Source organism: Pseudomonas sp. dw_358 (assembly GCF_018449655.1).
In the GTDB taxonomy this organism is placed as follows: domain Bacteria; phylum Pseudomonadota; class Gammaproteobacteria; order Pseudomonadales; family Pseudomonadaceae; genus Aquipseudomonas.
Map to the genome: position 1 here is coordinate 1 of NZ_JAAVUX010000016.1, position 115343 is coordinate 115343.

The following is a 115343-nucleotide window of genomic DNA, read 5'->3' on the forward strand; positions in this document are numbered from 1 at the left end:
TGCGGATCACGGCCGGGATCACGGCGGCGCTGTTGCTCTGGCTGTGGCTCTGCTTGACGCCGCCTCCCCCCAGCTCAACCCGCCAAGGTAAAAGCAAGCTGCCGATCGGGCAGTTTTCAGGCGCTGAAAAATGTTTATCGGCTAAGGAAAAAAACGATTCGACGGCCTCGCCAACCCGAGGTTTTCGCGCAATGTCGTGCCTTCATACTCTTGGCGAAACAGCCCGCGACCCTGCAGCTCGGGCACCACCTGATCGACAAAGTCATCCAGCCCGCCCGGCAGCCACGGGAACATCACGTTGAAGCCGTCGCTGCCTTCCTGCTCCAACCAGGCCTGCATTTCGTCGGCAATGGTCTTGGCGGTGCCGACGAAGGCCAGCCCGGAATAGCCCCCCAGGCGCTGGGCCAACTGGCGCACGGTCAAGCCTTCTCGGTCGGCCAGGGCCAGGGTCTGCTCGCGACTGGTCTTGCTGTCGTTGGTTTGCGGTATGGGCGGCAGGTAGCCGTCCGGCTCGAACTTCGAAGCGTCAACGCCCAGGGCAATGGACAGCGAACCAATGGCGCTGGCGTAGTGCACCAGACTGTCGAGCCGCGCGCGGGTAGCCTTGGCCTGCTCCACCGTATCGCCGACCACCACGAAGGCGGCCGGGAGGATTTTCAGGTGGTCACGCTCGCGGCCCAGCGGTGCCAGGCGCGCCTTGACGTCGGCGTAGAAAGCCCGGCCATCGGCCAGGGTGCGCGGCGCGGCGAAGATGACCTCGGCGGTTTGCGCCGCCAATTGCCGACCCGGCTCGGAGGCGCCAGCCTGCACGATGACCGGCCAGCCCTGTATCGGACGAGCGATGTGCAACGGCCCTCGGACCCTGAAATGCTCGCCCCGGTGATCGAGGGTATGCAGGCGGTCAGGGTCAAAGAAGGTGCCACTCTCGGCGTCGCGCACAAAGGCGTCATCCGCCCAGCTGTCCCAGAGCCCGGTGACCACGTCGTAGAACTCGCGGGCACGCGCGTAACGCTGGTCGTGGTCAAGATGTTGCTCCAGGCCGAAATTCAATGCCGCGTCCGGGTTCGCGGTGGTCACGATGTTCCAGCCCGCGCGGCCATTGCTGATGTGGTCCAGGGAAGCAAAGCGCCGGGCCACGTGGAACGGTTCGTCGAAGCTGGTCGACGCCGTGGCCACCAGCCCCAGGTGCTCGGTGCACTGACTCAGCGCCGACAGCAGCGTAAACGGCTCGAACGAGGTGGCGGTGTGGCTGCGCTTGAGGGCCTCGCGGGGCATGTTCAGCAAGGCCAGGTGATCGGCCATGAAAAACGCGTCGAACTTGCCCCGCTCCAATGTCTGGGCCAGGCGTTTGAGTTGCTGGAAGTTGAAGTTGGCGTCTTTCCACGCCCCGGGGTAGCGCCAGGCGCCGGTGTGAATGCTGACAGGGCGCATGAACGCCCCGAGTTTGAGTTGGCGAACGGTCATTGCAGCTTCCTTTTGCCGGTGCAAAAGCCCTGAGCATCCCAGCCCAGACCTTCAGCTGTCTAATACCCTTTGTCTGGCGGTTATACCGCAACGACATAAAGGCGACCGCGTGCGCTGCAGCGCTGATTGGATCGGTTCTTAGGCTATGCTTTAAAGGTATTTAAGATCAGATCTATATACCTATATCGTCGGTAGCACTTCACCCCCCACTGCAAGGCGCACTCCCATGGGCATTCTTTCCAAACCTTTCCCACGCCTGACGAAACAGGCGTTTTCGCTCGGCCTGGGGCTGTCCCTGCTAACCAGCAACCTGGTGATGCCCAGCACCGCCCAGGCGGAAGGCCAACTGCGCATTGCCGAACAGTTCGGGATCGTCTACTTGCTGCTCAACGTGGTGCGTGATCAGCACCTGGTGGAGAAGTATGGGCAACAGGAAGGTCTGGACATCAAGGTCGACTGGACCCAATTGTCCGGTGGCTCGGCGGTCAACGACGCGCTGCTGTCCGGAGCGATCGATATTGCGGGTGCTGGCGTCGGTCCGTTACTGACGGTCTGGGACCGTACCCATGGCCGGCAGAACGTCAAGGCGGTGGCCTCCCTGGGCAACTTCCCGTACCTGCTGGTGAGCAACAACCCGAACGTGAAGAGCATTGCCGACTTCACCGCCAAGGACCGGATTGCCGTGCCGGCGGTCGGGGTATCGGTGCAATCACGCTACCTGCAACTGGCCTCGGCCAAGCTGTGGGGGGACAAGGATTACGCACGGCTCGACGCGTATTCGATCAACCTGCCGCACCCGGACGCGGCCGCGAGTATCGTCGCCGGTGGCACCGAGGTCAGCGCCCACTTCTCCAACCCGCCGTTTCAGGAACAGGAACTGACCAATCCCAATGTGCACGTGGTGCTCGACACCTATGACCTGCTGGGCCCCAACTCGCCCACCGTGCTGTTCGCTACCGAGAAATTCCGAACCGAGAACCCTAAGACCTACCATGCCTTCATCGAAGCGCTGAGCGAAGCGGCCGCTTATGTGCAAAACGATAAACCGGGCGCGGCCGACACCTACCTGCGCGTGACACACGCCAAGATCAACCGTGATGCCCTGATCAAGATCATCGAGAACCCTCGCTTCGAGTTCACCATCAACCCGAAGAACACTTACCCGCTGGCCGAATTCATGTACCGGGTCGGGGCGATCAAGAACAAGCCGGCGTCGTGGCAGGATTATTTCTTCGAGGATGCCACGCCGTTGCAGGGGAGTTGAGTCGCAGCTCCCGGATCGCACGGGCCTACAAAATCCGTGCATCGAGTAAATGCATGCCCACGCCGATGAAGATCAGCCCGCACGAGCGCTTGAGCATTGCCACCCAATGGGCCGCCTTGAAGCGGCGGCTGAAGTGATACGCCATCAGGCAATAGGCCGCGTGCACCATGACCACCGTCATGGCCATGGTCGCGACCATCAATGCAAAGGGTTTGAGCAAGGGCTGGCCCTGAACAATGAACTGCGGCAGGAACACACAGAGGAACAACAAGGTATTGGGATTGCTGGCCGACACCAGAAATGCCTGCGCCGCCAGTTGCCAGCGCGAGGCCGCCAGGCAGACCATGGCCTCACCCATGACCACGGGCACGGCGGGCCGAGTCAACAGCTGGCGGATGCCCAGATAGATCAACGCACCTGCCCCCACTACCTTGACCGCCATGAACGCTGCCGGCACTTCCTTCAAGATGGCCCCGACCCCCAGCGTCACCGCCGTGGCCAGCAGCAATTGAGCGGTCAGGTTGCCGGCCAGGGTCGCGACCATGGCGCCGGGGCCAAAGCGTAAGGTATTGCGCACGCTGAGCAGGATATTGGGGCCCGGCGACAGGGTGGTTGCCAAGTAGGTGAGAAAGAACATGACCCAGTGGTGCAGCGCCATGTGACCTCCCGACAAGGTGCAAAGGGGCTGTCGGTACAACCGCCTCGTCAGGGTTTCACAGGTCCAGCGCCACCTCCGCGACCGCCACCCCGCACATGTCTGCCAGCACCCGCACCACGAGGCTGTGGTCCTCCCGGCTGGGCAACCCGGACAGCGTCGCCACGCCGACGCAACCGGTGCCTTTGACCCGCAGCGGGAACGCGCCGCCATGGCTGGCGTAATCCCCGAGCGGCAGGCCCATGGCGACTTCCATGGACACACCCTCTTCCTCACCCAGTAGGCCCACAGCGTAGGAACTGCGGTCCATCATCTCCACCACATTGCGCTTGCGCCGTGCCCAGTCGGCGTTGTTCGGCGCCGTCCCGGGCATGGCATACAGAAACACTGTGGCGCGCCCCAGCCGAACTTCGATGGTGGTGGCCACGCCCGCTGCCTGGCAGGCGTCCTTGAGGCGCACGCCCAATTCCCAGGCAGTGCGCTTGTCGAAAGCAGGAAATTGCAACAGCGCTTCCTGATGGGCAATGCGTTGCAGGTCCTGCTGGCGTGTGTGATTCATGATGGGTCCTTGTTATTTGTCGTTGTTACACGGTTCGCGCCCAGCTTAGTCCATCCTGGCACGGCCGAACGGCGCATTGACCCGAGCGGACGCATGGCGGGGAAAAAACCTGACTGCTGGCCCTTGAATGATAGCGCTACCCGTTTATGATCAAGCCATGTCGTACGATGACGTACAAATCAAACAGCGAGATCCAGGGGGGATGATCCGCGATACCGACACACCGATTGGCTCACAACAATAAGCATCCTTCTAGAGACGGAGACCCTATGGACACAAGAATAATAATCATCCTTTGCCTGACCGCAGCCTATTTCGTGGTGATGTCGTGCATCGGCTACGGTGTGCGCAAGCACGCCAAGAGCAGCGAAGGCTTCACCAGCGGCGGGCGCAGCTTCCCGCCCTTTCTCATTGCCGCCTTGATGTTGTCGGAATTCATCGGCAGCTCGGTGAGCATCGGCACCGCGCAGAAAGGCTTCGAATCGGGCATTTCTGCTGCCTGGAACCTGGTGGCGCTGGCCTTGGGTTTTCTGTTGCTGGCGTTGATTCTGGCACGAAAATACCGGCAGACCGGCTTGAACACCATCTCCGGGATCCTCGCCCAGAACTACGGCCAAGGGGTGCGTTTTGCCGCCTCCATCCTGACCATCTGCGCCCTGGGGATCGTTTCCATCGCGCTGTACGCCAGCGGCGGCGCAGTGCTGGCGGCGGTGCTGGGCATCGACAAGACCTATGCCATCCTGCTGGTGGGGGTGGTCACGGTGTTCTACGTCAGCCTCGGCGGCATGCGCTCGGTGGTCTACACCAACTTTATTCATGCCTTGATCAAATACGTCGGCGTGGTGTTGGCCCTGGCCTTTGCCCTGGAGGCATCGGGCGGTATCGGTAACCTGCAGGCGCGTCTGCCGGCGCACATGTTTGACTTCACAGGCGTGGGCTGGGGCCAGATCATGGCATGGATGATCGGCGGGGTCGGCTCGATCTTCGCCACCCAGTACGTCATTCAGGCGTTGGTGAGTACTCCAGATGAAAAGACCTCCAAACGCGCCTGCTATTACGTTTCGTCACTGATGATTCCGTTCGGCCTGATGGCGGCCACGATCGGCATGTGCAGCGCGTATCTGTACCCAGGCAGCAAGTCCATCGAGGCGTTCCCGGCGCTGATCGCTCACATGCCGACCTACTCCGCCAGCGTGGTAGTGATCGGCCTGGCCGGCGCACTGTTCGGCGGGATTTCCGCCAACGTCATGGCTTCCTCGACGCTGCTGCTCAAGGACTTCTACGACCCTTTCTTCAACAAGGCCAAAGATGATCGCAAGTCGGTGATCTTCGTCAAACTGGCGATTGTGGTGCTGGGGTTCCTGCCGCTGGTGCTGGCGCTGTATGCCGACAAGATCCTGATGATCGCCTTTCTGGGCAAGGCCCTGCGGGCAACCCTGGCGGTTATCGTACTGATGAGCTTCTACGCGCCCCGTTTTGGCAGCCCACGAGGCGCCTTGGCCGGGATCATCCTCTCGGTGGTCACCACCATCGCCTGGTTCGTGGCCGGCAACCCTCACGGCATCGACAGTTCGTATTTCGCCCTGTTCGTGCCTTTGTTGACCATGGGCCTCGCACAGCTGCTCAAGCCGCGCAAGCCGGAGCCGCGCCGGGTGTTGAGTCGGTCGACGGATTGAGGGAATCAGCAGGGTGAGCGATGGATTGCTTGCCGGCCCCTCCACGAGCAAGCCTGGCTTGTTCGCGAGGGGGCTGGCGCTCAGCAGGGCTAGATCGAGCGCCGGCGGTAGGCTCGATAACGAGGCATCCAGAAATTGCGCTCGATCGCCGCGTGCAGCTGCTCTTGTGTGGTCTCCAGCGCCACGGACTGTTTCTGCGCCTGACGCGCCACCGCAAAAGCAATCTTGCGGCTGACCTGCTGGATGTCCTTGAGTGGCGGCAGCACGGCATCGCCCTCCCCAGTCACCACCGGCGAGCACTCGGCCAGGGCATTGGACGCCGCCATCAACATTTCCTCGGTGATCCGCGTGGCCTTGGCCGCCACCACGCCCAGGCCGATGCCAGGGAAGATGTAGGCGTTGTTGCACTGGGCAATGTGGATCTCGCGATCACCCAGCTTGACCGGCTTGAACGGGCTGCCGGTGGCCACCAGCGCCTGGCCATCGGTCCACTGCAGAATCTCCGCCGGCGTGGCTTCGACCCGCGAGGTCGGATTGGACAGCGGCATGATCAGCGGTTGGGCACAGTGACTGTGCATCTCGCGCACCACCTCCTCGGTGAACAGCCCGCGCTGGCCCGACACCCCGACGAGAATGGTCGGCTGGGCGCGGCGAACCACCTCCAGCAACTCGTAGCCTTTTTCACCCGCCTGCCAGCCCGCCAAGTCAGCTTCCTTGTGCGCCAGGCGCTCCTGGAAGTCATGCAGCCCACCCATGCCTTCGATCAGCAGGCCGAACCGGTCGACCATGAAGATCCGGCTGCGGGCGTCCTGCTCGCTGAGGCCCTCAATCTGCATGGCCGCGACGATGTGCTCGGCAATGCCGCACCCGGCGGAACCGGCGCCCACAAAGGTGACCACCTGATCACCCAGCTTCTGCCCCTTGACCTTGCAGGCGGCCAGCAGGGTGCCCACTGCCACCGAAGCGGTGCCCTGGATGTCGTCGTTGAAGCAACACAGTTGATCACGGTAACGCTCCAGCAACGGCATGGCGTTGGTCTGGGCGAAGTCTTCGAATTGCAACAGCACGTCCGGCCAGCGCCGCTTGACGCCCTGGATGAACAGCTCGATGAATTCGTCGTAGTCCTTGCCGGTCACCCGCGGGTGGCGCCAGCCCATGTACATCGGGTCGTCGAGCAGTTCCTGATTGTTGGTACCAACGTCGAGCACGATGGGCAGCGTGTAGGCCGGGCTGATCCCGCCGCAGGAGGTGTAGAGCGACAGCTTGCCGATGGGAATGCCCATGCCGCCGATGCCCTGGTCCCCCAGGCCGAGGATCCGCTCGCTGTCGGTCACGACGACGATCTTGACCTTGTCCTTGGTGGCGCTGAAGAGGATGTCATCGATGTGGTGGCGATCCGGCCACGCCACGAACAAGCCGCGGTGGGTGCGGTAGATCTTGGAGAACTCCTGACAGGCCTGGCCGACGGTGGGCGTGTAGATGATCGGCAGCATGGTGTCCAGGTGCGCTTCCAGCAGGCGGAAAAACAACGTTTCATTGTTGTCCTGAATGGAGCGCAGCAAGATGTGCTTGTCCAGGTCGGTGGGGCACTGGGTGTACTGGTTGTAGACGCGGGCCACTTGCTCGTCGATGGTCTCGACGTTCTGCGGCAGCAGGCCCACCAGATTGAAATCCACCCGTTCCTGAGGGCTGAAGGCGCTGCCTTTGTTCAGCAACGGCGTCTCGAGCAAGGCAGGTCCGGCATAGGCAATGTACAGCGGGTGGGAACTCATGGAATCACCTTGGGCTGTTAGCGTTTTTTAAGGCTGCGCTCGATGGCCGCGTCTTCGCGCTCCAGCGTTTCGGCATCCTGCTCCTTGCGGCGGGTCGACGTCGGCGTAATGACTTCGTCGACCGCTTCATCCGGGGCGTGTCGTTCTTCGATGTCGCGCTCCACCACATCCACGGGCTTGCCGGATGTGTCGGTGGTCGGCGCGTTGGGCTGACTTTGCTTGTACTCGGTCATCGATCTGTCCTCAGCTTAGCGTAGGTCCCGTTTAGAGGGCGCGCGAGCCCGGGGAGTTCAGCCTGACCGCAGCGCAGCCGCTAACGCCATGCGCTTTACTCGCTGGCCTTGAACACCAACTCGCCCTTGCGAAACTTGGCAGCCTTGCTGGTGGCGGACTTGAGAATCTTCGCCAGGCCGACCTGCAACTGCTCGTTGGCGGCGAATACCAGCACCACGGTCTGGCCTTCCTTGAAGACGATGCCATTGCCTTCAGGACTGGCCACGAAGGCATATTCGCCCAGGCCGTAGACCGCCAGTTTGATGTCACGAAACTTGATTTCGAACTTGCCTCCTTCGCGACTGGCCAGTACGGCGGCGCGAAAGTGGTCGCCCACTTTCAACTCCAGACCCGGTTTGTCGTCGACCACCAACGCCGTTTCAGTATCGATTTCGGCCATAAACAGACCCTCGGCGGTCTGCTCGGTGACATAGACGAAACGGGATTGAAACAACTTGACCAACTTCGCCCGCAAGTCGCCCAGGACGAACAAGGCGTGCATATCCAGATTGCTTACAGCCAATGAAAAATCCTCAACACAGGAAAGATCGGTAATAAAGCCCGCCCGGAACGGTCACAGGCAAGCCGCTTGAACACTTTGGCAGATACCGATTGCCCACGCTGTGGGCCAAAGCACGGCGCTGCGCAGGAAAAGGCGTCAATGGCGAGAGGTTTTCGGCCATTCAAACAAGCGGGCTCGTGACCCGCTCGGATGCCTCGACAACGGGCACAGACACTCGACCTTCACGGGGGAAGTGAATGGTCGCTAAAAATGACTGGCAGAGAAACTCGACGGGCTCAAGCCGGAAATAGAGCCCGGCACGCCATTCTAACGCTCACCACGCGGTTCAATCCAGATGCCGCTGGTCTTTTCCACGGTTTGCAGGGTCAAGAGGCCGGGCGGCACGTCGATAACTTCATTGCCGATACTTCACTTTGCCTCGTTGGAGGCCAACATGCTTGAAATCAATGACTCCAGCAGCACCCTGTTTCTCTATAACGGCATGAGCGACGCCGACGGCGCGGCCGCCGACCTGATTCTTGCCGCCCGCGCCCGTGTGGAGGCCAGCCAGGCACGCAAGGCCGACAGCGACGCTGCTGCCCGCCGCCAGGAGCGCGAACACAACCGCAAAGTGCAGCAGATGAACGGGCAGATCCGCCATGAGCAACTGCGCCTGATCGCCGCCCAGGCGGCCGAATATCACAACGACCTGGAGCGTGACCGTGCCATCCGGGAAGCCCATGCCGGCATGCTGGCCGCGCACATGGCGCTGAAACTGGTCACTGATCCGCCTGCCGCGAGTCAAAGCGTGGAGATGTTTGTCACCACGGTCTGATTCCGGGTCCGGATCGAACTCCTGGCGCGGTTGCCTTTCAGATGTGGAGTGATTACCCACAGTACAGTTTGGCCAAAAGCCGAACAGAGGAGCCACCATGGAAAGCTCGACCGATACCCCGGACTTGAAACTGCTCTTTGATCAATTAGGGCTTGAGTCAGGCGGGCATGCGATTGATGACTTCATTGATGCGCATCAATTGCCGGATGACATCAAGATTTCGGAGGCGAAGTTCTGGAGTGAGACCCAGAAAAAGCTGCTCAACGACAGCATTCGCGACGACGGCCCCTGGGCGTTGATCGTCGACGAATTGAACGCCCGGCTGCATGAAGCGCCGCAAGTGGGCAATCAGGCCTGATCGCCGTGCCCCTGACGCTCTGCAGGACCGAGCCGGCTCGGCCCTGCAGAGGCTGTCAGCGGCCGCTACATCACGCCTGGCGCTGATGCTTGTCGATCTGCTCGTGCCGTTCCTGCGCTTCGATGCAGTACTTGGTGGTCGGGCTGATCAGTAGACGCTTGAGGCCGATCGGCTCACCGCTGTCGTCGCACCAGCCGAAGCTGTCATCCCCGATACGGCCCAAGGCCATTTCCAGTTGTGGCAACAGGCGCTGGTCACGGTCGATCACGTTGACCAGCCAGTGGCGCTCTTCTTCAACGGAAGCGGCGTCGGCAGGATCGGCTGGTGTGTCCAGGCTCTCGATGGCTACACGGCTCTGCTCGATGCGCTCATGGGTCTCGGCTCTGATGGACTTGATCAGGTCTGCAAAGAAGGCCAGTTGCTCGGCGTTCATGTAGTCATCGGCCGGCATGGCCAGCAACTTTTCCTTTGTCATTGATTTCTCTATAAAAATGCGTGCATTTAAGCCAAACGGGTGTGCCACGCGAGGTCTCCGCGCGACACCAAATTCTCAAAGCGCCATTCGGGCACTCATTTAGAGGGGCGGCAGTCTACGACCGGCGTGGCCACTGGGCAACTGAAAAAAGCCCGCCTGGCGCATCTCGGCGCCAGGCGGGCGGGTGTCACTGCGGAAAAAGCTGAACTTCAGCGCTTGATCAGGCGTTTGTTGCGCCACTGGTCGATCACCACCGCGGCCACAATGATCAGCCCTTTTATGATGTCCTGCAAGTAGGCATCGACACCGACGAAGGTAAAGCCGCTGGCCATGACCCCCAAAATCAGCGCGCCGATCACCGTACCACTGATGCGCCCCACGCCGCCCACCAGGCTCGTGCCGCCAATCACCGTGGCGGCGATGGCATCCAGTTCATAGGACACGCCCATGCCCGCCTGCCCCGTGGCCGCCCGTGCCGACGCCACCACACCGGCCAGACCCGCCAGCAGCCCGGCGATGCTGTACACCACCACCAGGTGGCGCTTGACGTTGATCCCGCTGGTGCGCGCCGCCTGCATGTTGCCGCCGATGGCGTAGGTGTACTTGCCGTACTTGGTGTAACGCAGGGCGATGTGGAAGATCACCGCCACCACCAGGAAGATGATCACCGGCATCGCGCCCTGGCCAATGGCCGTGTACTGCGGGGTCAGCATGCTGATGGGTTGACCCGACGTGTAGTAGCGCGCCAGGCCGCGGGCCGAGACCATCATGCCCAGCGTTGCAATGAACGGCGGGATGCCGGTCAGTGCGATGATGCTGCCGTTTATGGCCCCCGCCAGCAAACCCACCCCCAGCCCCGCCACCAGCGGTATCCAGGCCGGCATGTCGGTCAGGTGCGGGAACACCGCACGGGCAAAATCCGAGCTTTGTGCCAGGCTCGCCGCGACCATGGCCGACAGCGCCAGCACCGAACCGGACGACAGGTCGATACCGGTGGTGATGATGACCTGGGTCACGCCAATGGCGATCAGGCCGATGATCGACACCTGCAAGATCATCAAAACCAACCGCTGGCTGTTCATCAGGAAGCTCTGGTCACGCACGATCCAGCCGAACAGCTCGAACACCAGGGCAATCCCCACCAGCACCATGAGGATGCTCAATTCGGTGGGCATGCGGCGCTTCAGGCGCACCGGGGTGACAGCGGGTTTGTTCTCAGTGAGTACGGTCATTTCAGATCTCCTCCTGCAAGGCCATGCCGGACGCCAGTTGCATCACCCGTTCCTGGGTGGCCGCCTCGCGGTCCAGTTCGCCCATCAATTGGCCTTCGTGCATCACCAGCACGCGGTCGCTCATGCCCAGCACCTCGGGCAACTCCGAGGAAATCATGATCACGGCCATACCCTCCCCGGCCAGCTGGCGAATCAGCCGATAGATCTCGGCCTTGGCGCCCACGTCGACACCGCGAGTGGGCTCGTCGAGAATCAGAATTTTCGGGTGGGTCATCAGCCAGCGCGCCAGCAAGGCCTTCTGCTGGTTGCCGCCAGACAGGTTGTCGATGCACTGCTCCAGCGACGGCGTCTTGACCCGCAGCTTGGCGCACATGTCCTCGCACATCAGTCGCAGGCCTTTCTGCTGCACGAAGCCGCTGTTGCAGTGCTCGGCCAGCACCGCCATTTCCATGTTTTCCATCACCGACAGGCACGGAAACAGGCCGCTGAGCTTGCGGTCCTCGGTCAGCAGGGCAAAGCCGTGGGCAATGGCCTGGCGCGGGTCGGCCGGGGTGATGACCACACCGTCAAGCCGCACTTCGCCGCCGCTGGCCGGAGTGATGCCGAACAGGGTTTCGGCGATGTTGGTGCGCCCCGAGCCCATCAACCCGGCGATGCCCAGCACTTCACCCCGATGCAGGTCGAAAGACACGCCCTCGAAGACCCCGTCCAGGCGCAGGTCACGCACACTCAGCAGATGCTCGCCCACCGCCTGGGTACGCGGCGGAAACAGCTGGCTGAGCTCGCGGCCAACCATCATGGAAATCAGTTTTTCGCCGTTGAGCTGAGCGGCCGGCAGCAGGTCGACGAAAGTGCCATCGCGAAACACCGCCACTTCATCGGCGATCTCGAACACTTCGTCCATCTTGTGGGTGATGTAGATGATCGCCTTACCTTGGGCGCGCAGGTCGGCAATGATCGAGAACAGGTGCGCCACTTCGGTTTCGGTAATGGCCGAGGTCGGCTCGTCCATGATCAGAATGTCCGAATCGTAGGACACCGCCTTGGCAATCTCGACCATCTGCCGCTCGGCAATGCTCAGCTCGCCCACCGGCTGGCCCGGATCGAGGCGAATGCGCAGGCGCTTGAGCAAGGCCTCGGTAGCCTTGTACATGGCACTGTGGTCGACCATGTGAAACGCGTTGAGCTGCTCGCGGCCGATCCAGATGTTCTCGGCGATGCTCATGTACGGCATCAGGTTGAGTTCCTGGTGGATCATCGCGATGCCGGCGTGCTGTGCGGCCAGCGGTGTGGTCAGCACCACTGGGCGGCCATGCAGAGAGAGGGTGCCGCTGTCGGGTTGATGGATACCGGCAATGATCTTCATCAAGGTGGACTTGCCTGCACCATTCTCCCCCATCAACGCCAGCACGCTGCCCGGACGAACCCGCAACTGCACGTTGTCGAGGGCCAGGACGCCGGGAAAGCGCTTGGTGATGTTGCTGATTTCCAGCAGGAACGGCGAAGGCACGTGGTCTTTTTCAGGTTGCGCGGGCGCGAGCTTGGCGACGGCAGTCATGGTTGGCACTCCTGTCAGGCCGCGTATCGGGCGGCCTCTACGAGATAAGGCGACTACTTGGGTTGTTTTTATAAGTCCGGGTGTGCACATACCGCAGGTGTGCCCACCCCCTTACTGCTGAGCGAACTGGGCCACGTTCTGCGGCGTGATGAGCCGGTAAGGAATCAGCACCGACTGCTCCACGGGCTGTTTGTTGACCATTTTCACCGCCGCTTCCATGGCGCCCTTGGCCTGGCCCTTGGCATCCTGGAACACGGAGACGGTGAGGTCGCCCTGGGTGATCGCATTCTGGCCATCGGGGGTGCCGTCGACACCGCCGATCAGCACCTTGCCTTTCTCGAAACCTGCGGCCTTGAGCGCCATGGCTGCGCCGATGGCCATCTCGTCGTTGTTGGACACCACCGCGTCGAACGGCTTGCCTTGGGTGATCCAGTTGTTGACCAGGTCCATGCCCTTGTCCCGCAGCCAGATGCCGGTCTGTTCTTCCTGGATCTTGATGCCGGGGTACTTGGCGATGATCTCTTTGACGCCCTTGGTGCGGTTCTGGGTGGAGTTGTTGGCCAGGTCACCCAGCAGGATCACCACATTGCCCTTGCCGCCCATCTTGTCGGCCAGATACTGCATCTGCAGGTGGCCGGCTTCCAGGTCGTCGGACGTCACCGTCACCACGCCGGCCGGCAGCTTGGCCTGGTCGGGACGGCGGTTGACAAAGATCAGCGGGATCTTCGCCTGGGTGGCTTCGTCGATCATCTTGCTGGTGGCGGCAGTGTCCACCGGGACCACGATGATGGCGTCGACCTTCTGGTTGATGAAGTCTTCGACCTGGCTCAGCTGCTTGACCACGTCGGCGCGGGCGTCTTGGAACTGCAGGCTGGCGCCCCCCGGTACGGACTTGGCGTCGGCGGCCATGGACTCGCGCAGGTAGGTCAGCCAGGTGTCATCGAATTGCGACATGGCCACGCCGATTTTCATGTCGGCCATGGCTGCACCACTGGCCATCAGCAAGGACAGCGCGGCCCCGCAGAGCAGGCGGCGAACGAAGGGAAGACGCGAGGAGCAAACGTTTGGACGCAGGGAGAGCGTGGAGATTGCGGTTTTCATCGACGGTACCTTGATTATTGTTGTAGGGACGCGTGTCTCGGGAACCTGAATTGACTCTATTGGAATATAGTTTCTAAATCAATTCGTTTTGGAATTTATTTCTTTCTGAGCTTTTATTCACCTGGCAATGCAATGACCTGGCCTTTTTGCGCACTGACCCGCGCCGCGTCCAGCACCCGCAACGCCCGCACGGCATCGGCGGGGTCCACGGGCACTGCGCCCTTGCCGGCCACTGCCCGCGCCACCTGTTCATAGAAAAACGGCCAGTTGCCATGTTCCGAAGGCACGCGCTCACGCTCGTCGCCCTGCACCCGCCAGCCCCAGTTACGATGCTCCTCGGCGCCCCAGTCTTGCCCGTCGGTGGCCGGCGAGAACCCCGCCAGCACCCTGGCCTCCTGGCCGTCGAAACCGTCGACGGTGTAGCAGGCGCTGTCGCCGGTGACCCGAAAGCGCGGTTGCGGCGCACTCTGGGTGGCGCTGGCCCGCAGATGGGAAACCACTCCGCTCGCATGGGTCAATGACACGAAGAAGCCGCGATCCAATGCGCTGCCGGGCAACAGGTCCAGCTCAGCGTAGACCCGACTGGCAGGGCCGAACAGTTGCAAAGCCTGATCCACCAGATGGGCACCGAGATCGCGCAGCCAGCCACCGCCGGTGGGGTTGCCGAGGTTGTCCGGCAAGTAGCGCTCGATGGACGATTCGAAACGCCGCACAGTCCCCAGGGCATCGCCTTCGAGCAGTTTGCGCAAGGTCAGGAAATCCGAATCCCAGCGGCGGTTCTGGTACACACTGAGCAGCACCCCGGCCTTTTTCGCCGCGTCCACCAGCGCCTGACCCTGGGCGGCATCGGCGGCGAACGGCTTGTCGCTGACCACCCCCAGACCCAGTTCGATGGCTTGCAGAATCAAGGCCTGGCGGCCCTCCAGCGCCGTGGAAATGACCACCACGTCGACCCCGGCCTCGGCCAGTTGGCCCAGGCTGTCGAAAGCCTTGACTCCGGGGTGTTCGATGGCCAGCTCCTGGCGCCGCTGGGGCGACCGGGTGACCACGCCGACAAAGGTGGAACCGGCCAGACTGGCCAGCAACGGCGCGTGAAAATAGCGACCGCCGAAGCCATACCCCAAAAGTCCGATACGCATGTTGACGCTCCTTGCAGTGGATTCAGCGGGTCAGCTCGCGGGTGACCCGCTCGAGCATCATGCGGTTGGATTCGTCCGGACGGTCCTCCCAGGCGAACACCGAAACGGTGGCGATGCCATCGAATTTGAGCTCGCGCACGGTGCTGAAAAACGCTTCCCAGTCCACCTCGCCCTGGCCGATATCCAGGTGTTGATGCACCGTTGCAGTGACCCCGGGCGGATTGACGATGTAGCGCAGGCCCGAGGATGCCTTGTGGTTGTAGGTGTCGGCGATGATCAAATGGCTGAGCTTGTCACCGGCGTAGCGCAGCATGGAGGCGATGTCGCCCTTGCCGTCGTCATAGAAGAAGGTGTGCGGGGCGGCGTACAAGTAGTTGATCCAGTCACGGTCCAGCCCGCGCAGGATGTCTACCGATTCGTTGTTGCGTTCGCAGAAGTCATAGGGGTGAGCCTGGATGTCGAGCTTGATGCCCTCGCGCTCGAATTCCGGGATCAGCTCGTCCATGGAACGCATGAACTGGTTCTCGCACACCAGCGGGTTGTCCGACTGGCCGGTGAACTCGGTGTTGACCCGTTCGCAGTCCATCTCCACAGCGATCTGAATGGCACGCTTCCAGTTGCGCACGGCCGCGACCCGCAGGCCTTCGTCGGCCGACGCCCAATGGTACATGGGCAGCAGCGACGACAGCTTCACACCGGCGTCGCTCAGGGCCTGGCGAAATTCCTTGACCCGCGCCCGGTCCACCCGCGGCGCCTTGTAGAACGGCAGAAAGTCTTCCCGGGGGGACAGTTCGATGTGTTCATAACCCAGCTCGGCGACCTTGTCGCACATCTTGCCCAGGGGCAGATGACGGTACATGTAGGGATCCAGGGCAATGCGCATGGCGCTTCTCCTTTTGTTCTTGTCGGGTTCTTTCAGTACTGCCGGGCGCGACCCAACTGCTCGTCGAGCTTGCGCCGCACTTCGGCGGTCTTCTCGCTGGTGGACACTTCGGCCACCCCGACTCGCCACCAGGACAGGTACTTGTGAATCATGGTCTTGGGCAAGACCTTGATGTCGATCAGGGTCGATACGCTCTGCTGACGCGCGTCCAGCAGGGCCGTCTCCAATTGCTCGAGCGTGGTCACCTTGTAGGTCTTGCAGCCGTAGGCGGCGGCGCTCATGGCGAAGTCTACCGGCACGAAGCCGCCATCGAGCTTGCCGGTTTCCGGGTTGCGAAAGCGGAACTCGGTGCCGAAGCTGTCCATGCCGTGCTCCATCTGCAGGTTGTTGATGCAGCCGAAGGTCATGTTGTCCAGCAGCACCACGTTGATCTTGCGCCGCTCCTGAATCGAGGTGGCCAGTTCCGAGTGCAGCATCATGTAGGAGCCGTCGCCCACCAGGGCATAGACCTCGCGGTGCGGCTCGGCCAGCTTGACTCCAAGGGCCGCATTGACCTCGTAACCCATGCACGAATAGCCATATTCAACGTGATAACTGTTGACGGCGCGGGTGCGCCAGGCCCGTTGCAGGTCGCCGGGCAGGCTGCCGGCGGCGGCAACGATCACCGAATCTTCGGGCAACGCACGGTTGAGCACGCCCAGCACCTGGCTCTGAGTCAGGGCCGAGCCGGTCATTTCGATAAAATCGCGCAACACGGCCGGGTCCATGTGGTCGGCGATTTCCGGGACGAAGTCACTGCTGCTGTAGTGCGCGGCGTAGACCCGATCGACCTCGGCGGCCAACGCCGCCCTCGCCTCGCTGACCTGAGCGCCCCAACCGCTTCGGTAGCCGCTGGCTGCCAGCGGCTCGGCCAGGCCTTCCAGGCTCAGGCGGGCGTCCCCCAATACCTGCACGGCATCCAGCTTGAGCGCATCGGCCGGGTGAATGTTGAGGTTGAGAAAGCTCACCTCGGGGTTCTGGTACAGCCATTTGGAGGCGGTGGTGAAGTCGGTGTAGCGGGTGCCGATGCCGATGATCAGATCGGCCTCCTTGGCCAGCAGGTTGGCGGCCAGGCAACCGGTCTCGCCGACGCCGCCGACGTTCAAGGGATGGGCCGAGATGATCACGCTCTTGCCGGCCTGGGTTTCGGCGAATGGAATGTCGAACCGCTCGGCAAAGGCTTGCAGGACCGCAGCAGCACCTGCGTATTTGACGCCGCCGCCGCAAATGATCAGCGGCTTGTGTTTGCCGGCGAACGCGCGCACGGCGTCTTCCAGTGCGGCGCTGGCCGGAGGGCGGCGGTCGACCCGGTGCACGCGGCGGGCGAGGAAACTGTCCGGGTAGTCCCAGGCTTCGGCCTGCACATCCTGAGGCAACGCCAGCGTCACCGCGCCGGTTTCGGCCGGATCGGTGAGTACGCGCATCGCCGCCAAGGCGGCGCTGATCAGCTGCTCCGGGCGGTTGATGCGGTCCCAGTATTTGCTCACGGCCTTGAACGCGTCGTTGGTGCTGATACTCAGGTCGTGGAACTGTTCGATCTGCTGCAGTACCGGGTCCGGCTGCCGGCTCGCGTACACGTCGCCCGGCAGCAGCAGCACGGGAATGCGGTTGGCGGTGGCGGTGGCTGCGGCGGTGAGCATGTTGGCCGCGCCGGGGCCGACCGACGAGGAGCAGGCGTAGATCTTGCGCCGCAGGTGCTGCTTGGCGAAGCCGATGGCGGCGTGGGCCATGCCCTGCTCGTTGCGGCCCTGATGCACCACCAGCTCACCGCTGTCCTGCTCCAGCGCCTGGCCCAGGCCCAACACGTTGCCGTGGCCGAAGATGGTGAAGATGCCTTCGACGAACTTACTCTGCACGCCGTCGATTTCGATGTATTGGTTATCGAGGAACTTCACCAGTGCCTGGGCCATGGTCAATCTTGTTGTTTTCATGGAAGTGTTCCTTATTCGTGGATCTCTGAATCGGTCCTGAAAAATCAAGCCCTCGACGTTCTCAAGCCAACGCCCGGCGCAAATGCGCCATGCTCTGCCCTACCGCCGTCTGGATATCGGCCAAGTGATGGACGCTGTCGGCGAACGGCTCGAACGACACATAACCGCTGTAGCCCGCCGCCAACAACTGATCAAGCTGCGCGGCGTTGCCGAGGATGTCGCCGTCGCCCACCAGCACCCGATGGCCGTCGCGGATGCTGCCAAGGGGCGCCTCGCGGTCTTCCACGCCGGACACGTGCACCAGCCCGGTCAATTCAGGGAAAAACTCCGCTTCGCTGGCCAGATGGTGGTGAAAAGTGTCGTGCACCAGACGGAACACATCCAGCCCGCCCACGGTCTTGATCGCCTCCACCGCCTGGCGCTTGCGCCGCAGTGAACACTCCTCGAAGCCCAGCGGCTCGACGAAACCCAGCAGGCCGTGCTCGCGCAGGATCGGCGCCAACTGGCTCAAGGCGGTGCGCAGGCCGCTGGCGCGTTCAGCCGGGGTGCGGCGGTCGGCGCGGTCGTTGAGCGGGCACATGACCAGCCCTTCGGCACCGCAATCGCGGGCATAGGCCGCCAGTTTGAGGGTCTGCTCGCGACGCTCGTCATTCCACACGTCGAAGGGGTACAGCGCGTTGATCGACAACACCTTGATACCCCGTTCGCGGCACAGGTCCCTGACCGCCTCTGGCGGCATGCCGTTTTCGATCTCGACACCGGCCAGGTCGTTGCGGATTTCTATGGCGTCGGCGTTGAGCGCCACTGCCAGGTCGATAAACTCGGTCAGCGGCAACCGCGGGGCAACCATACGATTAAGGGCAAAACGCAAAGGCTGGCGCATTCTTCTTGTCTCCAGGCGTAAAGCGATTATTGGGCGGTGGGCATGGCAAATTCCGGACCCTTGGCGATGCTGTCAGGCCAACGCTGCATGACACTCTTGTAGCGGCTGTAGAAGCGCAGGCCTTCTTCACCGTAGGCGTGATGGTCGCCGAACAGCGAACGCTTCCAGCCGCCGAAGGAATGCCAGGCCATGGGCACCGGCAGCGGCACGTTGATGCCGACCATGCCGACCTTGATGGTCCGGGCGAAGGCTCTGGCAATGCCGCCGTCGCGGGTGAAGCAGCACACGCCGTTGCCGAACTCATGGGCGTTGACCAAGGCCACGGCGCTGGCGAAGTCCGGCACCCGTACCAGGCCAAGCACCGGGCCGAAGATCTCTTCGCGGTAAATGCTCATCTCGGCGGTAACGTTATCGAACAGGGTCGCCCCGACGAAGAAGCCCTCTTCGGCTCCCGGTACGCTCAAGCCGCGACCGTCCACCCGCAGGGTCGCGCCCTCGGCCACGCCCTGATCGATGTAACCTTCGACCTTGGCCTTGTGCTGGGCGGTGATGACCGGGCCCATTTCGCTTCCGGCGGCGCGGCCGTCACCCACCTTGAGGCGGTCGATGCGCGGCAGCAGTTGCTCGATCAGACGGTCACCGACATCGCCTACCACCACGGCAATGGAAATCGCCATGCAGCGCTCGCCCGCCGAGCCGAAGGCCGCCCCCATCAACGCATCGGCGGCCTGTTCCAGATCGGCATCGGGCATCACGATCATGTGGTTCTTCGCACCGCCCAGGGCCTGAACGCGTTTGCCGTGCTGGCTGGCCTGCTGGTGGATGTACTCGGCGATGGGCGTGGAGCCGACAAAGGAAATCGCCTGGATCTCCGGGTGCTGCAACAGGCCGTCCACGGCAGCCTTGTCGCCTTGCACCACATTGAACACGCCGTCGGGCAGACCGGCTTCGCTGAGCAGTTGCGCCAGCAGCAGGCTGGCCGACGGGTCACGCTCGGAGGGTTTGAGAATGAAGCAGTTGCCGGTCACCAGCGCCAGCGGGATCATCCACAGCGGCACCATCACCGGAAAGTTGAACGGGGTGATGCCGGCGCACACGCCCAGGGGCTGGCGCAGGTTCCAGTTGTCGATGCCGCCGCCGATGTTGTCGCTATAGGAGGTCTGCAGCAGGCTCGGCGCGCCGCAGGCGAACTCGACGATCTCGATGCCGCGGGTGACTTCGCCGCGAGCGTCGGCCAGTACCTTGCCGTGCTCGCGACTGATGATCTCGGCCAACTCGTCCTGATGGCTGTCCAGCAGTTCCTTGAACTTGAACAAGATGCGCGCCCGGCGCAGGCTCGACTGCTCGGCCCAGGCGGGAAACGCCGCCAGTGCCGAGGCCACGGCGGCCTCCACGGTGGCCGGGCTGGCCAGGCCGACGCGGGCCTGAACCTGGCCGGTGGCGGGATTGAATACCGAACTGTAGCGCTCGGCGCCTGTATCCTGGACCTGGCCGTTGATGTAATGGCCGATGACCGTTGCTTCACTCATGTCGATGCTCTCTTGTTCGATTGGCCGTCAAAGGTCCAGCAACCAGCTGTGCTGCGGGTCGTTGTGGAATTGCCAGATGCGCTTGGGCCCGGCCATGACGTTGAGGTAATAGGATTCATAGCCGTACGGCACGCTGACCGGGTGATAGCCCTCGGGCACCACCACCAGGTTGCCGTTTTCCACGGCCATGGCCTGATCGATGCGGCGATCGTCGGTGTAGACCCGCTGAAACACGAAGCCTTGGGGCGGGTTGACCTGGTGGTAGTAGGTTTCTTCCAGGAAGCTCTCGGCCGGCATGTTGTCGCGGTCGTGCTTGTGGGGTGGGTAGCTGGAGCTGTGCCCGGACGGCGTGCGCACTTCCACCACCAGCAGTGAATGGGCCGGCTCGGTGTCCGGGAGGATGTCGCAGACGTAACGGGTGTTGGCGCCCTTGCCGCGCACGCTGCGTTTCATGGTCTCAGGGGTGATCAGGCGCGCCGGCAAGTCGCTGTTGCGCAGGCCTGGTGCAGCGCAGACGCCCAGTTGCACGGCATCGCGAGCCGTCACGCGCACTTGCGTGCCGGCTGGCAGGTACACGGCGTAGGGCGATTTTTCCTCGAACACCGATTGCCGGTCACCGATGTTTTCCCAGCTGAAGGCGCCCTGCCCCGGCGCTTCGCCGCTGACATCGGCGTGGCCGCTGAGTAGCACCAGGCACAGCTCGCGCTCGCCGGCGTCCAACGCCAGGCTTTCCCCCGAGGCCAACCGGTGAGCGGCAAAACCGACGTATTCCAGCGCCCCGGCGGGCAAGGCGACGATGTCGCGGCCCTGGGCAGCACTCTTGATCAACAGGTTCATGCGGCGTTCCTCCGTTGCTGTGCCTGCGCGAGCAAGGCACTGAGGGTGTCAAAACCTTTCTTGGCGTAGGCAAAACTGGGTGCCACCGCCGGGTCCTGCTCGGCTTCCACCACCAGCCAGCCGTGGTAATCGACCTTGAGCAGCTCGTCGAGCAAGGCGGCGAAATCGATGTCGCCGTCCCCTGGCACGGTGAAGGTGCCGTTGACGATGCAGTCGGGAAAGCTCCACAGGTTATTGCGGGCCAGTTGCACCACCGGCTGGCGCACGTCCTTGAAGTGCACGTGGCAGACCCGCTGGATGTGCTTGCGCAACACCGCCAGCGGCTCGCCCCCACCCATCTGGCAGTGGCCGCTGTCGAACAGCAGCCCGACTTCCGGGCCGGTCAATGCCATCAACCGGTCGATGTCAGCCGGGCTTTCGATGTAGGCGCCCATATGGTGGTGGTAGGCCAGACGCACGCCTTGGGACAGGGTGTAACGGGCCAATTCCGTGAGCTTGCCCGCGTACTCGACCCACTGGGCGTCGGTGTGCAGGCGCGGGCGCTCCACCAGGGGAATGCGCCGGCCTTGAATGGAATCGGCCACTTCACCATAGACCAGCACCGTGGCGCCGTTTTCTTTGAGCAGTTGCACGTGGCTGCTGATCGCCTCGATTTCTTCGCTCAGGGAGCGGCGCGCCAGTTGCGCCGAGTACCAGCCGGAGACCAGTGCCAGGCCGTAGGGGCGCAGCACGTCGCCAACGCCCTTGGCGTCTCTGGGGAATTTGCCGTTGAGTTCGAAGCCTTCGTAACCGATGGCCTGGCCCTCGCTCAAGGCGGTGCTCAGGGGCGTCTCGCCGCCCAGGGCCGGCAAGTCGTCGTTGCTCCATGAAATCGGATTGATGCCGATGCGTATGGCATTTTGCGCGTGGGAAACGGACATGGCTGTACCTTTATTGTTGTGTCAGCGATGTGGCTGTCTGTTGACTCAGAACCTTACTGCGCCGCGTCCTGAGGCCGGGCCGAGAGCCAGGCGTCGATCAGGCCGGTGAAACGTTCACTGATCTGCTGCACGAGTGTGGCGTCATCGATCTCGCCCTTGAGCCATGCGCGGCTGGGCTCCTGGAAAATCGTCCGGCCCACTGCAAAGCCCCGACAGGTCTTGCTATGGCCGGCCTCGCGAAAGCCTTCGGCGAGCTGGTCGGCCGGGGCGTTGAGGCCCAGCAGCACCACGCCCCGGCACCAGGGGTCGCGCTCCTGAATCAAGGCATCGAGGGCCGCCCACTGCGCCGCACTCTGCGCTTCGATCTTCCACCAGGCCGGGAAGATGCCGATGTTGTACAGGCGCTTGATGGCGCGGTAGAGCACATCAGGGTGGGTCGAGGGATGATCCTTGGGCGGGATGATTTCCAGCAGCAGCTCGTGGCCACTGACGATGGAGGCTTCATACAGGCCGCGGATCTGCGCTTCCTGCTCCAGGCGCAGCAATGGCTCGTCATCCGGGTGAAACTGCACCAGGCACTTGATGATCTGTTCCTGTGGCCAGGCAATCAGGTTGCTGGCCACCGAACGTCCGTGCTCGAAGGCCAGCGGTCGCGAACCTTGGGTTTCTACCGGGCGCGCCACCCACCAGCCACGGCCGGTGGCGGCATTGAGGGCGTCCTGGCCGAAACGCTGGTCGGCCAGAATGCCGACATCGCCGCTCACACCCCGCGCCTTCAGCTGCTCCTGGACACTGGCAACGGCCGTGACGAACAGCTGTTTGAGGGCACTGACGCTGCTGGCGTCGCGCCCGGCTTCGCGGCACGGTTCGGCCAGTTGCGCGCGGTGATCGAAAGCAAAGATAAACAGCGGTTTCCAGGCCTTGCGCGGCACCGTGACCCGGTGCAAACGTTGCAGGTACGGGTCCTGATCGGGCCGGGTAATGGGCACCTGGCTGTTCAGCAGGTAGTCCAGTTCGGCCGGGGTCGGCATGGCCGGAGCGCAGGCGTGGCGCGAGACCACCAGCGCCCCGCAGGCGTTGGCCAGCGCGCAGCAGCGTTCGTCGTCGGCGTCACGCAGCCAGCCACTGAGAAAGCCGGACATGAACGCATCGCCGGCACCCAGCACGTTCAACACTTCTACCTGAGTCCCGGCGTAGCGTGGGCTGTCGTCGAGGCTGGCGGGGATGGCGCCGTGGATCACCGTGCAGCCCTGGGCACCGAGCTTGACCACCAAGGTCGCGGCACTCAGTTCGCGCACCCGGTGCAAGGATTGCAGCAAGTCGTCACTGCCGCCGGCGATGTTGAATTCCTCCTCGGTGCCGACAATCAAGTCGAAACGCGGCAGGATCCGCTGCACGTGCTGGCTGACCTTGGTGTCGGCGACGAAACGGGTTTCGCCGTCGGCTTTGCCGGCCAGGCCCCAGAGCACTGGCCGGTAGTCAATGTCGAGGACGCGTTTGACGTCATGTCGCTCGGCATAGTCCAGCGCCTGGCTGCTCGCGCGGAAAACGCCGTCGGTGGAAAAATGCGTCCCGGTGATCAGCAGAGCCTTGCTTGAGGCAATGAAACTTTCGCTGACGTCTTCAGGGCGCAAGGCCATGTCAGCGCAGTTTTCGCGGTAGAACACCAGCGGGAAGGTTTCGCGGTCCTTGAGCCCCAGCAGGACCATGGCGGTCAGACGCTCGGGGTCGACCTTGATGGCGCTGACATCACAGCCCTCGCGTTGCAGCTGTTCGCAGAGGAAGCGGCCCATGTGGTCGTCACCCACCCGGGTCAGCATCGCCGATTTAAGCCCCAGCCTGGCCGTGCCGAAGGCAATGTTGGCCGACGAACCGCCGAGGTACTTGGCGAAGCTGGAAACATCTTCCAGCCGTGCGCCTACCTGCTGGGCATAAAGGTCGACGCCAAGGCGTCCGAGACAAATGAGATCCAGTGGACGTGCGCTGGCAAAACGAGTCTGGCCCATACCGGCTCCTGTTATTGTTATCAGCCTGTTGGTCGCCGCGACGGCACCTCATGGCAGGTGCGTATCGCGTTCACAGGAGCCAGACTAGAACGAGATCTGCCCCGCATCAACTTTTTTTCCAATTATTTTTTAATCGGAATTTTTATTCTAAAGACAGCTGATGGCGTTTGGCTTTAAGCTGCATCAGCCAGAAGAACAAGCACAAGGATACCCGCCGATGTCCCGTACTCCCCCACCTGACGTGTCCGCGACGGCCCTTGCCGAAGCTGCACCGGACACCGACCTGCCCACTGCCCCGGCCAGCGCCGAGCAGCTGCTGGAACTGATCACCCAGGAGTTCGATAAACTGCCGCGCCAGCTCAAGCGCATCGCCAGCTACATGAGTCAGCAGAGCGACCGCATCATGGTCGATCGCATCAGCGACATCGCCGGCGAGTGCGAGGTCCACCCCTCGGCCATCGTGCGTTTTTCCCAGCGCTTCGGTTTCAGTGGCTTCAGCGAAATGCAGGCGCTGTTTCGCGAGGCCTACACCCACAAAGCCACGCCGGTGCAGAACTACCAGCAGCGCATCCGCAGCCTGATCGCCAACAAGTCGCACAAGTCCACGGGCGCGGACCTGGCCAATGAATGCATCGCCGCCACGCTGTCGGGCATCGAACGGCTGGGCAGCGAGCTGGACGCGGCGGCCTTCGACAAGGCCGTGGACCTGGTGGTCAACGCCGACAATATCTATGTGGTGGGGGTGCGCCGCTCGTTCGCGGTGGCCGACTACCTGGTGTACAACCTGCAACACACCAATAAGCGCATCCATCTGATTTCCGGGTTGGGCGGGGGTTACCGCGAGCAGATGCGCAGCGTGCGGGCCAATGACCTGGTGATTGCCATCAGCTTCACGCCCTACGGCAAGGAAACCCAGCACTGCTTGCGCATCGCCCAACACCACCAGGCCAAGACCTTGATCATCACCGACAGCAACCTGTCGCCTCTGGCGCGGCGGGCCAGCAACGTATTGCTGGTCAACGAAGGCACCTCCTTCGCCTTCCGTTCGCTGTCAGCCACGCTGTGCCTGTGCCAGGCGCTGTTTATTGCGGTGGCGTACCGGCTGGAACTGAAGGTCGACGAGATGCAGGAGCAGGTCGGGTTTGAGGATTAGGCCGCGGTGGCGGGTCGGGCCAGACGCGCAGGGACGCCAGTTCGATAAAGCTGAAGTAACCTTCACTCCAGCCCGCCGTATCTATGTGCCAGACGTTGCCCAGGCGTTTCGGTATACGCAACGGCGTATGGCCGACGATCAGCGCCTGCACACCCTCCACACCGCGCCGGTCATTGCGCTTGATGCGTGAGCGCGACCACTGGAAAATCTCGTCGGTGCGTTTATCTCGCGGCAGCTCACCGCTCAGGTAGGCACGCAGCAACGCCCAACTGGGAAAGGGGCAATCGGCGTGCACCAGACCAATCAGGCCCTGGGCGGTTTCGATCTCCATGGCCACGGGCATCTGCCGGAAATGCCGGGCGTACAGTTGCCGCTTGTCGGTCGGCGCGTCGAGCAACCAGGCGCCACCGCTGTTGCGGTAATTCTCCAGGTCCAGTGGCAGGCCTTCCTCCAGCTGCACGGCCAGCACTTCGTGATTGCCCTGGACGGCGAAGAACCACGGCTGCTCCAGCCAGTGCAGGCACTCTTCGCTTTGCGGGCCACGGTCGATCAAATCGCCGACACTGAACAGGCGGTCGCACGCCGGGTCGAAACCCAGCTGGTCCAGCGCCGTTTGCAGGCGGGTGAAATGGCCGTGGATGTCGCCCACCGCGTAATCACGACCTTGAGTGTTGGCAGCAAAGTGCACAAGTTTATTCATGGTGGGTCGACCTCCGCGCCTGTCGGTTCGTTCCTGCTCCGGTCCACGTAGGCGCTCTGCAATGCCGCCGGGAAGACCAGCCGAACCTTTTTCGATGTGCTTTCGTCGATAAGTGTAACGCGACGTTTCCTTGCCGCGCTCGTCTTGGGACCATAAATATGCTGATTCACCCTAAAGCCCGCTTTCGCCCCTATAAAAATGCATCAGGGGGATGGGGTTCGGCGTTTTCCGTCATGACCATCCTCGGCCGCGAGCGGGCCATTGCCCGCAGTACCGGCGCTCTGCTCAAACTCAATAAACACGCCGGTGTCGGCTGCGTCAGCTGCGCCTGGGCCAAACCTGGCAACCCCCATGCCATGGAATTCTGCGAGAACGGCGCCAAAGCCACGGCCTGGGAGCTGACCACCTTGCAGGCCGGCCCCGAGTTCTTCGCCGCGCACACCGTCAGCGAACTGCGCAACTGGCCGGATTTCGACCTCGAACAGAAAGGCCGCTTGACCGAACCGTTGCGCTATGACGCCGTCACGGACAAATACCTGCCGACCACCTGGCCGACGGCCTATGAGCAGATCGGCGGGCAGCTGCGCGGCATGGACCCCGACAGCGTGGTGTTCTACGCCTCGGGGCGCGCCTCGCTGGAAACCTCGTTCACCTGGCAAATGCTCGCCCGCGCCTACGGCACCAACAACCTGCCGGACAGTTCGAACATGTGCCACGAAAGCACCTCGGTGGGCTTGCAGGCAAGCATCGGCGTGCCGGTGGGCACCGTCACACTGGACGATTTCGAACAGACCGATTGCCTGATCTTCTTCGGCCAGAACGTCGGCAGCAACTCGCCGCGCATGCTTCACCCGCTGCAGGAAGCGCGCAAGCGCGGGGTGCCGATCATCACCTTCAACCCCTTGCGCGAGCGGGGCTCCGAGCGCTTTGTCAACCCACAGTCGCCGGTGGAGATGATCACCCCCAAGGCCACGGCCATCAGTACTCAATATCACCAGGTGGCCATCGGCGGTGATTCGGCGGCACTGCTGGGGATCACCAAGGCCCTGCTGGAACTGGACGACACCGAGCTTGCCGAGGGCCGGCCCAGCGTCCTCGACCACGACTTCATTGCCCAGCACACCGAGGGCCTGGACGACTACCTGGCCTGCGTGCGTCGGCATCAATGGCCAACCCTGGAACAGCGCAGCGGCCTGAGCCGTGGCGCTCTGGAAGCGGTGGCCAAGGTCTACGCCCGAAGCGAACGGGTGATTCTGGTCTACGGCATGGGCCTGACACAGCACCGCCACGGCGTGCAGAACGTGCAGATGGTGGTCAACCTGGCGTTGCTGCGCGGCAACATCGGCAAGCCTGGCGCCGGCCTGTGCCCGGTGCGCGGCCATTCCAATGTGCAGGGCCAGCGCACCGTGGGCATCAGCGAGGACCCGAGCAAGGTCCCGGCCGGGCGCTTTGCCGAGCTGTTCGGGGTCAAGGTCCCGGAGAAAAAGGGCCTGGCCACGGTGGACGCCTGCAAGGGCATGCTCGATGGCAGCGTGCGCGGCTTCATCAGTTTGGGCGGCAACTTCATCCGCGCCGTGCCGGACACCTCGCGGATGGAGCCGGCCTGGCAGAACCTGCACCTCAACGTGCAGATCGCCACCAAGCTCAACCGCAGCCACCTGTTGCCCGGCGCCCATAGCTGGCTGCTGCCGTGCCTGGGCCGTATCGAGATCGACCGCCAGAACGGTGTGGCCCAGGCCCACAGCACCGAGGACAGCACCGGCTGCATCCACGGCTGGTGGGGCCACGCAGAGCCCGCCGGCGAGCACCTGCGCTCGGAAACGGCCATCATCACCGGCATCGCCCAGGCCACCTTGGCGCCCAATCCGCAACTGGACTGGCAGGCCTGGAGCCAGGACTACAGTCTGATTCGCTCGGCCATCGCCGCCTCGCTGCCGGACGCCTTCCACGACATGAACCGGCGCATGTGGGACAAAGGCGGCTTTCACCGGCCGATCGCGGCCTGCCAGCGCCAGTGGAACACGCCGAGCAAGAAAGCGCAGTTCTTCACCCCGCTGACCCTGGCCGAAGACGATGACGTGCTGGTCGGTGGGCTGCGCCGGGACGTGCTGCAGCTGATGACGATCCGCAGCAATGACCAGTTCAACACGACGATCTATGGCTACGAGGATCGGTTTCGCGGCGTCAGCGGCACCCGCAGCGTGGTGTTCATGAACCGCAGTGACATTTTCCGGCTGGGCTTCGAGCCCGGCCAGTGGCTGCAACTGACCACGGCCATCGAACCTGAAGTGGTGCGCAGCGTCGGGCCGCTGCAGATTCTGGCCTATGACATTCCGCAAGGCTGCTGCGCGGCATACTACCCGGAGTGCAACGCCCTGGTGCCGCTGTGGCACCACGCCGAGAAGAGCAAAGTGCCGGCATCCAAGTCAGTGCCGGTGACGCTCAAGCGGGTCGAGCGTGGCGAGGGGCAAGTGGCGTGTGAAATGCCAAGTGCGGGGTTAGTGGCGTAGGACGAGCCTGCGCGACCCTTGACGCTGGCTTGCGACTACACCTGCAGGACCGAGTTTGCTCGTAAACGAGCACCGCGCCGTCTGCTGCCGGAGCACGCTCGGTCCTGCAGGGTTTGGTGTTACTGCAAAAAGTGCCACAACAGCAAGGTTCCCACCAACCCTACCAACGACACGATGGTCTGCAGCACCGACCAGACCATGATGGTCTGCTTGAGCTGCAGGCCGAAATACTCGCGCACCATCCAGAACCCGGCATCGTTCACGTGGCAGAAAAACACCGACCCCGCGCCGATGGCCAAAGCCACCAACGAGCTTTGCGTCGCCGCCAGCCCTGCCATCAACGGCGCGAGAATGCCTGCCGTGGTGGTAGTGGCCACGGTGGCAGAGCCGGTGGCCTGGCGCAGGGCCACGGCAATCAGCCAGGCCAGCAGGATGTAGGGCATGTGGGCGCCTTCGGCAACCTTGCTGATGGTCTGGCTGACGCCGGCATCCAGCAAGGCCTGTTTGAGGCCGCCGCCTGCGCCGATGGTCAGCAGCAGCACGGCGATCGGCGCCAGGCTTTTGCGCAGGGTCTGGCCGACATGCTCGCGGGCCATGCCGTTGGCCCAGCCCAGGCAGATCACCGCCGCGATCACGGCAATGCCCAAGGCCACCAGCGGCTCGCCGAGGAACTTCAAGGTCTGCGCCGTGCCGCTGGCGGGCGCCATGGCCACCTTGGCCAGGGTGCTGCCCAGCATCAGCAGCACCGGCAGCAGGATGATCAGCAGGGAAAGACCAAATCCCGGCTGTCGGGTCTGGGTCACCGGTTTGCTGAACAGTTCACCCAACTCTGCCGGCGCTTCGATGTGCAGGCGTCTGGACAGCCAGTTGCCATACAGGGGACCGGCGAGGATCACTGCCGGAATCGCCAGGCACAGCCCCAGCAACATGGTCAGGCCCAGGTCCGCGTGCAGCGCGCTGACGGCGATCAAGGGGCCGGGATGGGGCGGCATCAACGCATGCAATGTGGTCATCCCGGCCAAGGCCGGAACGGCGATCTTCAGCAGCGGCTGGCCGGAGCGACGGGCCATGACGAAGATGATCGGCACCATCATCACCAGCCCCACTTCGAAAAACAGCGGCAAGCCGATAACCATGGCCACCAGCGCCATCACCCAGGGCAGGCTGCGGCCCTTGCCCAGTTTGAGCAAGGTGGTGGCGATGCGGTCGGCCGCCCCGGATTCGGCCATCACCGCACCGAGCATCGCGCCTAGAGCGATGATCATGCCGGCCTCGCCCAGAATGCCACCCGCCCCCTTGCTGAAGGCCTTGGCCACTTCCTCGGCGGGCAATCCGGCGCCGATGCCGGCAATGAAGGTGCCGATAAGAATGGACAGAAACGGTGGCAAACGGGTGGCGCTGATCAGCACGATGATCACGGCAATGGCTGCCAGGCAGCAAATGATCAGGCGGCTATCATGGGCCGTCCAGGCAATGGTCGAGACGTCCAACGGGCACTCCTTATTGTGATTGATGGTGCGCTGAGGGGCTCAAAAGCCGCCGGAGCATACCCCAATTGCATGGCACATTGCCTGCGCCCTGTCGCGCAATTGCTTTGAACTTACCGAAGCAATGCCTGCCCCTTTTAGTAACCAGGCCGTACGGCGGCCGCACGTCATTTCAATCGTCAGGAGGCTTTGACATGCCAGATGCACAAGGCAAGGTTCGTTACGCAGTGGTCGGTGGTGGCTGGATTTCCCAAGGGGCGTTCATGCCCGGCGTCGGCCAGACGAGCAACTCGGTGATGACCGCACTGGTCACCGGCGATCCGCAGAAAGCCGATGGGCTGGCCGCCAAATACGGGCTAAAGAGTTACCGCTACGAGGCGTTCGACCAGTTGCTGGCCAGCGGCGAGATCGACGCGGTGTACATTGCCACGCCGAACTTCCGCCACCGCGAATTCGCCGAACCGGCGCTGCTGGCGGGGATTCACGTACTGCTGGAAAAACCCATGGCCACCAGCGAGGCGGACTGCCTGGCGATCAACGCGGCGGCGCGCAAATCCGGCGCCAAGTTGATGATCGCCTACCGCCTGCATTTCGAGCCGGGCACCGTCGAACTGACCGACCGCGCCCGTCGTGGCGAGATCGGCGACCTGCGCCTGTTCAGCTCGGTATACACCCAGGTCACCCACCCGTCCAACCACCGCATGCAAAGCGGGTACTGGGCCGGCCCCGTAGTGGATCTGGGGCCCTACCCCTTGAACGCCGTGCGCAACCTGTTCGCCAGTGAGCCCGTGGAAGTCCACGCCGTCGCCGTACAAACCCCTGGCCGGCCGATCAACACGCCAGACACGGTCAACGTGACGCTGCGGTTTACCGAGGAGCGGATGGCCACCTTCACCGTCAGCTACAGCCTGCCGGCCAGCGAAGGCTTTCAGTTGTTCGGCACCCAGGGCGAAATCCAGGTTTCGCCATCGTTCGGCCTAGGCGAAGGGGTCGCGATTGCCTACAAGGTCATCATCGACGGGGAAACCGAAACCCGTCAGCACCCCGTGGTGGACCAGTTCGGCGGCGAGACCGAGTACTTCTCCGACTGCATCCTCAAGAACCGCCTGCCTTCGGCGGACGGCGAGGAAGGCTGGCGCGACGTGCGGGTCCTGGCCGCCATCGAGCGAGCCCTCGAGAGCGGTGAAGTGCAGCGTCTTGAACCCTTGCCAGCGCGGCCCAGCGTGAAGCATGATCAGGCCCGCAGCCTGACCTTGGCCAAGGTGCCGGAATTTGTGAACACCGAAGTGCCTAACGGCTAAAGATCGCGACACGGTCATCGCAGGCCACCGTAACGGTTGCCCGCGATGAGGCCACAGGGTCAACAAGCACCCTGCAGCAGGCCTGGGACTTCCAAGGTTGCAACACCCCTCCAACAGTCGTACGATAACTGACAATAAACGGCCGTCACTGCCAGCCGCACAACAACAGCTCTCGATTCGTACCCTTGGTCTAACGTCCAAGGCACGCCCTCACCTCTCAGGATTTTCCACAGGAGAACACCCATGCCCAACGTCCTCGGCCAGAACTTCATCGGCGGCGCGCGCAGCGCCCAAGGCAAGCCTCAGCACAAGAGTCTCGACGCGACCACCGGTGAGGCGCTGCCTTACGAGTTCTACCAGGCCACTGACGGCGAAATCGATGCCGCCGCGAAGGCCGCTCAGAGCGCTTTCGCGACCTATCGCCAATTGAGCCCGAGCCGGCGCGCCGAATTCCTTGACGCCATTGCCGACGAAATTGACGGTCTGGGTGACGACTTCGTGGCCATCGTGTGCCAGGAAACCGCTTTGCCCGCCGGTCGTATCCAGGGTGAACGCGGCCGCACCAGCGGCCAGATGCGTCTGTTCGCCAAGGTCCTGCGCCGGGGCGACTTCCTCGGCGCGCGCATTGACCTGGCGTTGCCCGAGCGCAAGCCGCTGCCGCGGGTCGACCTGCGTCAGTACCGCATCGGTGTAGGCCCGGTGGCTGTGTTCGGCGCCAGCAACTTCCCGCTGGCCTTCTCCACCGCCGGCGGCGACACCGCCTCGGCCTTGGCCGCCGGTTGCCCAGTGGTGTTCAAGGCCCACAGCGGCCACATGGCCACCGCTGACCTGGTTGCCTGCGCGATCATCCGCGCCGCCGAGCGCACCGGCATGCCCAAGGGCGTGTTCAACCAGATCTTCGGCAGCGGCGTCGGCGAGGGCCTGGTCAAGCACCCGGCCATTCAAGGCGTCGGCTTCACCGGCTCGCTGAGCGGCGGTAACGCCCTGTGCAAGCTGGCGGCGGCCCGCCCGCAACCGATTCCGGTGTTCGCCGAGATGTCCAGCATCAACCCGGTCATCGTTCTGCCGGCTGCGCTCAAGGCGCGCGGTGAGACCGTGGCCAAGGAGCTGGCCGGCTCGGTGTGCATGGGGGGTGGCCAGTTCTGCACCAACCCGGGGCTGGTGATCGGCGTTCGCTCGCCGGCCTTCAGTGCCTTCCTGACCCAACTGCAAGAGCAACTGGGTGCCCAGGCGCCGCAGACCCTGCTCAACGCCGGCGGCCTGAAAAGCTACGCCAAGGGTGTCGAACACCTGCTGGCCCACCCCGGTGTGACGCACCTGGCAGGCAAGCCGCAACAAGGCAAGCAAGCCGAGGCGCAACTGTTCAAGGCCGACGTCAGCCTGTTGCTCGAAGGCGACGAACTGCTCCAGGAAGAAGTCTTCGGCCCGACCACCATTGTCGTCGAAGTAGCCGACGACGCCGAACTCGAACGCGCGCTGCTGGGCCTGCGTGGCCAGCTGACCGCCACCTTGATCGGCGAGCCGGGCGACCTTGAGCAATACCAGTGGCTGGTGCCCCTGCTGGAACAGAAAGTCGGCCGGATCCTGGTCAACGGTTATCCAACCGGTGTGGAAGTCAGCGATGCCATGGTCCACGGTGGACCTTACCCGGCGACGTCCGACGCCCGCGGCACGTCGGTGGGCACGTTTGCCATCGACCGCTTCCTGCGCCCGGTCTGCTACCAAAACTACCCGGATGCATTGCTGCCGCCAGCGCTGCGCAACGCCAACCCGTTGGGGCTGCAACGTCTGGTCAATGGTGAGTGGAGCTCGCAAGCCATCGGCTGACCCACTCGGCCGGGTGCACCGCCCGGCTAAAAAATAGAAAAACGGCACAGACGCCTGTCTATGCCGTTTTTTTTTGAGCCATAATGGCATGGACCGTTCGTCGAACCATGACTCACCGGTTCTGCAGTGGCGGTGATTTTTGGGTACAAGCCCGCTATGTGGTGGCACACTGAAATCAATGTAGTGGGTACGAGCGTTCTCGATGATCAAAAAGATAGCCGTCAGCGATCTTCAAATAGGGATGTTCGTCCATGAATTCGGTGGCGCCTGGATCGACCACCCCTTCTGGAAGTCTCGTTTCAAAGTCCAGCATGTCGCCGATCTGAACAAGATCCGCGAATCAGGGATCAGCGAACTGTTCATCGATACCCTGCGCGGTATCGACCTGAAGGCTGCCGTCGCCGCCCCCTTGACGGTCGAGGTGGCAGTCGCCACGGAGAAGCCGCCGCGGGTGGCCCTTGACGTGGAAGTGTCGCGGGCCCTGAAAATCTGCAGCCGGGCCAAGGAAGCCGTGGTCACCATGTTCAACGACGCGCGCATGGGCCATGCCATCAATGCCGAGGAATCCGCGAACCTGATCGGCGAGATCTCCGCCTCGGTGGAACGTCACCCCCAGGCCCTGATCAGCCTGTCGCGGCTCAAGACCTCCGATGAGTACACGTACATGCACTCGGTGGCGGTCTGCGCGCTGATGGTGGCGCTGGCCCGGCAGCTGGACATGCCCGAGGAGTGGGTTCGCGAGGCTGGCGTGGCCGGCCTGTTGCACGACATCGGCAAGATGACCATCGCTCACGAAATCCTCAACAAACCCGGACGCCTGACCGACGATGAGTTCAGCATCGTCAAGGGCCACCCCGAAGGCGGGCTGCGCATCCTGCAGCAAAGCCGCCTGAACAGCGTCACCGCCATCGACGTGTGCCTGCACCACCACGAAAAGTACGATGGCAGCGGCTATCCATTCGGCCTGGTGGGCGAACAGATCAGTGTCTTTTCGCGCATGGCGGCGATCTGCGACGTCTACGACGCCATCACCTCCGAGCGCCCCTACAAGAAAGCCTGGGGGCCGGCTCACTCGATTCGCGAAATGGCCACTTGGGCCGGGCATTTCGATGAGCGCATCTTTCAGGCGTTCGTCCGTGCCGTCGGCATCTATCCCATCGGCGCGCTGGTGCGCCTGCAAAGCGAGCGCATCGGCCTGGTGGTCGAGCAGAACGATAAATCGCTGCTCAAGCCCAAGGTGGTGATCCTCGTTTCGGCCCGCACGCGCATGCCGCTGGAGCGCCGCTTGATCGACCTGGCCAGTTACACCGAGAACGACCGCATCGTGCGCATCGAATCGGCCAAGGAGTGGGAGCTGAGCAATCTGGAAGAAATCTGGACCGGCATCTCGACGCAGAAAGGCTCGATCTTTCGCTGAGCCGGCCCTGTGGGGACATTACAAACTCTTACAAACCTCCCCGGCACTGGTAGTATGCCAGCCATTAGCCAGCTAACGACCTCCTGAACATGCCCCTCTCCGATCTGCGTGGCAACATCCTTGCCGGCCTTACCTCGTCCTTCGCGTTGGTCCCCGAATGCATCGCCTTTGCGCTGGTTGCCCAAGTCAACCCGCTGATGGGCCTGTACGGCGCTTTTATCATCTGCACGATCACCGCGCTGTTCGGTGGCCGCCCGGCGATGATCTCCGGCGCGGCAGGCTCCATGGCCGTGGTGATCGTCGCGCTGGTGGTGCAGCACGGTGTGCAATACCTGCTGGCCACGGTGGTGCTCGGCGGCCTGATCATGCTGCTGTTCGGGCTGTTGCGCCTGGGCAAGCTGGTGCGCATGGTCCCGCATCCGGTGATGCTGGGGTTCGTCAACGGGCTGGCGATCATCATCGCCTGGTCGCAGCTGGAGCATTTCAAGGACGCCCAGGGTGCCTGGCTGGCGGGCCGTTCATTGTGGGTCATGCTGGGGCTGGTGCTGCTGACCATGATCATCGTCTACGTGCTGCCGCGCCTGACCCGTGCGGTGCCGGCGGCGCTGGTGGCCATTGTCGGCGTCAGCCTGCTGGTGGCCTGGCTCGACCTGCCGACGCGCACCCTCGCCGACATGGCAGCCATCGCCGGCAACCTGCCGACGTTCCACTGGCCCAGCGTGCCACTGGACCTGGCCACGCTGAAGATCATCCTGCCCTACGCGGCCTTGATGGCCATGGTCGGACTGCTCGAAACCCTGCTGACCTTCAACCTCACCGATGAAATCACCGAGACCCGTGGCCAGCCTGACCGCGAATGCGTGGCGCTGGGGGTGGCCAATATCGTCTCAGGCCTGTTCGGCGGCATGGGCGGCTGCGCGATGATCGGCCAGACGGTGATCAACCTCAGCTCCGGCGGCCGCAGCCGGGTCTCGGGGGCGGTCAGTGGGGTGATGATCCTGTTGTTCATCCTGTTCCTGTCGCCCTTGATCGAGCGCATTCCGCTGGCGGCGCTGGCCGGGGTCATGTTCGTAGTGGCCCAGCAGACCTTTGCCTGGGGCTCTCTGCGGGTGCTGGGCAAGGTGCCGTTGACCGATGCGCTGGTGATCATTGCCGTGACCGTGGTCACGGTGTGCACGGACCTGGCCACGGCCGTGCTCTGTGGCATCGTCATCGCCGCCCTCGCCTTCGCCTGGCAGCATGCCCTGGAACTGCGCAGTGACGTGCAGGTGGGCAAGGACGGCGAAAAGGTCTATACCCCCCACGGCACGCTGTTCTTTGCCTCGACCACGCGCTTCCAAGCGCTGTTCGATGCCCAGCAGGACCCTGAGCAGGTGCAGGTGGACTGCCGCGCGCTGCACGTGATGGACCATTCGGCGATCGCCGCCCTCGAGACCTTGAGCGAGCGTTACGAGAAGGCTGGAAAGGTCCTCTCGCTGCGCGGTCTGTCGCAGCGCAACCGCGACCTGCTGGAACGGGCCGCGACGCGCATTCCCTTTCAATGACGGCAACCGCTGGTCGCCTGAACGGCACTCCAGCCGGCGGCCAGCCCACCAATATCAGGTAACGACTCTATTCCACGGAGAAGTACCATGATCAAGCATAAAATGACCATCCTCGCCCTGACTGCGGCCCTCGCCGCCCTGCCCATGGCCAGCTTCGCGGGCAGCACCGCGCCTGACAGCAGCCAAAGCACCGACTCCGGCAAGACCGGTGGCGGCAATATGGGCACTGACAATGGCACCACCACCAGTGGCACTGGCACCGCAGGCGCCGGTGGCAGCGGGACCGGTGGAGGCACCGGCGGCAGTGGGGGTGCAGCTGGCGGCGGAGGCTCGGGCGGCGGCGGGAAATAATGCTTGCTACGCCGCCACCCGCAGGACCGAGCACGCTCGGTCCTGCGGGTGACCCACGCATCAGGGAATCAACACCACCTTGTCACACGCCCCGCTGTTCACCTCGGCATAGCGCGCCAACCCATCACTCAGCGGCGCCTCCACCAGCCCTTGCGGCAATGGCAAAGAGCCGTCATCGAAGTAACGACCGAACTGCTCCAGCATCGCCGCACACGCCACGCAGTCGTACAGCAGGGAGTTGACCCCCACCACCGAGCCGCCCTTGCGGTACAACGCCAAAGCCGGCAACTGCACCAGGCCGTCCACCGGCGCAGCAATGATTGCGATCCGGCCGAAAGTCGCCAGGGCCGGCACGGCGGCGGGGAGCCAGAAGCCGGTCGTGTCGAAAATCACCTCTGCGCCGTGCTTGAACACCGCCTTGACCTGATCGCTCAACGCCTCCGGTGCCTGCAACAGCAGCACCTCGTGGCCCATGGCCCGCAGGGCTGCCGCCTGTGCTTCGCGGCGAACTGCCACCAGCACCCGCGCACCCCGCACCCGCGCCAGGTTCAGCGCCGCCAGGCCGACCGCGCCGCCGCCAATCACCAGTACCTCGGTGCCCTCACCGACCAGACTGCGCTGCAACGCATCCCAAGCCGTGGTGTACGGCACGCCCAGGCTGGCGGCCTGGGCGTAGGAAAGGCTCTCGGGTTTGAGCGCGACACCGCTCGCGGGCAGGCACAACAGCTGCGCGTGGGAGCCGTCGCGGTAGAAACCCGGTTCCTTGCCGGTGCCCCACACGTCCTGCCCCACCAGATGGGCCGGGCCTTTGATCACTACCCCCGCGAAGTCACGACCGGGCACCCGCGGCAGGGTGGTGTAGGAAAAGCGCCCCAGCACATTCTTGACGTCCGACGGGTTGAGGCCGGCGGCCTTGACCTCGATCAGCACTTCGTCGTGGGTCGGGACCGGGTCGGCCAGGTCGACCAGTTGCAAGGCGGCCAGATCGCCGGTACGCGAGAACTGCAATGCTTTCATCAGGGCATTCCTTCAATGATGGGACTGGCTTCAGTCTAGCGGCGCACTCACGACAGTACCGGCCAACCGCTTCGGTTTATCGGCCAGCCTCGCCACATAGCGCGACGGTACGCAGCCGTATTCGCGACGGAACATGTCGGTAAAGCTGCTGGCCGAATAGCCCAGGGACTGGGCAATGGTCTGCACCGGGATGCCCTGGATCAACTCGGCCACCGCCGTGGCCAGTTGCACCTGGCGTCGCCAGTGGGCAAAGCCCATCCCGAGACTGGCGGCGAACAACCGCGACAGCGTGCGCACGCTGGCCCCGGCTTCCTGGGCGTGAACCTCGAAACCTATGTCCAGGGTCGGCTGCGCCAGCACGGCCTGACACAGGCGGGTCAGGCGCCGGTCCGAGGCGGACGGCATCGGTACGGTGGCCTGCGTCGGCTGGGCACGCTCGAGTTCCAGCAGGGTCAACGCGGCGAGGGCCTCATAATAGGCGCCGTCACGATGCGCGCCCTGCTCCACCAGGCCCACGATCAGCTCGCGCAACAGGCTGTTGACCTCAATCACCTGAGCCTGTCGATACAAGCCTTGGGCCAGGGCCGGGCGCAAGTAGATATTGCGCATCTCCAGGTCGGTGACCACACGGATGCCATGGGGCACTCCGGGCGGCAGCCAGACCGCACGCTGGGGCGGCACGACCACGGCGTGATCGGGCATCTGCACCCACATCACCCCGCTTACGGCGTATAGCAGTTGCCCCCAGTCATGCTGGTGCGGCTCGACGAACAGGCCGCGCGGGTAAGTGCGCGACAGCGGTGCCAGCGGCGCGCTGGGGTGGGTCAGATCGGGCGGTGCGGCCAGGGCCATGGCAAGCGCTTCATCCAGTGCAAAGGCGCCATCATACCCCGAGGTTTTTGACGCGCAGGTCACAAACTGATACGACTAGGGCAAGCCCAACCGCCGAGGTCTCCTGCGATGAATCTGGTCAACGCCCGTCTGCGTCGTCAACCCGGGCTCTACAGCCTCAGCTGGACCGCCCAGCGCATCACCGCGATCACTCTTCAGGCCGGCACCGTCGAGGCGCAAGCAGGCGAACTCGACGCCTGCGGGCAACTGGTGATTGCGCCCCTGGTCGAACCCCATATCCATCTGGACGCCGCCCTCACCGCCGGCGACCCGGAGTGGAACATGAGCGGCACCCTGTTCGAAGGCATCGAGCGCTGGGGCCAACGCAAAGCCACCATCACCCACGCCGACACCAAGCAGCGCGCTCACACCACCCTGCGCATGCTCGCCGAACACGGCATCCAGCACGTGCGCACCCACGTCGATGTCACCGACCCGACCCTGGCCGCGCTCAAGGCCATGTTGGAGGTGCGCGAGGAGGCGCGCTCGTTGATCGACCTGCAAATCGTCGCGTTCCCCCAGGAAGGCATCGAGTCCTACGAGGGCGGTCGCGCCTTGATGGAGCGGGCCGTGGCGATGGGCGCCGATGTCGTGGGCGGAATACCCCACTTTGAAAACACCCGGGAACAGGGCGTCAGCTCGATCCACTTCCTCATGGACCTGGCCGAACGCACCGGCTGCCTGGTGGACGTGCACTGCGACGAAACCGACGACCCCCATTCGCGCTTTCTCGAAGTGCTGGCCGAACAGGCGCGGGTGCGTGGCATGGGCACCCGGGTCACCGCCAGCCACACCACGGCGATGGGGTCCTACGACAACGCCTACTGCTCCAAGCTGTTCCGGCTGCTCAAGCAGGCCGACCTGAACTTCGTTTCGTGCCCCACCGAAAGCATTCACTTGCAAGGTCGCTTCGACACCTTCCCCAAGCGCCGGGGCGTCACCCGCGTGGCCGAGCTGGACCGGGCCGGGCTCAACGTCTGCTTCGGCCAGGACTCGATCAAGGACCCCTGGTACCCACTGGGCAACGGCAACATCCTGCGGGTGCTGGATGCCGGGCTGCACATCTGCCACATGATGGGCTTCGACGACTTGCAGCGCAGCCTGGACCTGGTCACCGACAACAGCGCCCGCACGATGAACCTGGGCGAAGGCTACGGCATTGTGGTGGGGCGGCCGGCCAACCTGATGGTGCTCAACGCCGAAAACGATTACGAAGCGGTACGCCAGCAAGCCAAGGCACGGATCTCGGTACGCGGCGGTCAGGTGCTGATGTCACGGGAACCGGAGCGCATCGAATTTTCCGGCGAGCACCTGTCCTTGCCCAGCCGTTGCACCACGAACTCGACGAAATGACGCAGCTTGGGTGAGCGGTAGCGGTCCTGCCCGTACAACAGGTGCACGGGCCGTTGCGGTAACCGATGGTCACCGAGCAGGCCCACCAGCCGGCCCTGGTCCAGGTCCGGCTGCACCAACGCGTCCGGCAACATGGCGATGCCCAGCCCGCCCAGCACCGCGCGGCGCAGGCCGGCCGCGCTGTTGGCCTGCAGTCGCCCGCTGATGTCGACGATCACCTCGTCCCCCGCCGGCCCGAGCATCCGCCAGTGCTTGCCGGTCCAGCGCCACTCATCCCCGGCTGGATAAGCAAAGGACAGGCATTCGTGGTCGGCGAGCTGCTCCGGCCGCACGGGGTGGCCATGGCGGGCCAGGTAGTCCGGGGCCGCGCAGATCGTCAAACCGTAGTCCACCAAGGGCCTGGCGATCAGGCTGGAAGGCTCCAGCACGCCGAGGCGCACCACGGCATCGAAGCCCTCTTCCACCAGGTCCACCAGCCGCTCGGTCAGGACCACATCCAGCTTGACCGCCGGGTAGCGGGCCATGAATGCGGGCAGCAGCGGCATCAACGACTCGGCACCAAAGGTCGGCGGCGCGCTGATGCGCAGCGTGCCGTGGGCCTGGGTCTGAACCTGTTGCGCCAGTTGCTCGGAGTCATTGACCAACCCAAGGACTTCCACGCAGCGCTGGTAATAGGCGCTGCCGAACTCGGTCAGGCTCTGGCGCCGGGTGGTGCGCTTGAGCAGGCTGACGCCCAGGCGCTGCTCCAGTGCGCGCAGGTGGTTGCCGACCATGGTGGTCGACAATCCGCTCAGTTCAGCGGCGCGGGTCAGGCTGCCGGACTCGACCACGCGGACAAACACGGTCATGGCCTGGAACAGGTCCATTATCAAGCCTCGCTTACAGGTGATCGCAGTCTGAGGGTGTTTATCCCGACTGCATGGCTAACGATACTGGAAAAAACCGCCCGTGGAGAGCCCGATCATGACCGCTGCCAGCCTGATGCCTACCTACCAGCCCCTGCCCATCAGCTTTGCCCGTGGCGAAGGCTGCCGCCTGTGGGACCTGGACGGCCAGGAATACCTGGATGCCGCCGCCGGCGTGGCGGTCACCGGCCTGGGGCACGCTCACCCACGCATCGTCGAGGCGATCCGCGAGCAGGCCGGGTTGCTGTTGCACACCTCCAACCTCTACGGCATCGAGTGGCAGCAACGGCTGGGGGAGCGGCTGGCAGCATTGAGCGGGTTGGAGAAGGCCTTCTTCAACAATTCCGGCGCCGAGGCCAACGAAACGGCCTTGAAACTGGCCCGTCTGTACGGTCGCCACCGGGGCATCGAGCAGCCGCTGATCGTGGTCATGGAAAACGCTTTTCACGGCCGCACCCTGGGCACCATGGCGGCCAGCGACACGTCCAGCGTGCGCCTGGGCTACCAGCCGCTGCCGGGCGAGTTCATCAAGGTCCCCTTCGGCGACCTCGCGGCGCTGACCACGGTGACCCAGGGCTTCGGCCAACGCATCTGCGCGGTGCTGCTGGAACCGGTGCAAGGCGAAAGCGGCGTGCGTGTAGCACCTACCGGTTACCTGCGGGCCTTGCGGGACTGGTGCACCCGGCACGCCTGGCTGCTGATGCTCGACGAAATCCAGACCGGCATGGGCCGCACCGGCCGCTGGTTCGCCCACCAGCACGAGGGCATCGTGCCGGACGTGATGACCCTGGCCAAGGCCCTCGGCAATGGCCTGCCCATCGGTGCCTGCCTGGCGCGTAAAGCGGTGGCCGATCTGTTCACGCCGGGCAGCCACGGCAGCACCTTCGGCGGCAACCCGCTGGTGTGCCGGGTGGCCTGCACGGTATTGCAGGTGATGGAGGACGAGAGGCTGGTGACCAACGCCGCCGTCCGGGGCGAGCAGTTGCTGGGGCTGTTGCGGGCGAGTCTGGCGGGCCATCCGTGCGTCAAGGAGATTCGCGGCCGCGGCTTGATGATCGGCATCGAGCTGGCGCAGCCGCAGCGTGACTTGATGCTGCGCGCCGCGCGGGAGCAACGGTTGTTGATCAGTGTCACGCGGGGAACGGTGATTCGGTTGTTGCCCCCATTGATGGTGAGTTCAGAGGATGTGGTGGCGATAGGCGAAGGGTTGAGCCGGTTGCTGCTGGCGGCCAGAGTGGTCGGCAAGCGGGTGGCATTCTGTTGAGCCTCGATGGCGCCCCTGAGTACCACGAGGAAGGTGGGACCCGGGCAGCCACGCAGCAGCGCTTTGCGACTCGAAAAAGCGGACAGTCCTTTGAAATACCCTACACATTTACAAGGTTCACACCCGTCAAGGCTTGCTCAAAAACCCATCCACCAACCGGGAAAACGCCTCGGGCCGGTCACTCATGATGAAGTGCAGGCTGTTGGCAATGCGCACCCGCTTGACCCCGGGCAGGCCGCGATAGCCCTGTGACCAGAGTTCGTCCACCTGATCGCCAGGCCGTCCGGCGTCGGTGTACACCGCCGTCACCGGCGTGGTCATGCTGTGCAAGCCTTCGCGCACGTCGGTGAGCATGGTTTCGCGCAGCGCAGTCGCCACCGCGTGGCGGTCGCTGGCCATGGACCACTGCACGATCTGCTGCTGCATGGCCGGGTCGCGAGTCATGCCTTGGGCCACCAGCACCTGCCGGTCGTGGTAGGTATTCTCGTCCAGGCCAAGCAGCTCGGCCGCTGCCTGGTCTGCCATCGGCCTGGCCTGATCCGGCGTGGCGCCGGGTGTGAGCAGCGCGCTGTAGAACGGCAGGGTTTCGACGGTCATCAGCCGGCCGACGTCGTCGGGATGGGCCTGGGCCAGCATCAACCCGGCAAGGCCGCCCAAAGAATGGCCGATGATCGCCGGGTGCGTGAGACCGTTCTGTTTGATGTAGCGGGCCAACTCGTCTACCACCGGCTGCAGGAACGGTTCATCGCCATGGAACCACGGCTCGCCGGCAAACCCGGCCAGTTGCACCAGGTGCACGCGGTAATGAGCGGCCAGCCCGTTGGCCAACGGCCGCCAGACTTCCCGTGATGAGGCCAGGCCCGGGATCAGGATGACGTCCGGGCCGTTGCCCACCACTTCCACGCTCAGGCGGTCGGAGAGGAAGGTGGCTTCGTCGGCCTGGGCCGTCGTGCAGAACATGAAAACGAGGGCCGCGAGGCAGACGGAGCAGCGTTTGAGCAGGTTGGTCATGGGGTCCCGGCAGGGTTATTGTTGAGGTGGGGGGCAAGTGTAACTGCAGTCGGCCTGCAAAAAACCACTACCCTGTGACAATCAACCTGTAACAGGACGCCCCACCCATGCCCGCCCGCCTCTACCTCGAAGACCTCCACATCGGCGACCGCTTCAGCAGCCAGGCTACCACGCTGGACGCCGCCCAGATCAAAGCCTTCGCCACCCAGTTCGACCCCCAGCCGTTCCACCTTGACGAAGCGGCGGCCGAACAAAGCTTTTTCGGCGGCCTGGCTGCCAGTGGCTGGCACACGGCCGCGCTGACCATGCGCCTGCTGGTCGAAAGTGTACCCCTCCACGGTGGCCTGATAGGGGCCGGCAGCGAGATCACCTGGCCGCAGCCGACCCGGCCCGGAGACCAACTGCGGGTGGAGAGCGAAGTGCTGGAGATCGTGCCCTCGCGCTCGCGCCCCGACCGTGGCCTGGTGACCTGCCAGAGCCTTACCCTCAATCAGAACGGCGACGTGGTGCAACGATCAGTGGCCAAGCTGCTGGCATTTCGTCGTCCGCAGGCCTCATGAATCCCACCCTGGAGCGGTTTCATCCACCCTCGCGAGGTTTCTCTCTATGCTGATGCATTTGATTGGCAAGAGGAGTCTCCCCCATGAAAGCAGGATTCATCGGGCTCGGTAACATGGGCAGCGCGATTGCCCTTCACCTGATCAAGGCCGGCCATCAGGTCAGCGTCTGGAACCGTTCGCCCGGCAAGGATGATGCCCTCCTGGCCGCTGGCGCCACCCGCGCGGCCAGCCCCGCCGACGCGGCCGAGGCCGATGTGGTGCTGAGCATGCTGGCCGATGACGCGGCGGTTCAGGCCGTGGTATTCGGTGAACACGGCACTTTGTCCAGCAGTGCCAAGGCCGTGCATGTGTCCCTGAGCACCATCAGTATCGAACTGGCCGATCACCTCGCCGAGACGCACCGCCAGGCCGGTCGCGACTACGTCAGTGCGCCGGTGTTTGGCCGCCCCGCCGCTGCTCAGGCGGCAAAACTGTTCATCGCCGCCGCCGGCAAACCCGCTGCGCTGAGCCTGTGTGCGCCTTTGTTCGATGCCATCAGCCAGCGCGTCTTCACCATCGGCGAGACACCGAGCATGGCCAACGTGGTCAAGCTCAGCGGCAACTTCATGATCATGGCCGCCGTCGAAGCCATGGCCGAAGCCATGGCCCTGTGCGAAAAATCCGGGGTCGAAAAAAGCACCCTGTTCGAGGTGCTGACCAACACTCTGTTCAACGCTCCGGTGTACAAGACCTACGGTGAAATCCTCGTTCAGGAGCGCTATCGCCCTGCCGGCTTTGCCGCGCCCCTGGGGCTCAAGGACATGACCCTGGTGGGCAGCGCCGCCCAGCGCGTCGGCGTGCCGATGCCGGTGCTGGGGGTGGTGCGCGACCACCTGATCGAGACCATTGCCTGCGAAGGGCCTGACATCGATTGGTCGGGGGTGGGTCTTACGGTCAGCAAACACGCCGGTTTGAAGTAAGCGGTCGGCCGGCCGGGCAATCACGCACAATCCGACGCTGCACAAATTCCCCAACCGGATTATTCTGTCGGCTGATCTCTTCAGCTGAAAGTATGTGAGCCGCTCATGAAAATCGATGACATGGACGCTTTTGTCGCCGTCGTCCGCTGCCAGTCGACCAACCTTGCCGCCGAAGCCCTGCAATTGACTCAGCCGGCGATCACCCGTCGCCTGCAGAATTTCGAGCAGGACCTGGGCGCCATTCTGCTGGACCGCCAGACCAAACCCCTCAAGCCCACCCCCATGGGCTGGCGGGTCTACGAGCAATGCAAGGCCATCTTGCGCGAGATCGATTCACTGCGTGAGCTGGTGGCCAACGACAGCGCCCCCAGTGGCACCTTGCGCCTGGGCGTGCCCCAGACCCTGGGCGATGTGGTGTTGCTCGAAGCCCTGGCACAGATTCGCCACAGCTACCCGGACCTGCGCACCCAAGTGGTCAGCGGCTGGGGCAGCAGCCTGATCGCACGCATGGAAAACGGCGACCTCGATGCCGCCGCCGCACTGTTTCCCAGCGGCAAGATCTTCCCCGAAGGCATCGCCAGCCAGTCATTGGGGCACATGGCCCTGCAAGTGGTGGCCGCCAAGGGCTCGGTGGGCAAGCGCCACCTCAAACTCAAGGATTGCTACACCCGCGGCTGGGTCCTCAACCCCGACGGCTGCGGTTTCCGCGCAGGCCTGCAACGGGCGCTGAGCGAGCAAGGGCTGTCCATGCAGATCAATCTGGAAACCTTCGGGACCGAGCTGCAACTGGGCCTGGTGGCCAGCGGTCAGGGCCTGGGACTGGTGCCCGAGCCGCTGCTGGCGCTGAGCGAACACCGCGAACTGCTGGAAGTGGTCAACCTCACCGATTTCAAACCACAGGTCGATCTGTGGCTGTTTCATCCGCGTTACCTGGGCAACCTGCAGGAAGCGGTGGAAGTGTTCGGCGCAGCGGCCGCCAGCCAGCTGCAGGGCTAAAACGAATACATTGCGTTGTTTGCATATTGAAATAACTCATTGATTCTATAAACACATAATTAGCTTATATCTAAAAAGCCTTTTACAGCTCACATACAGAAGCTTACGGTCTTAAAGAACGCGCCGCCTGTCCCGCACAGCGCGGCCACGGACTCCCTGACCGATGAGTGCCCCATGAGCGCCCCTCTCCCTTTCGCAAGCCCTGACTCGCTGGCCCGCCACCTGGACGAGATCACCCAGGCCCTGGCTGCCAATGCGCCGCTCTACGACCGCAGCGGGCAGTTTCCCCACGCCAACTTCGAACTGCTGCACCGCCACGGCCTGCTGGGCCTGGCCACCGCACCGAGCTATGGCGGAGGCGGTGCCGACCTGGCCACCGCGCGCCAGGTTATCAGCGCCGTGGGCAAAGGCTGCCCGGCCACCGCACTGATCCTGGTGATGCAGTACTTGCAGCATTTTCGTCTGGCGCAGAACGAGCGCTGGCCCGAGCACCTGCGCACACGTGTGGCCCGCGACGCGGTGGAAAACGGCGCGCTGATCAATGCCCTGCGGGTCGAACCGGAACTGGGCACGCCGGCCCGTGGCGGCCTGCCTGCCACGGTCGCCGCGCGCGCGCAGGATGGCTGGGTGCTCAACGGCCGCAAGATCTACTCCACCGGCAGCCATGGCCTGACCTGGCTGGTGGTCTGGGCCCGCAGCGACGATGCCGACCCGCTGGTGGGGGGCTGGCTGGTGCACAAGGACACCCCCGGTATCCGCATCGTCGATGACTGGGACCACTTGGGCATGCGCGCCACGTGCAGCCACGAAGTGCAGTTCGACAACGTCCGCGTGCCGCTGGACCACGCCGTCAGCGTCAGCCCGTTCAGCGCGCCCCGGGCCGAACTGGACGGCGAAGCGCTGGTGTGGATGGCGGTGCTGTTGCCGGCGCTGTACGACGGCGTGGCCCAGACGGCACGGGATTGGCTGGTGCAGTTCCTCAAGAGCCGCACGCCCTCCAACCTCGGCGCGCCTCTGGCCAGCTTGCCGCGCTTTCAAGAAGTGGTCGGGCGCATCGACACCCTGCTGTTCAACAACCGCGCCTTGCTGGATGCCGCCGTGGCCGGGCCGAGCTCGGCGCAACACGCCGGGCAACTCAAGCACCTGGTCAGCAGCAACGCCATCGCGGCGGTGGAACTGGCCGTACAGGCCGCCGGCAACCCGGGCCTGTCGCGCAACAATCCGCTGGAGCGGCATTACCGCGACGTGCTGTGCAGCCGCATCCACACCCCGCAGGACGACGCCGTACTGGCGGCGGCCGGCCGCCTGGCGCTGCTCTGAGCATTTTTTCGTACTTTTCGCGTAACCCCTGACACAAGGACGCGCCCCATGGGCCTGACACGAATTCCGACCCGCTGGCTGTTCACCTTGGGGGCCACCGCAGCCCTGCTGGGCTGCTCGCCCGCCGCTGAGCAGCACGCCAACAGCCACATCCTCAAGGTCGCGTTTTTCCGCGACAACACCACCCTGGTCAGCCTGGACCCGTTCCAGGTTTACTGGCTCGAACACCGCGTGGTGCTGCGCAACGTCGCCGAATCCCTGACCGATCAAAAACCCGACGATGGCTCGATCATCCCTTGGCTGGCCGCCAGCTGGGACATCAGCCCCGACGCACTGCAATACACCTTCCACCTGCGCAAGGACGTCACCTTCAGCAATGGCACCCGCTTCGATGCCCACGCGGTGAAGACCGCCTTCGACAGCGACAAGGCGTTCGCCCAGCAACTGCCCTCGACGTTCGGTGCCACCTACCTGGCCGGCTACGACCATGCCGAGATCGTGGACGACTTCACGATCAAATTGGTGCTATCGCGGCCCAACGCCGGCTTCTTGCAAGCCACTTCCACCACCAACCTCGCCATCCTCGCTCCTGAAAGCTACGCCAAGACTGCCAAGGAGCGATCGCTGGGCGCGATCATCGGTACCGGACCGTTCGTGCTGGAACACTACACCCCGGAGTCGGACCTGCGCCTGCTCAAGCGCAAGGGCTATGCCTGGCCGTCGGCCAGCGTTCAGAACAAGGGCGAAGCCCATCTGGACGAAGTGGACGTGACCTACGTGCCTGAAGACAGTGTGCGCAATGGTCAATTCGTCCAGGGCCAGGTGGACATTCTCTGGCCGCGGGCGCCGTTCTCCGACATCGACAGCAAGCTGTTCGTGTCCAAGGGCGCGACCATCCAGAGCCGTTCTCTGCCGGGGCCGGCCTTCAACCTCTACCCCAACACCCGTGACGAACGGATTCTGGGCGATGCCGTGGTGCGCCAGGCCTTGCAAAAGGCCATAGACCGCAAGACCTACGCGGCGACCCTCTACAACGCCCAGTTTCCCGTGGTCAGCGGGGTCTACGACACCACCACGCCGTATTACCGGAACCAGAGCGCGCTGCTGGCCTACGACCCGGCCGGTGCGCGACAACTGCTCGACCACGACGGCTGGACCCTGGCCGCCGACGGCCATCGCTACAAGAACGGCAAGGCGCTCACGCTGACTTACAACATCCCGGTAGTCGAGTCCGCCGGGGATGTGCTGCTGCAGGATCAACTGCGCCAGGTGGGCATCGACATGAAACTCAACGTGCTGACCACCGCCGACTGGGCGGCCGCCAATGCGGCAGGCCGTTACGACTTGACCCTGGCGTACATGACCCGCGCCGACCCGATCATCCTGCAGACCATTCTCGACCCGCGCAGCGCCAACAGCGCCACCGTGGCCACCCACCTTTACAGCCCGCAGGCCCTGCCCAAGGCTGAAGCGCTGTTCGACGCCGGCATGACCGCCACCGCCAGCGACCAGCGCGCTCAGGCCTACGGCGCGCTGCAGGACTTGTTGCTCCAGCAGAACTCGACGTTCCCGATCTACGAACGCCTGTGGCAGGCCGCGACTGGGCCACGGGTGCAGAACTTCCGCTGGACCGCCGAGGGCTTCGCCTTGTTCAACGATATCGAGATCAAGAAATCATGACCCGCTATGTGCTCGGCCGTATCGGCCAGGCGGTGCTGGTGCTATGGGGCGCCTACACCGTGGCTTACCTCATTCTCTACTGCCTGCCGGGTGACCCTCTGTCGATGATGCTCAGCGCCTCGGGGGTGGAGATCGATTCGCTGTCCGCCGGCGATCTGGCCAAGGCTCGGGCCTATTACGGCCTCGATCAGAGCGCCCTGCACCGCTACCTGAGCCTGTTGTGGGGCGCAGTGCACGGCGACTTCGGCCAGTCGATCTCGCTCAACCGCAGCGTCGGCAGCCTGTTGGCCGAGCGCCTGCCGCAGACCCTGCAACTGGCAGGGCTGGCGATTCTACTGTCGCTGGCGGGCGGCATTGGCTTGGGCTACCTGGCCGCCTACGTACGCTGGCGCCCCCTGCAACAGCTGCTGGCGCGGGTGCCGTCCCTGGGATTTTCGGTGCCGGTGTTCTGGATGGGCCTGTTGCTGATCCAGGTCTTCGCGTTCAGCCTCAATTGGTTGCCCTCCACCGGCAACCAGGGTTTTTCCAGTCTCATCCTGCCGGCGATAACCCTGGCGATTCCGAGCGCAGCGGTCTATGCCCAGGTTTTGCTGCGCGGTTTTCAGGGGGTATGGCAGGAGTCCTACATCGTCACCGCCTACGCCAAAGGCTTGAGCCGGGCCAAGGTGCAACTGCGGCATGGCTTCAAGAACGCCGCGCTGCCGCTGCTGACCTTGATCGGCCTGCAGGTGGGAAACACGGCCTCGGGCGCGGTGCTGGTGGAGACCATCTTTGCCCGCACCGGCATCGGCCGGCTGGCCCAGGAAGCCGTGTTGCGCCAGGACATTCCGGTGGTGCTGGCCATCGTCAGCGTCTCGGCCGCCGCCTTCGTCGTGGTCAACCTGGTGGTCGACCTGCTGTACCCCGCTCTTGACCCGCGTATCACCCACACGCCGAGGATTGCCTGATGCCTGCTGCCCGTTCGACCCTGATCGATGGTTTCAGCTCCCCTGTAGCCGCCGCGCCCGAGTGGCGACCACGCAGCCGCTGGCAGCGTAGCTGGCAGGCAGCGGCGCCGTTGCTGCGCCGCCCCGGTTTTGTACTGGCTCTGGCCGTGGTGCTGTTTGCCCTGATCAGCGCGCTGGCCCCCTCGCTGCTCAGCCACACCGACCCGTACGCCACGGCGCCGCTGGCCAAGCTGACATCGCCCAACTTCACGCACTGGTTCGGCACCGATGAACTGGGTCGCGACCTCTACAGCCGGGTGGTGTACGGCTCGCGGCTGTCGGTGGCGGCCGCCTTCCTGGCGGTGGGCATTGCCTTGATCGGCGGCCTGGGCCTGGGCATCGTCGCCGGGTTCGCGGGTGGCCGGCTGGACACCGTACTGATGCGCCTGATCGACGTCATGTTGGCCCTGCCTGGCCTGTTGCTGGCGCTGGCCATCGTCACCGCCATCGGTTTCGGTACCGTGCCGGTGGCCATCGCGGTGGGCGTCGGCATCATTCCAGGCTTTGCCCGCACCACCCGCGCCGAAGTGCTGCGCATCAAGACCTTGCCTTACGTCGAAGCCGCGCGCCTGGGCGGCGCCAGCTGGACCCGGACCCTGCTGCGCCACGTGTTGCCCAACGCCTGGGGACCGGTGGCCGTGCTGGCCACCCTGGATTTCGGCGCCGCCATCCTCGCCACCGCCGGCTTGAGTTTCCTCGGCTTCGGCGCCGCTCCACCGGCGGCCGAATGGGGCACCTTGATCGCCAACGGCCGCACCTTTCTGATGACCGCGCCCTGGGTCTCGCTGCTGCCGGGGCTGTTTCTGGTGGCCGTGGTGTTCAGCGTCAATCACATAGCCCGCACCCTCGAGGAAAGCCCGCGATGAGCCTGTCACCCACGCCGCTGATCGAGGTCGACGACCTGCACATCAGCTACTTCGCCAGTGCCCAGACTACCCATGCGGTGCGCGGCGTCTCCTTCAGCCTGGACCGCGGTGAAACCTTGGCCATCGTCGGCGAATCGGGATCGGGCAAATCCACTCTGGCCAGCGCCCTGCTCGGCCTGCTGCCCGGCAACGCTCGCCTGCAAAGCGGGCGCCTGCGCCTGGACGGTGCCGATGTGACCCATGCCAACGAGCGGCAGTGGCAGCGCCTGCGTGGCCGCACGCTCGGGCTGGTGCCGCAGGACCCGATGGTCAGCCTCAACCCGACCTTGCGCGTCGGCCAACAGATCGGCGAAGCGCTGGTTCAGGCCCAGGGGCAGCGCACTCCAGGCCTTGACGCCGACGTGCTGGAATTGCTGACTCAGGTCGGCCTCGACCAACCGCTGTTGCGCGCCCGCCAGTACCCCCACGAGCTCTCCGGAGGCATGCGTCAGCGCGTGCTGATCGCCATCGCCCTTGCCGGTAATCCACGCCTGATCATCGCCGACGAACCCACCAGCGCCCTCGACGTGACCGTGCAGCGCAAGATCCTCGACCACCTGCAAGGGCTGGTGGCCGAGCGCGGGATTTCGTTGATCATCATCACCCACGACCTGGCCGTGGCGGCCGACCGCGCCGACCGCCTGCTGGTGATGAAGGGCGGCGAGCTGATCGAACAGGGGCCGCCGTCCAGCGTCATCGACCACCCTGCGCAACCCTATACCCGCGCCTTGCTGGCCGCCGCACCGGCCTTCAACAGGCGCAGCCCGCCGGCGCCGCTTCCGGCCGCCAACCGTGCGCCGCTGCTGGCCTTGCACAACGTCGGCAAGGCGTTTGAGTTGCCCCGACGCACAGGCGAAGCAGACCGTTTCCAGGCCTTGCAGGGGGTCAGTCTGGAGGTCTATCCGGGCCAGACCGTGGCCATTGTCGGCGAGTCCGGTTCGGGCAAGAGCACCACCTTGCGCATCGCCTTGGGCCTGGAGAAACCCAGTACCGGCCGGGTGCTGTTTGACGGTCAAGACGTCACCGCTCTGGGCTGGCGCGAATTCAGGCCGCTGCGCCAGCGCATGCAACTGGTGCAGCAGAACCCCTTTGCGGCGCTGGACCCGCGCATGAGTATTTTCGAGAGCATCGTCGAGCCGTTGGTGTCGTTCGGCCGCCTCAAGGGTCGCGCACTGGAACAGGCCGCCCGGCAACTGATCGAACGCGTGCACCTGCCAGTCGGCTACCTGGACCGCCTGCCACGGGAACTGTCCGGCGGCCAGCGCCAGCGCGTGGCCATCGCCCGTGCCTTGGCCTTGCAGCCTGAATTGCTGCTGCTCGACGAACCGGTGTCAGCGCTGGATGTGTCGGTGCAAGCGCAGATTCTCGACCTGCTGGCCGAGTTGCAGAGCGAGCTGGGGTTGGCGTATTTGCTGGTGTCCCATGACCTGGCGGTGGTGGCGAGCGTGGCGCATCGGGTGCTGGTATTGCGCAATGGGCAGGTGGTGGAGCAAGGGTCGACGGATGAAGTTTTTTTGAACCCACAGGCGGCCTATACCCAGGCGTTGTTGGCGGCGGTGCCCGGCGGGCGGCGGCGGGCTTGAGAGTGGGCGGCAGCTCCATGAGCGGGACTTCCAGAATACCCAAAATCCCCACACCTAAAAAACTAGTTGTGTTTGTCCACTATCCCATGTTTTGATAAAACCAAGCGCCGCTCAGACGGCGCTGCGCTTCCCTCCTCGCCTCACCCATTCTGCCCTCGCCGCCCTCGGGAAGTCAGAACATGGAACCTCTCCAAGCTGTCCGTACCCTGCTTTCGGTGCAGAACCTCAGCGTCCGGCTGCCTCAGGGCATGGACCGCAGTCACGCCGTGGAGGACATCTCCTTCGACCTGGCCAGCGGCGAAATCCTCTGCATCATTGGTGAATCAGGATCCGGCAAATCGGTCACCGCCAACACCCTCATGGGCCTCTTGCCGTCCTCCATCGCGGTGAGCCAAGGGCAGATCCTGTTCAACGGCCAGAACTTGCTGGCCTGCGATGAGCGCACCTTGCGCGGCCTGCGCGGGCAGGCGATCTCCATCATTTTTCAAGACCCGCTGTCGGCCCTCAACCCCTTGATGACCTTGGGCGAGCAGATCGCCGAAACCCTCGCCGTGCACGGCGTCAGCGACAGCCAGGAGCAGCAGCGCCGGGTCGTGCAGTTGCTCACAGAAGTGGGCCTGCCCGACCCGGAACAACTGCGCCACCAGTACCCGTTTCGCCTGTCCGGCGGCCAGCGTCAGCGAGTGATGATCGCCATGGCTTTGGCCCTTGACCCGCAGTTGCTGATCGCCGATGAACCCACCACCGCGCTGGACGTCACCACCCAGGCGCAGATCCTCGAGATGATCCGCACCCTGCAACGGCGCAAGGGCATGGGCGTGATGTTCATCACCCACGACTTCGGCGTGGTGGCGGAGATTGCCGACCGGGTGGCGGTCATGGAAAAAGGCCGGCTGGTGGAGCAAGGCCCGGCCGCACAGGTGCTGCGTGACCCCCAACACCCCTACACCCGCAAGCTGCTGGCCGCCGTGCCCCGCATGGCCCTGCAGGACCGGAAAAATCTGGGTCAGGCGCCGGTGGTGCTCAAGGTCCAGGACCTGTGCAAGACCTACATCACCGCCGGCCGTTTCTTCGCCAAGGGGCGTACGGTCAAGGCCGTGGACGGGGTCAGCTTCGAACTGCGCAAAGGCCGCACCTTGGGGATCGTCGGCGAGTCCGGCTCCGGCAAGTCGTCTCTGGGGCGGCTGTTGATGAAGCTGATGCCCAGCGACAGCGGCAGCATCCACTTTGACGGTCAAGACATCTGCCCGCTGTCCCAGGCGGCCTTTCGCCCGGTGCGCCGTTACATCCAGATGATCTTCCAGGACCCCTTCGCCTCCCTCAACCCCCGCCACAGCATCGGTCGCATCCTCACCATCGGCCCCCAGGAACACGGCGTGGCCTATGAAAAGGCCCGGCTCAAGGCGCTCAAGCTGCTCAAGCTGGTGGGCCTGGATGACAGCGCCTTCGAACGCTACCCCCATGAGTTTTCCGGTGGCCAGCGCCAGCGTATCGGCATCGCCCGGGCGCTGATGTTCGACCCGCTGGTGCTGATCGCCGACGAAGCCGTGTCGGCCCTGGACGTGTCCATCCAGGCGCAGATCATCGAGCTGCTGGCCACCGTGCAGCAGGAAACCCGGGTGGCGATGATCTTCATCACCCATGACCTGCGTGTAGCCAGCCGTATCTGCGACGAAGTGGCGGTGATCCACCAGGGCAAGATCGTCGAGCACGGCGCGCCCTACCAGGTCTTCAACCACCCGGTCCATGCCTACACCCAGCGACTGCTGGCGGCGGTACCGCGCAGCGACTGGGCCTGCTCATGACTGCCAGAGTGGAAAGAGACGAACTGGGGGATCTGGGCCTGTTGCTCAGTTTCTACATCCGCTGCCTCAGCCGCATCGTCTCCAAGGACCTGGACGATGAACTCGAAGGCCTGGAAGTGGCCAAGGGCACCGGCAAGATCGGCACTTTGCTTCTGGTCAACGAGCACCCCGGCATTCGCCCCTCGACCCTGGCGCGCTGGCTGCTCAAGGACCGCGCCGCCATGGGCCGGATCATCGAGCAGATGGCCGTGCAAGGCCTGCTGACCCGGCGGGTCTCGGACAAGGACAACCGCGCCCAGGAGCTCTACGCCAGCGAGCGCGGCCGGGAGTTGGCGGCGACAGTCACCGCCATCGTCACCCGCCAGTCCCGCACTTTCTTTCAAGACCTGGACGACGCCGAGCACGCCTTGGCCATCCGGCTACTGCGCAAGGTGTACCGCCGGGTCGCCGGATTCAATGAAGCATTTCCCACAGGAGCACCTGATGCAAGATGATCGAGTCGCCCTTATCTCCGGGGCCAATCGCGGGCTGGGCCTGGCCATGGCCAAGGTCCTGTATGACCAGGGCTGGCGCCTGGCGCTGGGCATGCGCGAACCTGCTCTACCCGACTGGGCCGACCCGCAGCGGGTCGCGGTGCACGCCTATGACGCCCGTCAGCTGACGGCGGCCGAGCCTTGGGTCGCCGCGACCCTGGCGCGCTTCGGTCGTGTCGACGGGGTCATCGCCAACGCCGGAATCATGGTCCCGCACAACGTCATCGACGTCAGCGAGGACGATCTGGAAGCCATGCTCGACATCAACGTCAAGGCACCCCGACGGTTGGCCAAGGCTGCCTGGACAGCGCTGAGCGCCAGTGGTCGCGGCCGAGTGATCATTATCGGCTCGCTGTCGGGCAAACGGGTCAAGTCGGCCTCGGCCGGCAGCTACTCGGTGTCCAAGTTTGCCGCCGTGGCCTTGGCTCATGCCTTGCGTCATCAGGGCTGGGAAGCGGGGATTCGCGCCACGGCCGTGTGCCCCGGCTTCGTCGCCACCGACATGGCCTTGGCCCTGAGCAGCCGCGACCCGGCACTCATGACCCAGGCCGAAGACATCGGCCGGGCCGTGGCCCTGTTGCTGGACCTGCCCAATGAAGCCAGCGTGGCGGAGTTCGCCATCAACTGCCAACTCGAGGAGTCTTACTGAATGCCCGGTCCCTATGTCGTACCCGTGCACGGTGATAAAGAATTGCCGGATGAAGTGGATGTGGTGGTCATCGGCGGCGGCATCATCGGCGCCTCCACGGCGCTGGAGTTGTCCGAACGCGGCCTGCGGGTGGCCCTGTGCGAGAAAGGCGGTATCGGCCATGAACAGTCGAGCCGCAACTGGGGCTGGGTACGCATCTCCCGGCGCGACCCCAGGGAAGTGCCGCTGATGGCCCACGCGCTGCAGATGTGGCAGGGCCTGGATCAACGCCTGGGCCGCGACACCGGCTACAAGAAAGCCGGGATCATCTTCACCTGCGTCGACGACCAGGAATACGCCAACCATGAGCGCTGGAACCAGAACCTGGCCAGCTATGACCTCGAATCACGCATGCTCTCGGCCAGCGAACTGAAGCAGTTGCTGCCCAATCAGAACATGAACCTCAAAGGCGCGCTGTACACCGCCGCCGACGGCCGCGCCGAACCACAGAAAGCGGCGCCGGCCATTGCCGAAGGCGCCCGCGCACGCGGCGCGAAGATCTTCGTGGAGTGCGCGGTGCGCGGCATCGAGACCAGCGCCGGGCGGGTCAGCGGGGTGGTCACCGAACGTGGCAGCATCCGTTGCAGCGCCGTGGTGCTGGCTGGTGGCGCCTGGTCCAGCCTGTTCTGTGGCAACCACCATCTGCGCCTGCCTCAGCTCAAGGTGATGAACTCGGTGCTGCGCACCTTCCCGCTCGAAGGCGGCCCGACACAAGCGATCTGGAGCAAGGATTTTGCCCTGCGCCAGCGTCAGGACGGCGGCTACACCGTGGCCAACGGGCACGAGAACATCGTCGACGTGGTGCCGGACTCGTTCCGCTTCGGCAAGGATTTCATCCCGGCCCTGAGCAAGGAATGGCGCTCCCTGAGCCTGCGCCTGGCCGACCGTTTCTTTGTCGAGGCGCGCATGGCCAAGCGCTGGGCGCTGGATGAGCCGAGCCCCTTCGAGTACGCCCGGGTCCTCGACCCCAAACCCTCCAAGGCTTTGTCGGACCAGGCCTTGGCCAACCTGACCAAAGCCTTCCCGGTGTTCCAGCAGGCGCGCATCGCCCAACGCTGGGCCGGCTACATCGACGCCACCCCGGACGCGGTGCCGGTGATCTCCGCCGTGGACAGCTTCCCCGGCTTTCACATCGCCACCGGTTTCTCCGGCCACGGCTTTGGCATCGGCCCGGCTGCCGGGCGTCTGATGGCCGACCTGGTGACCAACGATACCCCCGTGGTCGACCCGACCGCCTTCCGCTTCTCGCGGTTCAGTGACGGTTCGAAGATCGAAGTGATCAGCGGGTTCTGACTCAACAACAATTGACTGCGCGGCCCTTTACCCAGTACTGCCCCCACCCTTTACAAGGCAATGAGCGATGACTGAAAAGACCCCAGATAGCCTTCTCAACCCCACCCGGCGTCAAGCCTTGACGCTCATGGGCTGGGCCGGCCTTGCCGGACTCGGCGGCGCCGGCTCGGTGTTCACCGGCCTGCTCGGCGCCAGTGAAGCCTTCGCCGCCGACGCCAAGACCCTGAACAAGCAGATGGTCATCGGCTTTTCCCAGGAACCCACGGTCTTCAACCCGCACCTGCTGCACATCGAGGTGGACGAAGGCATCTACTACGGCGTCTTCGACCCCTTGTTCCGGGTCACGCCCGATGGCACTTTCGAACCGATGCTGGCGGTAGAAGTCCCGACTGTGGCCAACGGCGGCATCTCCGCCGACGGCCTGCAATGGAAGATCAAGCTGCGCGACGGGGTCACCTGGCACGACGGCAAGCCCTTCACCGCCAACGACGTCAAGTTCACCCTGGACCTGTTGGTGGACCCGAAATTTCGCAGCTGGCGCCGCACCGGCCATGAACTGGTGCGCGACCTCAAGGTGGTCTCGCCCACCGAGCTGACCTGGCGCATGGACAAACCCTTCGCGCCCTATGCCGCGATTCTCTCCGACACCTTCATCGTCCCCGAGCACCTCCTGGGCCCGGTGGAAGACAAGAACAGCGCACCGTTCAACAACGCCCCCATCGGCACCGGCCCGTTCAAGTGGAGCCGGCGCGTGGCCGGCGACTTCATCGAGTTGACGGCCAACACCCAGTACTTCGGCAAAGGCCCGTACCTGGAGAAGATGATCTTCAAGTACATCCCCGACCTGACTGTCCTCTACACCCAATTCAACACCGGCGACATCGACGTGGCCGGCCTGCAATGGATCACCCTGGACCACTACGAGGAAGCGAAAAAACTGCCGGGCAAGACCGTGACCGCCTTCAATGCTTCCACCGTCGAGACCTTTGCCTTCAACCTCGGCAAGCCGCAGTTCAAGGACCTCGCCGTGCGCGAAGCGCTGTACATGGCGGTGGACAAGGCGACCATTCTCAGCGCGCTGTACTACGGCCTGCCCTCGCCCACCGAAACCTACATTCCGCTGCAGTCCTACTACCACAACCCCGACTTGCCCAAGCACGAGTTCAACGTAGCCAAGGCCAACGCCAAACTCGATGAAGCCGGCTGGAAGAAAGGCGCCGACGGTATCCGTGCCAAGGATGGCGTACGCCTGGCGTTCAGCAACTCCACCACTGCCGGCAACCATCTGCGCGAGCAGATGCAGCAGTTTTTGCAGCAGTCGTTCAAGGACATCGGCGTCGACATGAGCATCTCCAACCTGCCGCCCGCCGTGATGTGGGGGGACTTCTGGATGATGTCGCAGTTCGAGAGCTCCGTGGTCGGCCTGGACTTCCTCACCGCTGCCGACCCGGACACCTCCGACTATTTCCGCTCCACGGCAGTACCGGCCAAGGGTGGCTCGGGGCAAAACACCTGGCAGTACCAAAGCCCGGAAGTGGACGCCTTGCTCACGGAAGGTGCCCAGCAGTTCGCTCCCGAGACCCGCCGCGCCACCTATTTCAAACTTCAGGAGGTGGTGCGCCGCGACTTGCCTTTTCTGCCCCTGTTCCCGTTCACCGAAGTGCGCGGGCACAAGGTTGGCATCGACGGGGTGATCCCTAACGTCAACGTGCGCATCGACACCTGGAACGTCGCCGACTGGCGCTGGAGCTGAGCCCTTGCCGCCGCGCGCCCGCCGTCGTCTCGGCGGCGGGTCGCCTTTTCATGAGGAGCCGCTCCATGGTGCAATTTCTGCTAAGCCGTCTGTGGCAAAGCCTGGTCCTGTTGCTGATCGTCTCGGCGGTGGGCTTTGCCGTGCTCAACCTGGCACCCGGCGGCCCGTTGTCGCAGTTCACCCTGACCCCGGGCATGACCCAGGAAGCCCTGGCCCGCATTTCGCACCAGATGGGCCTCGACCGGCCCTTGCCGATCCAGTACCTGGACTGGCTGTGGCGCATGGTACGCGGCGACTGGGGACACTCCTACCGGGACAACCAGCCGGTGCTGAGCATCATCTATCAGCATCTGTTCGCTACCTTGCTGTTGATGGGCAGCTCGACCCTGCTGTCGATGATCATCGGCACCGTGGTCGGTGTGCGCAGCGCCCTCAAGCGCGGCTCGCTGTTCGATTTCCTGTCGTCGGTGGGTGCCATGGTGGCTCTGTCGCTACCGACCTTCTGGCTGGGGCTGGTGGCCATCTACCTGTTTTCGGTCAAGCTCGGCTGGCTGCCGTCGGGCAACATGTTCACCGTCGGTGTGGAGACTGTGCGCGACTACTCCGTGCACCTGGTACTGCCCTGCCTGGTGCTGGCACTGGTCAACGTCGCGGTGTGGAGCCCGTACATGCGCAGCGCCACCCTGGAAGTGGTCAATCAGGATTTCATTCGCACCGCCCGGGCCAAGGGCCTGACCCCGCGCCGGGTACTGCTCAAGCACATCATGGGCAACGCCATGCTGCCGATGATCAGCCTGGCCGGCATGCAACTGCCGACCTTGCTCAGCGGTGCGCTGGTGACCGAAACCGTGTTCACCTGGCCCGGCATCGGCCGGCTGTTTCTCGACAGCCTGGGTTACAGCGATTACCCGGTGATCATGGGGCTGCTGATGATGTCGGCGATTCTGGTGCTGATCGGCAACCTGCTGGCCGACATTGTCGTCGCCCTGGTGGACCCACGTATTCGTCTGACCCAGGAGGCCAGCGCATGACCGATCTCAGCCTCGCTCCCGTGCAGGTCAACGTCCGCTGGTGGCAGCATCGCGGCGTGCGCCGTTTTTGTCGCAACCGCCTGGCGGTACTGGGCACGGTGCTCATCATCCTGCTGACCGCCGCCTGCTTCATCGGCCCCCATCTGCTCAAGTACACCGAGCTGACCATCGACTTGCGCGCGCGCTTTGCCCCCCCGTTTGCCGGCCCGCACCTGCTGGGCACCGACCCGCTGGGGCGCGACCTGTGCGCCCGGCTGCTGATGGCCGGGCGCATTTCGTTGATGGTCGGGTTTTTCTCGATGCTGCTCAGCACCTTGTTCGGCGCGCTGGTCGGCATCGTCGCCGGCTTCTATGGCGGCCGCGTGGGCGCCGTGCTCATGCGCCTGGTGGATGCCTTTCTGGCCTTTCCGGCGATCTTCCTGCTGCTGGTGCTGGCCGCCTTCACCAAACCTTCAGCGTTGATGATCACCTTGATTATCGCCGTCACCAGCTGGATGGAAGTGGCACGGGTGGTGGAGTCCCAGGTGCGCTCCCTGCGCGAACGGGATTTCATCCAGGCCGCCCGCACTCTGGGCCTGCGCAACTCGACGCTGATGTTCAGCGAGCTGTTGCCCAACGCCATGGGTCCGATCATCGTCGCCGCCACCTTGACGGTGGCCCGCGCCATTCTGCTGGAGGCGTACATCAGCTACCTGGGCTACGGCATCCAGCCGCCGCTGCCCAGCTGGGGCAACCTGCTCAATGGCGCCCAGCAGTACCTGCTGCAAGCACCTTGGCTGGCGATCATCCCCGGGCTGACCATCACCCTGGCGGTGACCAGCTTCAACTTCATCGGCGACGGCCTGCGCGACGCGCTGGACGTGCGCAGCGATCAGCCCTGAGGAGCCCGGCATGCGTGAATTCTCGCCCTTTCACACCACTTTGTGGTTTGCCACCGCCGCCAGTGCGCCGCCCAGCAGCACCCTGGAAGGCCGGGTGCAGGCGGATGTCTGTGTGGTCGGCGGTGGCTATACCGGCCTGACCACTGCGCTGGAGCTGGCGGCCAAGGGCGTCAAGGTGGTCCTGCTCGAAGCTCAGGACGCCGGCTTCGGTGGCTCGGGCCGCAACGCCGGGCATTGCACACCGACGTTCACTCACTACAGCTTGCCCGAGCTGCGCAAGCTCCTCGGCGAACCGTGGGCCGAACGCTTGATCGCCCGGCAGACCCAGGCCAACCGCAAGGTGGCGCAGATGATCGACACCTACGCCATCGACTGCGAATGGCAGCAGAACGGCTATGTGATGGGCGCCCTCAATCGCGGTCAGATGGGCGAACTGGAGCGCAAGCGCGACGAGTACAACGCCGTCGGCGCCAAGACCCAGGTGCTGGACAAGGCCCAGGTGCAGACCGTCACCGGCAGCCCGCGCTTTCAGGGCGGCTGGTTCCACACCGAGGCCGGCCACCTCAACCCGCTGGGCTATGCCCGCGGCCTGGCCCGCGGGGCCATGCAGGAAGGCGTCGCGCTGTATTCCGATTCGCGGGTGGTCTCGGTCAAGCGCGAAGGGGCGAACTGGGCGGTGAACACCGCACGCGGCACGGTGCTGGCCGACAAGGTGATCTTCGCCACCGGCGCCTACACCGTGGATGGCTGGCCGAAGCTTGAGCAGAGCTTCAAGATCATGAAAGTCTTCGTCGCCGCCACCCAGCCCTTGAGCCCGGAAGAACGCCTGAGCGTGTTGCCGCAAAACACCACGATTCATGACGGGCGCGGCGACATCTACGTCTACAAGTACAACGCCGAGGGCCGCATCGTCGCCTCGATGTTCCCCATGGGCCGGCGAGGCACCGACATGGCCTACACTCGCCAGGTCATGTCCGATCGCCTCAAGTGGCTGCACCCACAGATCCGCCAGGCGCTGCGCTGGGAATACTTCTGGTTCGGCGAGCTGGACATGCAATACCGCACCGTGCCCAGGCTCTACGACCTCGCGCCGGGGGTGGTCGCCCTCACCGGCCTGTCCGGACGCGGCGTGCCCACCGGCAGCATGCTCGGCGGTATCCTCTCGGAATGGGCGCTGGGGGTGTCGCCCGAGCACCTGGCGTTACCGATCGAGCCGCTGAAGGCCGCGCCGTTCTACATGAGTTTCGGGCCGCAATTGTCGTTGCGCTATTACCGGGCCAGTGACTGGGTCAAGGCCAGGCTCAATGGCAGTGCGTTGCCGCCCCATGCCTGAGCCAGCCAGGGCCTGCAGCGATTACCACACGCAGGCTGGTTATTCGTCCGCAGGCCCTGCCGAGCCCCTCTGCCGAACCCGAAATTTCCCCGGCGCCAGGCCATTTTCCCTGCGAAAGCAGCGGGAAAAATACGCCTCGTCGGCAAATCCGCACGCCGCGCCGACCTGCCCGACCTGTTGCTCGCTGTTGAGCAGCAACGTGCGCGCCAGCTGCATGCGCCGGTCCAGCACCAGTTGCGAGAACGGCTTGCCGGTCTCCTTGCGCAACAGGTGGGTCAGGTAATTGGGCGAGAGAAAGGCAGCCGCGGCCGCGTCCTTGAGGTTCAACGTCGGTTCATGCAAATGCTCTCGAATATAGCGCCGTACCCGGCCCAAGGCATCACGCCGCCCGCGCCGTGCGGCGTTATCGGCAGCCAGTGCCTGCAAGGGCTCGGCGTATTCGGCGCAGACACGGCCGATCAATAACAGCAGATAACCCTTGAGCTGCTCGCGCGAACCAAACCCGCGTTCGGCGTCCAGCCCGCGCATGCGTTCGAGCAGCGCGGTGATCTCGGCAAACGTCGACTCATCGAAAATGAAATCCAGCTGCTCCTGAAACTGGAACGGAGACAGCTCTGGCGCCCGGTCGATGGCAACGTCTTCCAGGTCCAGCGGGTCGCAGGGCAACTGCGGCAGGATGAATGCCTGGCTGAAGTTGATCAGCATGAAATCGCCGTCTTCCGGATGGGGAATCAGGTGCAGCCGATGCGGCAGGATGAACGCCAGGGCGCGGTGGGGAAAGGGCCGTACCGCGCCACCGATGTGCTGCACGGTGTCGCCACCGAGGTTGATCTGGATCTGGAAATAGTCATGCCGGTGTGGGCTGGTCAGCGCCGCACGACCGCGCTTGTCGCGGATGTAGAAATCCTCGCGGTCGCTGCGTTGTTGCATAGCGTAGGTCAAGACGGGTGAGTTCACGGGGCGCTGCTCGGCGGACACAGACGCCTACTGTAATCACCCGCTGGCCCTGCGCCAAGTCAGCGCTGGCCGAGGGTGAAACTCAGCTCGCCGACGCCGTCGATGCCGGCAGTGACCACATCGCCCGGCTGCAAGGCCCCGACCCCGGCCGGGGTGCCGGTGAAAATCAGGTCGCCAGCCTTGAGTGCCACCGACTGCGAGGCGTAGCTGATGACATCGGCCACCGACCAGATCTGATCGGCGAGATCGCCCTGCTGGCGGGTGTCGCCGTTGACCTTGAGCCAGATCGCCGCGCTGGCCGGGTGCCCGGTGTCGCTGACCCGGCGCAGCGGGGTGGTGGGTGCCGATTCGTCGAAGCCCTTGGCCCAGTCCCACGGCCGGCCGAGTTTCTTGGCCTGGGCCTGGATGTCGCGGCGGGTCAGGTCGATACCCAGGCCGTAGCCCCAGACATGCTCCAGCGCGGTCTCGGGGCTGATGTCCACGCCGTCCTTGCCGATGGCGACCACCAGCTCCACTTCGTGGTGCAGGTCCTCGGTCAACGGTGGGTAGGCGATGGTGCCTTGGGCAGCGACCACGGCATCGGCCGGCTTGCTGAAGAAAAACGGCGGTTCGCGGTCGGGGTCGTGGCCCATTTCCCGAGCGTGCTCGCTGTAGTTGCGGCCTACGCAGAACACGCGGCGGATGGCAAACCGGGCCGATTCGCCGGCGACGGCCAACGAAGGGGTGGGTGGGGCTGGCAGTACAAACTCGCTCATGGTGACGTCCTCATTGGCAGTCACCCATTGTGCAGCGCCTCAGCGTTCAGGTTTTGCACTGCTGTACGCGGTTTTTGCACGCAGCAACGCTCAGCGCCCCAACACGGGTCCATTGGCGGCCTTGCCCTGGCGGGCAGCGGCGAAACTCTGGCGTAGCTCACCCACCAGCTTGAGCAGGTCGCGGCTGCTGATCAAGGTCTGGGTGGCGATGGCCGAGGAGACAAATACCACTTCGTCGGTCTTGGGATGGGTCACCCGTACGGTCATCGCGCCCTCGGTGTCGAAGGTGGTCTGGCAGCGCAGCGGTAAAAATTCCCGCTCCATCAGATGTTGCAAATCTTGATGTGACAGCATCGATGCACTCCCCCCCGGAAAGCCGGTATTGAAACATATTGATTACCCACGAGTAATGACCCCAGAAGTTTTTATTCCGTTTTATTGACCCTGGCGGGCCGCAGCCGCGACCGATGCTACGCTGAAACCGATCTCAGGTTTTGCGGAGAAAACTCATGCCTCTGTTTCGTCGCGACTTCACTCAACTCGGCTGCCTGCTGCTGCTCAGCGCCCGCGTCCCGTGGATCGGCAAGGCCGGCGCCAGCCCGGCAGCCGTCCAGACCTTGCAGCTGCAACCCAACGGCTGGGTGCCGAACAACCCGAAGCTGCCGGTGCTGATCTACCCCAACGCCATCGCCATCACCGGCAGCGACCCGGCTGCCGCCTTCGAGACCCCCTTCAACGCCAACGGCTGGCCGCCGCAATGGCGCTACGGGGTGTTCGACTACCACCACTACCACATCAAGGGCCACGAAGTGCTGGGGGTATTCGCCGGCACGGCGCGGCTGATGCTGGGCGGTCCCAATGGGCCTGTGGTCAAGGTGAGTGCCGGGGACGTGCTGCTACTGCCGGCCGGGACCGGGCACTGCAACCTGGGTTCCAGCGCGGATTTCGAGGTGGTGGGCGCCTACCCGCCGGGGCAACAAGGCGATATCAACCGCCAGGCCCCGACGCCGGCGCAAATGGCAGCGATCGCTGCGCTACCGTTTCCGGACAGCGATCCGGTGCAAGGGGATCCGGGGGCCGTGCGGCGCTATTGGCGCCCACACACCTAGGGAATTGAGACGTTCGCGCGTGAGTGCTCCCGCGCGGGGAGTCACGGCGGTTGTCAGACCAGCGGCACGGTCAACCGATCAATCACCGGCCGGGTATCCGGCCGTACCCCGCGCCACCATTCAAACGCCTCCGCCGCCTGCTCCACCAGCATGCCGACGCCATCGGCGATCGCCTTGACCCCCGACTCCCTGGCCAGGCGCAAAAACGGCGTCAGGCCCTTGCCGTAGGCCAGTTCGTAAGCCAACTGCACGTCCTTGAACACGTCGCCATGAATCGGCGGACATTCCCCCATCAGGCTGGCGGAGGTGGCGTTGACCACCACGTCGAACGTCTGGCCGGCCAGGTCGTCGTAGCCCAGCACGGTCAGCAAGGGATTGTTCACTTCAATGGCCAGCGCCTGAGCCTTGGTCACGTCACGGTTGACCACCACCACCTGGGCCGGTCCCGCTTCCAGGAATGGCAAAATAGCCCCGCGCACCGCCCCGCCTGCACCCAGGATCAGCAACCTGCGTCCCGCCAGCGGCGTCTTCAGGTTGGATTGAATATCCCGTAGCAGGCCGATGCCGTCGTAGTTCTCGGCGAATATCTTGCCGTTCTCGAACTTCAGGCAATTGGACGCCTTGGCCAGCGTCGCGCGGGCACTGCGGCTGTCGGCCAACTCGAAGGCCTGCATTTTGAACGGCGCGGTGATGTTCATGCCCCGCCCGCCCTCGTCGCGAAAGCCGCGCACGTCATCGGCAAAGTGGTCCAGCGAGCCTTCGATGGCACCGTAGGCGATGTCCTGTCCGGTGGCCTCGGCGTACAAGCCGTGAATCAGCGGAGATTTGGTGTGGCTGATGGGCCGGCCGATCACCGCGTAACGATCCGTCATTGTGCACCTCCTGGGGTAAAGAGAACGCCATCCGCCTGCATCGCCGAAATCTCTTCAGGGCTGAAGCCCAGCTCGGCAGCCACCTGGGCGTTGTGTTCGCCCAGGTCCGGGGCCACCTGGTGGATGGTGGTGTCGCAGTCCGAAAAGCGGAACGGCAGGTTGGGCATGCGCAGGGTGCCATAACGCGGGTGTTCCTGCTCCATGATCATGCCGCGTGCCTTGATCTGCGGGTCGGCGATCACTTCGTCGATGCGTTGCACCTTGGCGCTGGGCACGTCGATTTCATCGAGCCAGGCGAGGATGCGTGCCACGGGGTGGGCCGCCACCCAGGCCTTGACCACGGCGAGGATCTCCACCCGATGGGTGTTGCGCCCGTTCAAGCTGTGAAAGCGCGTGTCGCTGCCGAAGTCGGCCGGGCCACCATTCAGGGCGAGCATGGCTGCAAAACGCTTCCAGGCGTCGTCCACCTGCGCGGCGATCACCAGGTCGCCGTCGGCGGCGCGAAACACCCCGTACAAAGTCGACGTCGGCATGTCGTGGCCGGTCTGCTCCGGCACCACAGTGCCACCGGACAAGGTGTAGCACTGCACCGCGTACTCGTGCATGGACACCAGCGTGTCGTACAACGCCATATCGATGTGCTGGCCGCGCCCACTGTTGACCCGCCCCAGCAGCGCCGCGTTGATGGCCGCCACCGCGTGGATGCCGGTGTACATGTCACCCAGCGAGATGCGCAGCAAGGGCGGCGCCTCGCCGGGGTTGCCGACCATCTGCATGATGCCACTCTTGGCCTCGGCGATCAGGCCGAAACCGGCGCGGTGGGCGTCGGGTCCGGTGTGGCCGTAGGCCGAGATGGAGCAATACACCAGCTTGGGGTTGCGCGCCGCCAGTTCCGCGTAGCCCAGGCCCAGCTTGTCGAGCGCGCCGGGGCGGTAGTTCTCGATGAACACGTCAGCCGAGTCGCAGAGCTTCTGCATGAAGGCCTTGCCGCGCGGGTCCTTCATGTTGACGCTGACGCCCTGCTTGCCCATGTTCAGTTGCAGGAAGTAGCCGCTCTGGTGATCGTCCAGGGTGAACGCGTGCTGACGGCCGGCGTCACCACTGCCGGGCCGTTCGACCTTGATCACTTCGGCGCCCAGCGCGGCCAGGCAACGACCGACATAGGGGCCGGCGAGGAAGTGGCTGTAATCGATGACACGGATGCCCTTGAGGGGAAGTGGCTGGGTCATATCTGCGGTCTCCGTGGCACCATCAGGCGGTGCTCGCCGCGCTGGACGATCTCACCGTGCTGGTTGATCAGTTCCGAAGGCAGGACAACGATGCCCCAGCCCGGTTTGCTCTTGCTGGCGCGCAGGCTGCCCACGCGCATCTTCACGTGGACCACGTCGTCGACCTTGATCGGCAACAGAAAGTCCCAGGTCCAGCCCAGCGACATGCCCGGCAGGAAGCGGTAGTCGGCCTGGGTCTTGAGGCCATCGGCGATGCTCAGGCCGAACAGGCCGTGGGCCACCAGACAGCCGAAGTGGCTGGCGTTGGCGTAGGCTTCGTCGACGTGCACCGGGGTATGGTCACCGGTGAGGTCGGCGTAGGCAATGATCCGTTCCTTGGTGACGGTGTAGCTGGGGGTGATGCACTGGTCGCCTTCCTTGGCGTCGTCCCAGTACTTCTCAGTGATGGCAAGGGTCATAAGGTCAGCTCACGAACGCGGGTTGATGGCCAAGGCCCGGGCCACAGTGGACACGGGCGAGGCTTGAATGAATTCCACCGCCAGGCCGTCGGGCAGGCGCAGCCAGTTGCGGCCCTGGGGCATTTCGCTGACGTCGAATGTCCAGGCGGCAGCCAGTGCGGCTTCGAGGTCTTCGCACATCACGCCCAGGTGGCCCAGGCGCCCTTCCGGCTCGTCGAAATCGGGCCTGGCCATGAATTGCAGACCGCCCAGGGTCCAGTACTGGATGGGGTCTTCCAGCGTGCCTTGCACCTCGCGCAGGGTCATGCCGAGCACGTCGTGGAAGAAGCGGATGTGCCAGTGGATGTCTTTGACCCAGATGGCCACGTGTTCCAGATAGGCTTTGGGGATGCTCACGGTTTGGCTTCCTCTTGTTGTCGAGCGTCGTTTTGGCGGGTCTGCTCATCGGCCATGGCCCGTTCCACACCCTTCATGCAGGCGTGCAGCGTGGCGTTGACCGGGGTCGGCACGCCGTGACGCTGGCCCCAGCGCACCACCGAACCGTTGATGAAGTCGATTTCGGTGATCGAGCCTTTTTCCAGGCTCTGCAGCATCGAGGTCTTGAAGGAGGCCGGCAGGCCTTCGCTGGCCAGTTTCCAGGCCGTCTCCGGCTCGCTCAGGCCCAGACGCACCCCCGCAGCGGTGGCCACGGCAATGGCTTCGGCCACGGCCGCCAGGGAGGTGGCCTTGAGCAGCGGTTCGCTGTACAACTGGCCGTAGGTCAGGCGAGTGATACCGGTCAGCGCGCCGGTGGCGACGTTGACCAACAGCTTGTCCCACAGGGTGCCAACGATGTTTTCACTGACCGTGGTGGCCAGGCCCGCGCTGTTGAAAGCCTCGGCAATGGCCAGCACACGGTGGCTGACGCTGCCGTCCAGCTCGCCGATGTAGGTGTGCTTGCCCACCACCCCGGAGCGGACGGTGCCGGGTGCCAATAGCACGCCACCAACGTAGGTCTTGCCGGCCAGCACCCGCTCGCGGCCGACCGCTTGGGCGAGAATGTCTTCGTGGCCCAGACCATTTTGCAGGGACAACACCGTGGTATCGGGTCCGAGCAACGCCATGGCGCCAGCAATCGCTGCTTCGGTATGGAAGGATTTGACCAGCACCACCACCAGGTCCACCGCGCCGATCTCGGCCGCCGAGGTACTGGCCCTGACCGTAATAGCCCGTTCGCCGCCCTCGTCATGGACCCACAGACCATCACGGCGCATGGCATCGACGTGGGCGGCGGAGCGGTTCAGCAGCCAGGTTTCGTGGCCTGCCTCGCTGAGGGCCGCGCCGATGACACAGCCCAGCGCACCCGCGCCCAGAATGCAGATTTTCACAATCGCGCCTCCGTTGATTCTTGTTGTTGTCGTGCTGGGCATTACAGTAGGCAGCCTGGTGACTTTGCGCTATACAATGGGCGCAATACCGCTATTGAAAAATACAATAATGATCAACCCTGACGAATTGCCCGAGCCCAAGCTGCTGCAGCTGTTCGACGTGCTCTACCACAGCCGCAGCGTCACCCGAGCCGCCGAGCAACTGGGCCTCAGCCAGCCCACCATCAGCATCTGGCTGGGCAAGCTGCGCGAACAACTGCGCGACCCGTTGTTTGTGCGCACGGCTTCGGGCATGGCGCCGACACCCCGGGCCGACATCCTCATCGCACCGTGCCGCGAGGTGCTGGAGTCGCTGCGCCGGCTGACGGCCTGGGAAGAAGATTTCGTCCCGGCCACTGCCCAGCGCCGCTTTCGTCTGTGCGTCAGTGATGCCAGCCACATCACCCTGCTGCCCCGGGTGCTGGCCCACCTGCGGGTCGAGGCCCCAGGCATTAGACTGGAGGCCGCGCGCATCGACGGCAACACCGAGCGTGCGCTGGAATCAGGGGAAGCGGACCTGGCGGTGGGGTTCGTGCCTTGGCTGGGGCGGGGCATGTACCAGCAGATGCTGTTCGGCCAGGACTGGATCTGCCTGACCAACCGCGACCATCCGCGTATCGCGCAGCACCTGAACCTGGGGCATTACCGCGCCGAGGGCCACGTGCAGATCAGCGCCGGTACCGGGCAGAAGTTGCTGGAGGCCGGGCTGGCCCGTGCTGGCGTACAGCGCCAGATCATCCTCGAATTGCCAGGCTTTCTCGGGCTGGGGGCGATCATCGGCAGCACCGACCTGATTGCCACCCTGCCCCGGCACATCGGCGAAACCCTGGCGAGCATGCATCAACTGGCGGTGCACGACTGCCCGGTGCTGATCGAGCCATTTTCGGTCAAGCAGCACTGGCACGGGCGCTACCACCTGGACAGTGGCAATCGCTGGTTGCGCGGGGTGATGCAGGGGTTGTTTCAGCGTGATCAGCGAAGAGGGGCAGACGTTACCGAGCGAAGCCCGCAAGGCTGACGACGTGCGCCGCTGCCAGCACCACTATCGTGCAACACGCGCCCTTGACGCCCCGATTCAAAGCAAAAATATCGTAAGGCAGGGCCCCAATGCCCTGCACAGCCCTTATTTTTCTGCCGCGGCCCAAACTGGCAGGCAAACTGCAATTACTGACCTATCGATCAGGTTTATAAGGTTTTATCCCCATGCCCACATCCCCCTCCCTGGACATTGTCATCATCGGCGCTGGTATCGGCGGCCTGTCTGCGGCCATTGCGCTGCAACGCCACGGCCATCGGGTGCGGTTGTTTGATCGGGTGGCGCAATTGACCCCGGCGGGTGCCGCGCTGTCGGTCTGGCCCAACGGCGTCCAAGTGCTGGAAAAATTCGGCCTGGGGAGCGCGATCAAGGCGGTCAGTGGCGACATGCAAGCCATGAGCTATAGCACTCACCAGGGCGATCTGCTGACCCGCTTCAGCCTCGCGCCCTTGTACGCCGGGGTCGGCCAACAGGCCTGCCCGGTGGCGCGCACAGCCCTGCAGCAGCTTTTGCTGGAGGCCTGTGGCGAGGAGCACGTCACCCTGGGCGTCAGTTGCGACGGTGTCGAGTCCACGGCCGATGGCGTGGACGTCTTGTTTTCCGATGGCCAGCGGGTCAAGGCCGACCTGGTGGTGGCCGCCGACGGCACCCATTCGCGGCTGCGCAACTTTGTCAGTGGCCAGACCATCACCCGTCAATACTGCGGCTACGTCAACTGGAACGGCCGTGTCGACATCGCCGATGACTTGGCTTCCCCCCACGAATGGGCGCAGTTCGTCGGTGACGGCAAACGTGTGTCGATGATGCCCATGGGCAATGGCCAGTTCTATTTCTTCTTCGACGTGCCCCTGCCCGCCGGCAGCGAAAACAACCGCGAGCTGTATCGCGAGGAACTGCGCCAGCACTTCGATGGCTGGGCCGCGCCGGTGCAACGGCTGATCGAGCGGCTGGACGTGAGCAACGTCAGCCGCGTCGAGATCCATGACATGGCGCCTATCGCAAGTTTCGTCAGAGACCGCGTGGTTCTGCTCGGCGACGCGGCCCACCCGATGGCCCCCGACCTCGGCCAGGGCGGCTGCCAGGCCATGGAAGACGCCTGGGTCCTGGCCCAATGCCTGAATCATGGCGAACTCGACGCGGCCCTCGTCCATTACGACGAAGCCCGCGCCGAACGCACCGCGCAGATCATGCGCCGCGCCCGGGCCCGCTCCGACATCACCCACGGCAAGGACCCCGCCCAGACTCAGGCCTGGTATGAAGAGCTGCGGGTAGAAACCGGCGAGCGAGTGATCGCCGGGCTGGTCAAGACGGCGGTGGGGGGTGGGTTTCTGGATGAGCGGGGGTGAGGGTCGCAATCGGGTGGGAACAAGGCCGGCCTCATCGCGGGCAAGCCCTGCTCCCACACAATGCGCCCAGGCACAGATCACTCGTGGGAGATTCCAGGGTTGCCTGCAAGCGCTCCGGCCGGCATTGCACCCGGCGCGAGCCACGGGATGGCTTACCGGACGGGACTGCGCAGCCGCGCCACTCCATCGAGCACCATCGCCAATGACAAAGCGCCCGCAGCCATCGCGAACAGCACCTGATAATGCCCGCCACTGGCATTGAAAATCAGTGAATAAGCCAATCCCGCCAGCGCTTGAAAGCTGGCGAAAGCCACGGTGGCCTTACTCCATGCCACCTGCTGGGCGTGAGCGGTTTTCTTGAGTTCATGCACCCGGGCCAGCGCCAGCGGCACAATGCCCGGGGGGAACGAGCCAATCACCAGCGCCAGGGCACAGAGGAGCCAGAGCGGTTGGGCCACGCTCAACGCCGCCACCGCCAGCGCCTGCACGCCGAGCGCCCAGAGAATCCCCGGACGCGGCCCCATACGGTCGGCCAGGGTGCCGTAGACCAACGGCCCCAGGATCGCACCGACGCCATACATCACCCAGACCACCGCCGCCACCTGAGTGCCGGCGCCCAGGCCTCGGGCCACGTAGTCCACCAGAAAGACCATGGCCGGCACCAGACCGGTGGCCATCAGGGCGTACTGAGCGAACAGCAGCCGCAAGCCCCCGCTGCGGGGTTCTTCACCGAGGTTGTCGGTCCCATGGGGGGCTGCTCCCGGAGCCGCATCAGCCAGAGGCCAGGCACACCAGCTGGCGGCCGTCAGCACGGCCGCCACCCCGCCCAGGCCGATCCAGGTGGCCTGCAAGCCCCAATGCAGCAAGGCGGGGACCAGCGTGCCCGACCCGGCAATGCCCAGCCCGATACCGAGAAAGATCGCGCCGCTGGCCAGGCCACGCCGGGCCACCGGCACATGGGGCAACACGGTGGAAGCCACCAGCACCATGATCGCGCCGCCGGCGATGCCCGATAACAGACGCCAGAAGAAGAACCACACCAGCGACACTGGCCAGGCGCAGGCGAAGAACGACGCCGTCGCCACCACCAGCATCAGGCGCAAGGTAGTCGGGTTGCCGGTGCGCTTGCCCAACGGATGGCCCAGAAGCGCCCCCAGCAGGTAGCCGGCCAAGTTGGCGGCGCCCAGATACACCACGTCGGCCTGGGCAAACCAATGCGCCTGAATCAGCTGCGGGATCAAGGGGGTGTAGGCAAAGCGTGCCAGGCCGATGCTCACCAGGCTGGCACAAAGGCCGGCGAAGATGTGCAGCGAAACGGCGCGAGATTGGGGTGAGGTGACGGTCGACATGTTCGAGTTCCGAAAGGGCTGTCAATACCCTCACAATGCCGTGCACACCGCCAGCGCGGAAATCATCTGTGCTGATAGGTGACATGCCCCCCGCCCGTGCAGGCCGGGGGGGGGGCGGGTTTCAGGCCGAGATACGCAACGCCGGCGCCTTGCGCCGCGCCACGGTGTGGCGGTTCTCCACCACCGGCAGGCCCAGGTGTCCGCGCAGGGTGTTGTGGCTGTACTCCTTGCGGAACAAGCCCTTGGCCTGCAACAACGGCAACACCCGCTCGGTGAAGGCCTTGAACTCGCTGGGTGCGGTCAGACGCAGGTTGAAGCCATCACTGGCACCTTCGACAAACCAGCGTTCGATCTCGTTGGCCACGGTCTGCGGCGAGCCGACGAAGGTCGAATAGCGAGTGGCGAAGCGCAACGCTGCCTGGCGCAAGGTCAGGTTCTGCTCGCGAGCCACTTGCTTGATATGCTCGGCATGGCCGCGATAACCGTTGCTGCCCAGCTCGCCCAGGTCAGGGAAAGGCCCGTCCAGCGGGTACTGCCGGAAGTCGTGGTAGTTGAACGGCCGCCCCAGGTGCACCAGCGCCTTGTCCAGGTCCAGTTCGCCGTCGCGCTGACGCTCGATGGCCCGGGCCTCTTCGTCGGTGTCGGCAATGATCGGCGCGATCCCCGGAAGGATCACCACGTGCTGGGGGTCACGGCCGGCTTCATGGGCGCGGCGCTTGATGTCGCGGTAGTACACCTGGGCATCCTCGAAGTTGTCGACGCCGGCAAAGATCCCTTCGGCGAAATCCGCCGCCAAACCGCGCCCGGATTCAGAAATCCCGGCCTGGAAGATCACCGGCTGGCCCTGCCGGGACCGCGCAATGTTCAAGGGGCCGGTGACCGAGAAAAACTCGCCCTTGTGATCCAGCCGGTGCTGGCGCGACGCATCGAGAAAGTGTTTGCCAGCCTTGTCCGCAGGGAAAGCATCGTCTTCGTAGCTGTCCCACAGGCCCTGCACCACTTGCAGGTACTCGCGGGCCTTGCGGTAGCGCTCGGTGTGGTCGATGTGATGCTCGCGGCCGAAATTGCCGGCGGCGCCTTCTAGCCCTGTGGTCACCACGTTCCAACCGGCGCGGCCGTTGCTGATCAGGTCCAGCGAAGCGAACTGCCGGGCGACGTTGAACGGCTCGGTGTAGGAGGTGGTCAGGGTCGCCACCAGACCGATCTTCGAGGTCACCCCGGCGATGGCCGACAACAGGGTCAGCGGTTCCAGCCGATTGAGGTAGTGCGGGGCCGATTCGGGGGTAATGAACGGGCTGTCGACGATAAACACCAGGTCGAACTTCGCCGCCTCTGCCAGGCGCGCCTGCTCGCGGTACCAGTCGATGTCGACACTGGCGTTGCCAGGGATCTCCGGGCTCAACCATTCTGCCTGGCCGGTGCCGACACCGGTCAGGATGGCGCCCAGCTTCAATTGTCGAGACATGTGAGGGGTCCTTGCTCAAAGTTTGTAGTCGGCGTCGCTGCGTTCAAGTTGGCGAATCAAGGCATCCCAGTGGCGGGCGACGCCAGGGCCGGTGCCCTCGGAATGACGCTTGGCTTGCTGTTCGACTTTTTCCACCACCTCGGCGGGCGGGAACACCAGCTCGGCGTTGCCGGCAGCCTGGGCAGCAATCTGGATATTGCAGGCGCGTTCCAGGCTCTGCAGTTGCTGGAAGGCATGCTCCACGCTGACGCCGCCGGTGAGCAGGCCATGGTTGCGCAGGATCATCACGCTCTTGTCACCCAGGTCCGCCACCAGTCGCTCGCGCTCGTCGAGGTCCAGGGCAATGCCTTCGTAGCCGTGATAGGCCACGCGGCCGGAAAAGGCGATGGAGTGCTGGGAGATCGGCAGCAGCCCGCCCTTTTGCGCCGACACGGCGATGCCATCGCGGGTGTGGGTGTGCAGCACCGCGTGCAGGTCCGGGCGGGCGCCGTGGATGGCGCTGTGGATGACGTAGCCGGCATAGTTGATGCCAAGCCCGGTAGGGTCATCGACAATCGTGCCGTCCAGCGCCACCTTGACCAGATTGGAGGCATTGATCTCGTCGAACAACAGGCCGAAGGCATTGATCAGGAAGTGCTCGTCGGGGCCGGGGACGCGTGCCGAAAAATGGGTGTAGATGTGGTCGGTCCATTTATGCAGCGCGGCCAGCCGGTAGGCGGCGGCGAGTTTGACCCGCACCTCCCACTCTTCGGCGCTGACACGGTCGCGCACGCTCTGGGTGGTCTGCTGGGTCGGTTTTGCCAAGGATGTCACGCTACTCATGATGGGCACTGCTCCCTGTGAAGGTCAGGACTGTCGTGAGCGCAGCCTAAGCGTCCGGGGAAACATTTAAAAAGCACATTTTAATCTAAGCTAATTATCAGAATTTCTGATCTGTGCGCGGATTTCAGTCTGCGCTGGCCCGTCATCGGCTTTTCATCAATATGCATTTTGGTAATTTTATATCGACATGTAATTCCATAAAATAATAATTTACTTAGAAGATAATCGAATTTTACAGCGGTTTTTCATAGAGATATAGTCGGCAGCAGACCGACCCCTTCTCCAGGCGGAGGCCCTCCCTACCCATTGATACCGGAGCGCCGAGATGCCGAACTCTCCCGCCGTACAAAAACGTCAACTGAAACTGGGCGCCATGATCCACGGTGTGGGCCATGGCTGGGGCGAATGGCGCCACGCCGATGCACTGCCCAACGCCAGCACGAACTTCGCTTTCTATAAACAACAAGCCCAGCTGGCCGAAGCCGCCAGGTTCGACTTCGCCTTCATCGCCGACAGCCTGCACATCCACGCCAAATCCAGTCCCCATTACCTGAACCGTTTCGAACCCCTGACCATTCTGTCGGCGTTGGCCGCAGTGACCGAACGCATCGGCCTGGTGGCCACCGTGACGGTGAGCTACACCGAACCCTTCCAGGTCGCCCGCCAGTTCGCCTCCCTCGACCAAATCAGTGGCGGGCGCGCCGGCTGGAACGTGGTGACGTCGTGGCTCAGCGGCACCGCCGACAATTTCGGCCGCCCTGAGCACCCGCCCCACGCCACCCGCTACCGCATTGCCCGCGAGCACGTCCAGGTGGTCAAAGGGCTATGGGATAGCTGGGAGGATGATGCCTTCACCTACGACAAACAGAGCGGCGAGTTTTTCGATCCGGCCAAGCTGCACACCCTGGGCCACACAGGCGAGTTCTTCTCGGTCAAAGGCCCGCTGAACATTGCCCGCTCGCCCCAGGGGCAACCGGCGATCTTCCAGGCCGGCACCTCCGAGGATGGGCGCCGTTTTGCGGCCGGCCACGCCGACGCGATCTTCGTGCACAACGAGGACCTCGCCGATGCCCAGGCCTATTACCAGGACCTCAAACAGCGTGCGGTGCAAGCGGGACGCAACCCCGACACGCTGGCGATCCTGCCGGGCATCCGGCCCATCGTCGGGCGCGATGAAGCCGAAGTGGAGCGCCGCTATCAGCAGGCCGTGGATCTGGTAAGCATCGAGGACGCCATTGTCGCCCTCGGCCGCGCCTTCGACGATAACGACTTCAGCCAGTACCCGCTGGACAGCGCCTTTCCCGATGTCGGCGACCTGGGTGCCAACAGCCACAAAGGCAGCAGCGAGCGGATCAAGCAACTGGCGGCGGCCAACCGATGGACCTTGCGCGAGACCGCCCTGCACTTCGCCCGCCCACGCCGTGATTTCGTCGGCACCCCCGAGCAAGTCGCCGATCAGATCGAGCAGTGGTTCCATGGCCGCGGCGCCGACGGCTTCATCATCAATTCGGTGCTGCCGGACGGCTTGCAGTATTTCACTCAGTACGTGGTACCGGTGCTGGTCCAGCGTGGCCTGTTCCGCAAGGCGTACAACGGCACCACGTTGCGCGAACATCTGGGGCTGGATGTCCCGGTCAACCGCTATGCCGTCGCCGATACTGAACAGACCGGTGACGCCGAGGTGCCGGCATGAGCGACTGGGTGATTGCCAGCCAACTGGATGCCGGAATCAACCAGTCCTTGCGCGAGCACCTGGAGACCCGGTATCCCGGCATTCGGGTGCATGACGTGCCGATGGGGGTGCCCAGTGACCTGCCGCCGGACACTCGGGTCCTGCTCGCCCGGCCCATCAACGTGCGCGGCTATCAGGCACCCGAGACCGCGCCGCCGGGCTGGCCCTACGGGCTGCGCTGGATCCAGGTTTCCTCGTCGGGCATCGATTTCTACCCCGCCTGGTTCTTCAAAGGGGTGCCGGTGACCACCGCCCGGGGCAGCGCCAGCGATCCGATCGCCGAGTTCGTGCTGGCGGCAATCTTCGCCTACAACAAGCATTTGCCCGAGATCTGGACGAACAATGCCGACTGGCGTTTCACCGCCCTGACACCGGTCCAGGGCCAGACCCTGGGGATTCTCGGCTTCGGCTCCATCGGTGTCAGCCTGGCGCGCAAGGCGCAAGCCCTGGGCCTGCGGGTGGTCGCCCTGCGCCAGAGCAGCGCGCCGCTGGAAGTGGACGATGTGCAGGCCGCCCGCGACCTCCATGATTTGTTCGCTCAGGCCGACCACCTGGTGCTGGCCGCACCGCTGACCCCCGCCACCCGCCACCTGATCAATGCTCAGGTGCTGGCCAGCGCCAAGCCGGGGCTGCACCTGATCAACATCGCCCGTGGCGGGCTGGTGGATCAAGCGGCCCTGCTGGACGCCCTGGACCATGGCCCGCTGGGTTTCGCTTCGCTGGACGTGACCGAGCCGGAGCCGTTACCTGACGGCCATCGCCTGTACAGCCACCCCAAGGTGCGATTGTCGCCGCATACCTCGGCCATTTCCACCCGCAGCAGCGAGGCCATCACCGCCATCGTGCTGGATAACCTGCAACGTTTTCTCGCCGAGCAGCCGCTGCACAACCTGGCCAACCCGGACCGCGGTTACTGATCCCGATCGTGACTGTGAACCACCGACCCCACGCCTGGAGGAGGACCGACATTCCATAAAAAAAGAGAACCCTATGCCGACACCTCGCCATGCACTCAATCCCGTCGCCCTCGCCGTCATGCTGGCGGGTACCAGCCAGCCCCTATGGGCCGACGACAGCGCCAACCCGGCGTTGCCCACGGTCACGGTGACCGCCGAGCACAAGAAGGAAGATCTGCAGAAGACCCCGCTGGCGATTTCCGTCTTTGACGAAAAGACCCTGGAAGACAAACAGGTGAAAAACATCCGTGATCTGTCCGGCCAAATCCCGAACATGACCCTCAGTCACCAATCCATCTCCTACAGCGCCCAGACCTATGGCATCCGTGGCATCGGCGAGACCGACCCGATCCAGGAGTCGGCAGTGGCGGTGTACGCCGACGACCTGTACATCCCCCGGGCAATCTCCTCGATGCTCGACTTCAACGACGTCGAACGGGTCGAAGTGCTGCGAGGTCCCCAGGGCACCCTGTACGGCCGCAACAGCAGCGCCGGGGCGATCCGCGTCATCACCCGCGACCCGGACCAACAGACCCGGGGCTTCTTCGAGCTGGGCGCCGGCAACTATGACGCACAGAACGCGCGCATGCTGATCAGCGGCCCGCTGGTGGACAACGTGCTGTTCGCCAGCTTCTCGGCCACCGACCTGAACCGCGACGGCACGGTGTCGGACCCGACCCGGCACACGCACGTGGACAACATCGACATCCAGTCGTACCGGGGCAAGCTGCGCTTCAAGCCACTGGACTCGCCCTGGGATATCCAGCTGACCCTGGCCGGCACCGCCGACCGCGGTGACACCACCAGCTACACCCCCTTTGATGCCAGCGGCCACTTCGACAAATTCAAGAGTTATTCGAGCCTGGACCCGAAGAACAAGCTGGATCAGGGCAGCGCTGTATTGCGGGCTATCTATAGCTTTAACGATCAGTTGAGTTTCAAGTCGGTGACGGCCTACTCGGCCTTCCACCAGCCGGTGGACTATGACAACTCCGGCCGGGCCGCGCTGATTCAGCAGAACATGATCGTGTACAAGCAGAACTACGCGACCCAGGATTTCCAGCTGAACGGCAACTACGACCGCTTCAGCTTCACCACGGGCGTATTCCTGTACCACGAACGCTTCGGCGCCGACCGCGACAACCTGACCTACAGCATCGCCAGGGGTCGGGTCATCGGTCAGGGGCAGTACAGCACCACGACCACCGACAGTTACGCCCTCTATGGCCAGGGCAGCTACAAGCTGACCCCACAGCTGTCGCTGATTGCCGGGATGCGCTTTACCCGTGAGCACAAGAATTTCGATTACAACAACTACGCCATCAACCCCAACCGGCAGATCACCGGGCTGAACTTCAGCGCCGACGCCAGCAAGTCGTGGGGCAGCACCAGCCCCAAGCTCGGCCTGGAATACGCCTGGACCTCGCACCTGAACCAGTACGCCTACGTGGCCAAGGGTTTCAAGGCCGGCGGCTACGACAACCGTGCGCCCACGGCCGCGTCAGCCGAGACCGCCTTCTCGCCAGAGAACGTCACCACCTACGAGACCGGCTTCAAGGGCGACTTCTTCGACCAGCGGCTGCGGGCCAACCTGGCGCTGTTCTATAACGACTACAAAGACCTGCAGACCAATGCCTATGACCCGTCACTGGGGGTGAACCTGCGCACCAACGTCGGCCGTGCCCACACCTACGGCCTGGAACTGGAAACCCTGACCGCGCTGACCCGAGACCTGGACCTGACCGCCAACGTCGGTTACCTGCAAAGCCGTTATGACGACTTCCAGAACGCCTCCGGCCCCGGCGTGGATGCCGACGGCAAGGCGCTGATCTACTCACCGAAGTGGAACGCCAGCCTGGGCTTGAACTACACCGTGCCAATCAACTTTCCTGGTACCGTGCTGTTGGGTACCGATGCCCAGTTCCAGACCCGCTCCTATGGCAACCCGCTCAACGACGATATCCAGCAAATCCCCAAGCAGACCTTCTGGAACGCCAACGCCCGCTACATCAGCGCCGACGGCCATTGGACCACCACCCTGGGGGTCAAGAACCTGCTGGACCGGGCCTATCCACAGTCAGTGGGGTATATCCCATCCAGTGGGCAGCGCTATTACTCGATCAATGATCCGCGGACGGTCTTGTTGAGTGTGAGGTATGACCTTTAGGAAAGAACGGGCTGGCGGTCCGCGGCCCCCATCGACCCCATCAATCACCTGATCAAAACAGGTGATTGGCTATTTCCCCCCTCCCCCAGTAGCTTTTACCCACCTCCTTAACGCTCGCCACGGACCGGCTGCCTTCCGAGCCTGTGACCATGTCCTTGAACACCCCACAACAAATCGCCGAACTGGCCATCGAGTCCGGCGCCAAAAAGGCTGTGCTGCCTGTACCCGCCCTCCTCATCCTCGGCTTTCTGGCCGGGGCATTCATTGCCCTGGGCTTTCTGCTGGACATTCACGTCAGCACCATGATCCCCGCCGACTGGGCTTCGTTCGGCAACCTGCTGGGGGCGGCGGTGTTCCCGCTGGGTTTGATCCTGGTGGTCCTTGCCGGCGGTGAACTGCTCACCGGCAACATGATGAGCCTGCCCATGGCCCTGTTCGCCGGGCGCATCGGCCTTGGGCAGCTGTTGCGCAACTGGGTGCTGGTCACGCTGGCCAACCTGCTGGGGGCACTGTTCGTCGCCTATTGCTTCGGCCATCTGGTGGGCCTGACCGAAGGCCCGTTCCTGGCCAAGACCGTGGCCGTCGCCAACGCCAAGGTCACTGCCGACTTCGAGCACGCCTTCATCTCTGCCATCGGCTGCAACTGGCTGGTGTGCCTGGCGGTGTGGCTCAGCTACGCGAGCAAAGACGTGGTGGGCAAGGTGGTCGGCATGTGGTTCCCGGTCATGGCCTTCGTCGCCATCGGCTTTCAGCACGTGGTCGCCAACATGTTCATCATCCCGGCGGCGATTTTTGCCGGAGCCTTGAGTTGGGGCCAGTTCGTCGGCAATTTCATCCCGGTGTTCCTCGGCAATGCCGTGGGTGGCGCAGTGTTCGTGGGCCTGGCGTACTATGTGTCGTATTCCGGTGCTGCCAACGCCACGCTGCCGTTGTCCAACGAACATGGCGCGCCCACGCAGCATTGAACCCGAGGTCGTAATGACAGTACTGCAGGACAGTTTCTCGCGCACGGTGGATTACCTGCGGATGTCGGTCACTGACCGCTGCGATTTTCGCTGCGTGTACTGCATGGCCGAGGACATGACTTTCTTGCCGCGGGCGAAAATTCTCACCTTGGAGGAGATCCTCGAGGTGGCCCGCAGTTTCGTCGCCCTCGGCACCCGCAAGATCCGCCTCACCGGTGGCGAGCCGTTGGTGCGCAAGGGCATCGTCGAGTTGTGCGGGCAGATCGCCGCCCTGCCCGGCCTGCGCGAGCTGTGCATGACCACCAACGGTTCACAGCTGACCCGTCTGGCCCAACCCTTGCGCGATGCCGGGGTCGATCGCCTCAATATCAGCCTGGACAGCCTCGACCCCGAGCGCTTTCGCCAGCTGACCCGCACCGGCGACCTGGTCCAGGTGCTGGCCGGCATCGATGCGGCCCACGCTGCCGGCTTTACCCACACCAAGCTCAACGCCGTGATCATGCAAGGGCGCAACGACCACGAGGTGGGCGATCTGGTGCAGTACGCCCTTGACCACGGTCTGGACATTTCCTTCATCGAAGAAATGCCCTTGGGCGTGATCAGCGAGCACAGCCGAGCCGAGTCGTTTTTTTCCAGTGAACAGGTGCGCGAGCAACTGGCCCGGCGCTTCAACCTGCTGCCGTCCACCGACGCCACCGGCGGCCCGTCGCGCTACTGGCGGGTAGCCGGGGCACCGGACAGCCGTATCGGCTTCATTTCCCCCCACAGCCACAACTTCTGCGCCACCTGCAACCGCGTGCGCCTGACCGTCGAAGGCCGTTTGCTGCTGTGCCTGGGCAACGAGCATTCGGTGGACCTCAAGGCCGTGCTGCGGGCCAATCCGGGCCAGCCGGAAAAGCTGCAGAAGGCCATCATCGAGGCCATGAAAATCAAGCCCTGGCGGCACGAATTCAATCATTCCGATGAGGTGCAGATCGTGCGTTTCATGAACATGACCGGCGGTTGAATCACGCATTGATTCGATTTGCTCATCAACTCGTTTGAAATCCAAACTTCTCAAATAAGTGCGTTCGCCTGACAATCTCGCGCCTACAACAATGCTCACCCCGGCTTCAGGCTGGCGGTTGTTCACTCAAGGAGAAGGCTCATGCAAGACGTCGTCATTGTCGCCGCCACCCGCACCGCGGTCGGCAGCTTTCAGGGCGCCCTGGCGCATATTCCGGCGGTTGAACTGGGGGCCACGGTGATCCGTCGCCTGCTGGAACAGACCGGGCTGGACCCGGCCCAGGTGGACGAGGTCATTCTCGGCCAGGTGCTCACTGCCGGCGCCGGGCAGAACCCGGCACGCCAGGCCGCCATCAAGGCCGGCCTGCCCTTCGCCGTACCGGCCATGACCCTCAACAAAGTCTGCGGCTCGGGCCTCAAGGCCCTGCACCTGGGAGCCCAGGCGATCCGCTGCGGCGATGCCGAGGTGATCATCGCCGGCGGCATGGAAAACATGAGCCTGGCCCCCTACGTCATGCCCGGCGCCCGCACCGGCTTGCGCATGGGCAACGCGCAACTGGTGGATAGCATGATCAGCGACGGCCTGTGGGATGCCTTCAACGACTACCACATGGGCATCACTGCTGAAAACCTGGCGCAAAAGTTCGCCATCAGCCGCGAAGCTCAGGACGCCTTCGCCGCCGCGTCGCAGCAAAAAGCCTGTGCGGCCATCGAGGCCGGGCGCTTCAAGGGCGAAATCACCCCAGTGTCGATCCCGCAGAAAAAAGGCGAGCCACTGCTGTTCGATACCGATGAACAGCCCCGTGCCGGCACCACTGCCCAGGCACTGGGCAAATTGCGTCCGGCGTTCAAGAAGGACGGCAGTGTGACGGCCGGCAATGCATCGAGCCTCAACGATGGCGCGGCAGCGGTGTTGCTCATGAGCGCGGCCAAGGCCAAGCAGTCGGGCCTGCCGGTGCTGGCGCGGATCGCCGCCTACGCCAACGCCGGGGTCGACCCGGCGATCATGGGCATCGGCCCGGTCAGCGCCACCCGACGCTGCCTGGAAAAGGCCGGCTGGAGCCTCGATCAACTGGACCTGATTGAAGCCAATGAGGCCTTCGCCGCCCAGGCATTGTCGGTGGGCCAGGCGTTGGGCTGGGACATGAACAAGGTCAACGTCAACGGTGGCGCGATCGCCATTGGTCACCCCATTGGCGCCTCGGGCTGCCGCGTGCTGGTCACCCTGCTGCACGAAATGCTGCGCCGGGACGCGAAGAAAGGCCTGGCCACACTGTGCATCGGCGGTGGTCAAGGGGTAGCACTGGCGCTGGAGCGCACCTGAACACGAACATGAACTTCTTGTCACCCGCCTGACAGATCCCTGTCAGTACCCCCTCGTTAAAGTGGACTCATCTGCTGGAGATGCACTTCAGCAGCCGCCCCGGCCGATGGTGCATCGGCCTCTGAGTCCACGACCTACGAGAGCCTTGCCATGAAACTCATCCTCGCCGCCGTCACCGCTTTACTGGTTGCCTCCCCTGTGTTCGCTTCGACCCTGGACAACACTGCGCCGATCCACGACAAGGACGGCTTCTACGTCAAGATGGACATCGCCAAGGTGATCTCCGACACCAACACCTCGGTGCTGTGCGGCATCCAGCCAGCGCGCCTGGACTACCTCGACCACGCCGGTCGCGAACACGTGCTGAACTACAAGGTTGAAGGCCTGGGTTGCACCAACGACAGCTGATCGGACACAGGTTTATCTGAACCTTCGGTGCCCGCGTTCACTCGATTGAATGAACGCCACCGGAGATCAGCCATGACCTTGCACCCCGTCGCTCGCCTCGACGAGCTCAGCGAAGATCGCGCCACTCAGGTGCAGATCGGCGAACAGAAAATCCTCTTGATCCGCGTCCCTCAAGGCGTGCGTGCCTATCAGGGCGACTGTCCCCATTCCGGCGCGCCGCTGGCCGAGGGCGCCGTGTGCGATGGCAAGATCATCTGCCCGTGGCACAAAGCGGCGTTTGCCGTGCAGAACGGCGCCCTGTGCGAACCACCGGCGCTGGATGCCCTGAAAAGCTACCCCGTGCAAGTCATCGAGGGCCAGGTGCACGTCGGCGATGTCCCCAGCGAGCCTTCGCGCATCCCGCTGCGCAGCGATGACCGGACCTTTGTCGTGGTCGGCGCCGGTGCGGCCGGCACCGCTGCGGCCAGCGCCCTGCGCGACAAGGGCTTCGGCGGCCGACTGGTGCTGATCGACCGCGAGCCGGCGGCCGGTTATGACCGCACCGCCCTGAGCAAATTCGTCCTGGGCGGCAAGATGCCCGCCGACAACACCCCGCCACTGCGCGATCCCGGCTTCTGGGCACGCCTGCGGGTCGAGCGGGTGAATGCCGACGTGCGCCACGTTGACGCCGCCCACCGGCAGATCGAATTGGCCGACGGCACCACCCTCGCCTACGACCAGGCGTTGATTGCCACCGGGGCGCAGCCCAAGGCGCTCGACGTGTCTGGCGCGAACCTGGCCAACGTATTTGTCCTGCGTTCGAAGGATCAAGCTCGAGCGATCACCGAAGTCGCTCATAAAGGCGGGCGGGCGCTGATCGTGGGCGACAGCTTCATCGGCCTGGAGTGTGCCTCGGCACTGCGCAGCCTGGGCATGGAAGTCACAGTGCTGGCGCGCCATGACGTACCGTTCGAGAAACAGTTTGGCACCCAGGTTGGCCAGGCCGTGCGGCGCCTGCATGAACACAATGGCGTCGTCTACCGCACCGATGCGCAAGCACAGGCCTTCGTCGGCCAGGAAAGGGTCGAGGCAGTGCAACTGAGCAACGGCGAGCGGATGGCGGTGGACCTGGTGATTGTCGGCGTCGGCGTGGCCCCGGTCACCTCATTGCTCACGGGCGTCATGCGTGCCGAGGACGGCGGTATTGAGGTGGACGCGCAGCTGCGCGCGGCTGACGGTTTGTGGGCCGTGGGCGACATCGCGCGCTTCCCGCTCGCCGGCCAGCCCACCCGGATCGAGCACTGGCGCCTGGCCCAACAGCAAGGCCGGCTCGCCGCCCATAACATGCTGGGCGGGGAAGCGCCGTTTGCCGATGTGCCGTTTTTCTGGACCCTGCACTTCGGCAAGCGCCTGGACTACCTCGGCCATGCTTCGCAGTGGCAGGAAACCCATATCGATGGCGATCTGGACGGCTTCACGTTCGTCGCCTTGCTGATCAATCAGGAGGCGGTGGTGGCGGTGGTCGCCTGCCAGCGTCAGGCCCTGATGGCGCTGCTGGCCGAACGCATGCGCCGGCCTTTGAGCCGCACCGAGGCGCTGGCGCTGGTGGCGCAGCGGTAACGATAGACCCCGGCCGCTGGCGCGGCCGGTCTGGCGTGCTTTAATTCAATCCCCTGCCCTGACAAGAGCCTTTTCCATGACCCTCGCGTCCCGACTCAACGACATCAAGAACGGCAACGGCAAGATTGCCTTTATCACGGGCGCCAACCGCGGCATCGGCCTGGAGACCGCCCGACAGCTTGGCCTCATTGGTGTGTTCCCGGTCATCGGCGCGCGCACCGTCGAAGCGGGTGAGGCCGCGTTGGCCGAACTGGAAAAGCTTGGCATCGAGGCCGATGCCCTGGTGTTCGATGTCAATAACCGGGCCGATCATCAAGCCGCCTATGACTACTTCGAGGCCGAAACCGGGCGCCTGGACATCTTGATCAATAACGCCGGGATTCATCTGGAAGGCGAGCCCGCCGTCGAAAGCCTCTACCAGCCCTCGACCGTGCCCGAGGCGGTATTGCGCGAGACGTTCGAGGTAAATTTCTTTTCGCCGGTGGCACTGACCCAGAAACTGCTACCCCTGCTGCAGGCTTCGCCAGCGGGGCGCATCGTCAATCTGTCGAGCATCCTCGGCTCGCTGACCCTGCACGCCGACCCCCAATCCCCCATCTATCACGCCAAGGCCACGGCCTACGACAGCTCCAAGACGGCGCTGAATGCCTGGACAGTGCACCTGGCCTATGAACTGCGCGACAGTACCACCAAGGTCAACTCGGCCCATCCGGGATGGGTGCAGACCGACATGGGCGGCAGCGCCGCGCCCTTGACCCTCGTCGATGGGGCCAAGACCAGCGTACTGCTGGCCACCTTGCCGGCCGATGGCGCCAGTGGCGGGTTTTTCCATATGGGTGATACGCTGGCGTTTTGATACAACGCTCAGGGACCCCATGATCCACATCCGCCCCATGCTCACGGCCGACTTTGCGGGCTTCTGGCCTACCTTCCAGAGTGTCGTCGCAGGCCAGGACACCTACGCCTACGACCCGGCCCTCACTCAGGAACAGGCCTTGCATCTGTGGCTGGAGTACCCGCTGCACACCCTGATTGCCGAGGAAGACGGCGAGCTGCTCGGCAGTTACTACCTCAAGGCCAACGCCGCCGGCCCCGGTGGCCATGTCTGCAATTGCGGCTATATGGTCACCCCCGCAGCCCGGGGCCGGGGCGTGGCGCGGTTGATGTGCGAACACTCCCAGGCCCTGGCCCGGGACAGCGGCTTTCTGGCCATGCAGTTCAACTCGGTCGTGGCCAGCAATGAAGTGGCGGTGGCGCTCTGGCACAAGCTCGGTTTCGAGACCGTCGGGCGCCTGCCCCGAGCCTATCGGCACCGCGAACTGGGCCTGGTGGACTGCCTGGTGATGTACAAGTGGCTGGAGCCGGTCAACGAGCGGCCGCCCTTGATCGGGCGCAAGAACATCGAATCGGTGGTGTCGCGCCCACGCCGCCCGCGCTAGCCGCCTACGGCTTGCTGGAAAATCGGCAGGCTATGCATCACCAGCAGGCCGGCACTCAAGGTGAAAAACGACATCACCGTGGCCGCCAACAGCGTGACCGCCGCAAACGACTCATGACCGTAAGCCTGGGCCAGCGTTGCATAGATGCTGGCCATGGGCACCGATGCCATGAGCACCGCCGACAGGGCGAACATGGGCTGCATCGGCGCCATGCCCAGCACCGGCAACAGCAGAATGAACATCAGCACCATCGAGGGATGGAGCAGCAATTTGGCTGCGGCGATGGACAGCGCCGGCTTCAAAGCCCCACGCAAGCGCAGCCCGACCAGGGTTCCGCCGATCACGAACAAGGACAAGGCGCTCGACACGTTGGCCAGCATATCCACCGTGCGCACCACCGGGGCCGGCAGGTGCCAGCCGCTGACCGACACCAGCAAGCCGCCCACCAGGCCGATCACCAACGGGTTGCGCGCCAGACGCAGGAACGGCTGGACCGCCATGCGCCAACTGCCGCTGCCCAGCCGCCCGCGTTCGGCCATGAACAGCAACAGCGGCAGCACCAGCAGGTTTTCCACGATCATGTTCAAGGCCAAGGCCACCCCGGCCACAGGAGCCAGGGTCAGCAGCAGGATCGGATAACCGATGAAACCCGAGTTGGAGCACGACATGCCGATGGCATAGAAGGTCGTGCGGGTCGGATCGATGCGCGAGACCGGCCGGCACCAGGCATAGGCGATGGCAATGGTGGTCAATGAGCCCAGGGCGTAGGCCAGCAGGTAGTCGACGTGCATGATTTCGTCGAGGGTGCGCTGGGCCAAGGCACGGAACACCAGTGCCGGCATGGCCAGGTTGACGATGAATTTGCCGAACACGCGCATGTCCGCCTTGGCGAAGACCCCCAGCCGGGTGAAGGTGAAGCCCAGGACAATCATGAAGTAGATCGGTGCGGTAATGGCCAGGATCGCGAGCATGAACGGTGGACGCCCAGGAGGATGTCAGCACGGTAGAGGGCTGGCTGGCAGGTGTCCAGCCTGAGCTTTGTTTAATGTTCAGCCTCGCGCCTGCGGCTCCCCCTTGCCAGACACGGCCCTCACGGGGTTAGACTGCACCCAGGCCCATTTTTTTCAGCGCCGCTCGTTCGTCGTGGGCAGGGCGGCTGTCCAAGGAGGAGATATCCACGACGTGCAGGACCGCTTCGGCGATCATTATCCCGATGCTGCGGCCCCACCTGGTAGTCAGGGCGCCGTTGTGTCGCATCAAGGAAATTCAGAATGGCCGCAAGACACGTGATCAATGCTTCGGTGAGCCCCAAAGGCAGCCTTGAAACCCTTTCCCAGCGCGAAGTCCACCAGCTCAGCGAAGCCGGTTCGGGTAGCGTCTACGCGCTCTTCCGCCAGTGCGCCCTGGCCATCCTCAACACCGGCGCCCACCTCGACAACGCCAAGACCATCCTCGAAGCCTACCCGGACTTCGAAGTACGCATCCACCAGCAGGACCGCGGCGTGCGCCTGGAACTGCTGAACGCCCCGGCCGACGCCTTCGTCGATGGCGAGATGATCGCCAGCACCCGGGAAATGCTCTTCAGCGCCCTGCGCGACGTGGTCTTTACCGAGAACGAACTGGACAGCTCGGCCATCGACCTGAGCACCTCCCAGGGCATCACCGACTACGTCTTCCATCTGCTGCGCAACGCCCGCACGCTGCGCGCCGGCGTCGAACCCAAGATCGTGGTCTGCTGGGGCGGGCACTCCATCGACAGCAACGAATACAAGTACACCAAGAAAGTCGGCCATGAACTGGGCCTGCGTCGCCTTGACATCTGCACCGGCTGCGGTCCGGGGGTGATGAAAGGCCCGATGAAGGGCGCCACCATTGCCCACGCCAAGCAGCGCACCAGCGGCGGCCGCTACCTGGGGCTGACCGAACCCGGCATCATCGCCGCCGAGGCGCCCAACCCGATCGTCAACGAACTGGTGATCCTGCCGGACATCGAAAAACGCCTCGAAGCCTTCGTCCGCGTTGGCCACGGCATCATCATCTTCCCCGGCGGTGCCGGCACCGCGGAGGAGTTTCTCTACCTGCTGGGCATTCTCATGCACCCGGACAACCGCGAGCTGCCCTTCCCGGTCATCCTCACCGGCCCGGCCAGCGCCAGTGCCTACCTGCAACAACTGCACGAGTTCGTCGGCGCCACCCTGGGTGAAGAAGCCCAGGCCCACTACCAGATCATCATCGACAACCCGGTGGAAGTCGCCCGGCAGATGACCGCCGCCCTCAAAGACGTGCGGGTGTTCCGCCGCGAACGCAACGACGCCTTCCACTTCAACTGGCTGCTGAAGATCGAGGAAAGCTTCCAGCGCCCCTTCGACCCCACCCACGAGAACATGGCCAGCCTGCAGCTGCGCCGCGACCTGCCGGCCCACGAACTGGCAGCCAACCTGCGCCGGGCGTTCTCCGGGATCGTGGCCGGCAACGTCAAGGACAAGGGCATCCGCCTGATCGAGCAGCACGGGCCGTATGAAATCCACGGCGATGCCGCCGTGATGCAGCCGCTGGATCGCCTGCTCAAGGCCTTCGTCCAACAGCACCGGATGAAACTGCCGGGCGGTGCCGACTATGTGCCGTGCTATCGCGTGGTGAGCTGAAGCGCGGCGCTCTGTAACAAAGCCGATACCATGATTGCCTTGCCAACCTCGGGCAAGGCTTTCACGATCGCGCTCTTTTTCACGAGTGGATGCAATGAAGATACTGAACGGGCTGGTTTTCTCCGGGTTGTTGGCGGCCGCGTGCCTGACCAGCAACGCTGCCATGGCCGACAACGTGCTCGGCGCGGTGTTGGGTGGCGCGACCGGTGCAGTCGTGGGCAGCCAGGTAGGTGGTACCGAAGGTGCAGTGGTCGGCGGCGTGGCCGGCGGCCTGCTGGGCGTGGCCGCGTCCAACCTGATCAAGCACGGTCATGAAGACCACCATCACGATGACCGTGGCGGCCGTGGCTATGCCCCGGGGCCGGGACCGCGCATGGAAGGCGGCCCACGCTTCCAGGGCGGCCCTCGCCATGACGGCCCGCCGGAAGGTCCGGGCCCACGTTATTGAGTGACGCAAAAAGGCCGACTACCCCAAGGTAGCCGGCCTTTTTTCTGTCCGCCGTGCGGCTGAAATTCAGCCCGGCATACAGTCGAAGTTGGTCGAACTGGCGACTGTCTTGCCATTCTGGTTGACCAGATTGGCCGAGAAGTTCTCGCCCAGGCTGCTTTCCACCAGACGGTAGCGGTGACCGGCCTTGAAGCCGCTGTAGTGGATGTCGCCGGTGCAGGTCAGGGTCGAATCCGAGCCGCCATCGTCGTAGGCCATCACACCCAGGTCATGGGTGCCCGGCTGGACTTCGAAGAAGCGTCCGTCGGCAATTTTCTGGCCATCGACCTTCTCGGCCAGGACCACGCTGTTCACATCATCACGCAAGCCGATCCAGGCTTCGGAGGGGTCGGCCTTGGGCATCGGCCCGGCGCAGGCGGACAGCAGGCACACCGCGCTCAGCAGCGGGACCAGCAACAGACTCTTGGATTGCATGTGTGCAGTACCTTTGTCGTTCGAGAATGTAACCGTCGGCAGGTGCCGTCCGGGTGAAACGATTCGCAGCCCAGAGGTCAGAGCGTGATCAACCCGCCGTGCAGTGCAGCGGCCCGGTATGGGCCAGCACGTTGCCGTGGGCGTCCATCAGATTGGCGCTCAGACGAAAGCCCAGGTCCGATTCCACCACGCGGTAATGTTCACCGGCCTTGAAGTCGCTGTAGCTCAAGTCCGCCGAGCAGGTCTGGGTATCGTCGTTGGTCCGCTCGTCATAAACCATGACCTGCAGCTTGTGCGTACCCGGCTTGACTTCGAAGAACCGGCCATCAGCCGTGTTCTTGCCGTCGACCTTCTCGGCCACCACCACATTCTGGCTATCGTCGCGGATGCCGATCCAGGCGTCTTTCGGGTTGGGCTTGGGCATCGGGCCGGCGCAGGCCGAGAGCAGGCCGATGGCGGCGAACATGGGGATGAGGAGCAGGCTCTTGGATTTCAGGACGGGGTGTTGCATGGTGATCACCTTCGAATGGCATGTCCCTTGGCCGGTGCCGCAAGACGATGGGGCTAGATTGACCCTGCTCGCCCACGCGTACCAATGAAGCCACATGAAGTAAATCTAATCTTCGCGCTAAAACAAACTTCATCTTGGCGAAAGGATTCTGTTAACCGTTTCAGGCAAGACTCCGGGCATCCGCAAACTCTTGGAGAAACTGCATGCTCGGGCTGGTGAAGACCGCATTGCTAAAGCCTTACACGTTCATCGTGCTGGCGATATTCATCTTGATTGTCGGCCCCATGGCCGCCGTCAAGACCCCGACCGATGTGTTCCCCAACATCGGCATTCCCGTGGTTGCCGTGGTTTGGCAGTACGCTGGTCTTTCGCCCAACGACATGGCTGGACGGGTGATCTACACCTACGAGCGGTCGCTCAGTACCACAGTCAACGACATCGAGCACATCGAATCGCAATCGTTGCCGGGCATGGGTATCGTGAAGATCTTCTTTCAGCCGGGGGTGGACATCCGTACCGCCAACGCGCAAGTAACGGCGCTGTCACAGACCGTACTCAAGCAGATGCCCGCCGGTATCACCCCGCCGCTGATCCTCAACTACAGCGCCTCGACGGTGCCGATCCTGCAGATGGCGTTCTCCAGCCCGACGCTGTCGGAAGCCAAGATCCGCGACCTGGTGCAGAACAACATCCGTCTGCCCCTGACCTCGATTGCCGGCCTGTCGCTGCCGACCCCCATGGGCGGCAAGCAGCGCCAGATCACCCTTGACCTCGACCCGCAGGCACTGGCCGCCAAAGGCCTCTCGGCCCAGGACGTGGGTAACGCGCTGGCCGCCCAGGACCAGATCATTCCCGTGGGCACCGCAAAACTGGGCACCGATGAATACACCATCCTGCTCAACAACAGCCCGGAAGTGGTCGACCAGCTGAACAATCTGCCGATCAAGACGGTCAATGGCGCGGTCATCACCATTGGCCAGGTGGCCCACGTGCGTGACGGTTCGCCGCCCCAGACCAACATCGTGCGGGTGGACGGCCGTCGCGCCGTCATGATGCCGGCGATGAAAAACGGCAACCTGTCGACCATCGACATCGTCAACAACGTGCGCAACATGTTCCCACGCATCTACGAGACCCTGCCGCCCAGCCTGAAGACCTCGTTCCTCGGTGATGCGTCCAGCTTCGTGAAGGAAGCGGTAGGCAGCGTGGCCCGCGAAGGGATCATCGCCGCCCTGTTGACCAGTGTGATGATCCTGATGTTCCTCGGCAGCTGGCGCTCGACCATCATCATCGCCGCGTCCATCCCGCTGGCGGTGCTGAGTGCCATCACCCTGCTCTCGATCACAGGGCAAACCCTCAACGTCATGACCCTCGGGGGGCTGGCGCTGGCCGTCGGTATTCTTGTGGACGATGCCACGGTGACCATCGAGAACATCAACTGGCACCTTGAACAAGGCAAGCAGGTCAAAGACGCCATTCTCGACGGCGCCAAGCAGATCGTCGGCCCGGCCTTCGTGTCCCTGCTGTGTATCTGCATCGTGTTCGTGCCGATGTTCATGCTCAACGGCATCGCCGGCTACCTGTTCCGTCCGATGGCCCTGGCGGTGATCTTCGCCATGGCCAGTTCGTTCATCCTGTCGCGGACCCTGGTACCGACCCTGGCCATGTTCCTGCTCAAGCCCCATGTGGTGGAAGGCGGCGAAGGCACGCACCCGGAAAACCCCCTGCTCAATCACCATCAAGGCGACCAGCACAGGCCCAAGCACAACGTCGTGGCCCGTGGCCTGATCCGTTTCCAGCGTGGCTTTGAAGCCAGATTCGACGGCATCCGTGATGTTTACCACGGCCTGCTGACCCTGGCCTTGGGCAACCGCAAGAAGTTCCTCGTCGGTTTCCTCGCCTGTGTGATCGCCTCGTTCGCCCTGCTGCCGACCCTGGGTGAGGACTTCTTTCCGGCCACCGATGCTGGCGCCATGTCCATCCACGTGCGTCTGCCACTGGGTACGCGCATCGAGGAAAGCGCCTCGGCGTTCGACCGCATCGAGTCGCGCATTCGTGAAATCGTCCCGCCCAACGAGCTGGACACGGTCATCGACAACGTCGGTATCCCGTTGAGCGGTATCGACATGGCCTACAGCGCCAGCGGCACCATCGGCCCTGAAGACGGTGACATCTCGGTCGCCCTCAAGCCGGGCCATGCACCGACCGCCGACTACGTCAAACGCCTGCGTGAAGTGCTGCCCGAGTCGTTCCCCGGCACCAGCTTCGCCTTCCTACCAGCGGACATCAGCACGCAGATCCTCAACTTCGGTGCCCCTGCCCCGCTGGACGTGAAGGTCTCTGGCCCCAACGACGCTGAAAACCGCAAATACGTGTCGATGCTGATGCGCCGTCTGCAGCACGTGTCCGGCGTGGCTGACCTGCGTCTGCAGCAGCCTCCGGGTTATCCGACCCTGCGTGTGGATGTCGACCGCGAGCGTGCTGCCGGTCTGGGTATCTCCGAACGTGACGTGACCAACAGCATGGTGGCCTCCCTGGCCGGTACCTCGCAGGTGGCGCCGACCTTCTGGCTCAACCCGTCCAACGGCGTGAGCTACAGCATTGTGGCCGCGACCCCGCAGTACCGCCTGGACAGCCTGCCTGAGCTCGAATCCCTGCCGGTGACCGGCAGCGCCGGGCAATCGGTGGTGCTGGGCGGTATCGCGACCTTCCACCGTGAGCAAACACCGGCCGTGGTGACCCACTACAACATCACCCCGACCCTGGACATCTACGCTGCCGTACAAGGGCGTGACCTGGGCTCGGTGGCCAAGGACATCCAGAAAGCCATCGATGACACCGCCAACCTGCGACCAAAAGGCGCATTGATCACCCTGCACGGTCAGATCGATGCTCTGCATGAAGCGTTCAGCGGTCTGTCCATCGGCCTGCTGGGTGCGGTGGTGCTGATCTACCTGCTGATCGTGGTCAACTTCCAGTCCTGGCTCGACCCGTTCGTGATCATCACGGCCCTGCCGGCGGCATTGGCGGGCATCGTGTGGATCCTGTTCCTGACGGGCACCTCGCTATCGGTACCGGCGTTGACGGGGGCCATCCTCTGCATGGGTGTGGCGACTGCCAACTCGATTCTGGTGGTGAGCTTCTGCCGCGAACGGCTGGCCGAACATGGCAACGCGCTGCAATCGGCATTGGAAGCCGGCTACACCCGGTTCCGTCCGGTGTGCATGACCGCACTGGCGATGATCATCGGCATGCTGCCGCTGGCCATTTCCCAGGAGCAGAACGCACCGCTGGGCCGTGCCGTGATCGGCGGCCTGATCCTCGCGACCACCGCCACGCTGCTGTTCGTCCCGGTGGTCTTCAGCCTTGTGCACGGTCGCAAAGAAGCACTCAGCACCGAAACCAACACCTCAATGGAAGAAAAACATGTCCTCTGAAACCCTCCCTACCGGGCAACGCACTCCGTCGCGCAAGCGCCTCATGCTGCTGGGCGTCAGCGGGCTTACTCTGGCCGCCGTGCTGGTGGCCAGCGGGCTGGCGGTGCGCAGCCGCCAGGCCCACGCCGTGACCCATTGGACCGAATCGCAAGCCTTGCCCATCGTCAGCGTGTTCAAACCCAGCACCGACAACAAGGCCGGCGTCCTGACCTTGCCGGCGCACTTGCAGGCCTGGAGCCAGGCGGCCATCAATGCCCGGGTCAGCGGTTACCTGAAAGACTGGAAGACCGACATCGGCACCCACGTGGTCGCAGGGCAAGTACTGGCCCAGATCGACAGCCCGGACCTGGACCAGCAACTGGCCCAGGCCCACGCTCGGCTGGTCCAGGAACAAGCGGATGCGCGCCTGGCCGAGACCAGCGCCACGCGCTGGCAGAACCTGCTGAACGGGCACTCGGTGTCGCGTCAGGAGGTGGACGAGAAATCGGCTGCCGCCGCCGCCGCCCGCGCCACCGTGGAAGCGGCCCAGGCCGACTACGCACGTTTGCTGGACTTGACCAACTACAAGACCCTGCGCGCCCCGTTCGACGGCACCGTCACCGCGCGCAACACCGACGTCGGCGCGCTGATCAAGGCCGACAGCGGCTCGGCCACCGAGCTGTTTACCGTGTCCGACACCCACCAATTGCGCCTGTACGTGCCGGTGCCGCAGAACTATGCCGCCGTGATCCACGCGGGCATGACGGTGAAACTCACTGTGCCTGAGCACCCCGGCAAGCAGTACGAAGGGCAACTGGTGGGCAACTCCACCGCCGTGGATATGCGTTCCGGCACCCTGCTCGCGCAGTTTGTGGTGAAAAACCCGGACGACACCCTGATGCCTGGCGACTACGCCGAAGCCACCCTGTCGATCCCGCCAGGTGCTCAAGGTGTCAGCATCCCGTCCAGCGCCATGATCTTTCGGGCTCAAGGTACTCAAGTGGCGGTGATCGACAAGGACAATCACGTGCACCTGCGCGATATCCACATCTCCATGGACCTGGGCGCAACGCTGTTCATCGATCAGGGCCTGACGGCGACCGACCGCGTGATCGACAACCCGCCTGATGCCCTGCGCGAAGGCGACCCGGTGAAACTGGCCGAAGCAGGAGGCCAGCATGCCCCTAAAGCTTAATCGTCTGACGTTGCTGCTGTTGCTGGGCCTGGAAGGTTGCTCGCTGGCCCCCACCTATCACACGCCGCCCATCGCCCTGCCCACGCACTTCGATCAGGGTGGGCCGTGGCAAGCGGCCCAGCCGGCGGACAAGCTGCCGACGAACTGGTGGACACTGTACAACGACCCACGGCTGAACCAGCTGCAAGACCAGCTGACCCAGGCCAACCCGGACCTGGCCGCGGCCCTGGCGCATTTCGATGCGGCCCAAGCCTATGCCAGCCAGTTGCATGGCAGTGAAATGCCGCAGATCGGCGCCAGCGCCAGCACCATCCGCCAGCGCCAGTCGGACACCCGGCCGCTGCGCGGCACTGGCCAGACCGACGTCTACAACGCCAACACCCTGGGTTTCAACCTGGACTTCGACCTTGACCTGTGGGGGCGCCTGCGCAACCAGGCCGCGGCTGGCGATGCCCAGGCGCAGGCCTCCGGCGACGACCTGGAAGTGGCACGCCTGAGCTTGCAGAAGCAGCTGACCGGGTTGTACCTGCAACTCAATGGTCTGGACGCCCAGCAGCGCATTCTCAAGGATTCGCTGGGCGACTATCAGCAGGCCTTGTCACTGACCAGCGACCGCTACAAGGGCCAGATCTCCAGCGAACTGGACCTGACCCGGGCGCAAAGCCAACTGGCCCAGGCCCAGGCGCAACTGGATGACGTGACCGCGCAACGCCACCTCACCGAGCACGCCATTGGTGAGCTGGTGGGCCAGCCGGCCTCGACCTTCCACCTCGCGGTGGTGGACGAGACCCTCAAGGTGCCCGCTGTCCCCGCCCAACTGCCAAGTATCCTGCTCCAGCGCCGTCCCGACATCGCCGCCGCCGAGCGCCGGGTGTTTGCCGCCAACGCCAACATCGGCGTGGCGAAAGCGGCCTTCTATCCAGACTTCAGCCTCAGCGGCATGATCGGCGGGCAGACGTCGGGTGTGGGCAGCGTGCTGGCGGCGAGCAACCGCCTCTGGGCCATCGGCCCGCTGGTCAACCTGCCGATCTTCACCGGCGGCCGGCTGGAAGGCGCCAAGCACCAGGCCATGGCCGAGTTCGACGAAGCCAGCGCCCATTACCGTGGGCAAGTGCTCAAGGCCGTGCGTGAAGTGGAGGACAACCTGTCGCAACTGAGCGACCTGGAACGCGAAGCCGCCGACCAGCAAGCCGCCGTGGACGCTGCGACCCAGAGCCAGACCCTGGCCATGAACAGCTACCAGGCGGGCGCCGTGAACTACCTGGATGTGGTCACCGCACAGACCGCGGCATTGAATGCGCAACGCTTGCTGCAGGACGTGCAGACCCGCCGCTTGCAGGCCAGTGCCGGGCTGGTGGTGGCGTTGGGTGGAGGGTGGTCGAGGAGTTGATATTCAAATCACTGCAGGACCGAGCTTGCTCGGGCCTGCAGGGGGGCGTGATCAGGGCGCAATCATGAGCGAATGATCAGCTCCCATCCCCGCCGTGAGCCTCTTCAAAGAAATAATCCTTCCAGCTCCCCGCCTTGTTCTTCAACACGCCCAATTCCTGCAATTTCTCGGCATAGATGAAGGTGCGCTGGGGCACTACGGTGAAATCGATTTCGGGGTCCTTGACGATCTTCTCGACAAAATCCTCGCTCAACTTCGACTGCTCGACGCGGATATAGGTCTTGGCGGCTGCGGCCTTGTCGGCCTTGTCGGCCTTGATGATCTGCGCGGCTTCGGCCAGGGCGTCATAGAACGCCTTGTAGGTCTTGGGGTTGTCGTCGTGGAATTTCTGCGTGGTGTAGAGCACGTTGAAGGTCGCCGGACCGCCGAGGATGTCATAGGAGCTGAGCACCTTGTGCACCTTGGGGTTTTCCAGTTCCTGGTACTGGAACGGCGGGCTGGAGAAATGCGCGTTGATTTCCGAACCGCCGGCAATCAATGCCGACGCCGCGTCCGGGTGCGGCAGGCTCACCGAGTAGTCGTCGAAGCGCTTGAACTGATCGTTGCCGAACTCCTTGGCGGTCTCGATCTGCAAGGTCCGTGACTGGAACCCCACCCCTGCGGCCGGCACCGCAATGCGGTCGGCCGGGGTGAAGTCCTTGAGGGTCTTGACCTCGGGCTTGTTGCTCAACAGGTAGTTGGGCATCGAGCCCAGAGACGCAATGGCCTTGACGTTCTGCCGGCCCTTGGTGCGGTCCCACAGGGTCAACATGGGCGGCACGCCGGCCGAGACCACGTCGAGGGCGCCGGCCAGCAGCGCTTCGTTCATGGCGGTGGCGCCGGAGATGCTGTTCCAGTCCACCTTGATGTCAAGCCCTTCGGCCAGGCCGTGTTTCTCGATCAGGTGCTGGTCGCGCACCACGTCAAGAATCAGGTAGCCGATACCGAACTGCTGAGCGATGCTGATCTTGCCTTCGGCCTGGGCACCGGTGCCGATGACGGCGGCCACCAGACCGGCGAGCAGAGAGAGTTTGGGTACTTTCAACATGATCTTTCTCGATATTATTCAGTTAGTTATGAACGGTATTTAATGTTGTTTAAAATTCGAGAAAGACTCAGCGCAGCATGCCCCAGCGCTTGATGGTCACACGTTCGATGGTGGCGAACAGCAGATTCTCCACCAGCAAGCCGATGATGATCACCGCCGCCAACCCGGCAAACACCTTGTCGGTGTACAGCTCGTTGCGGTTCTGGAAAATATACCAGCCCAGCCCGCCTTTGCCCGACGAGGCGCCGAACACCAGTTCGGCGGCAATCAACGTGCGCCACGCAAAAGCCCAGCCGATTTTCAGGCCGGCCAGAATCGACGGCAGCGCCGCCGGAATCAGGATGTACCAGACGAAACGCAGGCCGCGCAGGCCATAGTTGCGCCCGGCCATGCGCTGGGTCTCCGACACGGCGAGAAAACCCGAGTAAGTGTTCAAGGCCAAGGCCCACAGCACCGAATGCACCAGCACGAAGATCAGGCTGTTGTCGCCCAACCCGAACCACAGCAAGGACAGCGGCAGCAGGGCGATGGCCGGCAGCGGGTTGAACATGGCGGTCAGGGTGCTCAGCAGGTCGCGGCCCAGCTGGGTGGACACGGCAAGCGTGGTCAAGCCGAACGCCAGCACGATGCCGATCAGGTAACCCTTGATCAGTACCGTCAGGGAGATCCAGACCTTGGTCAGCAATTCGCCGCTGGCGATGCCGTCGATGAAGGCGTGGGCGGTTTCCAGGAAGCTGGGCAGCAGCAGGTCATTGTTCTGGATGCGCGCGGCCACCTCCCAGAGCACGGCGAGCACGATGAGGATCATGCTCTTGCGTATCCAGCCCTGCTGCCAGATGCGCTGGCGCAGCGACAAGCTGCGCGCCAGCTCTGATTGGGTGAAGGGCTCCAGGGCCACTTCGTATTCTTTGCGGAGGGTGTTCATGTAGGTTCTCCCCGGCGCTGCAGGACCCCGCTGACTCGGGAACGTCGCCGTTCCCGAGTCAGCGGGGTCCTGCACGCTCGGTGTGCTTAGTAAGCGATGCGAATGCTGCCGAAATCCACGGGTTTTTCCTCGACCGGGGCGTCGCCTTCGTCGAACAACAACCGATGGATGCGCTGGGCACTGGCCTGAAATTGCGCGCCGCCCAGGCTCTTGAGGTCGTATTGGTGGCTGTTGATTTCCGCGCGCACGCGCCCCGGATGTGGCGACAACAGCAGGATGCGGTTGCCCACCACCAGCGCTTCTTCGATGGAGTGCGTGACGAACAGCAGGGTGAAGCGCACTTCATCCCACAGTTCCAGCAACTCCTCTTGCATCTTGCGCCGGGTCAGGGCGTCGAGGGCGGCGAACGGCTCGTCCATCAACAGGATCCTGGGCTGCATGGCCAGTGCGCGGGCGATCGCCACCCGCGCCTTCATGCCACCGGACAAAGTATGGGGGTAGGCCTTGGCAAAAGCGCTCAAGCCGACTTTGTCCAGGTAATGCCGCGCCCGCTCCTCGGCCTCAGGACGCTTGAGAGTGCGCGAGGCCAGCAGCGGGAACATGACGTTTTCCAGTACGGTCTTCCAGGCCGGCAGTTGGTCGAACTCCTGAAACACCACTATGCGGTCCGGGCCAGGCTCGTTGATCAACTGACCGCCCAGGCGCATTTCCCCGGCGCTGGGCTTGATGAAGCCGGCCACAGCCTTAAGCAGGGTCGACTTGCCGCAGCCCGAGGGGCCGAGCAGGACGAAACGGTCGGAACGGTCCACCTCGAAACTGACCTGATGGGTCGCCCGCACCACGCGCTCGGGGGTGCGGTATTCGAGGCTGACGTTCTGGACTTGCAACAGGGCATCCGCGGTTGGCGGTGAGTCCTGCGGTGTAGTCAGGGGCTGGCTGGCCGTGTGGCCTTGCACAACAGCGTTCATTGCACACTCCTCAAAACGGCGCATCACCCTGAATGGTGGTGCGGTGCAGCTTGCGACGCAGGTGGTCCGGACAGCCGGCCGCCAAGTGAATCAGCGAACGGTTGTCCCAGAAGACCATGTCATGGGCTTGCCATTGATGGCGATGGACGTTTTCCGGCAACACGCTGTGGGCATGGATCTGTGCCAGCAGGTCGCGACTTTCGTCTTCCGGCAGGCCGACGATGTGGGTGGTAAAGCCTTCGCTGACGAACAGCGCCTTGCGGCCGTTTTCCGGGTGGGTGCGCACCACCGGGTGGGTCACGGTGACCACTTGGGCCAGTTGCTCGGCGGTCAGGTTGGGGCGCCAGTTGACGGCCGCCTGAGTGTCGCTGTAGCGCGCGGTATAGGAATGCACCGACTGCTTGCCTTCGACCGCTGCACGCAGGTGCGCGGGCAGGGTGTCCCAGGCCCTGTGCATGTCGGCGAACAGGGTGTCTCCGCCTTCGCTCGGCAGCTCCTGGGCATAGAGCATCGAGCCCAGGCTGGGCAGCTCTTTATAGGACAGGTCCGAATGCCAGTATTTGCCGGCATCGCCCAGACCGACCGGCTGGCCGTTCTCGACGATGTTGGAGACGATGAGAATTTCCGGGTGGCCGGCCAGCAGGAATTGCTTGAGCACGTGGATCTGCAGCACGCCGAAGCGGCGGCTGAAGTCGATCTGCTGTTGCGGGGTGATGTGCTGGTCGCGGAACACCACCAGATGATGGTCCAGGTGCGCCCGGTGCACGCGGGCGAAATCGGCGTCGTTGAGCGGCTGGCTCAAGTCCAGTCCGACGATCTCGGCCCCTACCAGGCCCTGGAGCGGGCGCACGTCGAAGGACTGGGAAGCTGGCTGGGCAAGGGAAGTGGCAGGCATATCGGCTCCGACTCTGGCTATGGAGTACGAGGGGGGTAATGGCGCGGACTGTAACGATATAAGACGAAGAATTTAAATATCGTTATGGCATATGGTTAGTACTGAAACAATTGCCGGGCAAGCAGTGCCCGCGCCGGCGCAATGAAACCGGTTTCAATTTGTTACATAAATCGCTACATTGCCCCGCCCTAGTGGCATTTCGTCACACCCCACTATGCTCCACTCGAAAATTTCGTTTCAGCCATAACCCGGCGCACCGCCCGATCAGGAACCGCCCATGTCCGAATCCGACCAAGACAACCCGCGCCGTGACTTTCTGCGCAAGACCCTGACCCTTATTCCCGTGGTCACGGTAGCCAGTACCAGCCTGGGCATGAGCGCCCTGTCGGCGCCGGCTGCCCAGGCCGCGCCCGTGCCGAAGAATCCGCCGAGCGATAACTACCACCCCACCTGGTTCACCGCCGAGGAATGGGCGTTCGTGCAGGCGGCGGTCGCGCGCTTGATTCCGGCCGACGATTTGGGCCCGGGAGCGCTGGAAGCCGGCGCTGCCGAGTACATCGACCGGCAGATGAACACCCCGTACGCCACTGGAGCCCAGTGGTACATGCAAGGCCCGTTCGCCACCGACGCCAAGCCGGAGATGGGTTATCAGCTGCAACTCTCGGTGCAGCAGATTTATCGTCTGGGCATCGCCGCACTGAATGCACAGTGCATAGCCCAGTCGGGCAAAGTCTTTGCTGACCAGGACATCGCGACCCGCGACCATATTCTCGGGGAATTGGAGGCTGGCAAGCGGCATCTGGACAGCGTCCCGGACAACGCCTTCTTCTCCCTGCTGCTGCAGAACACCAAGGAAGGGTTTTTCTGCGACCCCATCCATGGCGGCAACAAGAACATGGTCGGCTGGACCCAGATCGGCTTCCCTGGCGCACGCGCCGACTTCATGGACTGGGTGGAACGCGACGAAGCGTACCCCTTCCCGGCCGTGTCCATTCGTGGCGAGAGAGCTTGAGCATGGCAACTGTAATGAAGAAGGTCGATGCAGTGATCATCGGCTTTGGCTGGACCGGCGCGATCATGGCCAAGGAGCTCACCGAGGCGGGCCTCAACGTGGTGGCACTGGAGCGCGGTCCGATGCAGGACACCTACCCGGACGGCAACTACCCGCAGGTCATCGACGAGCTGACCTACAGCGTGCGTAAAAAGCTGTTCGTCGATGTGTCCAAGGAAACCGTGACCATCCGCCACAGTGTCAATGATGTGGCCCTGCCCAACCGGCAACTGGGCGCCTTCCTGCCCGGCAAGGGCGTGGGCGGTGCCGGCCTGCACTGGTCGGGCTGCCACTTCCGGGTCGACCCCATCGAGCTGCGCATGCGCAGCCACTATGAAGAGCGCTATGGCAAGAACTTCATCCCCAAGGACATGACCATCCAGGACTTCGGCGTCAGCTATGAAGAGCTGGAACCCTATTTCGATTTCGCCGAAAAAGTCTTCGGCACCTCGGGTCAGGCCTGGACAGTGAAAGGTCAGCTGGTCGGCCAGGGCAAGGGCGGCAACCCCTACGCGCCGGATCGCTCCAATGCCTTCCCGCTGGTGTCGCAGAAGAACACCGTGTCGGCCCAGCTGTTCCAGAAGGCCGCGCTGGAAGTCGGCTACAAACCGTACAACCTGCCGTCGGCCAACACTTCGGGGCCCTACACCAACCCCTATGGGGCGCAGATGGGCCCGTGCAACTTTTGTGGATTCTGCAGCGGCTACGTCTGCTACATGTATTCCAAGGCCTCGCCCAACGTGAACATTCTGCCGGCGTTGCGCCAAGTGCCGAATTTCGAGCTGCGCGCCAACGCCCATGTGCTGCGGGTCAACCTGACCGGCGACAAGAAGCTGGCCACCGGGGTCACCTACGTCGACGCCCAGGGCCGTGAAGTGGAGCAACCGGCCGATCTGGTGATTGTTGCTGCGTTCCAGTTCAACAACGTACGCCTGATGCTGCTGTCGGGCATCGGCCAGCCCTACGACCCGAAGACCGGTGAAGGGGTGATCGGCAAGAACTTCGCCTACCAGAACATGGCCACCATCAAGGCCTTCTTCGACAAGGACACCCACACCAATAACTTTATCGGTGCGGGTGGCAACGGCGTCGCGCTCGACGACTTCAACGCCGACAACTTCGACCACGGCCCCCACGGTTTCGTCGGCGGCTCGCCGATGTGGGTCAACCAGGCAGGTTCGCGCCCCATCGCCGGCACCTCCAACCCACCGGGCACGCCGGCCTGGGGCAGCGCCTGGAAGAAGACCACCGCCGAGTACTACACCCATCAGGTGTCCATGGACGCCCACGGCGCCCACCAGTCCTATCGCGGCAACTACCTGGACCTGGACCCCACCTACAAGGACGCCTGGGGCCAGCCCCTGCTGCGCATGACCTTCGACTGGCAAGAAAACGACATCAAGATGAACCAGTTCATGGTCGACAAGCTGAGCAAGGTCGCCCAGGCCATGAACCCCAAGTCCATCGCCCTGCTGGGCAAGAAGGTCAACGAACACTTCAACACCGCCAGCTACCAGACCACCCACCTCAACGGCGGCGTGATCATGGGCACCGATCCCAAGCGCAGCGCGCTCAACCGCTACCTGCAAAGCTGGGACGTGCACAACGTATTCGTCCCTGGCGCCTCGGCGTTCCCGCAAGGACTGGGCTACAACCCCACCGGCATGGTGGCGGCACTGACGTACTGGTCGGCGCGGGCGATCCGCGAGCAGTACCTGAAAAACCCCGGCCCGCTGGTTCAGGCTTAAGGAGCGCTGACGATGAACAACCTATTTGTCGCCGCACTTGCGCTGTCCTTCACGCTGCCGGTGCTGGCCGCCGAAAACACCGACCCGCTGGTCAAGCAAGGTGAATATCTGGCCCGTGCCGGTGACTGCGTGGCTTGCCACACCAGCAAGGGCGGCAAGCCGTTCGCCGGTGGCCTGGGCATGCAGACGCCCATCGGCGTGGTCTACTCCACCAACATCACCCCGGACAAGACCGGAATTGCCGACTACAGCTACGCCGACTTCGACCAGGCCGTGCGCCACGGTGTGCGCAAGGGCGGCGAGAGCCTCTACCCGGCCATGCCCTACCCCTCCTATGCCACGGTCAGCGACACCGACATGCAGGCGCTTTACGCCTACTTCATGCACGGCGTCGAGCCAGTGGCCCAGGAGAACAAGGCCACCGACATTCCCTGGCCGCTGAACATGCGTTGGCCGCTGGCCGCCTGGCGAGCGATGTTCGCACCCAAGGTCCTGGCCTATCAGGCCCCGGCCCAGCAGGACCCGGTGGTCAGCCGTGGCGCGTACCTGGTGGAAGGCCTGGGCCACTGTGGCGCCTGCCACACGCCACGGGCGATCACCCTGCAGGAAAAAGCCATGAACCCGGCCGACGGTGCCGCCTTCCTCTCCGGCAGCGCGCCACTGGAAGGCTGGATCGCCAAGAACCTGCGGGGCGATCACCAGGACGGTCTGGGCAGTTGGAATGAAGACCAGCTGGTGCAGTTTCTCAAGACTGGCCGCAGCGACCGCAGCGCGGTGTTCGGCGGCATGAGCGACGTGGTCAACCACAGCATGCAGTACATGAGCGACGCCGACCTGACTGCCATCGCCCGCTACCTCAAGACCCTGCCGGCGACCCGCAGCGACGACGCCCCGCAAGTGGCCGACGCGACCGTGGCCAAGGCGCTGTTCAAGGGCGATGACAGCAAGCGCGGCGCTTCGGTGTACATCGACAACTGCGCCGCCTGCCATCGCACCGACGGCCAGGGCTACACCCGGGTGTTCCCGGCGTTGGCCGGCAACCCCGTGCTGCAAGGCAAGGACGGCACCTCGGCGATCCACATCGTGCTCGATGGCAACACCCTGGCCGGGACCCACACCGCACCCTCGAGCTTCACCATGCCGGCGTTCGCCTGGCGCCTCTCGGACCAGCAAGTGGCCGACGTGGTGACCTTCATCCGCGACAGCTGGGGCAATCAGGGGCCGGCAGTTTCGGCGCAGCAGGTGGCGAATCTGCGCACCACCAAGGTGAGCACATCGGGGGATGATCTGGGGCAGGTGACGGAGCATAACCGCTAGAGCAGGGACTTGCCCACGCAGGGTTGAACCGCACATCAGGTTCACCCTGCGGGAGCAGGCCGACCGCCGTGGCAGTTGCCCGCGATGAGCCCTGCACAGGGCTAAAACAACCCCATCTGTCCCCCGATCAACGTCCCGAAATCATCCTGTACAAACGGCAGTATCGCGTCCGCAATGGGCTGCAACTGCTTGCCGATGTAGTGATCGTAATCAATCCCGGCCTGTCGATTCTCCAGCGGCTGCGGCCCTGCCACGGTCATCAGGTAGCTGATCCATCCACCACTCTGATACTGCCGCGGCCGCCCCTGGCGGTCGTTGTATTCGTCGGCCAGCCGCGCGGCGCGCACGTGGGGCGGGACGTTGCGTTCGTAGTCGTCCAGGCGCCGGCGCAGGCGTTTGCGGTACACCAGTGCGCCGTCCAGCTCGCCGGCCAGGGTCGCGCGCACGGTCTCGCGCACGTAATCCTGATAGGGTTGGCGACGAAAGATCCGTCCGTACAGCTCTTGCTGGAACCGGCGGGCCAGCGGTGACCAATCCGAGCGTACGCTCTCCAGGCCTTTGTAGACCATCTCGTCGCTGCCGTCGGCCTGTTGCACCAATCCGGCATAGCGCTTCTTGCTGCCTTCTTCGGCGCCACGGATAGTGGGCATCAGAAAGCGTTTGAAATGGGTCTCGTACTGCAACTCCAGGGCGCTGACCAGCCCGTACTCGTCTTGCAGATGGGCCGTCCACCATTGGTTGATGTGGGCCACCAGTGCCAGGCCGATGCTCTGCGCTTCGATCTGCCCGTGGGCCCGCCCCAGCCAGACAAAGGTCGAGTCGGTGTCGCCGTAGATCACCTGGAAGCCCCGGGCCTCGATCAGAGCCCGGGTGCGGGCCATGATTTCGTGGCCTCGCAAGGTGATGGACGACGCCAGCCGCGTGTCGAAAAAGCGGCAGCCGCTGGAACCCAGCACCCCATAGAACGCATTCATGATGATCTTCAGCGCCTGGGACAACGGCTTGTTGCCGGTGCGCTTGGCCGTCTCGCGACCCTCCCAGACATCCTCGACGATGCCCGGCAGGCAATGGCGCGCGCGGGAAAAACGCGCCCCGCGAAAGCCCGCCACCGAGTGCTGGTCATCAGGTTCGCGCAAGCCTTCCACCAACCCCACCGGGTCGATCAGGAAGCTGCGGATGATCGACGGGTACAAGCTTTTATAGTCCAGCACCAGCACGGACTCATACAGGCCGGGCACAGACGCCATGACAAAGCCGCCAGGGCTGGCCTGCGGCGGGCGCTCGCCGAGATTGGGCGCGACGAAGCCCTGGCGGTGCATCAACGGCAGGTAACGGTGGGTAAACGCCGCCACCGAGCCGCCGCTGCGGTCGGCGGCAAGCCCCGTCACGGTGGCCCGCTCCAGCAAAAAGGTCAGCAGCTCGGTCTTGGCGAAGATCGCCGTGACCAGCTCGCAGTCCTTGAGGTTGTAACGCGCCAGCGCCGGCTTGTCCTCGGCGAACATGCGGTTGATGGAGGCCATGCGCTGGTACGGATCGTCGATGTCCTTGCCTTCGCCCAGCAGGGTCTGGGCGACGTTCTCCAGGCTGAACGAGGGAAAACTCCAGGTCGCCGAGCGCAAGGCTTCGATACCGTCGATGATCAAGCGTCCCGCCGCGCCGGCAAAGTAGTGCTTGCCCTTGGCGGCGGTCTCGCGCCACTCCATCGTTGCCCCACCACGCCCCAGACGCAACGGCACGCCCAGGCGCAGGGCGTGCTCGTGGAGCACCCGCAGGTCGAATTGCACCACGTTCCAGCCGATGATCGCGTCCGGGTCAAAGCGCGCCAGCCACTCATTGAGCCGTTCGAGCAACTGCCCACGGCCCTCGCAGTAATCGAGCTTGAAATCCACTGTCGCTGCAGGATTGTTCGGCGGCCCAAGCATGTACACCTGGCGCTCGCCGCAGCCGTGCAGGCCGATGCAATAGAGCTCGCCGCGTTCGGTGGTCTCGATGTCCAGGGAGACCAGCCTCAAGCTGGGCCGATAGTCTGGCGCGGGCTTGAGCTGAGCGCTGTGATCAGGCCCGGCGAAGGCCACGGGCGCGGTGATGAAGCGCTCCATCATGTAGCGCTCGGGCGGGCGAATGTCCGCCTCGTAGACGTCCACCCCGGCCTGCTTCAAGCGGGTGTGGAGGCTCATCAACTGGCGATGCTGCGGGCAGTACAGCCCCAGCACCGGGCGATGGCGGAAATCCTGCAATTGCAGCGGGCGCAGCTCCACATCGCGCTCGCCCCGAAGCACGGCTTCGGCCTGGGCACGCTGGCTGGCGGGGATGAACGCCACCGAAGTCTGGGCCGGAACGCGCAACTGCCGCGGCCCGGCATCGGTGGCCAGCCAGAACACCAGCTCGGTGCCCGACGGCGTGTCGTGCCAGTCACGGGTCAGGACGAAGCCTTGGGATAACGCCACGCAGGCTACCTGAAAAGAAATGAAGGGCGGATTCTACAGGGCTGCCCAGCCTTGCACAGCACGGCACGACGGGAACCTTGCCGGCGTTGACGGGTCGCACTCAGAGACCCGCCCCCCGTCCAAGGAACCGCCCCATGCCCACGCTCTTCGATCCCCTGACCCTTGGCAGCCTGTCGTTGCCCCACCGTATCCTGATGGCGCCGTTGACCCGCGGCCGCGCGACCCGCGAGCACGTGCCCACCGACCTGATGATCGAGTACTACACCCAGCGTGCCAGTGCCGGCCTGATCATCACCGAAGCTACCGGCATCAGCGCCGAAGGCCTGGGCTGGCCCTATGCACCGGGCATCTGGAACGACGAGCAGGTGGCGGCGTGGAAGCAGGTCACCGACTCGGTTCACCAGGCAGGCGGGCGTATCGACCTGCAACTCTGGCACATGGGCCGCATCGTCCACCCCAGCTTCATCGGTGGCGCCACGCCGGTCTCGGCCTCGGCCACCACGGCTCCCGGCGCGGCCCACACCTACGAGGGCAAGCAGAACTACGTCGAGGCCCGTCCGCTGACCCTGGATGAGATTGCGCGCCTGCTCGACGACTATGAACACGCCGCGAAAAACGCCATGGCCGCCGGCTTCGACGGCGTGCAGATCCACGCCGCCAACGGCTATCTGATCGACCAGTTCCTGCGCGACAATAGCAACTTTCGCCAAGACGCCTATGGCGGTTCGGTGGAAAACCGCATCCGCCTGCTGCTGGAAGTCACCCAGCGCGTGGCCGACACCGTGGGCAAGGACAAGACCGGGGTGCGCCTGTCGCCCAACGGCGACTCCCAGGGCGTCAACGACAGCGACCCGGACACCCTGTTCGCCGCCGCTGCGGCGGGCCTGGACACGATCGGCATCGCCTACGTGGAACTGCGCGAACCGGGCTTCGACGGCACCTTCGGCAAGGCCGAGCGGCCACCGGTGCATCCGGTGATCCGCAAGGCCTTCAGTGGCCGGCTGTTTCTCAATTCCGACTACACCCTGGAAAAAGCCCAGTCCGCGCTGGCCAAGGGCGAAGCCGATGGCATCGCCTTTGGCCGTCCGTTTTTGGCCAACCCGGACCTGCCCCATCGCTTTGCCGAGGGCCTGGCGTTGAACAAGGATGTAATGCAGACCTGGTACAGCCAGGGGCCGGAAGGGTATGTGGACTATCCGGCTGCCAGCGAATAGGTCTGCGCGCGATTCAGGAGTGCCATGCCTGCACCACGACCTCCATGGCCTGGGCAATGACCTCCTCCCGGGCCTTGGCCTCCCGTTCTGGCTGCGTGGTGTAGATCGCCACGACCCAGGGCGCCTGTCCCGGCGGCATCACCACGGCAATGTCGCCGGCGGCGGCATAGTCGCCCGTGCCGGTCTTGTCGCCCACCTGCCAACCGGTGGGGACCCCGGCACGGATCCGCCGGTTCCCGGTGGTGTTGCCCACCAGCCATTGCAGCAGCTGCGCCCGTTGCATGGACGGCAGGCCGTCGCCCAGGGTCAGGCGTTGCAGCAGCCGGGCCATGGCGGCCGGGGTGCTGGTGTCGCGCAAGTCGCCAGGGATGGCACTGTTGAGGCCGGTCTCGATGCGGTCCAGGCGAAACGTGCTGTCGCCCTGGGCACGGGCAAATCGAGTCAGGCCCTGCGGGCCGCCCACTTGGCGCAGCAAGAGGTTGCTGGCGCTGTTGTCGCTGTACTGAATCGCCGCCGCGCACAACTCGGCCCAGGTCATGCCTGCGCCCACATGATGTTGGGTGATAGGCGAGTAGTTGACCATGTCCGCTGCGGCGTACGGTACGCGGCGGCCGAGCAGGTCCTTGTCGTCGATGCTTTGCTGCAGGATCGCGCCACCGAGAGCAGCCTTGAACGTGCTGCAAAAGGCAAAGCGCTCGTGCTCGCGATAGCCCAGCGTCGCGCCGCTGGCGGTGTCGAGGGCGAACACGCCAAGGCGTCCTTGCAACTGGTGTTCCAGTGCAGCAAAGGCGACGCGGGGGTGAGTGGAGGTGGCCAGGGACAACCGTGGGCTCAGGAACAGCGGCGCAGCAACAGCGGCCAGCAGAAATCTACGGCGATGCAGTACAGCAGGCATTGGCAGGTTCTCCCAGAGGCGGCATCGATGGTGACGAGCCGCAAAAAGCCGCCACTATAACCAACGTGCCACAATCTCTGCATACACCCCATTGTCCTCAATCGCCTTGAGCGCCACGCGCAAGCGCTCCACTGTGTCGGCCGAGGTGTTCACGCTGCAGGCCAGGTACAAGCCGTCCTTGAGGCTCAACTCGTCCAGCGCCAGTGACGGCACCAGCATGACACTGGGATCGGCGCCGCTGCTGCGGGCCAGGTAGTGGGCGTTCATCTCGTTGGAGACCCAGAGGTCGACGTGACCCAGCTTGAGCTTTTCGTAGTTGGACTCGTATTTGTTGCTCGATTGCAGGTTCTGGCCGACCACGAAGCCCTTGGCAATCAGGTATTGCTCGGACACGTCGTCCTTGACCGTACCGATCTGGTAGTGCCGGGCATCGTCGAGGGTTTTCAGCTGAATCGGGTGGGAGGCCACTGAATACAGAAACAGGCGACTGGGGGCAATGCTGCCGACCCACTGGAACAGGCTTTCCCGCTCCGGGGTGCGGGCGATGGAGTAGATGAGCACGTCCACGCCGTGCAGGCCGATGTCATAGGCGCGGGCCCATGGCATGGACCTGATGTTGCCTTGCAGGTCGGCCTGGCGCAGCACGGCTTCGACCACTTCAGTGCTCATGCCGGTGACCTTGCCGTTGCGCACCATGTTGTAGGGCGGCAGTTCCTCGGTGACCACAGTGAGCGGCTCGGCGGCCTGCAGCGCGAACGCCCAGCTCAGGAGCCACAGCAGTGCCGCCGACGCACATCCTTTTGACCACGCCATCTACACACCCCTTGGACTCGATAACCTTCAGGCCGTTATCGGCTCCGATGGCGTTGAGCTTAGGTCAATCTGCACGACGCAGCGTCAGCACCAGCGGCAAGGCCAGGGCGGCGCAGGCCAGCATGGTCAGCGTCATCCCCGCCACCCCCCAATGCCCGAACGCCAGACTGACCACAAGGCTGGACAGCGCGCCAGCGGCCATTTGCAACGAGGTCAGCAGGCCGCCGGTAATGCCCGCCAGATTCGGCAGCGGGTCAAGGGCGCCATGGGCTGCGCAAGGCGCGATCATGCCGAAGGCCGCCGTGGCCAGCACCATCAGCGGCATCAGGCGCAGCACGCTGACCTCGCCGACCCAGGCCAGGGCGGTGGCCGCCGCCGTGGCCAGCAGCGCCACGACGCAGGCCACCTGCATCAAACGGCCCATGGCAATCCCGCGCCTGGCCAGCCAGCCGCTGAGGGTGGCGCCGCCGACAATCCCCGCCCCGGTGCAGGCGAACAACAGGGTATAGAGGGCCGAGCTGACCTGCAGCTGGCCGATCAGGACCATGGGCGACCCGGCCACATAGGCAAACATCCAGCCGAACGCCAGGGCATTGAGCAGGACGTGGGCCAGGGTCGGCCAGTGGCGAAAGACCTGGCCATACCCTTGCAGCACGCCGCCGGTTGCTGCGACCTTGGCCGGCGTCGGACGCTGGGCGGTCTCGCTCAGCGCCAGCCAGGTCATGACCCACAACACCAGGCCGCACAGCGCCGTGGCGCCGTAGATTCCCCGCCAGCCAAGCACCCCCAGCAAGGCGGCGCCCATGGCCGGTGCGATGATGGGCGCGACATTGGCCACCACCGTGATCACCGCCAGCCGTTGATGCACTCGCGTCCCTTCAAAGGCATCGCGGACCATGGCCATGGCCAGGGTCATCCCGGCCCCGGCGCCCAGCCCTTGCAACAGGCGTGCGGACAGCAGCAGCGTCATGCTCGGCGCCAGCGCCGCGCACAGGCCGCCGACGGTGAACAGGACCAGGCCCAGCAGCAGCAGCGGCCGCCGCCCGTGACGATCCGACAACGGTCCGTACACGAATGGGCTCAAGGCAAAGCCAGCCATGAACAGGCTCAGGGTCAACCCAGCCAGGCTCGAATCGGCGTGCAGATCGGCCCCGATGCGCGTCAGGGCCGGCAGCGCCATATCGGTGGACAGCGGCGGCAAGGCCGCGAGGGCACCGAGGTAGATGGCAAAGACAGCGCCGGTCAGGGGCATTTTCATCGAAGAATCTTGTGCTCGGGAGGTGGCGGCGATGGTAAGGGGATGGCTGCACAGACCGCAACCGAGGACCCGGGTCTGCTGGCATATTTCATTGAGTCAGTGCCGTCGCGGGCACGTCCTGCCCCCCAGGACCGGGCGATCCAGCGCCGATCATGGGCCAGCAACGCAATGCGCATATGCTTTTTTCATCTAAATAAATTGCACATCCTTCGTTGACGCAATAAGCACATTATTCAACACTCACTTCCCGTGGAACGCGCCATTCCTCCGACCGATTTTTTTTTGCATGCCGGGAAAGCATTGACATGGACCTTCGTCAACTGCGCTATTTCATCGCCCTCCACGAACACCGCAGCTTTGTCCGCGCGGCCGATGCCATGGGCATTACTCAGCCGGCGTTCAGCCGCAGCATTCAAGGCCTGGAGCAGGAGTTTGACTGCCAGCTGGTCGACCGCGCCAGCAAGGACCTGCGCCCCACGCCCGAGGGCCAGGTGCTGCTGCAGCATGCCTGGCGGCTCATCCAGGGCGCCACCCAGCTGGTGGCTGAAGTCAGCCAGATGACCAAGCTGGATGCAGGGCAAGTACGCTTTGGTTGCGGCCCGGCGCCGGCGGCCAGGCTGGTACCAGAGGCTGTGGCGGCCTTCACCCGGGCCCATCCCGGAGTGCGCAGCTACTTTCATGTGGACAACTGGGAGCGTCTGAGCCGCAGCCTGGGTCGCAATGAAATCGAGTTCTTCGTCGCCGACATTCGTCACTTCGAAGCCGACCCCGACTTTCAGACCCAGGCCCTGAACCCCAGGCGCGGGCTGTTCTTCTGCCGCCCTGGCCATCCCCTGCTAAGCAAGGACAGCCTGTCGACCAACGACATGTTCAACTACCCCATGGCGGCCGCGATGATTGCGCCGGGGATACGCAAGCTGCTGTCGAACCTCAGCGGTCGCAGCGATTTCACGGCCCATATCGAAAGCGAGCACTTCCCTGCATTGCAGGCCATTGTCGAGCAGAGCAACGCCCTCGGGATCGGCACCGAAGAAGCCTGTGGCCAGGCGCTCAGGGACGGCCGGATCAAACAACTGCACTGGCGTAACCTGCCGGCCCATCTGCACACCCTCAGTGCCCAGTGCGGTATTGTCACTCGCAGCGGTTTTCGCCTGTCGCCTGCCGCAAGGGCAATGATCCGGGTGCTGGGCGAGGTGGACGATGCATTGCACAAAGAACCGACGCGCGCGGCGCACTGAAGGTATTCGTTCAAGCCATTGAATCAACAGAGCCCCCTCCTGTTCAATGGCCCTGCGATCCGTGCTGCCCTGTCTTGACCAGCGCCAGGCAGTGGCCATATCAAACGTCCCGGCGTAAGCTCCCCGCCACTGCCATGACGCCAGGCAACCTGCCCATGAAACCCAACGCCCCGTTCCACGCTGCCGCCGAGCATCAGCACCGTTTCGAGCTGCTGGTCCAGAGCGTCATGGACCACGCCATCTACATGCTCGACCTGGACGGTCACATCGTCACTTGGAACACCGGTGCGCAACGGATCAAGGGGTACGTCAGCGACGACGTCATCGGACGACACTTCGCGACGTTTTTCACGCCCGAGGACGTCGCCGACGGCAAACCTCAGCGCCTGCTGACCCAGGCGTATACCCAGGGCCACGGTCAGGACGAAGGCTGGCGAGTGCGCCGCGACGGCAGCCGATTCTGGGCGAAAGTCGGGCTGGACCTGATCCGCGACGAGCAGGGCCAGCCCATTGGATTCGCCAAGGTCACCCGCGACATCAGCGAGCGCCACGAAGCCGAGCGCCAGCTGGACCAGGTGCGTGCCGAACTGTTCCAGGCGCAGAAACTCGAAGCCCTCGGCCAGTTGACCGGCGGCCTGGCCCATGACTTCAACAACCTGCTCACCATCATCCTCAGCTCGGCCAGGATGGCGCGCAAAAGCCAGAACCCGACGCGGATAGACGCCTTGCTCGGGCACATCGTCGACGCTGGCGAGCGCGGCACCCACCTGACCCGGCAGCTCCTGACCTTCGCCCGGCACAAGGAAGCCGGTCACCAGCGCCTGGACATCAGCCAGATGCTGGTCACCACCCAGGCCCTCCTCGCCCAGGCGCTGCCCAAGCGCATCAGCCTGTCGGTGCTGGCCGAACCCGGCCTGCATGCGGTGGATGCCGATCCCAGCCAGCTTGAAATGGTCCTGCTCAACCTGACCCTCAATGCCCGCGACGCCATCGTCGGCGACGGCCGCATCGAGGTCACGGCGGTGAACCTGAGGCTGCGCGAAGAGGCACCGGGCCTGACAGGCGAGTTCGTGCGCATCAGCGTTGCCGACACCGGCGCGGGCATTGATGCACAGACGCGGCAGCGCATCTTCGAACCGTTCTTCACCACCAAGGCGTTCGGCCAAGGCACCGGGTTGGGGCTGAGCCAGGCCTATGGGTTCGCCCGCCACGTCAATGGCGACCTGCGGGTCGACAGTGTGGTTGGCGTCGGCACCACCATGCATTTATTGATCCCGGCAGCCAGCGCCTGAAAACTGCCAAGCGACGTTTGTGAAAACAAGGGTAGAATTACCTTCATTCAGATTGATCAGCCGCTCGACCCGCCTACCCTGGGGCCAGCGCTGATCCAGCACTCAGCACTCATCCTTTTCAAGAGCAGGGCCGATATTGGAACAGCTAAAACGCCTGGCCACCGGGATCGTCGGGTTTGACGCCTTATTGAAAGGCGGCCTCGTAGCCGGGGCGTCATATATCGTCCAGGGCCGTCCAGGCTCCGGGAAAACCATTCTGGCCAACCAACTGGGCTTCAACCACGTGCGCGACGGAGGCCGCGTACTGGTGGCCACGCTGCTCTCCGAATCCCACGAGCGGCTGTTCCAGTACCTGTCCACCCTGTCCTTCTTCGACCCGTCGCACATCGGCAACGAAATCCAGTTCGTCAGCGCCTTCGACACCCTGGAATCCGAAGGGCTGGACGAAGTGGTCAAGCTGCTGCGCCGCGAGATCGTGCGCCAGAAAGCCACGGTGCTGATCGTCGACGGGTTGCTCAACGCCCGCTCCAAGGCCGAGTCGCAGATCGACACCAAGAAATTCATTGCCGAACTGCAGGGCCATGCTGCCTTTGCCGGTTGCACCGTGCTGTTTCTCACCAGTTCGCGGCTGGATGACGGCAGCCCCGAGCACACCATGGTCGACGGCGTCATCGAATTGGGCGAAGAGTTGTTCGGTACCCGCTCGGTGCGTCGCATTCAGCTGCGCAAGACCCGCGGCAGCGGCGCGCTGTCGGGCCTGCACGAGTGCGAGATCACCGACGACGGCCTGGTGGTCTACCCGCGGCTGGAAAGCCTGTACAGCCGCCCTTCGCATTTCGAATCCGCCGACCTGAGCCGACTGCCCAGCGGCGTTTCGGCCCTGGACGAGATGATCAGTGGCGGCCTGCCGCGCAACTCGGTGACTTTGGCCATGGGGCCTTCCGGCGTGGGCAAGACCACCCTGGGCGTGCACTTTCTCGCCGCGGGCACCCCCGAAGCGCCGGCCTTGCATTTCGGTTTTTACGAAACCCCGGACCGCCTGCGGGTCAAGGCCCGGGCCCTGGGCCTGGACTTTGCCGCCATGGAAGCCAGCGGCGCCCTGCATCTGGCCTGGCAGCCGACCACCGAAGGCCTGCTGGACGGCCTCGGCGCCCGGCTGCTGCGGCTGGTGGACCTGCACGGCATCAAGCGAGTGTCCATCGACAGCTTCGGCGGCATGACCCGCATGGCCAACAACCCGGCCCGCCTGACGCCATTCTTCAGTGCGCTGATGGGCGAACTGCGTGCCCGTGGCGTGCTGGTCTATGCCACTTGGGAGATTCGTGGCCTGTTCGGCCCGGAAATCGATGCACCGAGTCCCGACCTGTCCAGCATCGTCGATAACATCCTGGTGCTGCGCTTTGTCGAACATGAGTCTGAACTAAAGCGCCTGCTGTCCATCCTTAAGATAAGGGACAGCAACTATGACCCTGCTCTGGTGGAGTTGATCGTCAACGACCATGGAGTCGACCTGAGGAAGGCGTTCAAAAATGCAGAGGCCGTGTTGTCTGGCAGCGCATCGACGATATCGAAGCCGTGAATCACGCGGAGTCGATCTGACATGGCTACGATCCTGATCGTCGATGACGAGTACGTGATTGCCGACATCCTCGGGTACGCCCTGGAGGACGAAGGTTACATGGTTGTCAAGGCCGGTAACGGCCGAAAGGGCCTGGAAATCCTCGAGCGTGATCGACCAGCTCTGGTGATCACCGATTTCATGATGCCGCTGATGGATGGCCTGGAGTTCGCCAAGTCCATTCGCGAGCGCCCGGCCTTTGCCAACACCCCCATCCTGCTGATGTCCGGTGCCCAAGGCAGCGTGGGCCGCAGCGAGCCGGAGCTGTTTTCGGCGGTGTTCGACAAGCCGTTCGACATCGACCAGGTCATCGATAAAGTCCAGATCTTGCTGGGGCCGGCAGAAAAGCCCTGAGACGCGGTTTTTTTTCGGACCTGACGCACCATTTCATTTCTTCGCAATCTCAAGAACGCCGCGCTGCGTGCCGGTTCGCCGAAACAGCCGCCGCTCACCCCTTTTTTGCCTTGTGTCCACCTTGGAAACCAGAGACAGGAACCCTCTATGTCCACCACTGTACTTGCCGAACTGCTCAAGCAACACGAGTCCACTCTCCTCGAACAGTGGATCGCCGCGCAACGCAGCGCCGGCATCCGTTCGGATCTGATCGACGAGCGCACCGTCCAGGCCAACTCCCGCGAACTGCTGAAAAGCTTGAGCATGGCCATCGCCGAGGGCAATGATGACGTTGAAGCGCCGGCCTGGCGTCCGGTCAAAGCCCTGCTCGAACGCCTCTCCCAGGCACAGAGTCGTCAGGGTTTTACTCCGACCGAGACCGCCACGTTCGTGTTCTCCCTCAAAGAGCCGCTGTTCGTCGCCATTCAAGAGCACGCCACCGACCCTGCGAACGTGACCCTGACCGCCAGCCGCCTGCTGGACAAGCTGGGGCTGTTCAGCATGCAGTGCTTCATGACCGGCCGCGAAACGGTGATTCGCGAGCAGCAGGAAAGCATGCTCGAACTGTCCACCCCGGTGGTGCAGCTGTGGAAAGGCGTGCTGGCCATCCCGCTGATCGGCGCGCTGGACTCCAACCGCACCCAGATCGTCATGGAAGCGCTCCTGCAGAAGATCGTCGACACCGAATCGGACATTGCCATCATCGACATCACCGGCGTGCCGACGGTTGACACCATGGTCGCCCAGCACCTGCTCAAGACCATCACCGCCGCCAAGC

Annotated in this window: 102 protein-coding genes (1 of these 102 running past the window's edge); 56 read left to right on the forward strand and 46 right to left on the reverse strand. The window is 64.0% G+C overall.

Going from position 1 to position 115343, the window contains the following annotated elements; genetic code table 11:
* Positions 1-141: 141 nt before the first annotated feature.
* The gene (locus HB675_RS19945; RefSeq protein WP_213880697.1) at positions 142-1464 is read right to left on the reverse strand and encodes an LLM class flavin-dependent oxidoreductase; all 1323 of its coding nucleotides are present in this window, start codon (positions 1462-1464) and stop codon (positions 142-144) included.
* Between the two features lie 226 nt (positions 1465-1690).
* Here HB675_RS19945 and HB675_RS19950 point away from each other — a divergent pair, with 226 nt between their 5' ends.
* Positions 1691-2728: an ABC transporter substrate-binding protein gene (locus tag HB675_RS19950; RefSeq protein WP_213880699.1), complete on the forward strand. Its 1038-nt coding sequence runs from the start codon at positions 1691-1693 to the stop codon at positions 2726-2728.
* A gap of 25 nt (positions 2729-2753) precedes the next feature.
* Here HB675_RS19950 and HB675_RS19955 read toward each other — a convergent pair whose 3' ends face one another.
* Together HB675_RS19955 and HB675_RS19960 are read right to left on the reverse strand one after the other, a co-directional pair.
* Positions 2754-3386, reverse strand: a complete 633-nt coding sequence (locus HB675_RS19955) for a LysE family translocator (RefSeq protein ID WP_213880701.1) — start codon at positions 3384-3386, stop codon at positions 2754-2756.
* 55 nt (positions 3387-3441) lie between these two features.
* On the reverse strand, positions 3442-3942 hold the full coding sequence (locus HB675_RS19960) for a heme-degrading domain-containing protein (protein ID WP_213880704.1): 501 nt from the start codon (positions 3940-3942) through the stop codon (positions 3442-3444).
* A gap of 269 nt (positions 3943-4211) precedes the next feature.
* Between HB675_RS19960 and HB675_RS19965 the strand changes: the two genes are divergently transcribed.
* Positions 4212-5618 (forward strand): sodium:solute symporter family protein, encoded by a 1407-nt coding sequence (locus tag HB675_RS19965; protein ID WP_213880706.1) that lies wholly within the window; start codon positions 4212-4214, stop codon positions 5616-5618.
* A gap of 89 nt (positions 5619-5707) precedes the next feature.
* Here HB675_RS19965 and HB675_RS19970 read toward each other — a convergent pair whose 3' ends face one another.
* The 3 genes from HB675_RS19970 to HB675_RS19980 form a co-directional block, all read right to left on the reverse strand.
* On the reverse strand, positions 5708-7390 hold the full coding sequence (locus tag HB675_RS19970) for an NAD-dependent malic enzyme (protein WP_213880708.1): 1683 nt from the start codon (positions 7388-7390) through the stop codon (positions 5708-5710).
* A gap of 17 nt (positions 7391-7407) precedes the next feature.
* The gene (locus tag HB675_RS19975) at positions 7408-7623 is read right to left on the reverse strand and encodes a hypothetical protein (protein ID WP_213880709.1); all 216 of its coding nucleotides are present in this window, start codon (positions 7621-7623) and stop codon (positions 7408-7410) included.
* A gap of 95 nt (positions 7624-7718) precedes the next feature.
* Entirely contained in the window at positions 7719-8186 is a 468-nt protein-coding gene (locus HB675_RS19980; protein ID WP_213880711.1) for a hypothetical protein, read from the reverse strand.
* 433 nt (positions 8187-8619) lie between these two features.
* On the opposite strand from HB675_RS19980, the gene HB675_RS19985 reads away from it, so the two are divergent.
* Both HB675_RS19985 and HB675_RS19990 read left to right on the forward strand, forming a co-directional pair.
* The gene (locus HB675_RS19985) at positions 8620-9000 is read left to right on the forward strand and encodes a hypothetical protein (RefSeq protein ID WP_213880713.1); all 381 of its coding nucleotides are present in this window, start codon (positions 8620-8622) and stop codon (positions 8998-9000) included.
* A gap of 97 nt (positions 9001-9097) precedes the next feature.
* Positions 9098-9358 carry a DUF2789 family protein gene (locus HB675_RS19990; protein WP_213880714.1) on the forward strand — a complete coding sequence of 87 codons (261 nt, stop codon included), beginning with the start codon at positions 9098-9100 and terminating at the stop codon, positions 9356-9358.
* A gap of 70 nt (positions 9359-9428) precedes the next feature.
* Here the strand turns inward: HB675_RS19990 and HB675_RS19995 are convergent, their stop codons facing one another.
* The 12 genes from HB675_RS19995 to iolC form a co-directional block, all read right to left on the reverse strand.
* Positions 9429-9833 carry a TraR/DksA C4-type zinc finger protein gene (locus HB675_RS19995; protein WP_213880716.1) on the reverse strand — a complete coding sequence of 135 codons (405 nt, stop codon included), beginning with the start codon at positions 9831-9833 and terminating at the stop codon, positions 9429-9431.
* Between the two features lie 209 nt (positions 9834-10042).
* The gene (locus HB675_RS20000) at positions 10043-11065 is read right to left on the reverse strand and encodes an ABC transporter permease (RefSeq protein WP_213880718.1); all 1023 of its coding nucleotides are present in this window, start codon (positions 11063-11065) and stop codon (positions 10043-10045) included.
* Between the two features lies 1 nt (position 11066).
* A complete protein-coding gene (locus HB675_RS20005) occupies positions 11067-12623 on the reverse strand; it encodes a sugar ABC transporter ATP-binding protein (RefSeq protein ID WP_213880720.1) in 1557 nt (518 codons plus the stop codon).
* 111 nt (positions 12624-12734) lie between these two features.
* Positions 12735-13622 (reverse strand): sugar ABC transporter substrate-binding protein, encoded by an 888-nt coding sequence (locus HB675_RS20010; RefSeq protein WP_256737622.1) that lies wholly within the window; start codon positions 13620-13622, stop codon positions 12735-12737.
* Between the two features lie 215 nt (positions 13623-13837).
* Entirely contained in the window at positions 13838-14863 is a 1026-nt protein-coding gene (locus HB675_RS20015; RefSeq protein ID WP_213880724.1) for a Gfo/Idh/MocA family oxidoreductase, read from the reverse strand.
* Between the two features lie 22 nt (positions 14864-14885).
* Positions 14886-15746 (reverse strand): sugar phosphate isomerase/epimerase, encoded by an 861-nt coding sequence (locus HB675_RS20020; protein ID WP_213880726.1) that lies wholly within the window; start codon positions 15744-15746, stop codon positions 14886-14888.
* 32 nt (positions 15747-15778) lie between these two features.
* On the reverse strand, positions 15779-17716 hold the full coding sequence (iolD, locus tag HB675_RS20025) for a 3D-(3,5/4)-trihydroxycyclohexane-1,2-dione acylhydrolase (decyclizing) (RefSeq protein ID WP_213880727.1): 1938 nt from the start codon (positions 17714-17716) through the stop codon (positions 15779-15781).
* Between the two features lie 61 nt (positions 17717-17777).
* On the reverse strand, positions 17778-18599 hold the full coding sequence (locus HB675_RS20030; protein WP_213880729.1) for a TIM barrel protein: 822 nt from the start codon (positions 18597-18599) through the stop codon (positions 17778-17780).
* Positions 18600-18625: 26 nt separating this feature from the next.
* Positions 18626-20128 carry a CoA-acylating methylmalonate-semialdehyde dehydrogenase gene (locus tag HB675_RS20035; protein ID WP_213880731.1) on the reverse strand — a complete coding sequence of 501 codons (1503 nt, stop codon included), beginning with the start codon at positions 20126-20128 and terminating at the stop codon, positions 18626-18628.
* Positions 20129-20155: 27 nt separating this feature from the next.
* Positions 20156-20965 carry a 5-deoxy-glucuronate isomerase gene (gene iolB / locus HB675_RS20040; protein WP_213880733.1) on the reverse strand — a complete coding sequence of 270 codons (810 nt, stop codon included), beginning with the start codon at positions 20963-20965 and terminating at the stop codon, positions 20156-20158.
* On the reverse strand, positions 20962-21885 hold the full coding sequence (iolE, locus tag HB675_RS20045; RefSeq protein WP_213880735.1) for a myo-inosose-2 dehydratase: 924 nt from the start codon (positions 21883-21885) through the stop codon (positions 20962-20964). Before iolE ends, iolB begins: the two co-directional genes overlap by 4 nt.
* Positions 21886-21938: 53 nt before the next feature.
* Positions 21939-23891 carry a 5-dehydro-2-deoxygluconokinase gene (gene iolC, locus HB675_RS20050; protein ID WP_213880736.1) on the reverse strand — a complete coding sequence of 651 codons (1953 nt, stop codon included), beginning with the start codon at positions 23889-23891 and terminating at the stop codon, positions 21939-21941.
* A 217-nt stretch (positions 23892-24108) separates the two neighbouring features.
* Between iolC and HB675_RS20055 the strand changes: the two genes are divergently transcribed.
* Positions 24109-25044 (forward strand): MurR/RpiR family transcriptional regulator, encoded by a 936-nt coding sequence (locus tag HB675_RS20055; RefSeq protein ID WP_213880739.1) that lies wholly within the window; start codon positions 24109-24111, stop codon positions 25042-25044.
* On the opposite strand, the gene HB675_RS20060 is transcribed toward HB675_RS20055, so the two are convergent.
* Positions 24974-25744 carry a metallophosphoesterase gene (locus HB675_RS20060; protein WP_213880741.1) on the reverse strand — a complete coding sequence of 257 codons (771 nt, stop codon included), beginning with the start codon at positions 25742-25744 and terminating at the stop codon, positions 24974-24976. The genes HB675_RS20055 and HB675_RS20060 overlap by 71 nt on opposite strands.
* Before the next feature lie 158 nt (positions 25745-25902).
* On the opposite strand from HB675_RS20060, the gene HB675_RS20065 reads away from it, so the two are divergent.
* Complete coding sequence (locus HB675_RS20065) at positions 25903-28254, forward strand: FdhF/YdeP family oxidoreductase (RefSeq protein ID WP_213880743.1); 2352 nt, start codon at positions 25903-25905, stop codon at positions 28252-28254.
* Positions 28255-28373: 119 nt separating this feature from the next.
* Here the strand turns inward: HB675_RS20065 and HB675_RS20070 are convergent, their stop codons facing one another.
* Positions 28374-29744, reverse strand: a complete 1371-nt coding sequence (locus HB675_RS20070) for a gluconate:H+ symporter (protein ID WP_213880746.1) — start codon at positions 29742-29744, stop codon at positions 28374-28376.
* Positions 29745-29935: 191 nt separating this feature from the next.
* Between HB675_RS20070 and HB675_RS20075 the strand changes: the two genes are divergently transcribed.
* From HB675_RS20075 to HB675_RS20095, 5 genes are all read left to right on the forward strand, one after another.
* Entirely contained in the window at positions 29936-31042 is a 1107-nt protein-coding gene (locus HB675_RS20075) for a Gfo/Idh/MocA family oxidoreductase (RefSeq protein ID WP_213880748.1), read from the forward strand.
* A 243-nt stretch (positions 31043-31285) separates the two neighbouring features.
* Entirely contained in the window at positions 31286-32869 is a 1584-nt protein-coding gene (locus HB675_RS20080; protein ID WP_213880750.1) for an aldehyde dehydrogenase (NADP(+)), read from the forward strand.
* 202 nt (positions 32870-33071) lie between these two features.
* A complete protein-coding gene (locus HB675_RS20085; RefSeq protein ID WP_213880751.1) occupies positions 33072-34286 on the forward strand; it encodes an HD-GYP domain-containing protein in 1215 nt (404 codons plus the stop codon).
* 89 nt (positions 34287-34375) lie between these two features.
* Positions 34376-35830 carry a SulP family inorganic anion transporter gene (locus HB675_RS20090; protein WP_213880753.1) on the forward strand — a complete coding sequence of 485 codons (1455 nt, stop codon included), beginning with the start codon at positions 34376-34378 and terminating at the stop codon, positions 35828-35830.
* A gap of 87 nt (positions 35831-35917) precedes the next feature.
* Entirely contained in the window at positions 35918-36181 is a 264-nt protein-coding gene (locus HB675_RS20095; protein WP_213880755.1) for a hypothetical protein, read from the forward strand.
* A 60-nt stretch (positions 36182-36241) separates the two neighbouring features.
* On the opposite strand, the gene HB675_RS20100 is transcribed toward HB675_RS20095, so the two are convergent.
* Positions 36242-37198 carry a zinc-binding alcohol dehydrogenase family protein gene (locus HB675_RS20100; protein WP_213880757.1) on the reverse strand — a complete coding sequence of 319 codons (957 nt, stop codon included), beginning with the start codon at positions 37196-37198 and terminating at the stop codon, positions 36242-36244.
* Positions 37199-37228: 30 nt separating this feature from the next.
* Positions 37229-38050 (reverse strand): helix-turn-helix transcriptional regulator, encoded by an 822-nt coding sequence (locus HB675_RS20105; protein WP_213880759.1) that lies wholly within the window; start codon positions 38048-38050, stop codon positions 37229-37231.
* A gap of 108 nt (positions 38051-38158) precedes the next feature.
* Between HB675_RS20105 and codA the strand changes: the two genes are divergently transcribed.
* Positions 38159-39442, forward strand: a complete 1284-nt coding sequence (gene codA, locus HB675_RS20110; protein WP_213880761.1) for a cytosine deaminase — start codon at positions 38159-38161, stop codon at positions 39440-39442.
* On the opposite strand, the gene HB675_RS20115 is transcribed toward codA, so the two are convergent.
* Positions 39349-40308 carry a LysR family transcriptional regulator gene (locus tag HB675_RS20115; RefSeq protein ID WP_213880763.1) on the reverse strand — a complete coding sequence of 320 codons (960 nt, stop codon included), beginning with the start codon at positions 40306-40308 and terminating at the stop codon, positions 39349-39351. The genes codA and HB675_RS20115 overlap by 94 nt on opposite strands.
* 97 nt (positions 40309-40405) lie before the next feature.
* Between HB675_RS20115 and HB675_RS20120 the strand changes: the two genes are divergently transcribed.
* Positions 40406-41611: an aspartate aminotransferase family protein gene (locus HB675_RS20120; protein WP_213880765.1), complete on the forward strand. Its 1206-nt coding sequence runs from the start codon at positions 40406-40408 to the stop codon at positions 41609-41611.
* Positions 41612-41737: 126 nt separating this feature from the next.
* Here HB675_RS20120 and HB675_RS20125 read toward each other — a convergent pair whose 3' ends face one another.
* Positions 41738-42622 (reverse strand): alpha/beta hydrolase, encoded by an 885-nt coding sequence (locus tag HB675_RS20125; protein WP_213880767.1) that lies wholly within the window; start codon positions 42620-42622, stop codon positions 41738-41740.
* Between the two features lie 107 nt (positions 42623-42729).
* Between HB675_RS20125 and HB675_RS20130 the strand changes: the two genes are divergently transcribed.
* The 16 genes from HB675_RS20130 (at position 42730) to HB675_RS20205 (ending at position 60928) form a co-directional block, all read left to right on the forward strand.
* A complete protein-coding gene (locus HB675_RS20130) occupies positions 42730-43182 on the forward strand; it encodes a MaoC family dehydratase (protein WP_213880769.1) in 453 nt (150 codons plus the stop codon).
* An 83-nt stretch (positions 43183-43265) separates the two neighbouring features.
* The gene (locus HB675_RS20135; protein ID WP_213880771.1) at positions 43266-44141 is read left to right on the forward strand and encodes an NAD(P)-dependent oxidoreductase; all 876 of its coding nucleotides are present in this window, start codon (positions 43266-43268) and stop codon (positions 44139-44141) included.
* Between the two features lie 105 nt (positions 44142-44246).
* Positions 44247-45137, forward strand: coding sequence for a LysR family transcriptional regulator (locus HB675_RS20140; protein ID WP_213880773.1), 891 nt, complete (start codon positions 44247-44249; stop codon positions 45135-45137).
* A gap of 174 nt (positions 45138-45311) precedes the next feature.
* Positions 45312-46457 carry an acyl-CoA dehydrogenase family protein gene (locus tag HB675_RS20145; RefSeq protein WP_213880775.1) on the forward strand — a complete coding sequence of 382 codons (1146 nt, stop codon included), beginning with the start codon at positions 45312-45314 and terminating at the stop codon, positions 46455-46457.
* Between the two features lie 48 nt (positions 46458-46505).
* A complete protein-coding gene (locus HB675_RS20150) occupies positions 46506-48137 on the forward strand; it encodes an ABC transporter substrate-binding protein (protein WP_213880777.1) in 1632 nt (543 codons plus the stop codon).
* Positions 48134-49084, forward strand: a complete 951-nt coding sequence (locus tag HB675_RS20155) for an ABC transporter permease (RefSeq protein WP_213880779.1) — start codon at positions 48134-48136, stop codon at positions 49082-49084. Before HB675_RS20150 ends, HB675_RS20155 begins: the two co-directional genes overlap by 4 nt.
* A complete protein-coding gene (locus HB675_RS20160) occupies positions 49084-49989 on the forward strand; it encodes an ABC transporter permease (RefSeq protein ID WP_213880780.1) in 906 nt (301 codons plus the stop codon). The genes HB675_RS20155 and HB675_RS20160 overlap by 1 nt, the downstream gene beginning before the upstream one ends.
* Complete coding sequence (locus HB675_RS20165) at positions 49986-51611, forward strand: ABC transporter ATP-binding protein (RefSeq protein WP_213880782.1); 1626 nt, start codon at positions 49986-49988, stop codon at positions 51609-51611. The genes HB675_RS20160 and HB675_RS20165 overlap by 4 nt, the downstream gene beginning before the upstream one ends.
* 179 nt (positions 51612-51790) lie before the next feature.
* A complete protein-coding gene (locus HB675_RS20170) occupies positions 51791-53416 on the forward strand; it encodes an ABC transporter ATP-binding protein (protein ID WP_213880784.1) in 1626 nt (541 codons plus the stop codon).
* Positions 53413-53910 carry a MarR family transcriptional regulator gene (locus HB675_RS20175; protein WP_213880785.1) on the forward strand — a complete coding sequence of 166 codons (498 nt, stop codon included), beginning with the start codon at positions 53413-53415 and terminating at the stop codon, positions 53908-53910. The genes HB675_RS20170 and HB675_RS20175 overlap by 4 nt, the downstream gene beginning before the upstream one ends.
* On the forward strand, positions 53900-54598 hold the full coding sequence (locus HB675_RS20180; protein WP_213880787.1) for an SDR family NAD(P)-dependent oxidoreductase: 699 nt from the start codon (positions 53900-53902) through the stop codon (positions 54596-54598). The genes HB675_RS20175 and HB675_RS20180 overlap by 11 nt, the downstream gene beginning before the upstream one ends.
* Positions 54599-55930 (forward strand): FAD-binding oxidoreductase, encoded by a 1332-nt coding sequence (locus HB675_RS20185; RefSeq protein ID WP_213880789.1) that lies wholly within the window; start codon positions 54599-54601, stop codon positions 55928-55930.
* A gap of 67 nt (positions 55931-55997) precedes the next feature.
* On the forward strand, positions 55998-57683 hold the full coding sequence (locus HB675_RS20190; protein ID WP_213880791.1) for a peptide ABC transporter substrate-binding protein: 1686 nt from the start codon (positions 55998-56000) through the stop codon (positions 57681-57683).
* 65 nt (positions 57684-57748) lie between these two features.
* Positions 57749-58714: an ABC transporter permease gene (locus HB675_RS20195; RefSeq protein WP_213880793.1), complete on the forward strand. Its 966-nt coding sequence runs from the start codon at positions 57749-57751 to the stop codon at positions 58712-58714.
* The gene (locus HB675_RS20200; RefSeq protein ID WP_213880795.1) at positions 58711-59595 is read left to right on the forward strand and encodes an ABC transporter permease; all 885 of its coding nucleotides are present in this window, start codon (positions 58711-58713) and stop codon (positions 59593-59595) included. Before HB675_RS20195 ends, HB675_RS20200 begins: the two co-directional genes overlap by 4 nt.
* Before the next feature lie 10 nt (positions 59596-59605).
* Positions 59606-60928, forward strand: a complete 1323-nt coding sequence (locus HB675_RS20205) for an FAD-binding oxidoreductase (RefSeq protein ID WP_213880797.1) — start codon at positions 59606-59608, stop codon at positions 60926-60928.
* Between the two features lie 39 nt (positions 60929-60967).
* Here HB675_RS20205 and HB675_RS20210 read toward each other — a convergent pair whose 3' ends face one another.
* The 3 genes from HB675_RS20210 to HB675_RS20220 form a co-directional block, all read right to left on the reverse strand.
* The gene (locus tag HB675_RS20210) at positions 60968-61858 is read right to left on the reverse strand and encodes an AraC family transcriptional regulator (RefSeq protein WP_213880894.1); all 891 of its coding nucleotides are present in this window, start codon (positions 61856-61858) and stop codon (positions 60968-60970) included.
* Positions 61859-61944: 86 nt separating this feature from the next.
* Complete coding sequence (locus HB675_RS20215; RefSeq protein ID WP_213880799.1) at positions 61945-62640, reverse strand: fumarylacetoacetate hydrolase family protein; 696 nt, start codon at positions 62638-62640, stop codon at positions 61945-61947.
* A 90-nt stretch (positions 62641-62730) separates the two neighbouring features.
* On the reverse strand, positions 62731-62994 hold the full coding sequence (locus HB675_RS20220; protein ID WP_213880801.1) for a DUF1652 domain-containing protein: 264 nt from the start codon (positions 62992-62994) through the stop codon (positions 62731-62733).
* Between the two features lie 155 nt (positions 62995-63149).
* Between HB675_RS20220 and HB675_RS20225 the strand changes: the two genes are divergently transcribed.
* Positions 63150-63749, forward strand: a complete 600-nt coding sequence (locus HB675_RS20225) for a cupin (protein ID WP_256737621.1) — start codon at positions 63150-63152, stop codon at positions 63747-63749.
* 53 nt (positions 63750-63802) lie between these two features.
* Here the strand turns inward: HB675_RS20225 and aroE are convergent, their stop codons facing one another.
* Genes aroE through HB675_RS20250 form a run of 5 tightly spaced genes read right to left on the reverse strand, consistent with a single transcriptional unit; the run spans position 63803 to position 67675 of the window.
* Positions 63803-64621, reverse strand: a complete 819-nt coding sequence (gene aroE, locus HB675_RS20230) for a shikimate dehydrogenase (protein WP_213880803.1) — start codon at positions 64619-64621, stop codon at positions 63803-63805.
* Positions 64618-65850: a CoA transferase gene (locus tag HB675_RS20235; RefSeq protein ID WP_213880804.1), complete on the reverse strand. Its 1233-nt coding sequence runs from the start codon at positions 65848-65850 to the stop codon at positions 64618-64620. The genes aroE and HB675_RS20235 overlap by 4 nt, the downstream gene beginning before the upstream one ends.
* Positions 65847-66308 carry a MaoC family dehydratase gene (locus HB675_RS20240; protein ID WP_213880806.1) on the reverse strand — a complete coding sequence of 154 codons (462 nt, stop codon included), beginning with the start codon at positions 66306-66308 and terminating at the stop codon, positions 65847-65849. Before HB675_RS20240 ends, HB675_RS20235 begins: the two co-directional genes overlap by 4 nt.
* Before the next feature lie 9 nt (positions 66309-66317).
* Positions 66318-66704 carry a VOC family protein gene (locus HB675_RS20245; protein WP_213880807.1) on the reverse strand — a complete coding sequence of 129 codons (387 nt, stop codon included), beginning with the start codon at positions 66702-66704 and terminating at the stop codon, positions 66318-66320.
* Entirely contained in the window at positions 66701-67675 is a 975-nt protein-coding gene (locus tag HB675_RS20250; RefSeq protein ID WP_213880809.1) for a 2-dehydropantoate 2-reductase, read from the reverse strand. The genes HB675_RS20245 and HB675_RS20250 overlap by 4 nt, the downstream gene beginning before the upstream one ends.
* A 109-nt stretch (positions 67676-67784) precedes the next feature.
* On the opposite strand from HB675_RS20250, the gene HB675_RS20255 reads away from it, so the two are divergent.
* Together HB675_RS20255 and hpxO are read left to right on the forward strand one after the other, a co-directional pair.
* Positions 67785-68732 (forward strand): LysR family transcriptional regulator, encoded by a 948-nt coding sequence (locus tag HB675_RS20255; protein WP_213880812.1) that lies wholly within the window; start codon positions 67785-67787, stop codon positions 68730-68732.
* 185 nt (positions 68733-68917) lie between these two features.
* Positions 68918-70096, forward strand: a complete 1179-nt coding sequence (gene hpxO / locus HB675_RS20260) for an FAD-dependent urate hydroxylase HpxO (RefSeq protein ID WP_213880814.1) — start codon at positions 68918-68920, stop codon at positions 70094-70096.
* A gap of 152 nt (positions 70097-70248) precedes the next feature.
* On the opposite strand, the gene HB675_RS20265 is transcribed toward hpxO, so the two are convergent.
* From HB675_RS20265 to HB675_RS20275, 3 genes are all read right to left on the reverse strand, one after another.
* A complete protein-coding gene (locus HB675_RS20265; RefSeq protein WP_213880816.1) occupies positions 70249-71445 on the reverse strand; it encodes a YbfB/YjiJ family MFS transporter in 1197 nt (398 codons plus the stop codon).
* A 121-nt stretch (positions 71446-71566) separates the two neighbouring features.
* Positions 71567-72910, reverse strand: coding sequence for an LLM class flavin-dependent oxidoreductase (locus HB675_RS20270; protein ID WP_213880818.1), 1344 nt, complete (start codon positions 72908-72910; stop codon positions 71567-71569).
* Between the two features lie 15 nt (positions 72911-72925).
* On the reverse strand, positions 72926-73732 hold the full coding sequence (locus HB675_RS20275; protein ID WP_213880820.1) for a class II aldolase/adducin family protein: 807 nt from the start codon (positions 73730-73732) through the stop codon (positions 72926-72928).
* A 325-nt stretch (positions 73733-74057) separates the two neighbouring features.
* On the opposite strand from HB675_RS20275, the gene HB675_RS20280 reads away from it, so the two are divergent.
* The 10 genes from HB675_RS20280 to HB675_RS20325 all read left to right on the forward strand — a co-directional run bounded on the left by HB675_RS20280 (position 74058) and on the right by HB675_RS20325 (position 85327).
* Positions 74058-75425: an LLM class flavin-dependent oxidoreductase gene (locus HB675_RS20280; RefSeq protein ID WP_213880822.1), complete on the forward strand. Its 1368-nt coding sequence runs from the start codon at positions 74058-74060 to the stop codon at positions 75423-75425.
* Complete coding sequence (locus HB675_RS20285) at positions 75422-76381, forward strand: D-isomer specific 2-hydroxyacid dehydrogenase family protein (protein ID WP_213880824.1); 960 nt, start codon at positions 75422-75424, stop codon at positions 76379-76381. The genes HB675_RS20280 and HB675_RS20285 overlap by 4 nt, the downstream gene beginning before the upstream one ends.
* Positions 76382-76499: 118 nt before the next feature.
* Positions 76500-78587 (forward strand): TonB-dependent receptor, encoded by a 2088-nt coding sequence (locus HB675_RS20290; RefSeq protein ID WP_256737624.1) that lies wholly within the window; start codon positions 76500-76502, stop codon positions 78585-78587.
* A 149-nt stretch (positions 78588-78736) separates the two neighbouring features.
* A complete protein-coding gene (locus tag HB675_RS20295) occupies positions 78737-79552 on the forward strand; it encodes a formate/nitrite transporter family protein (RefSeq protein WP_213880828.1) in 816 nt (271 codons plus the stop codon).
* Positions 79553-79565: 13 nt separating this feature from the next.
* Positions 79566-80558 carry a GTP 3',8-cyclase MoaA gene (moaA, locus tag HB675_RS20300; protein WP_213880830.1) on the forward strand — a complete coding sequence of 331 codons (993 nt, stop codon included), beginning with the start codon at positions 79566-79568 and terminating at the stop codon, positions 80556-80558.
* Positions 80559-80699: 141 nt separating this feature from the next.
* Positions 80700-81881 carry an acetyl-CoA C-acetyltransferase gene (locus HB675_RS20305; protein ID WP_213880832.1) on the forward strand — a complete coding sequence of 394 codons (1182 nt, stop codon included), beginning with the start codon at positions 80700-80702 and terminating at the stop codon, positions 81879-81881.
* A 150-nt stretch (positions 81882-82031) separates the two neighbouring features.
* A complete protein-coding gene (locus HB675_RS20310; protein WP_213880834.1) occupies positions 82032-82289 on the forward strand; it encodes a DUF2790 domain-containing protein in 258 nt (85 codons plus the stop codon).
* Positions 82290-82361: 72 nt separating this feature from the next.
* Positions 82362-83888, forward strand: a complete 1527-nt coding sequence (locus tag HB675_RS20315) for an FAD-dependent oxidoreductase (protein ID WP_213880836.1) — start codon at positions 82362-82364, stop codon at positions 83886-83888.
* A gap of 76 nt (positions 83889-83964) precedes the next feature.
* Complete coding sequence (locus HB675_RS20320) at positions 83965-84744, forward strand: SDR family oxidoreductase (protein ID WP_213880838.1); 780 nt, start codon at positions 83965-83967, stop codon at positions 84742-84744.
* A 19-nt stretch (positions 84745-84763) separates the two neighbouring features.
* Positions 84764-85327 carry an N-acetyltransferase gene (locus HB675_RS20325; RefSeq protein WP_213880840.1) on the forward strand — a complete coding sequence of 188 codons (564 nt, stop codon included), beginning with the start codon at positions 84764-84766 and terminating at the stop codon, positions 85325-85327.
* Here HB675_RS20325 and HB675_RS20330 read toward each other — a convergent pair.
* Positions 85324-86298, reverse strand: a complete 975-nt coding sequence (locus HB675_RS20330; RefSeq protein ID WP_213880842.1) for an AEC family transporter — start codon at positions 86296-86298, stop codon at positions 85324-85326. The genes HB675_RS20325 and HB675_RS20330 overlap by 4 nt on opposite strands.
* Positions 86299-86598: 300 nt before the next feature.
* Between HB675_RS20330 and ppnN the strand changes: the two genes are divergently transcribed.
* Both ppnN and HB675_RS20340 read left to right on the forward strand, forming a co-directional pair.
* Positions 86599-87972: a nucleotide 5'-monophosphate nucleosidase PpnN gene (ppnN, locus tag HB675_RS20335; protein ID WP_213880844.1), complete on the forward strand. Its 1374-nt coding sequence runs from the start codon at positions 86599-86601 to the stop codon at positions 87970-87972.
* A gap of 94 nt (positions 87973-88066) precedes the next feature.
* On the forward strand, positions 88067-88420 hold the full coding sequence (locus tag HB675_RS20340; RefSeq protein WP_213880846.1) for a glycine zipper 2TM domain-containing protein: 354 nt from the start codon (positions 88067-88069) through the stop codon (positions 88418-88420).
* A 66-nt stretch (positions 88421-88486) separates the two neighbouring features.
* Here HB675_RS20340 and HB675_RS20345 read toward each other — a convergent pair whose 3' ends face one another.
* Together HB675_RS20345 and HB675_RS20350 are read right to left on the reverse strand one after the other, a co-directional pair.
* Entirely contained in the window at positions 88487-88894 is a 408-nt protein-coding gene (locus HB675_RS20345) for a hypothetical protein (protein ID WP_213880848.1), read from the reverse strand.
* 88 nt (positions 88895-88982) lie between these two features.
* The gene (locus tag HB675_RS20350; RefSeq protein ID WP_213880898.1) at positions 88983-89390 is read right to left on the reverse strand and encodes a hypothetical protein; all 408 of its coding nucleotides are present in this window, start codon (positions 89388-89390) and stop codon (positions 88983-88985) included.
* Positions 89391-89608: 218 nt separating this feature from the next.
* On the opposite strand from HB675_RS20350, the gene HB675_RS20355 reads away from it, so the two are divergent.
* Genes HB675_RS20355 through HB675_RS20365 form a run of 3 tightly spaced genes read left to right on the forward strand, consistent with a single transcriptional unit; the run spans position 89609 to position 95406 of the window.
* On the forward strand, positions 89609-92842 hold the full coding sequence (locus HB675_RS20355; protein WP_213880850.1) for an efflux RND transporter permease subunit: 3234 nt from the start codon (positions 89609-89611) through the stop codon (positions 92840-92842).
* On the forward strand, positions 92832-94016 hold the full coding sequence (locus HB675_RS20360; protein ID WP_213880852.1) for an efflux RND transporter periplasmic adaptor subunit: 1185 nt from the start codon (positions 92832-92834) through the stop codon (positions 94014-94016). The genes HB675_RS20355 and HB675_RS20360 overlap by 11 nt, the downstream gene beginning before the upstream one ends.
* On the forward strand, positions 94000-95406 hold the full coding sequence (locus HB675_RS20365) for an efflux transporter outer membrane subunit (RefSeq protein WP_213880854.1): 1407 nt from the start codon (positions 94000-94002) through the stop codon (positions 95404-95406). Before HB675_RS20360 ends, HB675_RS20365 begins: the two co-directional genes overlap by 17 nt.
* Before the next feature lie 76 nt (positions 95407-95482).
* Here HB675_RS20365 and HB675_RS20370 read toward each other — a convergent pair whose 3' ends face one another.
* From HB675_RS20370 to HB675_RS20385, 4 genes are all read right to left on the reverse strand, one after another.
* Positions 95483-96493: an ABC transporter substrate-binding protein gene (locus HB675_RS20370; protein WP_213880856.1), complete on the reverse strand. Its 1011-nt coding sequence runs from the start codon at positions 96491-96493 to the stop codon at positions 95483-95485.
* A 67-nt stretch (positions 96494-96560) separates the two neighbouring features.
* Positions 96561-97418 carry an ABC transporter permease gene (locus HB675_RS20375; RefSeq protein WP_213880858.1) on the reverse strand — a complete coding sequence of 286 codons (858 nt, stop codon included), beginning with the start codon at positions 97416-97418 and terminating at the stop codon, positions 96561-96563.
* An 86-nt stretch (positions 97419-97504) separates the two neighbouring features.
* On the reverse strand, positions 97505-98386 hold the full coding sequence (locus tag HB675_RS20380) for an ABC transporter ATP-binding protein (protein WP_213880860.1): 882 nt from the start codon (positions 98384-98386) through the stop codon (positions 97505-97507).
* A gap of 10 nt (positions 98387-98396) precedes the next feature.
* Entirely contained in the window at positions 98397-99281 is an 885-nt protein-coding gene (locus HB675_RS20385; RefSeq protein ID WP_213880862.1) for a TauD/TfdA family dioxygenase, read from the reverse strand.
* Positions 99282-99558: 277 nt separating this feature from the next.
* Here HB675_RS20385 and HB675_RS20390 point away from each other — a divergent pair, with 277 nt between their 5' ends.
* The 3 genes from HB675_RS20390 to HB675_RS20400 are packed head-to-tail and all read left to right on the forward strand — an operon-like array spanning position 99559 to position 103397.
* Complete coding sequence (locus HB675_RS20390) at positions 99559-100293, forward strand: gluconate 2-dehydrogenase subunit 3 family protein (RefSeq protein WP_213880864.1); 735 nt, start codon at positions 99559-99561, stop codon at positions 100291-100293.
* 2 nt (positions 100294-100295) lie between these two features.
* On the forward strand, positions 100296-102080 hold the full coding sequence (locus HB675_RS20395) for a GMC family oxidoreductase (RefSeq protein WP_213880865.1): 1785 nt from the start codon (positions 100296-100298) through the stop codon (positions 102078-102080).
* Positions 102081-102092: 12 nt separating this feature from the next.
* Positions 102093-103397 (forward strand): cytochrome c, encoded by a 1305-nt coding sequence (locus HB675_RS20400; protein ID WP_213880867.1) that lies wholly within the window; start codon positions 102093-102095, stop codon positions 103395-103397.
* A 101-nt stretch (positions 103398-103498) separates the two neighbouring features.
* Here the strand turns inward: HB675_RS20400 and HB675_RS20405 are convergent, their stop codons facing one another.
* Positions 103499-105844, reverse strand: a complete 2346-nt coding sequence (locus HB675_RS20405; RefSeq protein WP_213880869.1) for a DNA polymerase II — start codon at positions 105842-105844, stop codon at positions 103499-103501.
* A gap of 134 nt (positions 105845-105978) precedes the next feature.
* Here HB675_RS20405 and HB675_RS20410 point away from each other — a divergent pair, with 134 nt between their 5' ends.
* Positions 105979-107058, forward strand: a complete 1080-nt coding sequence (locus HB675_RS20410) for an alkene reductase (protein ID WP_213880871.1) — start codon at positions 105979-105981, stop codon at positions 107056-107058.
* A 13-nt stretch (positions 107059-107071) separates the two neighbouring features.
* Here the strand turns inward: HB675_RS20410 and bla are convergent, their stop codons facing one another.
* From bla to HB675_RS20425, 3 genes are all read right to left on the reverse strand, one after another.
* A complete protein-coding gene (gene bla / locus HB675_RS20415) occupies positions 107072-107953 on the reverse strand; it encodes a class A beta-lactamase (RefSeq protein WP_213880873.1) in 882 nt (293 codons plus the stop codon).
* A 54-nt stretch (positions 107954-108007) separates the two neighbouring features.
* Positions 108008-108766: a transporter substrate-binding domain-containing protein gene (locus HB675_RS20420; protein ID WP_213880875.1), complete on the reverse strand. Its 759-nt coding sequence runs from the start codon at positions 108764-108766 to the stop codon at positions 108008-108010.
* A gap of 64 nt (positions 108767-108830) precedes the next feature.
* Positions 108831-110024, reverse strand: a complete 1194-nt coding sequence (locus HB675_RS20425; RefSeq protein WP_213880876.1) for a multidrug effflux MFS transporter — start codon at positions 110022-110024, stop codon at positions 108831-108833.
* A 305-nt stretch (positions 110025-110329) separates the two neighbouring features.
* On the opposite strand from HB675_RS20425, the gene HB675_RS20430 reads away from it, so the two are divergent.
* The 5 genes from HB675_RS20430 to HB675_RS20450 all read left to right on the forward strand — a co-directional run.
* The gene (locus tag HB675_RS20430) at positions 110330-111262 is read left to right on the forward strand and encodes a LysR family transcriptional regulator (protein WP_213880878.1); all 933 of its coding nucleotides are present in this window, start codon (positions 110330-110332) and stop codon (positions 111260-111262) included.
* 155 nt (positions 111263-111417) lie between these two features.
* Positions 111418-112554 carry a PAS domain-containing hybrid sensor histidine kinase/response regulator gene (locus tag HB675_RS20435; protein ID WP_213880879.1) on the forward strand — a complete coding sequence of 379 codons (1137 nt, stop codon included), beginning with the start codon at positions 111418-111420 and terminating at the stop codon, positions 112552-112554.
* Between the two features lie 133 nt (positions 112555-112687).
* Positions 112688-114133 carry an ATPase domain-containing protein gene (locus HB675_RS20440; RefSeq protein WP_213880899.1) on the forward strand — a complete coding sequence of 482 codons (1446 nt, stop codon included), beginning with the start codon at positions 112688-112690 and terminating at the stop codon, positions 114131-114133.
* A 21-nt stretch (positions 114134-114154) separates the two neighbouring features.
* The gene (locus tag HB675_RS20445; RefSeq protein ID WP_213880881.1) at positions 114155-114526 is read left to right on the forward strand and encodes a response regulator; all 372 of its coding nucleotides are present in this window, start codon (positions 114155-114157) and stop codon (positions 114524-114526) included.
* A gap of 147 nt (positions 114527-114673) precedes the next feature.
* Positions 114674-115343, forward strand: partial view of an STAS domain-containing protein gene (locus tag HB675_RS20450; protein ID WP_213880883.1) — the 5' portion only. The gene runs 170 nt beyond the window's last position; 670 of the gene's 840 nt are visible here — the first part of the coding sequence; the start codon lies at positions 114674-114676; its stop codon lies beyond the right edge, outside the window.

Excerpts from the sequence above, each read along its gene's own strand:
- HB675_RS20140 (WP_213880773.1), top strand. The coding sequence starts at position 44,247 with ATGAAAATCGATGACATGGACGCTTTTGTCGCCGTCGTCCGCTGCCAG.
- HB675_RS20235 (WP_213880804.1), bottom strand. The coding sequence starts at position 65,850 with ATGACCCAGCCACTTCCCCTCAAGGGCATCCGTGTCATCGATTACAGC.
- HB675_RS19955 (WP_213880701.1), bottom strand. The coding sequence starts at position 3,386 with ATGGCGCTGCACCACTGGGTCATGTTCTTTCTCACCTACTTGGCAACC.
- HB675_RS20325 (WP_213880840.1), top strand. The coding sequence starts at position 84,764 with ATGATCCACATCCGCCCCATGCTCACGGCCGACTTTGCGGGCTTCTGG.
- HB675_RS20390 (WP_213880864.1), top strand. The coding sequence starts at position 99,559 with ATGTCCGAATCCGACCAAGACAACCCGCGCCGTGACTTTCTGCGCAAG.
- HB675_RS20265 (WP_213880816.1), bottom strand. The coding sequence starts at position 71,445 with ATGTCGACCGTCACCTCACCCCAATCTCGCGCCGTTTCGCTGCACATC.
- HB675_RS20290 (WP_256737624.1), top strand. The coding sequence starts at position 76,500 with ATGCTGGCGGGTACCAGCCAGCCCCTATGGGCCGACGACAGCGCCAAC.
- HB675_RS20215 (WP_213880799.1), bottom strand. The coding sequence starts at position 62,640 with ATGAGCGAGTTTGTACTGCCAGCCCCACCCACCCCTTCGTTGGCCGTC.
- HB675_RS20175 (WP_213880785.1), top strand. The coding sequence starts at position 53,413 with ATGACTGCCAGAGTGGAAAGAGACGAACTGGGGGATCTGGGCCTGTTG.
- HB675_RS19985 (WP_213880713.1), top strand. The coding sequence starts at position 8,620 with ATGCTTGAAATCAATGACTCCAGCAGCACCCTGTTTCTCTATAACGGC.
- HB675_RS20010 (WP_256737622.1), bottom strand. The coding sequence starts at position 13,622 with ATGGCCAGTGGTGCAGCCATGGCCGACATGAAAATCGGCGTGGCCATG.
- HB675_RS20060 (WP_213880741.1), bottom strand. The coding sequence starts at position 25,744 with ATGAATAAACTTGTGCACTTTGCTGCCAACACTCAAGGTCGTGATTAC.
- HB675_RS20115 (WP_213880763.1), bottom strand. The coding sequence starts at position 40,308 with ATGGACCTGTTCCAGGCCATGACCGTGTTTGTCCGCGTGGTCGAGTCC.
- iolD (WP_213880727.1), bottom strand. The coding sequence starts at position 17,716 with ATGAAAACAACAAGATTGACCATGGCCCAGGCACTGGTGAAGTTCCTC.
- HB675_RS20280 (WP_213880822.1), top strand. The coding sequence starts at position 74,058 with ATGCCGAACTCTCCCGCCGTACAAAAACGTCAACTGAAACTGGGCGCC.
- ppnN (WP_213880844.1), top strand. The coding sequence starts at position 86,599 with ATGGCCGCAAGACACGTGATCAATGCTTCGGTGAGCCCCAAAGGCAGC.
- HB675_RS19950 (WP_213880699.1), top strand. The coding sequence starts at position 1,691 with ATGGGCATTCTTTCCAAACCTTTCCCACGCCTGACGAAACAGGCGTTT.
- HB675_RS20130 (WP_213880769.1), top strand. The coding sequence starts at position 42,730 with ATGCCCGCCCGCCTCTACCTCGAAGACCTCCACATCGGCGACCGCTTC.
- iolE (WP_213880735.1), bottom strand. The coding sequence starts at position 21,885 with ATGTCCGTTTCCCACGCGCAAAATGCCATACGCATCGGCATCAATCCG.
- HB675_RS20195 (WP_213880793.1), top strand. The coding sequence starts at position 57,749 with ATGGTGCAATTTCTGCTAAGCCGTCTGTGGCAAAGCCTGGTCCTGTTG.
- HB675_RS20295 (WP_213880828.1), top strand. The coding sequence starts at position 78,737 with ATGTCCTTGAACACCCCACAACAAATCGCCGAACTGGCCATCGAGTCC.
- HB675_RS20345 (WP_213880848.1), bottom strand. The coding sequence starts at position 88,894 with ATGCAATCCAAGAGTCTGTTGCTGGTCCCGCTGCTGAGCGCGGTGTGC.
- HB675_RS20400 (WP_213880867.1), top strand. The coding sequence starts at position 102,093 with ATGAACAACCTATTTGTCGCCGCACTTGCGCTGTCCTTCACGCTGCCG.
- codA (WP_213880761.1), top strand. The coding sequence starts at position 38,159 with ATGAATCTGGTCAACGCCCGTCTGCGTCGTCAACCCGGGCTCTACAGC.
- HB675_RS20135 (WP_213880771.1), top strand. The coding sequence starts at position 43,266 with ATGAAAGCAGGATTCATCGGGCTCGGTAACATGGGCAGCGCGATTGCC.
- HB675_RS19995 (WP_213880716.1), bottom strand. The coding sequence starts at position 9,833 with ATGACAAAGGAAAAGTTGCTGGCCATGCCGGCCGATGACTACATGAAC.
- HB675_RS20320 (WP_213880838.1), top strand. The coding sequence starts at position 83,965 with ATGACCCTCGCGTCCCGACTCAACGACATCAAGAACGGCAACGGCAAG.
- HB675_RS20340 (WP_213880846.1), top strand. The coding sequence starts at position 88,067 with ATGAAGATACTGAACGGGCTGGTTTTCTCCGGGTTGTTGGCGGCCGCG.
- HB675_RS20305 (WP_213880832.1), top strand. The coding sequence starts at position 80,700 with ATGCAAGACGTCGTCATTGTCGCCGCCACCCGCACCGCGGTCGGCAGC.
- HB675_RS20165 (WP_213880782.1), top strand. The coding sequence starts at position 49,986 with ATGAGCCTGTCACCCACGCCGCTGATCGAGGTCGACGACCTGCACATC.
- HB675_RS20185 (WP_213880789.1), top strand. The coding sequence starts at position 54,599 with ATGCCCGGTCCCTATGTCGTACCCGTGCACGGTGATAAAGAATTGCCG.
- HB675_RS20315 (WP_213880836.1), top strand. The coding sequence starts at position 82,362 with ATGACCTTGCACCCCGTCGCTCGCCTCGACGAGCTCAGCGAAGATCGC.
- HB675_RS20000 (WP_213880718.1), bottom strand. The coding sequence starts at position 11,065 with ATGACCGTACTCACTGAGAACAAACCCGCTGTCACCCCGGTGCGCCTG.
- HB675_RS20275 (WP_213880820.1), bottom strand. The coding sequence starts at position 73,732 with ATGAGTAGCGTGACATCCTTGGCAAAACCGACCCAGCAGACCACCCAG.
- HB675_RS20380 (WP_213880860.1), bottom strand. The coding sequence starts at position 98,386 with ATGAACGCTGTTGTGCAAGGCCACACGGCCAGCCAGCCCCTGACTACA.
- HB675_RS20065 (WP_213880743.1), top strand. The coding sequence starts at position 25,903 with ATGCTGATTCACCCTAAAGCCCGCTTTCGCCCCTATAAAAATGCATCA.
- HB675_RS20365 (WP_213880854.1), top strand. The coding sequence starts at position 94,000 with ATGCCCCTAAAGCTTAATCGTCTGACGTTGCTGCTGTTGCTGGGCCTG.
- HB675_RS20085 (WP_213880751.1), top strand. The coding sequence starts at position 33,072 with ATGATCAAAAAGATAGCCGTCAGCGATCTTCAAATAGGGATGTTCGTC.
- HB675_RS20150 (WP_213880777.1), top strand. The coding sequence starts at position 46,506 with ATGGGCCTGACACGAATTCCGACCCGCTGGCTGTTCACCTTGGGGGCC.
- HB675_RS20155 (WP_213880779.1), top strand. The coding sequence starts at position 48,134 with ATGACCCGCTATGTGCTCGGCCGTATCGGCCAGGCGGTGCTGGTGCTA.
- HB675_RS20225 (WP_256737621.1), top strand. The coding sequence starts at position 63,150 with ATGCCTCTGTTTCGTCGCGACTTCACTCAACTCGGCTGCCTGCTGCTG.
- HB675_RS20330 (WP_213880842.1), bottom strand. The coding sequence starts at position 86,298 with ATGCTCGCGATCCTGGCCATTACCGCACCGATCTACTTCATGATTGTC.
- HB675_RS20205 (WP_213880797.1), top strand. The coding sequence starts at position 59,606 with ATGCGTGAATTCTCGCCCTTTCACACCACTTTGTGGTTTGCCACCGCC.
- HB675_RS19960 (WP_213880704.1), bottom strand. The coding sequence starts at position 3,942 with ATGAATCACACACGCCAGCAGGACCTGCAACGCATTGCCCATCAGGAA.
- hpxO (WP_213880814.1), top strand. The coding sequence starts at position 68,918 with ATGCCCACATCCCCCTCCCTGGACATTGTCATCATCGGCGCTGGTATC.
- HB675_RS20395 (WP_213880865.1), top strand. The coding sequence starts at position 100,296 with ATGGCAACTGTAATGAAGAAGGTCGATGCAGTGATCATCGGCTTTGGC.
- HB675_RS20355 (WP_213880850.1), top strand. The coding sequence starts at position 89,609 with ATGCTCGGGCTGGTGAAGACCGCATTGCTAAAGCCTTACACGTTCATC.
- HB675_RS20170 (WP_213880784.1), top strand. The coding sequence starts at position 51,791 with ATGGAACCTCTCCAAGCTGTCCGTACCCTGCTTTCGGTGCAGAACCTC.
- aroE (WP_213880803.1), bottom strand. The coding sequence starts at position 64,621 with ATGACGGATCGTTACGCGGTGATCGGCCGGCCCATCAGCCACACCAAA.
- HB675_RS19970 (WP_213880708.1), bottom strand. The coding sequence starts at position 7,390 with ATGAGTTCCCACCCGCTGTACATTGCCTATGCCGGACCTGCCTTGCTC.
- HB675_RS19990 (WP_213880714.1), top strand. The coding sequence starts at position 9,098 with ATGGAAAGCTCGACCGATACCCCGGACTTGAAACTGCTCTTTGATCAA.
- HB675_RS20240 (WP_213880806.1), bottom strand. The coding sequence starts at position 66,308 with ATGACCCTTGCCATCACTGAGAAGTACTGGGACGACGCCAAGGAAGGC.
- HB675_RS20125 (WP_213880767.1), bottom strand. The coding sequence starts at position 42,622 with ATGACCAACCTGCTCAAACGCTGCTCCGTCTGCCTCGCGGCCCTCGTT.
- HB675_RS20120 (WP_213880765.1), top strand. The coding sequence starts at position 40,406 with ATGACCGCTGCCAGCCTGATGCCTACCTACCAGCCCCTGCCCATCAGC.
- HB675_RS20095 (WP_213880755.1), top strand. The coding sequence starts at position 35,918 with ATGATCAAGCATAAAATGACCATCCTCGCCCTGACTGCGGCCCTCGCC.
- iolB (WP_213880733.1), bottom strand. The coding sequence starts at position 20,965 with ATGAACCTGTTGATCAAGAGTGCTGCCCAGGGCCGCGACATCGTCGCC.
- HB675_RS20430 (WP_213880878.1), top strand. The coding sequence starts at position 110,330 with ATGGACCTTCGTCAACTGCGCTATTTCATCGCCCTCCACGAACACCGC.
- HB675_RS20080 (WP_213880750.1), top strand. The coding sequence starts at position 31,286 with ATGCCCAACGTCCTCGGCCAGAACTTCATCGGCGGCGCGCGCAGCGCC.
- iolC (WP_213880736.1), bottom strand. The coding sequence starts at position 23,891 with ATGGGCCAGACTCGTTTTGCCAGCGCACGTCCACTGGATCTCATTTGT.
- HB675_RS20105 (WP_213880759.1), bottom strand. The coding sequence starts at position 38,050 with ATGGCCCTGGCCGCACCGCCCGATCTGACCCACCCCAGCGCGCCGCTG.
- moaA (WP_213880830.1), top strand. The coding sequence starts at position 79,566 with ATGACAGTACTGCAGGACAGTTTCTCGCGCACGGTGGATTACCTGCGG.
- HB675_RS20360 (WP_213880852.1), top strand. The coding sequence starts at position 92,832 with ATGTCCTCTGAAACCCTCCCTACCGGGCAACGCACTCCGTCGCGCAAG.
- HB675_RS20015 (WP_213880724.1), bottom strand. The coding sequence starts at position 14,863 with ATGCGTATCGGACTTTTGGGGTATGGCTTCGGCGGTCGCTATTTTCAC.
- HB675_RS20035 (WP_213880731.1), bottom strand. The coding sequence starts at position 20,128 with ATGAGTGAAGCAACGGTCATCGGCCATTACATCAACGGCCAGGTCCAG.
- HB675_RS20385 (WP_213880862.1), bottom strand. The coding sequence starts at position 99,281 with ATGCCTGCCACTTCCCTTGCCCAGCCAGCTTCCCAGTCCTTCGACGTG.
- HB675_RS20020 (WP_213880726.1), bottom strand. The coding sequence starts at position 15,746 with ATGCGCATTGCCCTGGATCCCTACATGTACCGTCATCTGCCCCTGGGC.
- HB675_RS20270 (WP_213880818.1), bottom strand. The coding sequence starts at position 72,910 with ATGTCTCGACAATTGAAGCTGGGCGCCATCCTGACCGGTGTCGGCACC.
- HB675_RS20190 (WP_213880791.1), top strand. The coding sequence starts at position 55,998 with ATGACTGAAAAGACCCCAGATAGCCTTCTCAACCCCACCCGGCGTCAA.
- HB675_RS20180 (WP_213880787.1), top strand. The coding sequence starts at position 53,900 with ATGCAAGATGATCGAGTCGCCCTTATCTCCGGGGCCAATCGCGGGCTG.
- HB675_RS20160 (WP_213880780.1), top strand. The coding sequence starts at position 49,084 with ATGCCTGCTGCCCGTTCGACCCTGATCGATGGTTTCAGCTCCCCTGTA.
- HB675_RS20310 (WP_213880834.1), top strand. The coding sequence starts at position 82,032 with ATGAAACTCATCCTCGCCGCCGTCACCGCTTTACTGGTTGCCTCCCCT.
- HB675_RS19975 (WP_213880709.1), bottom strand. The coding sequence starts at position 7,623 with ATGACCGAGTACAAGCAAAGTCAGCCCAACGCGCCGACCACCGACACA.
- HB675_RS20370 (WP_213880856.1), bottom strand. The coding sequence starts at position 96,493 with ATGTTGAAAGTACCCAAACTCTCTCTGCTCGCCGGTCTGGTGGCCGCC.
- HB675_RS20220 (WP_213880801.1), bottom strand. The coding sequence starts at position 62,994 with ATGCTGTCACATCAAGATTTGCAACATCTGATGGAGCGGGAATTTTTA.
- bla (WP_213880873.1), bottom strand. The coding sequence starts at position 107,953 with ATGCCTGCTGTACTGCATCGCCGTAGATTTCTGCTGGCCGCTGTTGCT.
- HB675_RS20285 (WP_213880824.1), top strand. The coding sequence starts at position 75,422 with ATGAGCGACTGGGTGATTGCCAGCCAACTGGATGCCGGAATCAACCAG.
- HB675_RS20030 (WP_213880729.1), bottom strand. The coding sequence starts at position 18,599 with ATGCGCCAGCCTTTGCGTTTTGCCCTTAATCGTATGGTTGCCCCGCGG.
- HB675_RS20055 (WP_213880739.1), top strand. The coding sequence starts at position 24,109 with ATGTCCCGTACTCCCCCACCTGACGTGTCCGCGACGGCCCTTGCCGAA.
- HB675_RS20200 (WP_213880795.1), top strand. The coding sequence starts at position 58,711 with ATGACCGATCTCAGCCTCGCTCCCGTGCAGGTCAACGTCCGCTGGTGG.
- HB675_RS20100 (WP_213880757.1), bottom strand. The coding sequence starts at position 37,198 with ATGAAAGCATTGCAGTTCTCGCGTACCGGCGATCTGGCCGCCTTGCAA.
- HB675_RS20420 (WP_213880875.1), bottom strand. The coding sequence starts at position 108,766 with ATGGCGTGGTCAAAAGGATGTGCGTCGGCGGCACTGCTGTGGCTCCTG.
- HB675_RS20375 (WP_213880858.1), bottom strand. The coding sequence starts at position 97,418 with ATGAACACCCTCCGCAAAGAATACGAAGTGGCCCTGGAGCCCTTCACC.
- HB675_RS20255 (WP_213880812.1), top strand. The coding sequence starts at position 67,785 with ATGATCAACCCTGACGAATTGCCCGAGCCCAAGCTGCTGCAGCTGTTC.
- HB675_RS20425 (WP_213880876.1), bottom strand. The coding sequence starts at position 110,024 with ATGAAAATGCCCCTGACCGGCGCTGTCTTTGCCATCTACCTCGGTGCC.
- HB675_RS19965 (WP_213880706.1), top strand. The coding sequence starts at position 4,212 with ATGGACACAAGAATAATAATCATCCTTTGCCTGACCGCAGCCTATTTC.
- HB675_RS20090 (WP_213880753.1), top strand. The coding sequence starts at position 34,376 with ATGCCCCTCTCCGATCTGCGTGGCAACATCCTTGCCGGCCTTACCTCG.
- HB675_RS20410 (WP_213880871.1), top strand. The coding sequence starts at position 105,979 with ATGCCCACGCTCTTCGATCCCCTGACCCTTGGCAGCCTGTCGTTGCCC.
- HB675_RS20005 (WP_213880720.1), bottom strand. The coding sequence starts at position 12,623 with ATGACTGCCGTCGCCAAGCTCGCGCCCGCGCAACCTGAAAAAGACCAC.
- HB675_RS20445 (WP_213880881.1), top strand. The coding sequence starts at position 114,155 with ATGGCTACGATCCTGATCGTCGATGACGAGTACGTGATTGCCGACATC.
- HB675_RS20210 (WP_213880894.1), bottom strand. The coding sequence starts at position 61,858 with ATGCAACAACGCAGCGACCGCGAGGATTTCTACATCCGCGACAAGCGC.
- HB675_RS20435 (WP_213880879.1), top strand. The coding sequence starts at position 111,418 with ATGAAACCCAACGCCCCGTTCCACGCTGCCGCCGAGCATCAGCACCGT.
- HB675_RS20075 (WP_213880748.1), top strand. The coding sequence starts at position 29,936 with ATGCCAGATGCACAAGGCAAGGTTCGTTACGCAGTGGTCGGTGGTGGC.
- HB675_RS20145 (WP_213880775.1), top strand. The coding sequence starts at position 45,312 with ATGAGCGCCCCTCTCCCTTTCGCAAGCCCTGACTCGCTGGCCCGCCAC.
- HB675_RS19945 (WP_213880697.1), bottom strand. The coding sequence starts at position 1,464 with ATGACCGTTCGCCAACTCAAACTCGGGGCGTTCATGCGCCCTGTCAGC.